The sequence below is a fragment of the Bifidobacterium sp. WK012_4_13 genome, from assembly GCF_041080835.1.
Classification (GTDB): domain Bacteria; phylum Actinomycetota; class Actinomycetes; order Actinomycetales; family Bifidobacteriaceae; genus Bombiscardovia; species Bombiscardovia fermentum.
In genome coordinates, this window is sequence record NZ_CP129683.1 from 2,306,855 (window position 1) to 2,422,197 (window position 115,343).

Annotated in this window: 89 protein-coding genes, 1 tRNA gene and 2 pseudogenes (2 of these 92 running past the window's edge); 66 read left to right on the forward strand and 26 right to left on the reverse strand. The window is 56.4% G+C overall.

All coding sequences use genetic code 11. The annotated features are described in order from the left end of the window. The 12 genes from ettA to QN062_RS09405 all read left to right on the forward strand — a co-directional run. Window positions 1-280: the 3' portion of an energy-dependent translational throttle protein EttA gene (gene ettA, locus QN062_RS09350; protein WP_369341529.1), read on the forward strand. 1,397 nt of this gene lie to the left of the window's left edge; only the last 280 of its 1,677 coding nucleotides appear in the window; its start codon lies off the left edge, out of view; the stop codon is at window positions 278-280. A 274-nt stretch (window positions 281-554) separates the two neighbouring features. Next, window positions 555-1,466, forward strand: a complete 912-nt coding sequence (locus QN062_RS09355; RefSeq protein ID WP_369341530.1) for an acyl-CoA thioesterase — start codon at window positions 555-557, stop codon at window positions 1,464-1,466. Between the two features lie 252 nt (window positions 1,467-1,718). Continuing rightward, window positions 1,719-1,931 carry a 50S ribosomal protein L31 gene (rpmE, locus tag QN062_RS09360; protein WP_369341531.1) on the forward strand — a complete coding sequence of 71 codons (213 nt, stop codon included), beginning with the start codon at window positions 1,719-1,721 and terminating at the stop codon, window positions 1,929-1,931. 188 nt (window positions 1,932-2,119) lie between these two features. After that, window positions 2,120-3,214, forward strand: coding sequence for a peptide chain release factor 1 (gene prfA, locus QN062_RS09365; RefSeq protein ID WP_369341532.1), 1,095 nt, complete (start codon window positions 2,120-2,122; stop codon window positions 3,212-3,214). A 74-nt stretch (window positions 3,215-3,288) separates the two neighbouring features. Next, window positions 3,289-4,260, forward strand: a complete 972-nt coding sequence (prmC, locus tag QN062_RS09370; RefSeq protein WP_369341533.1) for a peptide chain release factor N(5)-glutamine methyltransferase — start codon at window positions 3,289-3,291, stop codon at window positions 4,258-4,260. A 137-nt stretch (window positions 4,261-4,397) separates the two neighbouring features. After that, on the forward strand, window positions 4,398-5,102 hold the full coding sequence (locus tag QN062_RS09375; RefSeq protein WP_369341534.1) for an L-threonylcarbamoyladenylate synthase: 705 nt from the start codon (window positions 4,398-4,400) through the stop codon (window positions 5,100-5,102). Further along, window positions 5,099-6,271: an MraY family glycosyltransferase gene (locus tag QN062_RS09380; RefSeq protein ID WP_369341535.1), complete on the forward strand. Its 1,173-nt coding sequence runs from the start codon at window positions 5,099-5,101 to the stop codon at window positions 6,269-6,271. The genes QN062_RS09375 and QN062_RS09380 overlap by 4 nt, the downstream gene beginning before the upstream one ends. 271 nt (window positions 6,272-6,542) lie before the next feature. Next, window positions 6,543-8,090 carry an IMP dehydrogenase gene (gene guaB, locus QN062_RS09385; protein ID WP_369341536.1) on the forward strand — a complete coding sequence of 516 codons (1,548 nt, stop codon included), beginning with the start codon at window positions 6,543-6,545 and terminating at the stop codon, window positions 8,088-8,090. Between the two features lie 222 nt (window positions 8,091-8,312). Next, window positions 8,313-9,014 carry an oligoribonuclease gene (gene orn / locus QN062_RS09390; protein WP_369341537.1) on the forward strand — a complete coding sequence of 234 codons (702 nt, stop codon included), beginning with the start codon at window positions 8,313-8,315 and terminating at the stop codon, window positions 9,012-9,014. Between the two features lie 229 nt (window positions 9,015-9,243). After that, a complete protein-coding gene (locus QN062_RS09395; RefSeq protein ID WP_369341538.1) occupies window positions 9,244-10,677 on the forward strand; it encodes a DEAD/DEAH box helicase in 1,434 nt (477 codons plus the stop codon). 60 nt (window positions 10,678-10,737) lie between these two features. Then, window positions 10,738-12,552 carry a proline--tRNA ligase gene (locus tag QN062_RS09400; protein ID WP_369341539.1) on the forward strand — a complete coding sequence of 605 codons (1,815 nt, stop codon included), beginning with the start codon at window positions 10,738-10,740 and terminating at the stop codon, window positions 12,550-12,552. 260 nt (window positions 12,553-12,812) lie between these two features. Beyond that, the gene (locus tag QN062_RS09405; RefSeq protein ID WP_369341540.1) at window positions 12,813-13,367 is read left to right on the forward strand and encodes a single-stranded DNA-binding protein; all 555 of its coding nucleotides are present in this window, start codon (window positions 12,813-12,815) and stop codon (window positions 13,365-13,367) included. 220 nt (window positions 13,368-13,587) lie between these two features. Here QN062_RS09405 and QN062_RS09410 read toward each other — a convergent pair whose 3' ends face one another. Continuing rightward, window positions 13,588-15,669, reverse strand: coding sequence for a M13 family metallopeptidase (locus QN062_RS09410; RefSeq protein ID WP_369341541.1), 2,082 nt, complete (start codon window positions 15,667-15,669; stop codon window positions 13,588-13,590). A gap of 225 nt (window positions 15,670-15,894) precedes the next feature. Between QN062_RS09410 and map the strand changes: the two genes are divergently transcribed. Then, entirely contained in the window at window positions 15,895-16,704 is an 810-nt protein-coding gene (gene map / locus QN062_RS09415; protein WP_369341542.1) for a type I methionyl aminopeptidase, read from the forward strand. Window positions 16,705-17,014: 310 nt separating this feature from the next. Beyond that, on the forward strand, window positions 17,015-18,304 hold the full coding sequence (locus tag QN062_RS09420) for a citrate synthase (RefSeq protein ID WP_369341543.1): 1,290 nt from the start codon (window positions 17,015-17,017) through the stop codon (window positions 18,302-18,304). Window positions 18,305-18,445: 141 nt separating this feature from the next. Here QN062_RS09420 and dapD read toward each other — a convergent pair whose 3' ends face one another. Then, window positions 18,446-19,435, reverse strand: coding sequence for a 2,3,4,5-tetrahydropyridine-2,6-dicarboxylate N-succinyltransferase (dapD, locus tag QN062_RS09425; protein WP_369341544.1), 990 nt, complete (start codon window positions 19,433-19,435; stop codon window positions 18,446-18,448). 150 nt (window positions 19,436-19,585) lie between these two features. Here dapD and QN062_RS09430 point away from each other — a divergent pair, with 150 nt between their 5' ends. From QN062_RS09430 to QN062_RS09470, 9 genes and pseudogenes are all read left to right on the forward strand, one after another. Further along, window positions 19,586-19,717, forward strand: a complete 132-nt coding sequence (locus QN062_RS09430) for a hypothetical protein (protein WP_369341545.1) — start codon at window positions 19,586-19,588, stop codon at window positions 19,715-19,717. A gap of 102 nt (window positions 19,718-19,819) precedes the next feature. Then, window positions 19,820-20,953 (forward strand): peptide chain release factor 2, encoded by a 1,134-nt coding sequence (gene prfB, locus QN062_RS09435; protein WP_369341546.1) that lies wholly within the window; start codon window positions 19,820-19,822, stop codon window positions 20,951-20,953. 6 nt (window positions 20,954-20,959) lie between these two features. Next, window positions 20,960-21,689: pseudogene (ftsE, locus tag QN062_RS09440) on the forward strand (cell division ATP-binding protein FtsE); the annotation flags it as partial. Between the two features lie 979 nt (window positions 21,690-22,668). Further along, on the forward strand, window positions 22,669-23,592 hold the full coding sequence (gene ftsX / locus QN062_RS09445; RefSeq protein ID WP_369341547.1) for a permease-like cell division protein FtsX: 924 nt from the start codon (window positions 22,669-22,671) through the stop codon (window positions 23,590-23,592). A 159-nt stretch (window positions 23,593-23,751) separates the two neighbouring features. After that, the gene (locus tag QN062_RS09450) at window positions 23,752-25,170 is read left to right on the forward strand and encodes a CHAP domain-containing protein (protein WP_369341548.1); all 1,419 of its coding nucleotides are present in this window, start codon (window positions 23,752-23,754) and stop codon (window positions 25,168-25,170) included. 54 nt (window positions 25,171-25,224) lie between these two features. Next, on the forward strand, window positions 25,225-25,701 hold the full coding sequence (gene smpB / locus QN062_RS09455; RefSeq protein ID WP_369341549.1) for an SsrA-binding protein SmpB: 477 nt from the start codon (window positions 25,225-25,227) through the stop codon (window positions 25,699-25,701). Window positions 25,702-26,040: 339 nt separating this feature from the next. Continuing rightward, window positions 26,041-26,988 carry an ABC transporter substrate-binding protein gene (locus QN062_RS09460; protein ID WP_369341550.1) on the forward strand — a complete coding sequence of 316 codons (948 nt, stop codon included), beginning with the start codon at window positions 26,041-26,043 and terminating at the stop codon, window positions 26,986-26,988. Between the two features lie 90 nt (window positions 26,989-27,078). Beyond that, window positions 27,079-28,050 carry an amino acid ABC transporter permease gene (locus QN062_RS09465; RefSeq protein WP_369341551.1) on the forward strand — a complete coding sequence of 324 codons (972 nt, stop codon included), beginning with the start codon at window positions 27,079-27,081 and terminating at the stop codon, window positions 28,048-28,050. Continuing rightward, window positions 28,047-28,826, forward strand: a complete 780-nt coding sequence (locus QN062_RS09470) for an amino acid ABC transporter ATP-binding protein (protein WP_369341552.1) — start codon at window positions 28,047-28,049, stop codon at window positions 28,824-28,826. Before QN062_RS09465 ends, QN062_RS09470 begins: the two co-directional genes overlap by 4 nt. Here QN062_RS09470 and QN062_RS09475 read toward each other — a convergent pair. The 6 genes and pseudogenes from QN062_RS09475 to QN062_RS09495 all read right to left on the reverse strand — a co-directional run bounded on the left by QN062_RS09475 (window position 28,798) and on the right by QN062_RS09495 (window position 35,312). Beyond that, window positions 28,798-29,454, reverse strand: a complete 657-nt coding sequence (locus QN062_RS09475) for a uracil-DNA glycosylase family protein (RefSeq protein ID WP_369341553.1) — start codon at window positions 29,452-29,454, stop codon at window positions 28,798-28,800. The genes QN062_RS09470 and QN062_RS09475 overlap by 29 nt on opposite strands. A 426-nt stretch (window positions 29,455-29,880) precedes the next feature. Beyond that, window positions 29,881-31,128 carry an ATP-binding protein gene (locus QN062_RS10090; RefSeq protein ID WP_394854723.1) on the reverse strand — a complete coding sequence of 416 codons (1,248 nt, stop codon included), beginning with the start codon at window positions 31,126-31,128 and terminating at the stop codon, window positions 29,881-29,883. Then, window positions 31,105-31,755: pseudogene (locus tag QN062_RS10095) on the reverse strand (helix-turn-helix domain-containing protein); the annotation flags it as partial. The gene QN062_RS10090 and the pseudogene QN062_RS10095, both read right to left, overlap by 24 nt. 245 nt (window positions 31,756-32,000) lie before the next feature. Beyond that, window positions 32,001-34,007, reverse strand: coding sequence for a hypothetical protein (locus tag QN062_RS09485; RefSeq protein WP_369341554.1), 2,007 nt, complete (start codon window positions 34,005-34,007; stop codon window positions 32,001-32,003). After that, window positions 33,985-34,890 carry an ABC transporter ATP-binding protein gene (locus tag QN062_RS09490; protein WP_369341555.1) on the reverse strand — a complete coding sequence of 302 codons (906 nt, stop codon included), beginning with the start codon at window positions 34,888-34,890 and terminating at the stop codon, window positions 33,985-33,987. Before QN062_RS09490 ends, QN062_RS09485 begins: the two co-directional genes overlap by 23 nt. Continuing rightward, window positions 34,887-35,312: a GntR family transcriptional regulator gene (locus tag QN062_RS09495; RefSeq protein WP_369341556.1), complete on the reverse strand. Its 426-nt coding sequence runs from the start codon at window positions 35,310-35,312 to the stop codon at window positions 34,887-34,889. The genes QN062_RS09490 and QN062_RS09495 overlap by 4 nt, the downstream gene beginning before the upstream one ends. A gap of 430 nt (window positions 35,313-35,742) precedes the next feature. On the opposite strand from QN062_RS09495, the gene QN062_RS09500 reads away from it, so the two are divergent. The 8 genes from QN062_RS09500 (at window position 35,743) to nagA (ending at window position 45,844) form a co-directional block, all read left to right on the forward strand. Continuing rightward, window positions 35,743-37,056 (forward strand): sugar ABC transporter substrate-binding protein, encoded by a 1,314-nt coding sequence (locus tag QN062_RS09500; protein ID WP_369341557.1) that lies wholly within the window; start codon window positions 35,743-35,745, stop codon window positions 37,054-37,056. Window positions 37,057-37,205: 149 nt separating this feature from the next. Then, entirely contained in the window at window positions 37,206-38,198 is a 993-nt protein-coding gene (locus QN062_RS09505; RefSeq protein WP_369341558.1) for a carbohydrate ABC transporter permease, read from the forward strand. Window positions 38,199-38,233: 35 nt separating this feature from the next. Further along, window positions 38,234-39,106, forward strand: coding sequence for a carbohydrate ABC transporter permease (locus QN062_RS09510; protein ID WP_369342596.1), 873 nt, complete (start codon window positions 38,234-38,236; stop codon window positions 39,104-39,106). A 150-nt stretch (window positions 39,107-39,256) separates the two neighbouring features. After that, on the forward strand, window positions 39,257-40,411 hold the full coding sequence (locus QN062_RS09515; protein WP_369341559.1) for an ROK family transcriptional regulator: 1,155 nt from the start codon (window positions 39,257-39,259) through the stop codon (window positions 40,409-40,411). A gap of 104 nt (window positions 40,412-40,515) precedes the next feature. After that, a complete protein-coding gene (locus QN062_RS09520; protein WP_369341560.1) occupies window positions 40,516-42,603 on the forward strand; it encodes a family 20 glycosylhydrolase in 2,088 nt (695 codons plus the stop codon). Then, window positions 42,600-43,655 carry an ROK family protein gene (locus QN062_RS09525; RefSeq protein ID WP_369341561.1) on the forward strand — a complete coding sequence of 352 codons (1,056 nt, stop codon included), beginning with the start codon at window positions 42,600-42,602 and terminating at the stop codon, window positions 43,653-43,655. The genes QN062_RS09520 and QN062_RS09525 overlap by 4 nt, the downstream gene beginning before the upstream one ends. Before the next feature lie 2 nt (window positions 43,656-43,657). Beyond that, window positions 43,658-44,446, forward strand: a complete 789-nt coding sequence (gene nagB / locus QN062_RS09530; protein WP_369341562.1) for a glucosamine-6-phosphate deaminase — start codon at window positions 43,658-43,660, stop codon at window positions 44,444-44,446. A 129-nt stretch (window positions 44,447-44,575) separates the two neighbouring features. After that, window positions 44,576-45,844: an N-acetylglucosamine-6-phosphate deacetylase gene (gene nagA, locus QN062_RS09535; protein WP_369341563.1), complete on the forward strand. Its 1,269-nt coding sequence runs from the start codon at window positions 44,576-44,578 to the stop codon at window positions 45,842-45,844. A 23-nt stretch (window positions 45,845-45,867) separates the two neighbouring features. On the opposite strand, the gene QN062_RS09540 is transcribed toward nagA, so the two are convergent. The 3 genes from QN062_RS09540 to QN062_RS09550 are packed head-to-tail and all read right to left on the reverse strand — an operon-like array spanning window position 45,868 to window position 49,395. Continuing rightward, on the reverse strand, window positions 45,868-47,211 hold the full coding sequence (locus QN062_RS09540; RefSeq protein WP_369341564.1) for an ABC transporter permease: 1,344 nt from the start codon (window positions 47,209-47,211) through the stop codon (window positions 45,868-45,870). Continuing rightward, entirely contained in the window at window positions 47,198-48,418 is a 1,221-nt protein-coding gene (locus QN062_RS09545) for an ABC transporter permease (protein ID WP_369341565.1), read from the reverse strand. The genes QN062_RS09540 and QN062_RS09545 overlap by 14 nt, the downstream gene beginning before the upstream one ends. 23 nt (window positions 48,419-48,441) lie before the next feature. After that, window positions 48,442-49,395 (reverse strand): ATP-binding cassette domain-containing protein, encoded by a 954-nt coding sequence (locus tag QN062_RS09550; RefSeq protein ID WP_369341566.1) that lies wholly within the window; start codon window positions 49,393-49,395, stop codon window positions 48,442-48,444. A gap of 163 nt (window positions 49,396-49,558) precedes the next feature. Between QN062_RS09550 and QN062_RS09555 the strand changes: the two genes are divergently transcribed. From QN062_RS09555 to QN062_RS09570, 4 genes are all read left to right on the forward strand, one after another. Further along, window positions 49,559-50,929: a sensor histidine kinase gene (locus QN062_RS09555; RefSeq protein ID WP_369341567.1), complete on the forward strand. Its 1,371-nt coding sequence runs from the start codon at window positions 49,559-49,561 to the stop codon at window positions 50,927-50,929. Further along, a complete protein-coding gene (locus QN062_RS09560; RefSeq protein ID WP_369341568.1) occupies window positions 50,926-51,591 on the forward strand; it encodes a response regulator in 666 nt (221 codons plus the stop codon). The genes QN062_RS09555 and QN062_RS09560 overlap by 4 nt, the downstream gene beginning before the upstream one ends. Before the next feature lie 88 nt (window positions 51,592-51,679). Continuing rightward, entirely contained in the window at window positions 51,680-53,569 is a 1,890-nt protein-coding gene (gene glmS, locus QN062_RS09565) for a glutamine--fructose-6-phosphate transaminase (isomerizing) (RefSeq protein WP_369342597.1), read from the forward strand. Window positions 53,570-53,618: 49 nt separating this feature from the next. Continuing rightward, window positions 53,619-54,497, forward strand: a complete 879-nt coding sequence (locus tag QN062_RS09570) for a pseudouridine synthase (RefSeq protein WP_369341569.1) — start codon at window positions 53,619-53,621, stop codon at window positions 54,495-54,497. Here QN062_RS09570 and QN062_RS09575 read toward each other — a convergent pair. Then, complete coding sequence (locus QN062_RS09575; protein WP_369341570.1) at window positions 54,448-55,434, reverse strand: LacI family DNA-binding transcriptional regulator; 987 nt, start codon at window positions 55,432-55,434, stop codon at window positions 54,448-54,450. The genes QN062_RS09570 and QN062_RS09575 overlap by 50 nt on opposite strands. Window positions 55,435-55,693: 259 nt before the next feature. On the opposite strand from QN062_RS09575, the gene QN062_RS09580 reads away from it, so the two are divergent. The 4 genes from QN062_RS09580 to QN062_RS09595 all read left to right on the forward strand — a co-directional run bounded on the left by QN062_RS09580 (window position 55,694) and on the right by QN062_RS09595 (window position 61,491). Continuing rightward, entirely contained in the window at window positions 55,694-56,575 is an 882-nt protein-coding gene (locus QN062_RS09580) for a carbohydrate ABC transporter permease (RefSeq protein WP_369342598.1), read from the forward strand. Between the two features lie 56 nt (window positions 56,576-56,631). Continuing rightward, window positions 56,632-57,591: a carbohydrate ABC transporter permease gene (locus tag QN062_RS09585; RefSeq protein ID WP_394854724.1), complete on the forward strand. Its 960-nt coding sequence runs from the start codon at window positions 56,632-56,634 to the stop codon at window positions 57,589-57,591. 24 nt (window positions 57,592-57,615) lie between these two features. Further along, entirely contained in the window at window positions 57,616-59,907 is a 2,292-nt protein-coding gene (locus QN062_RS09590; RefSeq protein WP_369341571.1) for a beta-galactosidase, read from the forward strand. A 243-nt stretch (window positions 59,908-60,150) separates the two neighbouring features. Further along, complete coding sequence (locus QN062_RS09595; RefSeq protein WP_369341572.1) at window positions 60,151-61,491, forward strand: ABC transporter substrate-binding protein; 1,341 nt, start codon at window positions 60,151-60,153, stop codon at window positions 61,489-61,491. Window positions 61,492-61,678: 187 nt separating this feature from the next. Here the strand turns inward: QN062_RS09595 and QN062_RS09600 are convergent, their stop codons facing one another. Continuing rightward, window positions 61,679-62,449 (reverse strand): type III pantothenate kinase, encoded by a 771-nt coding sequence (locus QN062_RS09600; protein WP_369341573.1) that lies wholly within the window; start codon window positions 62,447-62,449, stop codon window positions 61,679-61,681. A gap of 275 nt (window positions 62,450-62,724) precedes the next feature. Here QN062_RS09600 and QN062_RS09605 point away from each other — a divergent pair, with 275 nt between their 5' ends. The 15 genes from QN062_RS09605 to QN062_RS09675 all read left to right on the forward strand — a co-directional run bounded on the left by QN062_RS09605 (window position 62,725) and on the right by QN062_RS09675 (window position 87,298). Beyond that, window positions 62,725-64,422: an ABC transporter substrate-binding protein gene (locus QN062_RS09605; protein ID WP_394854706.1), complete on the forward strand. Its 1,698-nt coding sequence runs from the start codon at window positions 62,725-62,727 to the stop codon at window positions 64,420-64,422. Window positions 64,423-64,451: 29 nt separating this feature from the next. Beyond that, window positions 64,452-65,435 carry an ABC transporter permease gene (locus tag QN062_RS09610; RefSeq protein ID WP_369342601.1) on the forward strand — a complete coding sequence of 328 codons (984 nt, stop codon included), beginning with the start codon at window positions 64,452-64,454 and terminating at the stop codon, window positions 65,433-65,435. 107 nt (window positions 65,436-65,542) lie between these two features. After that, a complete protein-coding gene (locus QN062_RS09615; RefSeq protein WP_369342602.1) occupies window positions 65,543-66,379 on the forward strand; it encodes an ABC transporter permease in 837 nt (278 codons plus the stop codon). Next, a complete protein-coding gene (locus tag QN062_RS09620) occupies window positions 66,372-67,220 on the forward strand; it encodes an ABC transporter ATP-binding protein (protein WP_369341574.1) in 849 nt (282 codons plus the stop codon). Before QN062_RS09615 ends, QN062_RS09620 begins: the two co-directional genes overlap by 8 nt. Beyond that, window positions 67,213-68,106: an ABC transporter ATP-binding protein gene (locus QN062_RS09625; protein WP_369341575.1), complete on the forward strand. Its 894-nt coding sequence runs from the start codon at window positions 67,213-67,215 to the stop codon at window positions 68,104-68,106. Before QN062_RS09620 ends, QN062_RS09625 begins: the two co-directional genes overlap by 8 nt. A gap of 478 nt (window positions 68,107-68,584) precedes the next feature. Continuing rightward, complete coding sequence (locus QN062_RS09630; RefSeq protein ID WP_369341576.1) at window positions 68,585-69,589, forward strand: pyridoxal-phosphate dependent enzyme; 1,005 nt, start codon at window positions 68,585-68,587, stop codon at window positions 69,587-69,589. A 111-nt stretch (window positions 69,590-69,700) separates the two neighbouring features. Continuing rightward, entirely contained in the window at window positions 69,701-70,870 is a 1,170-nt protein-coding gene (locus QN062_RS09635; RefSeq protein WP_369341577.1) for a cystathionine gamma-synthase, read from the forward strand. A 176-nt stretch (window positions 70,871-71,046) separates the two neighbouring features. Then, window positions 71,047-73,017 carry a RecQ family ATP-dependent DNA helicase gene (locus QN062_RS09640; protein ID WP_369341578.1) on the forward strand — a complete coding sequence of 657 codons (1,971 nt, stop codon included), beginning with the start codon at window positions 71,047-71,049 and terminating at the stop codon, window positions 73,015-73,017. A 99-nt stretch (window positions 73,018-73,116) separates the two neighbouring features. After that, window positions 73,117-73,599 (forward strand): S-ribosylhomocysteine lyase, encoded by a 483-nt coding sequence (locus QN062_RS09645; RefSeq protein ID WP_369341579.1) that lies wholly within the window; start codon window positions 73,117-73,119, stop codon window positions 73,597-73,599. A 35-nt stretch (window positions 73,600-73,634) separates the two neighbouring features. Next, complete coding sequence (locus QN062_RS09650) at window positions 73,635-74,171, forward strand: GNAT family N-acetyltransferase (RefSeq protein WP_369341580.1); 537 nt, start codon at window positions 73,635-73,637, stop codon at window positions 74,169-74,171. A gap of 225 nt (window positions 74,172-74,396) precedes the next feature. Next, complete coding sequence (alr, locus tag QN062_RS09655; protein WP_369342603.1) at window positions 74,397-75,755, forward strand: alanine racemase; 1,359 nt, start codon at window positions 74,397-74,399, stop codon at window positions 75,753-75,755. A gap of 81 nt (window positions 75,756-75,836) precedes the next feature. After that, window positions 75,837-76,295, forward strand: coding sequence for an Ohr family peroxiredoxin (locus QN062_RS09660; RefSeq protein ID WP_369341581.1), 459 nt, complete (start codon window positions 75,837-75,839; stop codon window positions 76,293-76,295). Window positions 76,296-76,598: 303 nt separating this feature from the next. Further along, window positions 76,599-77,906, forward strand: coding sequence for a deoxyguanosinetriphosphate triphosphohydrolase (locus tag QN062_RS09665; protein WP_369341582.1), 1,308 nt, complete (start codon window positions 76,599-76,601; stop codon window positions 77,904-77,906). Window positions 77,907-78,415: 509 nt separating this feature from the next. Continuing rightward, the gene (locus QN062_RS09670) at window positions 78,416-85,156 is read left to right on the forward strand and encodes a BspA family leucine-rich repeat surface protein (protein WP_369341583.1); all 6,741 of its coding nucleotides are present in this window, start codon (window positions 78,416-78,418) and stop codon (window positions 85,154-85,156) included. Window positions 85,157-87,019: 1,863 nt separating this feature from the next. After that, a complete protein-coding gene (locus QN062_RS09675) occupies window positions 87,020-87,298 on the forward strand; it encodes a hypothetical protein (RefSeq protein ID WP_369341584.1) in 279 nt (92 codons plus the stop codon). Window positions 87,299-87,754: 456 nt separating this feature from the next. Here QN062_RS09675 and QN062_RS09680 read toward each other — a convergent pair whose 3' ends face one another. Further along, window positions 87,755-88,297, reverse strand: coding sequence for a TetR/AcrR family transcriptional regulator (locus QN062_RS09680; protein WP_369341585.1), 543 nt, complete (start codon window positions 88,295-88,297; stop codon window positions 87,755-87,757). Between the two features lie 131 nt (window positions 88,298-88,428). Here QN062_RS09680 and QN062_RS09685 point away from each other — a divergent pair, with 131 nt between their 5' ends. Continuing rightward, a complete protein-coding gene (locus QN062_RS09685; RefSeq protein WP_369341586.1) occupies window positions 88,429-88,950 on the forward strand; it encodes an HXXEE domain-containing protein in 522 nt (173 codons plus the stop codon). Between the two features lie 217 nt (window positions 88,951-89,167). Here the strand turns inward: QN062_RS09685 and QN062_RS09690 are convergent, their stop codons facing one another. Then, window positions 89,168-89,518: a VOC family protein gene (locus QN062_RS09690; protein WP_369341587.1), complete on the reverse strand. Its 351-nt coding sequence runs from the start codon at window positions 89,516-89,518 to the stop codon at window positions 89,168-89,170. Here QN062_RS09690 and QN062_RS09695 point away from each other — a divergent pair. The 3 genes from QN062_RS09695 (at window position 89,405) to QN062_RS09705 (ending at window position 90,737) form a co-directional block, all read left to right on the forward strand. Further along, complete coding sequence (locus QN062_RS09695) at window positions 89,405-89,845, forward strand: type II toxin-antitoxin system YafQ family toxin (RefSeq protein WP_369341588.1); 441 nt, start codon at window positions 89,405-89,407, stop codon at window positions 89,843-89,845. The two genes, QN062_RS09690 and QN062_RS09695, sit on opposite strands and share 114 nt — an antisense overlap. Before the next feature lie 366 nt (window positions 89,846-90,211). Next, a complete protein-coding gene (locus QN062_RS09700) occupies window positions 90,212-90,463 on the forward strand; it encodes a type II toxin-antitoxin system RelB/DinJ family antitoxin (RefSeq protein WP_369341589.1) in 252 nt (83 codons plus the stop codon). Next, a complete protein-coding gene (locus QN062_RS09705; RefSeq protein ID WP_369341590.1) occupies window positions 90,456-90,737 on the forward strand; it encodes a type II toxin-antitoxin system YafQ family toxin in 282 nt (93 codons plus the stop codon). Before QN062_RS09700 ends, QN062_RS09705 begins: the two co-directional genes overlap by 8 nt. Window positions 90,738-90,874: 137 nt before the next feature. On the opposite strand, the gene gndA is transcribed toward QN062_RS09705, so the two are convergent. From gndA to QN062_RS09740, 7 genes are all read right to left on the reverse strand, one after another. Then, complete coding sequence (gndA, locus tag QN062_RS09710; RefSeq protein WP_369341591.1) at window positions 90,875-92,317, reverse strand: NADP-dependent phosphogluconate dehydrogenase; 1,443 nt, start codon at window positions 92,315-92,317, stop codon at window positions 90,875-90,877. Between the two features lie 172 nt (window positions 92,318-92,489). Further along, window positions 92,490-93,251, reverse strand: a complete 762-nt coding sequence (locus QN062_RS09715) for a fumarylacetoacetate hydrolase family protein (protein ID WP_369341592.1) — start codon at window positions 93,249-93,251, stop codon at window positions 92,490-92,492. Between the two features lie 15 nt (window positions 93,252-93,266). Then, on the reverse strand, window positions 93,267-94,334 hold the full coding sequence (locus QN062_RS09720) for a zinc-binding dehydrogenase (protein WP_369341593.1): 1,068 nt from the start codon (window positions 94,332-94,334) through the stop codon (window positions 93,267-93,269). A 1-nt stretch (window position 94,335) separates the two neighbouring features. Further along, on the reverse strand, window positions 94,336-95,112 hold the full coding sequence (locus QN062_RS09725; protein WP_369341594.1) for an SDR family oxidoreductase: 777 nt from the start codon (window positions 95,110-95,112) through the stop codon (window positions 94,336-94,338). Next, window positions 95,109-96,644, reverse strand: a complete 1,536-nt coding sequence (locus QN062_RS09730; RefSeq protein WP_369341595.1) for an MFS transporter — start codon at window positions 96,642-96,644, stop codon at window positions 95,109-95,111. The genes QN062_RS09725 and QN062_RS09730 overlap by 4 nt, the downstream gene beginning before the upstream one ends. Window positions 96,645-96,954: 310 nt before the next feature. Next, window positions 96,955-97,767 (reverse strand): IclR family transcriptional regulator, encoded by an 813-nt coding sequence (locus tag QN062_RS09735; RefSeq protein ID WP_369341596.1) that lies wholly within the window; start codon window positions 97,765-97,767, stop codon window positions 96,955-96,957. A gap of 102 nt (window positions 97,768-97,869) precedes the next feature. After that, window positions 97,870-98,436: a gluconokinase gene (locus QN062_RS09740; RefSeq protein ID WP_369341597.1), complete on the reverse strand. Its 567-nt coding sequence runs from the start codon at window positions 98,434-98,436 to the stop codon at window positions 97,870-97,872. A gap of 162 nt (window positions 98,437-98,598) precedes the next feature. Between QN062_RS09740 and QN062_RS09745 the strand changes: the two genes are divergently transcribed. The 7 genes from QN062_RS09745 (at window position 98,599) to QN062_RS09775 (ending at window position 106,987) form a co-directional block, all read left to right on the forward strand. Beyond that, window positions 98,599-99,645, forward strand: coding sequence for a D-2-hydroxyacid dehydrogenase (locus tag QN062_RS09745; protein WP_369341598.1), 1,047 nt, complete (start codon window positions 98,599-98,601; stop codon window positions 99,643-99,645). A 455-nt stretch (window positions 99,646-100,100) separates the two neighbouring features. Then, on the forward strand, window positions 100,101-102,164 hold the full coding sequence (gene dnaG / locus QN062_RS09750; protein WP_369341599.1) for a DNA primase: 2,064 nt from the start codon (window positions 100,101-100,103) through the stop codon (window positions 102,162-102,164). Window positions 102,165-102,455: 291 nt separating this feature from the next. Beyond that, window positions 102,456-102,529, forward strand: a tRNA-Arg gene (locus tag QN062_RS09755). Between the two features lie 240 nt (window positions 102,530-102,769). Then, on the forward strand, window positions 102,770-104,662 hold the full coding sequence (locus QN062_RS09760; RefSeq protein ID WP_369341600.1) for an ArnT family glycosyltransferase: 1,893 nt from the start codon (window positions 102,770-102,772) through the stop codon (window positions 104,660-104,662). Between the two features lie 124 nt (window positions 104,663-104,786). Further along, window positions 104,787-105,320 carry a 5-(carboxyamino)imidazole ribonucleotide mutase gene (purE, locus tag QN062_RS09765; protein ID WP_369341601.1) on the forward strand — a complete coding sequence of 178 codons (534 nt, stop codon included), beginning with the start codon at window positions 104,787-104,789 and terminating at the stop codon, window positions 105,318-105,320. After that, window positions 105,304-106,476, forward strand: coding sequence for a 5-(carboxyamino)imidazole ribonucleotide synthase (gene purK / locus QN062_RS09770; RefSeq protein ID WP_369341602.1), 1,173 nt, complete (start codon window positions 105,304-105,306; stop codon window positions 106,474-106,476). The genes purE and purK overlap by 17 nt, the downstream gene beginning before the upstream one ends. Before the next feature lie 115 nt (window positions 106,477-106,591). Next, on the forward strand, window positions 106,592-106,987 hold the full coding sequence (locus tag QN062_RS09775; protein ID WP_369341603.1) for a Fur family transcriptional regulator: 396 nt from the start codon (window positions 106,592-106,594) through the stop codon (window positions 106,985-106,987). Window positions 106,988-107,163: 176 nt separating this feature from the next. Here the strand turns inward: QN062_RS09775 and QN062_RS09780 are convergent, their stop codons facing one another. Both QN062_RS09780 and QN062_RS09785 read right to left on the reverse strand, forming a co-directional pair. Next, on the reverse strand, window positions 107,164-109,872 hold the full coding sequence (locus QN062_RS09780; RefSeq protein WP_369341604.1) for a bifunctional lysylphosphatidylglycerol flippase/synthetase MprF: 2,709 nt from the start codon (window positions 109,870-109,872) through the stop codon (window positions 107,164-107,166). Window positions 109,873-110,023: 151 nt separating this feature from the next. Continuing rightward, the gene (locus QN062_RS09785; protein WP_369341605.1) at window positions 110,024-111,412 is read right to left on the reverse strand and encodes an alpha/beta hydrolase; all 1,389 of its coding nucleotides are present in this window, start codon (window positions 111,410-111,412) and stop codon (window positions 110,024-110,026) included. A 171-nt stretch (window positions 111,413-111,583) separates the two neighbouring features. On the opposite strand from QN062_RS09785, the gene QN062_RS09790 reads away from it, so the two are divergent. Then, window positions 111,584-113,857: an LTA synthase family protein gene (locus QN062_RS09790; protein ID WP_404984509.1), complete on the forward strand. Its 2,274-nt coding sequence runs from the start codon at window positions 111,584-111,586 to the stop codon at window positions 113,855-113,857. A 204-nt stretch (window positions 113,858-114,061) separates the two neighbouring features. Here QN062_RS09790 and QN062_RS09795 read toward each other — a convergent pair whose 3' ends face one another. Both QN062_RS09795 and QN062_RS09800 read right to left on the reverse strand, forming a co-directional pair. Further along, window positions 114,062-114,802 carry a TIGR03943 family putative permease subunit gene (locus tag QN062_RS09795; protein ID WP_369341606.1) on the reverse strand — a complete coding sequence of 247 codons (741 nt, stop codon included), beginning with the start codon at window positions 114,800-114,802 and terminating at the stop codon, window positions 114,062-114,064. Between the two features lie 3 nt (window positions 114,803-114,805). Beyond that, window positions 114,806-115,343, reverse strand: partial view of a permease gene (locus QN062_RS09800; RefSeq protein WP_369341607.1) — the 3' portion only. It continues 539 nt past the right edge of the window; the window shows 538 of its 1,077 coding nt (coding positions 540-1,077); its start codon lies beyond the right edge, outside the window — the gene reads right to left on this strand; the stop codon is at window positions 114,806-114,808.

A 115,343-nucleotide genomic window follows, 5' to 3' on the forward strand; every position in this document is an offset into this window, starting at 1 on the left:
GCTGCTCGACGAGCCCACGAACGATTTGGATGTGGAGACCTTGGAAAGCCTTGAAAACGCATTGCTCGCGTTCCCTGGCTGTGCCGTCGTCATATCCCACGATCGGTGGTTCCTTGACCGCATCTCCACGCATATCCTCGCGTGGGAGGGCAACGACGAGGATCCGGGCAACTGGTATTGGTTCGAGGGGAACTTCCAGGCCTATCAGGAGAACAAGGTCGCGCGGCTGGGCGAAGAGGCCTCGAAGCCTCACCGTCTGCACCGCAAGCTCACGCGCTGAGCGCCTCCCCCCGATGCGGGGCGAGGATGACGCAGATGCCTTGATGCGAGGTGACAGGGTGGCGAGGCACTTCCCAGGAGCGGTGTAGGAACGATGAACCGCAGCCTGGGACAGACCTCGTCACGAACTGTTCACGTTCTGAACCTGTTCGTTACATAAGGCATGCTGTTATTTACCTGGAATGTATAGACTGCAACAGATATAAGGCGGAAATGTCAAGCATCGTGTCATATCGTTGCAGGTAGAGTGTGCCGAGAACGTAAAGGGGAAGAGGATGCCATCAACTAAATCCGGAACGCCGCTAGATGATTTGGTGAGAGTGCTCAGCTTGGGGGAGCCTTCGGAATATAGAAGCCACACATACATCAATGGCGAGAGTATGTATTTCCCAACCGGGCGGGTCTATGGCGGTCAGGTCATCGCGCAGGCGGTGGTTGCGGCATCGAAGACGGTTCCCCATGGTCGGCTGCCTCACTCCATACATGGATACTTCGTTTCCGCCGGTGACATTCGGCAGGACATCCTGTTCGATGTCGAAAATCTGCGGGATGGAAAGTCATTCTCATCCCGGCGCGTGAACGCCACGCAATCGCAGGGGTCGATTCTCACTTCGATCTCGAGCTTCCAGGAGCCGAACCAGCAGGGCGTCGAGTTCGCTGATGCGATGCCCGACGACGTTCCCGATCCCGAGTCTCTGACGAGCGCGAAGGACCTGATGACCCCATTCGCGGAAAAGTCACCCTTCGCCAATTTCTATGCGACCAAATCGCCGTTCGACATTCGTCATGTCGGCGAGACCCTGCTCATGGGCGCTGACAGGAAGGCAGTCGACGCTGACTCCGGCAGACAGATGGTGTGGATGAAGGCGGATGGCAAGGCCGAGATCTCGCAGGTCCTGCATCGAGCGATGCTCGCGCTGGGATGCGATCAGATCATGATGGAGCCAGTCCTGCGCAGGGCGGGCCTGAGTCTGGTGACTCCGGGAATCTCGTATGCCTCGATCGATCATTCGATGTGGTGGTATCGGGATGTGGACATCAACTCGTGGCATCTCTACGTTCAGGACACGCCAACGGCCGCTCACGGCCGAGGCCTGAGCTATGCGAAGGTCTATTCCCAGGATGGTACGCTGGTTGGCGCAATCGCCCAGGAGGCGATGATTCGCGTCCCCGAGCAGTCCATGTGACAGAGCCGTTCATGTGATAGAGCGGTTCATGTGATAGAGCCGTTCATGTGACAGAGCCGTTCATGTGGCAGACCAGGCAGCGACGCTGAGGGCAGCCCCCGATTGAAAGGCTTATGCGTCGGCAACGTCTGTTTGAAGCAATTCGCTGTGGGTGAGCATGCGGTTGGGGTTATGGCGTATAATCTCAACAGTTCCGGTTCACGTCTGCCATAGGGGCATGGCGACCCGGTGCCTTGAACTCTAGGAGTCAATATGAAGCAGGGAATTCATCCCGAATATCATGCGGTGGAAGTCACATGCTCATGTGGCAATCACTTCATCACGCGTTCCACTGAGAAAAGCGATCACATGACCGTTGACGTGTGCGCGAAATGCCATCCGTTCTATACCGGCAAGCAGAAGATTCTCGACACCGGTGGTCGTGTCGCTCGTTTCGAAGCTCGTTACGGCAAGAGGAACAAGTAGCGTTACTGATGCCAATCCTTGGCTGGGATCGTTTGCGATGCCCGGATGGGGGTTGGCTTTTTCATTGGCTTCATCAAGCTTTCCGGGGCAGATTCTTTATCGGGCCGCCTGGATGCTGAGCGGTGGGACCAAGCCAAGAAGTGCAGAGAACGCAAGAAGTGCAGAGAACGATAGTGGAGAGGGATTCAATGGCATCCGACGAGCAATTCCCGGCAGCTCTGACGGCACTCGAGGAATATCGAGACATCGAAAGGCAGATGAGCCAGCCCGAGGTTGCCTCGAATCCGGATGCGATGCGCAAGCTTGGCAGACGGCATTCTGAACTTGGGCTGATAGTGAGTGCATACAGGAAGTATGCAAGCCTTCGTGACGACTATGCTGCCGCGAGGGAGATGGCTGACGAGGATCCGGACTTTCTGGACGAGGCCAAGGGCCTTGAGGCGCAGCTGCCGAAGGCCGAAGAGAAGCTTCGCAATGCCTTGATTCCCCGTGATCCCGATGACTCCCGTGATGTGATCATGGAGATCAAGGCGGGAACCGGTGGCGAGGAGGCCGCCCTGTTTGCGGGCGATCTGCTTCGCATGTATACGCGATACGCCGAGAAGCGCGGTTGGAAGACCGAATTGATGAGCGAGAATTCCACCGAGCTTGGCGGCGTGAAGGATGTGTCGATAGCCCTGCGTTCGAAATCGATTCAATCTCCTTTGGACGGCGTATGGGCAAGCATGAAGTATGAGGGTGGCGTTCATCGGGTTCAGCGCATACCAGTGACGGAATCCCAAGGGCGCATCCAGACATCTGCCGCAGGTGTGATCGTTTTCCCAGAGGCGGATGATGACGACGACGAGATAGACATCGACCCCAAGGACCTGAAGATCGACATCTTCATGAGCTCAGGCCCTGGCGGGCAGTCGGTGAACACGACCTATTCGGCTGTGCGCATGACCCATATTCCGACCGGCATCGTCGTGAGCATGCAGGATGAGAAATCTCAGATACAGAACAGACAGGCGGCCCTGCGCGTGCTCAAATCGCGCCTGCTCTCCATGAAGCATGAACAGGAGGCCGAGGAGGCTGCCGACATGCGTCATTCGCAGGTCCGTTCCATGGATCGTTCGGAGCGAATCCGGACCTATAACTTCCCGGAAAACCGCATCGTCGACCACCGTACGAATTACAAGGCATACAACCTTGACCAGGTGCTGGATGGGGATCTGCAGGCCGTCATCGACTCTGACATGCAGACCGACGAGGCCAAGCGTCTGGCAGGTCAGCAGCAGTAGTCTGGAACGCCTTGGATAAGACTGATCACTTGAACAATACGGCTGACTTGGATACTACGGATGGTCTGAATCTTATGGAAATCTTTAGTACGGGCGAGCAGGGCGTTGAAGACCTCATTTGTCATGCGGCCGACCGTCTGCGGGCAGGCGGCATCGATTCGCCAGAGCATGACGCCATGGTTCTGCTGGCCTTTGCGAGCTCCGACGGCGCCGAGGTAAGCGTGAACGACATTCGCACTTCAAGGATCATGGGAGTCAGTCTCCGGTCCGCGCTCGCACGCTGGCATCAGCTGGACCCTGTGGTTTCTGCGCGGTGCTCAGAGCGTTGTCTGATACGCTTTTCAGCGCTGATCGAGCGAAGAATGCACCATGAACCCTTGCAATACATCGTCGGTCATGTGCATTTCAGGTTTCTGGATGTGCTTGTGGGAGAGGGCGTGTTCATACCTCGTCAGGAAACGGAGCTCGTCGTGGAGGCCGCCCTTGAGGTCTTGCGGGAGCGCAGGTCCCAACGCCACCGCGTCGTCGACCTGTGCACCGGTTCGGGAGCGATTGCTCTGAGCATGGCAACCGAGATGCCCAAATCGGACATTCACGCCGTCGAACGTTCGAAGCGGGCAATCGCATGGACCCGCCGAAACATCAAGGCATATCGCAACCGCATCGATGAAGTCGGAAGCACGCTCGAGCTCATCGAAGGAGATGCGGCGGACGCATCCACGCTGCAGGAGCTCGATGGGCAGTGCGACCTGGTCGTCAGCAACCCTCCCTATGTCCCCGAGCGTGAGATTCCCGAACAGAGCGAAGTGCGCGATTGGGAACCCGAGCTGGCGTTATACGGGGATTCGCCTGATGGCCTGGCATTCCCGAAGCGAATCATCGAGAGGGCCGCCACCCTGCTCAAGGACGGCGGGACGCTTGTCATGGAGCATGACATCTCCCAAGGCAGTGCCCTTCGCGAGTTTGCCCTGGATAGGGGATATCAGAGAGCGCGAACCGGACAGGATCTTACCCATCGCGATCGCTTCCTGGTCGCCACGCGCTGAATTCGTTTCATTCCACGGTTCCATGGGAAACCTTGCGTAGAATTCGACAATGTAGACTGAGGGTGAACCGTTCGCGGGCTTTGGTACGGATGGTTTCGGCATATGAGAGCAGAAGCAAAGCGAGATGATAGGTGCGTATGAGTGAGATTCGTTCAATCGATGACGATTCACTGGCCTTGGCCGCAGAATGCATTCACGAGGGCAGACTGATAGTCATGCCTACGGACACGGTGTATGGCATCGCATGCGACCCCTTCAACGACATAGCGATAGATGCCTTGTTCGAGGCGAAGCGCAGGTCACGTTCCAAATCCCTGCAGGTGCTGCTTGCCAGTTCCGAGGAGATTGCCAGACTCGATCTGAGCCTGCCATATCCGCTCGATGTCCTTTCGGCATCCCTGCTTCCAGGTGCGTTCTCGCCAATATGCATTGCGAGTGCGGATACGCAGCTGCAGACCATCAAGGTCGAACCGACGGTCAGAACGCAGGCAATACGCGTTCCCGATGCGGATGGCACCCGTCGCATTCTTGCTGCAACAGGGCCTCTGGCCGCTTCGAGCGCGAACGTCTCGGGTATGCAAAGCGCTCAGAATGTCCAGGAGGCGATGGAGCAGCTTGGCGACAGCGTTGCGCTGTACCTCGATGCGGGCCCGACTCCCGGTCCCGTCGCGAGCACGGTCGTCGCGGCCTCGTCAACGGGCAAGGATGGCATCGCGATACTCAGGCAAGGGGTCATCCCTGAGTCCCAGCTACGGGACATCATTCATGCCAACGCCAGTCTGCTTGGCAGTCATGCCTTCCATAGACCAGGAGCAAGCGGCTCGGCGGAAACCAGCGCATGAGAGTCTACCTTTTCATTGCCGCGATTGCGGGAGGGGTCACTTGGCTGGTGACCCCTCTTGTTCGTCACCTTGCAATACGAATCGGGGCCGTCGGCGAAGTGCGCGCACGTGACATCCATACCGTTCCGACGCCTCGCATGGGCGGTGTCGGCATGCTGATCGGGTTCGCTGTCGCGACTGCGTATGCAAGCACCTTCCCATTCATCAACGGGCTGTTCGCATCCAGCAATCAGGCGTGGTTCATTCTCTTCGGAGCGTTCCTCATCTGCATGCTGGGTGTGGCCGACGATCTGTGGGATCTCGACTGGATGCTGAAGCTGTCCGGTCAGCTGCTGATATCGGTGTTGGTCTCGTGGGGAGGAATTCAGATCATCTCCCTGCCCCTTGGCTCCCTGGTGACGGCCTCGCCGAGCCTTTCCATGGCGATCACGGCATTCCTGCTCGTCGCGTCCATCAACGCTGTCAATTTCGTGGACGGACTCGATGGCCTTGCGGCTGGAATCGTGGCGATAGGCGGCATAGCCTTTGCGATCTATTCGTATATCCTCGCCAGAACGTCGCCGAGCTATGCTTCGATGGCAACGCTTATCGATGTCATGCTCGTGGGAGTGTGCATCGGCTTCATCCTTCATAATTGGCATCCTGCGAAGCTGTTCATGGGAGATTCAGGTTCCATGCTGCTGGGCTATCTGATTACCTGCGCGTCTATCGTGATGACGGGGCGTCTCGATCCTGTCTCAGTGCACGCAAGCATATATCTGCCGGTCTTCATGCCGATACTGCTGCCGCTGCTGGTCCTGTTCCTGCCCGTGCTCGACATGTTCCTTGCAATCGTGCGGCGGCTCAGTCACGGTCAGTCGCCGACCCATCCGGATCGGATGCACCTGCATCATCGCATGATTCGCATAGGTCATTCGGTGCGTTCTGCAGTGCTGATTCTGTGGGGATGGGCCGGACTCATCTCCTTCGGTTCCATCATGATTCTCTTCTTCAAGGCCCAGTACGTAGCGATTGGATTTGTCGTAGCGGCGATCGTGCTGACGATTGCGACCTTGTATCCGTATTACCGCCGCAGAATTCCTGAGATCCGCGAGGAGAATGCCGCTCTTGCAGCGGCCCGCCGAAAGGGGAAGGCCTTCGAGGACGAACGAAGGAAGCCGAAGCAATAGAATGGCTCGAGATGCAAGTTTTTGGCACTTCGCGAAGTAGAAAGTCGGGAAAACGGCATGATGCCGTCCGCAGCTGCAACGATTTCACCGGTCTGTACTTCGGCAAGTGCCAAAAACTTGCATCTTCGTGGCTGGCATGCGAGCAGCATGGCGATGAAGGCCAGCGAAGGAACTTTTCTTTTAATGCAGTTAACCATTGCAATGACTCAGGTTTCGATATCAGCGAAGCGAATGTGTCGTCAAGGTCAGTATCCGAATATACAGTACTGTTATGGCTACATTGACTGAACAGAATTCAGAATCCCGCTATACTCCAGTTCCACCATTGTTCGAGAAGCTTGGACTTGCATATGATGATGTGCTCATCCTCCCCAACGAATCGGATGTGATACCTTCCGAGGTAGACACGACAACGCATCTCACCAAGGGAATCACGATGAAATCCCCGGTGCTGTCCGCTGCCATGGACACCGTCACCGAAGCCCAGATGGCCATCTCGATGGCCCGAAACGGTGGCATTGGGGTGCTCCACCGCAACCTGAGCATCGAGGACCAGGCAAATCAGGTCGATATCGTGAAGCGCAGCGAATCCGGCATGATCTCCGATCCTTTGACCGTCACGCCTGACGCGACGCTCACCGACCTTGACAAGCTCTGCGCCGCATACCATGTTTCCGGACTTCCGGTCGTGGACAGCGAGGATCGTCTCGTCGGCATCATCACGAATCGTGACATGCGCTTCGTGAACCCATCGGACTACGACACATTGAAGGTCCGCGATGTGATGACCAAGGAGAACCTGATCACCGGGCCCTCGAACATCACCCGTGAGGACGCTCACAAGCTGCTGGCCCAGCACAAGGTCGAGAAGCTTCCACTGCTCGATGGCGAAGGCAAGCTTGCAGGTCTGATAACCGTCAAGGACTTCGTCAAGACGGAGCAGTATCCAAACGCCACCAAGGACGAGCAGGGCAGACTGCGTGTCGCCGCCGGTGTGGGTTTCTTCGGAGATGCGTGGCAGCGTTCGACCGCCTTGGTCGATGCGGGCGTCGACGTTCTGGTCGTTGACACCGCGCACGGTCATGCAAAGCTGATGCTCGACATGATCAAGCGCATCAAAAGCGATCGCGCCTTCGATGGCGTGCAGATCATCGGCGGCAACGTCGCGACTCGAGAGGGTGCTCAGGCGCTGATTGATGCCGGAGTCGACGCCGTGAAGGTCGGCGTTGGTCCCGGTTCCATATGCACGACGCGCATCGTCGCAGGCGTCGGTGTTCCACAACTCACCGCCGTCTATGATTCCAGTCTCGCATGCAAGCCGGCAGGCATTCCTCTCGTCGCTGACGGTGGAATCCACTATTCCGGTGACATCGCCAAGGCGATCGTCGCCGGCGCAGACACGGTGATGCTCGGTGGGCTGCTCGCCGGAACGGAGGAGGCTCCTGGCGAGAAGGTGCTGCTGCACGGCAAGCAATACAAGATCTACCGCGGCATGGGTTCTCTCGGCGCGATGGCTCCGCGTGGCAAGAAGAGCTATTCGAAGGACCGCTACTTCCAGGCTGATGTGACCAGCAACGACAAGGTCGTTCCAGAAGGCGTCGAAGGCGAAGTCCCATATCGCGGCCCGCTGAACTATGTGCTCTACGAACTCGTCGGCGGCCTGCATCAGACGATGTTCTACACAGGCGCGCATGACATTGCCGAGCTGCAGAAGAAGGGCAAGTTCATTCGCATCACCGACGCAGGCCTGCGCGAATCGCATCCGCACGACATCGTGATGACGAAGGAAGCCCCGAACTACACTGGCTTCCATAACTGATTGCCAGGATTCCTCTGCCTGATCTGACGGCTGTCCCTCAGCAGGGTCGTTCCAGACAGTCGGTGGGAACGTATGTGCGGCATATGCACTGACCAGATCCCGAATGAGCGCGCTTCGCTCATTCGGGATCTCTTATATGGGGCAGCGGATGATTCGTCCCCATTCCGATATAGTCTAGAGAGTTCGGCATTCTGCGCCGACGAGGAACGAAAGGTGGAAGTTATGGGGAGCAAGGACGATACGACCTTCAGCTCAGAGGAATCGCGAATGATATGGATCGATTGCGAGATGACAGGTCTTGACATCTTCCATGACGAGCTGTGCGAGGTGTCGGTCGTTCCTACCGACTTCGACATGCATGTGCTCGATGAAGGCATCGACCTGGTCATCAAGCCGTCGGATGAGGCGCTTGCCCAGATGAACGACTTCGTCCGCCATATGCACACCTCCTCCGGTCTCATCGAGGAGATGAAGCGGGGCCTGGCCCTTGCTGACGCGCAGCGACAGATCATCGACTACGTGAAGCCATTCCTTCCCAAGAGCGGGAAGGCCCATCTTGCCGGCAATTCGGTTGGTTCGGACAAGAAGTTCCTTGATCGTTTCATGCCTGACCTCATGTCACTGCTGCATTACCGCGTGATTGACGTGAGTACGCTGAAGGAGCTCTCCCGCCGGTGGTATCCCAATGTCTATCTCAACAAGCCAGAGAAGCACGGGGGACATCGAGCACTTGCCGACATCATCGAGTCGATGGACGAACTGCGCTACTACCGCAAGATGTTCTTCGCTCCGACGCCAGGAGCGTCGGACGAAGAGGCGAAGGCAGGAGCGGCTGCAATCGAAAGCACCAGTCTGCTGCGCACATATGAGGATCAGGGGGCTCCCGTCGAAGATTCTTCGACGCCGGAAAAGCTCGATTACTGAGTCTTTTGGCATTTCGCAGAGTTTTTGAGCATTTCGCAGTCGGGATTGCAAGTTTTGGGGACTTGCCAAAGTAGACAAAGCCGATTTTTGGCGAAACGTCGTTGCATATCCGCAGCAAATCGAGCCTGCTACTTCGGCAAGTCCCCAAAACTTGCAATCCCGACGATCCAGGACGGATTTCCGCCCATGGATCCTTCCATTTGTATGATCCGAGTGAAACGATGGGGCCATGTTCCAAAAAGAAGCTTCAGCCATCCTGAATGCGGGTGCCAACGTCTTCATCACCGGCGCTCCGGGCGCTGGCAAGACCTTTGTGCTGAACGAGTTCATCAGCCGCAAGCGGGCGGAGGGCGCATCGGTGGCGGTGACCGCCTCGACCGGAATCGCATCGACGCATGTCAACGGGCAGACGATCCACTCGTGGAGCGGCGTCGGAGTTTCGAAGATAATGACGGCAGAGCTGCTGAAAAGAATCAGAAGCAGGCGTAAGCGCAAGATCGAGTCGACAGACATTCTGGTGATCGATGAGGTCTCGATGATGCATGCGTGGCTGTTCGATATGGTAGATCAGGTATGTCGGGCGCTGCGCAACAATCCGGAGCCATTCGGCGGCTTGCAGGTGGTTCTTTCGGGAGATTTCTTCCAGCTTCCACCTGTCACCCGTTCGCGACGCGACTCCGATGCGATCATGCCCGACGAACTGCTGCTCACCTCTCGTCAGGAATATGCACGTCTTGGCAAGGATTCAGACGGATTCGTGACCGAATCGCTCGTCTGGCCCGCATTGAACCCTGTGATCTGCTACCTCACGGAGCAGCACCGTCAGGACGATGGTCAGCTGCTTACTGTTTTGACGGACATACGCGACGGTTCGGTCAGCCAGCAGGACCACGATGTCCTGGCCGACAGGCTAGGCAAGACACCCGATTCCTCGCAGGTCGCGGTAAATCTGTTTCCGGTGAACCGCCAGGCGGATGCACTCAACGACATGCGTCTTGCACAGATCATGCTAGATGCGCACGAGTTCCATGCGGAATCGGCAGGGTCCGCCCAGCTTGTCGAACGGCTGAAGAAGAACATGCTCGCACCGGAGCGACTGGTGCTGAAGCAGGGCGCCAATGTCATGGCGCTCAGAAATGACCCGGACCGTCAATACGTGAATGGTTCGATCGGCACCGTCCAAGGCTTTGCCAAGGAAAACAAGGGTGGCTGGCCGGTCGTGGAATTCGAGAACGGCAACACGGTCACGATGAGGCCAGCGTCGTGGGAGATGATGGATGGAGAGACCGTGCTCGCCTCGGTCAGCCAGGTCCCGCTTCGATGCGCCTGGGCCATCACGATTCACAAGTCCCAGGGGATGACGCTCGACAGGGCCGTGATGGATCTGCGAAGGACATTCGCGCCGGGCATGGGATATGTCGCCCTTTCGAGGGTCGAAGCCCTTGACGGGCTGTATCTGCGTGGCATCAGCGAGCATGCATTCCTGGTATCGCCCGAGGCGGTGGCGCTCGATTCGGTGCTGCGCCAGGATTCGAAGGCGGCATCGGCGAAGCTGTCGGACGAGGGTGCTCGCTCGTTCGCCATCGAACCGGCGATTGACGAGTTCGATGATGCCCTGTCCGAGGAATCGGCAGATGGCTTCTCACAGAATGCGCTGTTCTAGGCTCCGGCCATGGGCGTGACGGACCGGCTATGTCCCTCAATGTGAATAATCTTGTGGTTCATGAGTTCTCAAGCGCTTCGCATGTCATCACTGTTCCTTCGCACACTGCGTGAAGACCCCGCGGATGCCGATGTTGATTCGGCAAAACTTCTGGTCCGTGCAGGCTACATTCGCAAGACGTCTCCCGGAATATATGCCTGGCTTCCGCTTGGATTGCGTGTGCTTGGCAAGGTCGAGGCCATCGTTCGTGAGGAAATGGGCTCTATCGGTGCGCAGGAGGTGCATCTTCCCGCACTGCTGCCCAAGGCTCCATATGAGGCGACGCATCGATGGGAGGAGTATGGCGACAATATCTTCAGGCTGAAGGATCGCCATGAGGCGGACTACCTCCTTGCTCCCACCCACGAGGAAATGTTCACGCTGCTGGTGAAGGACATGTATTCCTCATACAAGGATCTTCCCGTGAACCTCTATCAGATTCAGACCAAGTATCGCGACGAGTTCCGTCCGCGTGCGGGACTGATCCGAGGCCGTGAATTCATCATGAAGGACGGATATTCCTTCACCATCGATGAGGAAGGTCTGAAGACCTGCTACAAGGATGAGCGCGATGCCTATCAGCGAGTCTTCGATCGGCTCGGTGTGAAGTATGTCATCGTGCATGCCGTATCCGGCCCCATGGGAGGTTCGCAGTCCGAGGAGTTCCTGGCTCCGCTGGCGATTGGCGAAGACACCTTCGCCCAGGCCCCGTCAGGCAAGGCTTGGAATGTGGAGGCACTGACCACACCCGAAGTCGATGATATCGATTGTTCCGCGACTCCCGAAATGGAGGCGCTTTCAACACCGGATTCCTCGACGATCGAGTCCCTGGTAAGTCAGGCGAACGCGCTTCATCCTCGTGAGGATGGCCGTGCGTGGACCGCTGCGGATACGCTGAAGAATCTGCTCATTGCCGTCAAGCATGCCGAGGACAAGGACCATGACCGGCCATGGCGTGAATTGGTCGCGATCGGCGTGCCGGGAGACCGTCAGGTCGACATGAAGCGGCTCGAAGCACAGTTCGCACCAGCGGAGATCGAAGAGGCCACCGCCGACGATCTCAGGAGCCATCCCGAACTGGTGAAGGGATACATCGGTCCGAGGTCACTTGGCCCTCAGACGGAGCGGGAAGGGGCCGAGGATCCGATCACCTATCTTCTCGACCGCCATGTCGCCCGTGGCTCCGCGTGGATCACCGGTGCGGATGTCGAGGGAACCCATGTGTTCAACGCGGTATATGGCCGTGACTTCGAGGCGAACGGAAGGGTCGAGGCCGTCGAGGTCCGCCACGGCGACATGAGCCCGGATGGTTCCGGTCCTTTGAGCTTCGAGCGTGGAGTCGAGATTGGACAGGTCTTCCAGCTTGGGCTGAAGTACTCGAATGCATTGGACCTGAAGGTACTGAATGAGAATGGCAAGGCGGTTCCCGTATGGATGGGCTGCTACGGCATCGGCGTGTCACGTGTGCTTGCATGCATTGCGGAAAGTCACCACGACGACCGCGGTCTGGCCTGGCCCGTTGCGGTTGCTCCTGCTCAGGTCCATGTGCTGGCCACAGGCAAGGACCCGAAGGTGTTCGAGGCAGCGGAGAAGCTTGTCGGCGAGCTCGAACGTCAAGGGGTCGAGGTGATCTTTGATGACCGTCCGAAGGTCTCTCCTGGCGTGAAGTTCAAGGACAGCGAATTGCTCGGCGTCCCTGTCGTCGCCATCGCTGGAAGGGATACTGCCAGCAATGGAACGATTGAGATCCGCGACCGTGACGGTTCGAACTCGCAGTCGGTTCCTGCCGCCGATGCCGCGAAGGCGATCGCCGACCGCGTGGCGACTCTGGTCTGATCGCAGGGCGGCTTCTAGCTCGCAATTCGTGCATTCGCCGATCTTTCAAGATGCGTTCAGCGCATTTCGATGGTGACAAATGTGGTCGAATATGGTGTGGATCCCTCAGTATCTTGGGATTTCGCCATATTCGACCACATTTCCGTCTCTGCTGTATTCCCTGTTTCGGGATTGACATAGTGGTCATACCGCGGTTCGAGAAACCACGGCGGCAATAGATCGGGCCACAGAGCCCAGGCAACTTTGAGGAAGGAATCATTATGGCGTCGCAACAGGGAACGATCACGATCACTGGATTCGTTGCTACGGAACCATTGAGACTTGGACGGGAGGAAAGCAATCCCGTCTGCACCTTTCGCATGGCTTCGACTCGGGGATATTTCCATGTGAGAAGAAATCAGTGGGAAGAACGTGCCACCACATGGATGACGGTGAAAGCGTATAAGTCGCTCGCGGCGAATGTGCTCGATTCCATTCACAAAGGCCAGCCAGTCATGGTGAACGGTGTGCTCGAAACAGAGGAATGGACCGACAGACATGGCGACCATCAGTCTGCCGTGATCATCGAGGCTTCTTGCATCGGGCACCATCTTGGATTGGGAGTGAGCTCATTCACCCGCAGAAAATCGCGTGTCGCCCTACCCGATGATCACCATGATGAGCCGCACACTGCAGATGCACAGAAAGTCGCTCGCACGCTGACACGCCAGAGCGCGCCATACAGTGCATCGCCCAAAACCGAGTACCATCCCTTTGCCACGCAGCAGCCCACGATTCCTCCTGCCGCAGCACAGAAAACTCTCCAACCCGCATAGGTCACACCGAAAGCCTCTTCTAACCAGATGGCTGAGAAGCGCACGCAACATTGCATGATGAATCAGCCAGGCAGATTGCTCAAAAGATCGCCAGAAAAGTAGTCGTGGATGCCTGTTCTGCGTTATCTCAGAACAGGCATCCACGACTACTTAAACAGCAAGGCTTGCGCAAGGTTGAACAAAAGGAGGAAGAGCATGCAACGCGCGCTTCCTCAGCTGATCACCAAATGCGTACGCGGCTTTCTGGCTCGATCCACATGCCATCCCCACTCTTCACATCGAATGCCTTGTAGAACAGATCGACGTTGCTCACGATGCCGTTCGTGCGGAATTCCGCGGGGGAGTGCGGGTCTATCTGCAGGTATTGCTCTGCGAGTTCGTCGCGCATCTTTGTGCGCCATATGGTCGCGTATGAGAGGAAGAAGCGTTGCAATCCGGTGAAGCCGTCGATCTCTGGAGCGCGATCAAGGGCATCTTGTATACCCTCAGGGCTTGCGTCACGTGGCTTGCCGTCCTTCTCGTCCAAGGCGAACGCATATGCCTTGAGTGAGATGTTGACACCACCGAGGTCGCCGATGTTCTCGCCGATGGTAAGCGCACCGTTGACATGCGGGGCCTTGTCTGGCGTTTCGGCGTATTTGTCTGCAAGCTGCTGGGGGACGAAGGCATTGTATTCCTCGATGAGCGCCTTGGTGCGCTTCTCGAAGTTGCTGCGATCGCTGGCAGTCCACCAGTCATGAAGCTGACCGTCGCCGTCGTACTTGCTGCCCTGGTCATCGAAGCCATGTCCGATCTCGTGTCCGATGACCGCTCCGATGCCGCCGTAGTTGGCAGCGTCGTCCGCGTCTGGATCGAAGAATGGTGGCTGCAGGATTGCGGCTGGGAAGACAATGACATTGAGAGTCGGCTCATAATACGCATTCACGGTCTGAGGATTCATCAGCCATTCATCCTTGTCGACCGGCATTCCGGCCTTGGAGATCTGGTATCCGGTCTCATAGGCGTTGGCGATGCGGAGATTGGCGATCAGACTGCGGTCGGCAGCGACCTTAAGCGCCGTGTAGTCGCGCCAATGGTTGGTGAAGCCGATCTTTGGCGAGAATTTCGCCATCTTGTCGAGCGCCTTCTTCTTGGTGTCCTCGCCAAGCCACGAGCTTGCAGAAATGGAGGATTCGTAAGCCTTGATCAGATTGCCGACGAGCTTTTCCATCTGCTCCTTGCTGCTTTGGGGGAAGTGACGGCGCACATACTCGCGCCCGGCCTCCTCGCCGCAGGTGGAGTTGACGAGAGCCACGCCGCGCTTCCAGCGGTCACGCATCTGCGTCGTTCCGGAAAGCGTCCTGCCATAGAAATCGAACTTGGCCTGTTCGAATTCGTGGCTCATGAAGGTGACCCATGAGATCAGCGTGTGCACGCGTGCCCATAGCTTGAGGTCCTTCAGATCCGAACGATCCCAAAGGTCGTTGAGTCCGGTGAGGAAGCTTGGCTCATGGACTATCGAGTGCGCAAGTGCAAGCTTCATGTCGACGGGCTGGTCTGCGGAGGTCAGGGTGGCATTGTATGCGAACTGCCATGCTGATACCCAGGCGTCGATGTCGAATGAGTCAAGAGCGGAGCAAAGCTCATCGTATGTCGTTGGGTTGTAGGTCTTGTCTTCGTCGCGGGTTTCGACGTTGTCCCAATGATGCGCCGCAAGATGCGTCTCGAATGCCAGAAACTCCTGTGCACGCTCCTGCGCATCGCTCATCGGTGACTCATTCGAGGCGAGGTGGAGCAACTTGGCGACCATGTCGGCATATGAATCTCGAATGACGGCGTAGCGCTCCTCTCGATAATATGCCTCATCGGGAAGTCCGAGACCACCCTGGGCGATGTGGATGATGTTGCGTCCCGCGTCTCCCGGGTCTCCGTAGACACCTAGATCAAGCAGGTCGGGTCCGCCGGTCGGATTGAGCGAACCCAGCACCTTGGTGAGTGCTGACTTGTCCTCGGCGTCATCGATGACACTCAGGTCCGACATGATTGGCTGGATGCCTGCCTGCTCTATCGCGTCGGTGTCCAGGAAGCTGTTGTAGAGCACGGTCGATTTGGGTGCGGGATGGGAAGCGTCCTCGAGAATGTCGCGAATCTGGTTTTCCGCGTTTTCGGCGAGCACTGCGAAGGAACCGTAAGCCGGCCGATCGGGAGGAAGCGTATACGTGTCGACCCAGGGTCCGTTAACGAAGCGAAAGAGATCTTGAGTCGGCCTAACTACTGAGGAGAATGATGTCGGGTCAATGCCTGACTGTAAATCGTTTGTCATATTCAAAAGCGTAGCCACGCAAGGTGACAACATAATGTCTGTGACAAAAGAGAAGAAGGCGCTTCCTCCGGCTGATTCCGCTGTGTGAGGCATTGCCATCCAGTCGTTGGAGCATATGCCGGGCGCATATGCTGGGCGCATATGCCAGGTCCACGCGCAGGCGATTAGGATGGTCAAGGGGAGAGGTAAGATACTTACCATCCAACTATTGAGAAAGATTATCAAGTGATAGAGCTGAAGACACCAGATGAGATCAAGGCCATGCGACCTGCTGGAAAGTTCGTGGGCGACATTCTCAAGAACCTGCGTGAGACAACGCACCCCGGAACGAATCTACTGGAAATCGACGATTATGTCCGTCGCCGCATCGAAGAGCGAAAGGGCGCCGTTTCATGCTACGTGGACTACGCACCGGACTTCGGCACCGGACCCTTTGCACATTACATCTGTGCGTCGGTCAACGATGCAGTTCTGCACGGCGTCCCCTATGATTACACCCTGAAGAATGGAGATCTGCTCTCCCTCGATCTCGCAATCACGGTCGATGGCTGGGTCGGCGACTCGGCCATCAGCTTCGTCGTCGGTGAGCGCGAGGATCCCGAGGACCTGAGACTTATCAAGACCACCGTCGATGCCCTCAGGGCAGGCATCTCCCAGGCCGTGCCGGGGAACCGCCTGGGAGATGTGTCGGCAGCCATAGGCGATGTCGCCCATGAGCAGGGATATACCGTCAATCTTGAATTCGGCGGTCATGGCGTGGGACACATCATGCATGGCGATCCTCATGTCGCCAACGATGGCAAGGCCCACCACGGCTACAAGCTCCGTTTGGGACTGGTGATTGCCATCGAGCCTTGGTTCCTCAGGACAACCGATGAGATCGTTCAGGATCAGCGCGATGGATGGACGCTTCGTTCCGCGGATGGTTCGAGAGGCGCCCACACCGAGCACACGATCGCGATAACCGATGACGGCCCCATCATTCTCACCCGCCGTGACGAGGAAGATGCCGCAATACCGGACAATGCAAGGTGACGCCGCAAGGTGACAATGCCATCTGACGCCGCAGGCCTGATCCGGTCGGGAACCTGACGCCGCGGTCGATGCGTATGGCATTGCATGCGCGGCGTCGCAGCCCAGACCGGATTCAGGCCCGCCTCCGTGGCGGCTGCTCCCGCTGCGTTGCCAGGCATCGATATGAGACGACGGTTCGTAGATGTAACAATCTTTCTGGTAACATGTCGTCTTCAGTAGCGCACAGCTATGCGTAACGAAACAAATCGCACAATATCACCCGCGACCGCATCGTTCGACGAGGATACGCACGAGAAGCTGGAGGCTCATCATGACTATTGCCAATTTGGACGTTGATTCCGATTCGTTCAAGCTTCCCGTTGTCAAGGCCACCTGTGGCCCCAACGGGATCGTCGTGTCCACCCTGAGAAACGACGGTTGGGTCACGCTCGATCCGGGCTTTCTCACCACCGCTCAGTGTGAGTCCAAGATCACCTTCATCGACGGCCAGCGATCGATTCTGCGCTATCGAGGATATCCGATCGAGCAGCTCTGCGACCAGTCGAACTTCCTTGAAGTGGCCTGGCTCCTCCAGAAGGGCTCCCTTCCATCTCGGTCCGAATATGATGGCTACCGTGAACGCGTGCTGAAGCATACCATGGTCGGTGAAGACTTCCGCACATTGCTGGGTTCCTTCCCAAGGAATGCCCACCCGATGAGTGTGCTGGCATCCTCTGTGAACGCCCTCGCGACGTTCTGTCCGGATACCTGCGATATCGACGACGATGAGCAGCTTGACGAGGCGGCGGCGATCATCATGGCCAAGGTGCGGACGATCGTCTCCCTGATCCATCGTCGCAGGCGCAACGAGGCCCTGCTCTATCCCGATGTCACGCGCGGATATGTCGATGACTTTCTTCGGATGAGCTTTTCGATACCGTATCAGCCCTTCGAGTCGGATCGCCTGATGGTCGAGGCTTTGGACAAGCTGCTCATCATCCACGCTGACCATGAGCAGAACTGCTCGACTTCCGTCGTACGCATAGCGGCGTCTGCGCATGCCAATCTCTATTCCGCAATCGCGGCTGGAATCAATGCGCTCTCAGGGCCTTTGCACGGCGGAGCGAACGAGGCCGTTCTGCGCCAGCTCGAGGTGATAAAGGATTCGGGCATCGGCGTGCGCCGGTTCGTCGAGGATTCCAAAAGGGAGGGCCATCGCATATCAGGCCTTGGCCATCGCGTATACAAATCCTTCGATCCCAGAGCAAAGATAGCGAAGCAATGGCTCACGCGCATCATGAACGAGCGATCGTTCAATCCGCAGAGCGAGGATCGTGAGCTCTTCGACGTTGCCACCGAACTCGAGGACATAGCCCTGCACGACGATTACTTCATCTCAAGGCATCTCTATCCGAACGTCGACTTCTACACAGGCCTGCTGTACAAGGCGATAGGCTTCGATTCCGAAATGTTCACCACCCTGTTCGCACTCGGTCGAATTCCCGGTTGGATTGCCCAATACCGCGAACTGCTGAAGGATCCGATGACAAAGATCGGCAGGCCACGCCAGGTCTATACCGGAGAGCCACAGCGCGACTACGTTCCGATTGAAGAGCGCTGACATCCACGTGGGCCCCAGAGGACTTCGGTTGCCGCGCGAAACGTGAGTGAACGGTCTGAGTGAACGGTCTGAGTGAACGGTCTGAGTGAACGTTGCCGATCGTCGCTGTCATGGCGGCAACGATCGGCAATCCGTGGATGATCAGGCGTTGGTATGCAGCTGAGCGTTCAATTCGATGCCCTTTGACCGGCTTCTTGCCTCAATCGCCCCACTCATTGAGTTGCGTATGAACAGAATGTGGTCCTTGCCACTCAGTTCCGCACCCTTGACGATATCAAGGGGTTCACCGGCAGCGATTCTTGCCTTGTCATAGATGGTGATCTTGGTTCCGGCCGTCACATACAGACCCGCTTCGACCGCGCAATGATTCCCCAGCGAGATGCCAATGCCGGCGTTGGCGCCGAGCAGCGAGTGCTCGCCGATGCTGACTCGATGCTTGCCGCCGCCTGAGAGCGTTCCCATGATGGATGCGCCGCCCCCGATGTCAGAGCCATCGCCGACAACGACTCCCTGCGATATGCGTCCCTCGACCATGGAGGTTCCCAGGGTTCCGGCATTGTAGTTCACGAAGCCTTCGTGCATGACGGTCGTGCCTTCGCTCAGGTATGCGCCCAGACGTATGCGGTCGGCGTTGCCGATTCGCACGCCGGTGGGGACCACGTAATCGACCATGCGTGGGAATTTGTCGATAGAAAGCACATTGACATCAGCGACGGTTCCGAACCCATTGCGTGATGCGGCCTGGATGACGTCCATCTTTCGCTGTCCGTAGTCCTGCACCGCGAAGGGTCCGTAGTTCGTCCAGACGACATTCGTGAGTGCGGCAAAGATGCCGTCAAGATTCAGGGTGTTCGGTTGTGCAAGGCGCATGCTCAGGAGATGAAGCCGCGCATAGGCGTCCGCCGCATCCTCGATCGGATCGTCGAGTCTGCTCACCGTGAATACCGGGATTCTGCGAACGCCGCGGGCGTCGGCATCGTCATGGATGAGGTTGCCGAATTCATGATTCGGGCGTGCGGAGGGCTCCGGCACCTCGCCGAGCGCAAGCTTCGGATACCAGACGTCCAGTGTGTCGCCAGTGGCACTGATGCTCGCCAGACCCCAACCCCATGCAGTTCGACTTGATTCCATAGTGCTCTCCTTATTGTCGTCATCGGCGATGCGCCTGATTTCGGGCGTAATGGCCATGACCCAAGAATAAGGCCCACCCAAGATAGCGGTGTTGTGCGGATTGCGTTGCCTGAAGATGCTCGGGCAAGCGTTTGTGTACCATGTGGTGATATGAGCAATGACCAAAGAGAGCGCAGAAATGCGCAGAACAGGCGGAGAATGGTTGCCCGCATCGTCGTAGTAGTACTCGCGGTGGCAATGTTCGCCTCACTTGTCATTCCCGCAGTCATCTCGGGCCTTTGACCGATTTCTTCGGAACACGCATATTCATTCGTGAACGAAGCTGATGTGAAATCAGTGTAAGCAAAGGAAAGATCTCCGGTTCAGGCCGGTAGGGTGGTAAAGATGGCAGAATTTGACGTTAACCAGACGATAGAGCAGGCTCGCTCGACATACGAGTCGATTGCCAAGGCAATCGATCCAGAGTTGCTGAGGCACAAGATACAGGATTTGGAACAGCAGGCAAGTGCCCCGGGCCTTTGGGACGATCAGGATCATGCTCAGCAGGTGACCAGCGCGCTTTCAGTCGCACAGACTCAGCTGCGTCATATTCAATCCGCGAAGCAGCGTCTCGAGGACGTCGAGACCTTGCTGCAGATGGCTCAGGAGGAAGAGGACAGGGAAACGCTTGACGAGGCCCAGCACGATGCCGAGCAGCTTCAGAAAGACCTGTCTGACATGGCGATTCAGACGCTGCTCGATGGCGAATACGATGCGCGCGCCGCAGTGGTGACGATTCGCTCCGGGGCTGGCGGCGTCGACGCTGCCGACTGGGCGCAGATGCTGATGCGCATGTATCTGCGCTGGGCCGAGCGCCACGGCTTCAAGACGCAGATCATGGATACCTCGTACGCCGAGGAGGCTGGCATCAAGTCCGCCACATTCCAGGTAAATGCGGCGTATGCATATGGCCGCCTCTCGGTTGAGGGCGGTACGCATCGTCTGGTCCGCATCTCTCCCTTCGATAACCAAGGTCGTCGACAGACCAGCTTTGCAGCGGTTGAGGTCATACCTCTCGTTGAGGCGACCGATCACATCGATGTGCCAGATTCCGACATCCGCGTGGATACATACTGCTCGTCAGGCCCTGGAGGGCAGGGCGTGAACACGACCTATTCGGCAGTGCGCATAACCCATCTGCCTACGAACATCGTCGTCACGATGCAGGATGAACGAAGCCAGATACAGAACCGTGCAGCCGCGATGGCTGTGCTGCAGTCACGTCTTCTGGTACTTCGCCACGAGGAAGAGGCCAGAAAGAAGAAGGAGCTTGCGGGAGACATCAAGGCAAGCTGGGGCGACCAGATGCGCTCATATGTCCTGCATCCCTATCAGATGGTGAAGGATCTTCGCACCGGCTACGAGACCTCGGACACGCAGGGCGTCTTCGACGGCGACATCGACGCGTTCATTGACGCGGGCATCAGATGGAGACATCAGCAGCGCAGGGAAGCAGCAGAGGAAGAGAATGGGGAGTAGATTCTTATGGCGCTTATTTCAATGAAGCATGTGACCAAGATATATCCGAAGGGCACGCGCCCTGCTTTGGACGACGTGGATCTTGAGATTGAGCGTGGCAACTTCGTCTTTCTGGTGGGGGCCTCCGGTTCTGGAAAGTCGACGCTCCTGAGCCTTCTGCTCCATGAGGAGCTTGCGACGGACGGAGAAATCAGAGTCGCGGGCAATGATCTGCGAAGACTCAGCAACCGGAGAGTCCCGCAGTATCGCAGATCCCTGGGATTCGTCTTTCAGGACTATAAGCTGCTCACCAACAAGACCGTCTGGCAGAACGTCGCATTTGCCCTTGAAGTGATAGGGACGAGAAGATCCACCATTCGTTCGCTCGTGCCACAGGTGCTCAAGACGGTGGGACTGACAGGCAAGGAAAGCAACTTTCCGCACGAGCTTTCCGGCGGTGAGGCGCAGCGTGTCGCCATAGCCCGCGCCTATGTGAACCATCCGCAGATCCTGCTTGCCGACGAACCGACCGGAAACCTCGATCCCACAACGTCCCTTGGCATCATGGAGGTCCTCGATGCCATCAACCGAACCGGCACGACGGTCGTCATGGCAACTCATAACGAGGAGATAGTGAACTCGATGCGCAAGCGCGTCGTTGAGCTGCACTCCGGCAAGATCGTCCGTGATGAGCGCAACGGTTCATATGATTCAGCGAAGTTCTTCCCAGATGCGGACGTTGCCGCCAAGGCGCATCAGGCCCTGAAGAGCGGAGCTGCGGGCGATGTCGCAGAAGCTGCGGCTCAGCATGCGGCTCAGACTGACTCTGGGACCTCGGCTCAGGCCGCGGCTCTGAAGCCTGCGTCCGACTCGCATGCGCTCCCATCGTCCCAGTCCGCCCATTCGCATGCATCCGATGACAAGCATCTGAACAAGTTCAGATCGAATGTCATCGATGCGGAGCCAGTCAGGGATTCAGAAAGCGAAAGAGACCAGGACGGCAGTCATGGCTCCGATGCCCGAAGCCGGGCACGGAAGGCGGTCGATGCAGAAGGCACGGCGCAGCCGCTCGGTCATAAGGATGATGTTTCACCGAAGTCTACCGTTGGAAGTGAGCGTCCAGATTCCGCACGGACCGAGGCTCCGCAGCCCGGAAGAGTGAAGAGCGAAGTGGCAAAGAGTCCACGTTCGAAGGAATCGATCGGGTCTGTCGGCGATGGCAAGTCTGCGGCGGACGGTCGCACTTCAGCGGATCGATATGCCGAATCCGGGGGAGCGCCGAGAGCGAATGAAGGACATGGCTCCGCGGGTCACAGCACGAATGAAACCACGGCTGGTTCCAGGGTGGGTTCTACGGCTGGTTCTACGGCTGGCACCAAGAATGACACGGTTAATGACACCGTGAATGACATTGTGAATAGCACCGCGGAAGGCTCCGCAGATGAGCCCAACGAGGGCATCGCCAGACTCGCGCAATCCGTTCATTCTGGCAAAAAGGGACGTTACGGCAAGGCCTTCGAACCTGTTGAGAACACATTGACCTGGGGGAAGGGCATCACCGCCGACGATGTCAAGGCAGCGGCGCAGCGTCCGCCCACACCGCCATCGGTGGCACAGCGGAAGAAGCCATCGACGGCAGGGACGAAGGCAGACAAGTCCAAGTCAGCAAGACAGTCACCGTCGTCGAAGGAAACATCCACACAGCCACCTGCAGAGGGTCATGAGGAGGCCAAGCAATGAGATTGCGTTTCATTCTTTCCGAGACCTGGACAAGTCTCAAGAGAAACGGTTCCATGATTCTGTCGGTCACGCTGGTGACTTTCATATCGTTCCTCTTCATCGGTGCGGCCGTCCTGATGCAGGCCCAGATAACGAAGGCGAAGGGCGACTGGTACGACAAGGTGGAAGTCGTCGTCTGGCTCTGCCCGGACGGTACCAGTCAGGCCGCATCCTGCGCTTCCGGGAAGTCTCCGACTCAGGATGAGATCGTGAAGATCGAAGACACCATCAACGATGAGCTTTCGAACGATGTCGCCAAGATCACGTATGTGAGCAAGCAGCAGTTCTACAAGGACACCTTCCTCAAGCAATATCCCAATGGCGTCTACCAGGGGAGAACCCTGACGGCTGCCGATATGCAGGATTCATTACGCCTGAAGCTTACCGACCCGCAGAAATATCAGGAAGTTTCGGAAGTGCTGACGGGCAGGACGGGAATCGAGCAGGTCGAGGACCAGCGACAGATCTTCGATCCTGTCTTCAATGCGCTGAACAAGGCCACCGAAGTGACGGTCGTGCTGGCAGGGGTCATGGTGATCGTGGCGATCATGCTGACTGGAACGACGATTCGCATGTCTGCGGCATCGAGACGGAACGAGACCGAGATCATGAGATATGTGGGGGCTTCGAACTGGACCATTCGACTGCCGTTCATCCTCGAAGGGTCGGTTGCATCGATCATCGGATCGCTTCTCGCTGTCGGTACGCTCAGCCTTGTCGTTGACACCTTCATCACGAACTGGCTTGCCAAATCGATAACCTGGATGCCCTTCATCGGGCAGGGCAATGTGCTCGTCACCGCCCCGGTCCTGATAGTCGGAGCGATAGTCCTGTCCGCGCTGGCATCCGCCGTGTCGCTACGACGATATCTCAGGGCATAGCAGCGCATCCTGGCATGTCAAATTTTACTCATTGTTCGTAATTCATATTCGAAGACCTGCATTTTTTAGGTTTACACGCTACAATGTCTCACACGAAGTAGTGGAAAGGTTGAGGTAATGGGGTCAACGCGAAGAAACCGCGCTTTTCTATGCGCTGCAATGAGTTTTGCCATGTTCATGACCATCGGTGCGGCAAGTGCGGGCACCGTGGTCACCAATGCCGAGGCGGTTCCTAGCTATTCTCAATACCAGCAGGCTGTCACCACCAGCAATCAGCTGAAATCTCAGCTTGCGGGCGTGAGCACGGAATTGCAGAACAAGATTCTGGAATTGAATGACCTGACTTCCAATCAGATTCCTGCTGCCCAGACCGCGGCCAATACGGCGCAGGACACCGCCCAGCAGGCCAAGGACCAGGCGACCGCAGCTCAGGAGAGACTGAACGCGGCAAAGGCGGACAAGACCGATCTGGAAAAGAAGATCGCCCAGACCGGTGAAAGCTACGATGATGCGAAGGAGGCCGTGGCACAGCTGGCCCGCGACAGCTTCCACGGTTCAAACACGTCTCAGGTCATGGATGTGGTGACGAATTCCAAGACGACGCAGCAGTTCGTCGATTCCATGCAGGCCAACGTCGCCGTCACCAGAACGGAAGGTCAGGCTGCCGATTCGGCTGCGACAACGCTGAACACCTCGATGAACCGCAAGCAACGCCTTGAATCCATCGAGCAGGAGATCGCCACGCTCAAGACGCAGGCCGATCAGCAGTCGGCAACGGCACAGAAGGCGGTGTCCGAGGCACAGGCCAAGCAGGCCGCACTGCAGAAGCTTCGTGACGAAGGCACAACGCAGCGCGCCAGCCTCGAATCGCAGAAGAGCGAGCTGACGACCGCCGCTGCAAAGCAGGCTGCCGACATCGTTACGATAAAGTCGCAGATCGATTCCTATAACCAGCAGGTCGCTGCCGCCGCAGCACAGGCGTCGGCAAGTTCCGGCGGCGCACAGCAGGTGTCCTCCTCGAGTTCCTCAAGTTCCGGCAGTTCGTCCAGCTCCAGCGCGTCCTCGGGATCGTCGGGATCCAGTTCAAGCTCGTCTTCCAGTTCGAGTTCGAGCTCAAGTTCGGCAGCCTCATCAGGCGCAAGCGGCATGAGCTATTCGGTTCCAGGAAGCTGCGGTTCGACGGCGACATATTGCTATGGGCACAGCACTGGCAGGACAAGCGTCGGATCGGGAGCATACCCCACGAAGCAATGCACGCTGTGGGCCTATCTGCGACGCACGCAGCTTGGGCTTCCCGTGGGCTCATACATGGGCAACGGTGGTGCGTGGGCAAGCACTGCGCGGAGCTTGGGATACCTGGTCAATAACACGCCTCACGTCGGCGCCATCATGGTGGTCGCGCCCGGACAGCGAGTGACGACATGGACCGCAAACGCTGCATACGGACATGTCGCGATCGTCGAGAGAGTCAACACGGATGGTACGATTCTGATTTCCGAGGGTGGAACCGGCTTCGCATCGTTCCCGACGACAGAAATCGTGTCCAGCCCAAGTCGGTTCCAATACATTCAATACTGAGATCGTTTCAGACATGGGCTGAGACGTGACGAGACGTTTGTGAAGAAAGGCATCATGTCAAAAGAAGAGGGGATCTCCACGGTCGCCACGAACCGTCGTGCGCGTCATGATTACGAAATCGAGGACCATCTCGAGGCTGGGCTCGCGCTGACCGGCACTGAGGTCAAGTCATTGCGTGAGGGGCGGGCGTCCTTGGCCGAATCCTTCGTGAGCATCGATCGACATGGCGAGATGTGGCTTGAAAACGCGAACATTCCGGAATATCTCAATGGCACATGGAACAACCATGCGCCCAAGCGCAAGCGCAAGCTGCTGCTTCATTCCAGAGAGATCGCCAGGCTGTCACGGCAGACGGAGGCCAAGGGGTATACGATCATCCCACTGAGCTTGTATTTCAAGGATGGCCGGGTCAAGGCGGAGATCGCACTTGCGCGGGGAAAGCGTGAATACGACAAGCGCCAGAGTCTTCGTGAGGCTCAGGACAAGCGAGATGCACAGCGAATGATGCGCTATAGAAATCAACGGGGCTGATTCTGCCCTGTCGTGGGGATCATGTCGCCGTGCCCATGTGTGGGCGGGAGCGCAGCATATTGTCGGGTCTTGCTGGGTCTTGTCGGGTGCCGGATGGCCGATTTCATCGGTCTGTTATTTCATTGCCCCGTCATTTCATCGGGATGTCATTTCGTTGCCCCGTCATCGATGCAGCGACCGACGATCGCTGGGAATTTCCAGATGTGCATGGCCATTCATGAATCGATGATGAATAATGCTTAATGGCATGTTTGTAACCAGATTGTTTCATTTGACCATGCTTTGAGGCTGTATGGTTATGCGTACCATAACTTTGGTCTCATCTGGGGGGAGAGGGCATTGAACATTTCAACGAACATCAAGGCCGGCATGTCAGCGGTCATGAGCATTGCGCTTCTGGCGACGCTTGCCGCCTGCGGAACGACTGATACCAGCGACAGCGCCAGTTCGGGCAGCGCGAGCTCATCGGCTGCGGCAATTCGACCCTATGATGTGAGCTCCGTGAAAAAGGACGATGCAATCGCGGCCCTGCTTCCGGCAAGCGTTGCAAAGAGCGGAACCCTGACGGTCGGCATGGATACGTCATATGCTCCTGCAGAATTCCTTGATTCAGATGGAAAGACTCCCATCGGCTACGATGTGGACCTGCTCGATGCGCTTTCACGGGTTCTTGGCGTGAAGGCAAATCCAGAAACCGCGACATTCGATTCGATCATTCCCAGCATCGGAAGCAAATATGACATTGGCATCTCGAGCTTCACGATCACCAACGAGCGTATGAAGGCAATCGATTTCGTTTCATATTTCAAGGCTGGAATGTCATATGCAGTGAAGAAGGGCAATCCCCAAAAGGTCGACGTGAACGACCTGTGCGGCGTGAGTCTGTCGGTGCAGACTTCCACGACCGAAGAGGATGACATCAAGGCGACCAGCAAGAAATGCGTCGCAGACGGCAAGAAGGCAGTCAACATTCTGTCATATAGCCAGCAGACCGATGTCACCACCGCACTCGTGACCGGCAAGGTCGACGCGCTCTACGTCGACAGTCCAGTCGCTGGGTACGCGATCCGTCAGACCGGAGACCAGCTGCAGACCCTGGGCAACGATATCGGCATCGCCCCGCAGGGCGTGGCTGTGAAGAAGGGCGACACGGCGATGGCGAATGCCGTTCAAAAGGCGATGCAAAAGCTGATTGACGACGGAATGTATACTAAGATACTTTCACATTGGGGAGCGCAGGACGGAGCCATAACCAAGGCAGAGATAAATCCGTCCGTTTCGGACTGATGCATGTGCATGACGCCTCAGATCCGCACGAGCTTACATATGGCGCAAGCTCGTGCGGATCTGAGGTTGAGTCACGTTAGGGGAGATTGAATGAAGAGTCGAAAAGATTCGGAGTTGGACATACCAGGTGAGATTCATGCCCGGCCTGTGAGAAAGCCCGGGCCTGTCGTTGCCGCAATCATCGTGCTGATATTCGCGCTCATGCTTGCTCATGGCATTGTCACCAACCCGAACTTCGACTGGTCCACGGTATGGACATATCTCTTCAACGAGAACGTTCTCAGTGGCATCGGCTGGACCTTGAAGCTTACGCTCTATTCGATGGTGATAGCGACCGTGCTGGCGATCATTCTCGCGGTGATGCGCAAGTCCTCGAATCCTGTGCTGCGCTGGGTGAGCTGGTTCTTCATCTGGTTCTTCCGTGGCACCCCTGTGTATACGCAGCTGATCTTCTGGGGACTGTTCGCGGTGCTGATCCCACGTCTCGCGGTAGGTGTGCCATTTGGTCCTGAGTTCTGGAGCATCGACACCAAAAGCGTGGTGACGGCGAGCGTCGCGGCCGTGCTTGGTCTTGGGCTCAACGAAGCCGCATACCTGTCTGAAATCGTCCGTGCAGGCATAGAGGCCGTGGATGAGGGCCAGACCGAGGCCGCACAGGCCCTGGGCATGAGAAGGTCGCTGATCATGCGAAGGATCGTTCTTCCTCAGGCAATGCGCATCATCGTCCCCCCGACAGGGAACGAGACGATCGGCATGCTCAAGACCACCTCACTGGTTCTGGCAGTGCCGTTCAACCTTGAGCTTCAATTCGCGACGAATGCCATAGCAAGCCGTATCTATAAGCCGATACCACTGCTTCTGGTGGCCAGCATCTGGTATCTGGTCATCACCACCATTCTTATGGTGCTGCAGGCTCAATTGGAAAAGCATTTCGGCAAGGGGTTTGACAGGAGCTCTCCATCGCGTGGTGGCAAATCCGCGGCGATCGATCGTCCCGAGGGCGAGACTCCAGTGGATGCCGCGAGAATGAACAAGGTAAAAATGGGAGGACTCAACGCATGAGCAGCGAAACGGCCGAGATTGAAATCAAGGGTGTTCACAAGGCGTTCGGTGCCCTGCATGTGCTGAAGGGTATTGACATCGATATTCCCAAAGGCAGCGTAACCGCGATTCTCGGACCTTCGGGATCTGGGAAATCCACGCTTTTGCGCATGATCAATCAGCTTGAGACACGAACGGCGGGCGACATTCTTGTGCATGGCGACCTCATCGGCTACAGGCGCGTGGGTTCTGGCGCGGATGCCGGCTTGCAGGAGCTCGATGACAAGGCCATTGCCGAGCAGCGTTCCAAGATTGGCATGGTGTTTCAGCGCTTCAACCTGTTCCCTCACAAGACTGCGATAGAGAATGTGATGGAGGCTCCGGTCCACGTCGCCCATCGTTCAAAGACGGAGGCTCGGGAGGAGGCGGTCAGGCAGTTGACACGCGTCGGGCTTGCAGACCGTCTGAACTATTACCCTTCCCAGCTTTCAGGCGGACAGCAGCAGCGTGTCGCCATTGCCAGGGCGTTGGCGATGCATCCGAACATCATGCTGTTCGATGAGCCGACCTCGGCCCTCGATCCGGAACTGGTGGGAGAGGTGCTGAGCGTCATGCGGCAGGTTGCGGAGGAAGGCATGACGATGGTCGTGGTGACTCATGAAATGGGGTTTGCCCGCGAGGTCGCCGATCAGATCATATTCCTGGATCAGGGAGTCGTCGTCGAACACGGCGGGCCTGAGATCATCGATGACCCCCAGACGGCACGGTTCAAGGCTTTCCTGAAGTCGGTTCTGTGAATGTGATGCAGCGATAGGCCTCGATCAACTGTGGCAGCGACATGGCGGCATTGGCCGGGCTTGTCGAAGGCAGGGCGATAAGGGGCACGGTGATTTCCGCGTCGCGCAATGAGGCTTCGCTGTATCGTCGGTAGAGATCGGCCGCACGTCTTCCTGTGGCATAGACTGCATGGATTCGAGAGTGCCGGATCAAGCCGACAATGTCATTGGGTACCGGGTTTCGAATGCTTGCATCGCTCGCCCCTCTGATGTCGCATGACTCCAAGACATCCCAGAGCGCTATGCGGTGGGCGAGTAGAAAAGCCGTTTTCTCGGCTATGGAAGATTCGGGAAGCCTCGGTCCATCGCTTTCTCGGGCTTTGATGGCGTCTGTTCGGATGTCGTTTGTGTTGACACCGTTTGTTTTGCTGTCGACTGTTTTGCTTCCGACTGTGTTGCTCTCGACTGTGTTGCTCTCGACTGTGGAATACAAGGCGTCCAGGACTTGCCAGAAGCGGTTGCGGGGATGCATGTAATAGAATCCGGCGGCACGCGATTTCGGACTTGGCATCGATCCAAGAATCAGAATCTCTGATTGCGCGTCGCAAATCGGACCAAAACCGTGCTCGACATGTTCATATTCGTTCATAATGTGTTTCTAAGCCCTTGCAATGACAAGCAATCATTCCATATTGAACTGAGTTTCCGAGTTTTGCGGCAATTATGAAGTATGAGCGCCCAGATCGTTGAATTTCCAACCGGTATTCAGCCAATTTTGACTTATATACTTCGTAATTGCCGCAAAACTCGGAAACTCGATGAATGACGGCTTCGCGATGGTGGGAAAATGCTTCGAAGGCATGCGTCAGAAGAAGTCTTTCAAGAAACTCGGGCATTGGAATGCGTGGCGACCAGAGGCGAAGGAGCATTCGCAATCCGATGTCCTTCGACGTGCGGTGCTGGTCCGATCGGGATCGGCACATGCATTGGGACATACGTTGGCACATGCATTGGTATACATAGGGGAAGCAGATTGGAATGGTAAGTCACGGCGCAGGACGATGGGCGATGTGATTCAACGCAGAAGACGATACTGCTTCTGTGGGTGGGGCTGTGTCGTGATCGATTCGATAAGACCCTTGTTGAGCAGCGCTCGCAAGCCGGAAGCAACTGAAATTGGAGAAAGGTGCAAGTCAAACATGATATCGCGCACGCCCGCCGATGGCTTCTCTTCAAGCAATTGCACGATGCGCTGTGCAATGTTCCGGTCGGCGTTGCTCTCGAAGGCCTTTCGCCTGGTGATGGTGACTTTGAAGCTGTCAATCGTGTGGTCGATGTCTGCAGGCTCCATTCCTTCCCTGCGCAAGGTCGCTTCGATCTGCTGATAGCCTGAGCCGCCGTTCTCAATCACGTAGCCGCCGTCTGGATAGGGGGTCGCTTCGAGGATCGCGACAAGGAATTGATTCCTTGTGGAAGGCATGATCGGGTTGCCGAGCGTGCTATGGGTGACAGTGCCGAAAAGACCTCCCGGATTGGTTATTTCAATCCGGTTCGTGAACACGTCAACGCGGACCTGGGTTCCCTGGACCTTTGAGGAATAGTCTCGATGCATCAGCGCGTTGGCGATGGCTTCGCGCAATACCGGGCGCGGATAGTCGGGAACCTGCTCATTTTGAGAGAATTCCGTTGTCGGGCCGGCAGTCCAGGACATCAGGGATTCGACGGCATCGTCGATGACCACCGGAATCGGTCCTGTGATGGTCTCGGCCGTGACAAGGTGACCTCCGCCCGAGAACACTTCCGAGCGGCTCGTTCCAGGGAACACGGCAATGGTGACATTGAGCCGAGGATAGAACTGCTGCGGGTATCGGCCCAATGCCAGCAGTCCTGCGAGCGTCGGATGAAGGGAGGCATAGCCCGAATCGATTGAGTGCAGTGCCTGTCTCTGGTTCTCTGATTGGCGATAGGTAAGCATGCTCACGCGAGTGCCGCCCTGCTCGGAATCCGACACCGCCTCGGCGCTGCGAAGCTGGTCGTGATGGAGGACTCTGGCCGCCTGATCCTTGTCAGAGACAGCGGTGTCCTGTATGACGCGTGGCGATCGTGGTAATGGCGATGACGGTAACGGTGCTGATGGCAATGGTGATGCACGCTTCGTGGCGCTGTCACCAGCAGATGCCGCTGCAGTCGTCGGTGTCAAGGGGGAGTCAAGTGCGGCTGCGGTGTCAGGCATGAATCCCTGATCGTCTTTCCTTCCCTCGTCGGTTGCAGGAGCGGTGCCTGCATCGGTTTCAATTTCAATGGTGTCGTCGCTTGAGCGCATGTGGTCGAGCACTCGCAATGACGTCAGGATCTCGATGTCGCTCCGCTCTGCGAACACTCTCGGACGCAACTCCCGCTGACGTTCGATGAAGCCATGGACCAATGCGGGATTCAGGTCGTCGATGCTGGCCTCGTCAACGATCTGGGCATCGTACATCGGCTGTGCATGTTCGTCTAAGAGCCGCTCGACCTCATAGCCGGTCATGCGTCGGTCACCGTCACCGGTTCGTATGAATGACCCGTTGTATGCGCCGAGCGCGGTGACATGGCAAGGCTTGTCGCGCGGCAGCATCTCGTCGATCTGTGCGAAGACAAGGTTGCTTCCCTCAAAGGGGCACGTCATGATGATTGGACGGACGACCGGAGTCATCTTCTCGCAGGCTTGGCTCAGCGCCTCCTGCATCGACCGTGCGTTGAATCCTTCGACTGGGGTGAAACCGGCCTTCTCCGAAAGGCCAAGGATGATGTATCCTCCGGATCCATTGGAAAAGGCGGAAAGCGTATCGGTGATCGAGGTGGACAGCTTGCGTCTGCTCTCCTTGACCTCGCACAGCTGGGTGTCATTGCCTATGATGCGCATGAGTTCGATGAGCTCACTCATCTTTGTGGCGTAGTCATCGTCTCGCATGTTCCTCACCCAGCTTGAAAGCTTCGACTTTCAACCAGACTATCTCATGTTCGGACTCTTTTCAGCTGGCTGACGCAAAGCTCAATCCATTGGCATGGGTCTAGTTGCGAAGGTCCATTGGCATGTGTCAAGCGTCATGGGCCCGGTGGCAAGGTTTCAGTGGCACGGGTATACGCGCCTGGTTTGTCGCCGCAGATCCACGCTGACATGGGTATGCGGCCGGGTCGACCCGGCCGTCCGTCCGGCTACTTCATCGATGCCGCGACCATCGTGTCATACAATCCCTGTGCCTTGAGCCATGCAATGCTGCGGGTATATTGCTTCGTGATCCCGTAATAGAAGCTGGAGGGTTCGCCGTTGTCGCTGCCGCTGGTGTGCAGTTCAAAGTTGAATCCAAGGAGAAGCCGCTTGCTCTCGATCTTGCCCGTCGATGAATAATCGACCACCATCGAGGCCAGGTCGGTGTCTGACAGTGACCGATAGTCTTCATCGAGCAGCTTGGCAAGGGTCCGGGCGTCTTTGGAACTCAGGTCGACGGAACCAGCATTGCCATCGATGCTTTCGCCGAACGTGTCGCTCAGCGATGCAGATTCAATGTTGCGGTAACCGATCGTTTCGATGCTTGTGGCCGACCGATATTCGGGATCGTCGATTAGCCGACGATACGCCGGGCTGCTCAGCAGATATTTGCCATATACCTGATAGTTCCTCGTCTGGCTTTTCCGATCGGTCAGATGGTAGTCGAAGGTGATGTAGTCCGAGGACTGCGCATAGCATGCGTTGCATTCGGATGTCTGGTCGGAATTGCCCGAAGCTCCATCCTCCGAACTCGTGCTGGTGAACAGCGATGCGTACCGTGGATCCTTTGAACGATCGATGATCTCTTGGTGGAATGCACGGGCGTCATTGATGGACTGCGTGTCTTTCAGCCGTATTGAATTCCAGTAGTAGCTGCCTGCATAGGGCAGGGTCATCGAACTCTGGTTCGGCAGACTCACCGATGCGACTTCCCGGGCAGCGGGAATGCGGCGTTCATACCCCGTGATGTCCCATGTCGTGAAAGAGCAATAGATGGCGATGATGACCACGAATGTACCGAATCGCCGCAGATTCCGTCTGGTGAAGACCTTCACCGTCCCATTCACGATCATCGAGGTGATGATGAATATGACGGGAGACGCGAAGACCACGCCGAGGAAGAACATGGTATGGTCCGCAAGCGCGTTGATATCACTTTGCTGCAAGGTCTGGATGATGCTCCCTGCCAGGCAGGAGCCGACGAAGGTCACCAGGACGGTCGTTATCGTCTTGGCGCTGGCGAACATCACGTTGTTGCCGGCGTGCTCGGACTTCAGACGTCGATATGCAAGCATGGCAAGGCAGAGCAGCCCCACGCCGACCACGACGAACAGGGAGAGATGCGCGGGGGATATGCGGTCGCCATTCATTCCCAGATCGATCAGGGGATGCATCCACGCGGCGCTGTCCACCGATTCCATCGAGAAGCCGTAGAGGAACAGGTGGAGCACCAGCAAGGTCAGCAGATAGAGCACGGGAACGATCACATTGATGAACAGCGTCATGAGCAGGCCGATGCCAAGATTGCCGGTGATCGTTGCCGCAAGAACCGTCGTGCCGAACACGAACAGCATCATCACCGAACTGACGATGAACCATCTGAGCAGATCTGCATAGTTAGGGCTGAGGAGCATCCCGGCATCGTCGACGCCCTGTCCGTCCAGATTCAGCTGCCCTCCGCTCATGAGCCCATGGAAGCCGAAACGCATGAAAGGCAGCAGCGAAAGGGCTGCGATGAGATGCGGGGCATAGAGCAGGATCAGTCCAGCCATGGTCTTCGTGCGGTAGACGGTGCCTCGCGTCAAGGGCAGCGAATGCATGATCGACACCCTTCCCGAGGAGTCAAGATAGGTGAACGACGCGAGTGCGAACACCATCGGTGCGAGAAGCTGATATGCAAGAAATCCAGGATTGCCGTCCTGCACGGTTATTCGCAGAATGCCCGGCTGGGCATGGCCCGCGCTCGGCGTGAGCAGCACAGCGATCGGCCCGGAGATGACCATCACGGCCGCGCCAAGCAGTGACAGTGCCCAGAGCCCCTTGAGATCATGCCATAGCAGTGCCTTCGATATGAATTGCAGCGGTGCCTTCACCGCGCCTCTGCCTCGAGATACGGGATGCCTGCCCGATGATGATGGGATCATGGAAGCCTCAGTGCTTGCTGGTGTAGTCATGGCTGTTCTCTCCCAGTTCATAGATGAATATCTCTTCCAGTGTGAGCGCGATGGTGTCGAAGATAACCGGATGGGTGCGGTTGACGAATGCCTCCAGCTCTGCCGGGGTATTGCGGACGATCAGATAGCTGACCGAGCCGCGCTCGTACTCATGCAGCACCTTCAGCGGTGCAAGCCCCTGTTCGGACGGTCGTGTGCCGGTGCCGTAGCTGACCTGCAGCTTATGTATGTCTGATCTGAGCTCCTCGATGTCCTGCTCGAGAACGACCCGGCCTGCCTTGATCGCGCATATGTGATCGCAGTACCCTTCCAGTTCGCGCAGATTGTGCGATGAGACCACGGTGGTCATCGAGCGGTCTGCCGCGGCATCGACGATGAGCTCCCATATGTCCTTGCGCACGATGGGGTCGAGGCCGTCGATAGGTTCGTCAAGCAGGAGATACCGGGGCTGGCGTGCAAAGGCAAGGCAGAAGGCGCCCTGCTTCTTCATGCCCTTCGACATGCGGGAGAACTGCATCTTTGGGTCGAGTCTGAACTGTTTCACGGCGGTGGTGAACAGGTCCTGGTTCCATGACGACGCATACAGTCCCGCGGTGAATGATGCCGCATCCTTCAGGGTGAGCCTGCTGAAGAAGCTCAGGTCGTCCGGAATGAAGGCGATCGCGCCCTTGACGGATGCATTCTCGTATACGGGCTGACCGTCATAGGCGATGATGCCTCTGTCTTGCGTCAGGACTCCGGAGAGCATTCTCAGGAGCGTCGTCTTTCCTGAACCGTTGGTGCCGACAAGGCCATAGATCGATCCGGTTGGTATGGTCATGTCGATATCCGAGACTGCCGACTTGGCATCGAAGGTCTTGGTTATGGAACGAAGCTCGATCATAGCGAATCCTTGCTTTCGTGAGTGTGTGACGTGGCGGTGCCATCGCCTGCGGTTGCCTGGGAGAAGATCTGGGTGAGTGTCGCGATGAAGTCTTCGGTGCTCGGGATGATCATGCGCAACTCGCGGATGTCGTCACGGATCTGAGCCGAAGCCTGTGCGATCATGCGCATGTCCGGCTGAATCTCGCTGGGGGAGTGCGCGAAGTTTCCCACGCCCGAGACGCTGTATATGTAGCCTTGCGATTCAAGCAGTCCGAAGGCCTTCTGCACCGTATTGGGGTTGACCGTCAGCTCCTTGGACAGCTCGCGGACCGAGGGCAGTCTGCTGTCGGGCTTGATGATGCCCGAGAGTATCTGCTCCTTGATGCCGCGAACGACCTGCTCATAGATCGACTTGCGGCTTTTCAAGTCTATTTCAATCATGCGTCGCTCCGATGGTGTGTCATGGATCGTCAGTTCCACCATGCTTACTGACTGTACTAATTCAGATAGTACACTACATGTCGGCAATCGTTCATCGCAGTGCCGCACGGATTCTGTGAATGAACGTCAACTGGAACGATTGAAGAGAATACGTTAGCTTTCTGAACAAGTTCAAGAATTGCATTTTACGAACAAGTAAACACAGACTGCTTACGAATCATTCCTGAAATCAAATTGACACACAGGATGGGTAAATGTAATAATAAGGAAAGCAAACTAACCAAGTTATTTGGAGTTAGAGGCCGTTGCTTTCCTGGCAAGTTGTTCAAGGGAGATGTTGCTGGGAGTTTGGACAGGAACGTGGCTCGTGTTTGTTGACGTCACTTTCTGTCGCGATATTGCATCATTGAACGCACATGAAGGGGTCATAATGAGACATAAGAAAACGATGATTCTTGCGGCAGCGACCGCAATAACATTGGCGTTGAGCGGATGCTCGATGGGCGGTTCCTCGGCATCCTCAACCACGGGGTCGACCGATGGAAAAGGCAAGACCATAACCATCTGGGCGATGCAGGGGGATTATTCGACCAAGACCTTGAACGCAATCAACAGCGCGTTCACGAAGAAAACAGGTGCCAAGGTCAAAGTCGAGACCCAGCAGTGGACTGACATCACGACCAAGATCACGACCGCGCTGTCGACATCGACGCCTCCGGACGTGCTCGACATCGGCAACACCCAGGTCGCTGGATTCGCTTCCAGCGGTGGGCTTCTTGATATCACCTCACACAAGAAGGATCTGTCTGAGGGCAATACGTGGCTGAGCGGCCTGGTGGATCCGGCGACGGTGGATGGCAAGCTGTATGCGGTTCCTGCGTTCGGCGCAGCGAGGGCCGTGGTCTACAACAAGAAGATGTGGAGCGCTGCGGGAATCACCTCCGCGCCGAAGACCTGGTCGGAATTCACCGCAGACCTTGACAAGGTGGCGGCAAAGAACTCCTCGAACAAGAACTTCACTCCGTTCTATCTTCCGGGTCAGTATTGGTACTCGATGCTGCAATTCGTCTGGGATGCAGGAGGAAACGTGGCTCAGGACAAGGATGGAAAGTGGACCGGCACCATCTCAAGCGCCAAGGCTGTGAAGGGTCTTGAGGAGTGGAAGTCATTCCAGAACACATATTCGAGCAGCGCCTCGCGCAGCCTTGACACCGACGAGCCCGATCAGAACCAGCTGCTCGCCGACGGAACGACTTCAGCCATTCTCGCAAACAGCGCCGCCATCTCTTCGGTGCAGACCTTGAATTCCTCGGTGAAGTCAACCGACCTCGCGACATTCGCGATGCCTGGCCAGAGTGGCAAGAACCAGCCCGCCATGACCGCTGGCTCCGATTTCGCCGTAGCCGCCAAGAGCAAGAACTCCGCGCTCGCACTGGAATGGATCAAGATTGCGGCAAGTTCGAGCATTCAACAGAAGTGGGTGTTCGGGAACGATGGCTGGCTGCCAAACACCGTCGAAGGATTGGACAAGGCAATGAAGACCTCGGACTTCCCTGAAGTCCAGACAGGATTCTTCGAAGCGGCAAAGGATTCCAAGGCAACCCCAGGTTCGCCGAACTGGGCGACCATCGAAGGAGACAAGTCGATCAACTCCTTCACCCAGTCCATAGCAACGGGGACGGCAACGCCTGCACAGGCAGCGAAGACATTCGACCAGCACATGGATCAGGTCTTCTCCAAGTAAGCTGCGACTCCAAGTAAGCTGCGACGCGCTCTGCCGGCATGGTCGCCGACGATGCCGAATCCGGCACTGTCAGGCGGTGACGATTCTGGCTGGCAGAGCGCCTTGCATCGCATACGCATGCATTATCCGATTGGTATGAAAGAAGGATTATGACCTCTTCGATGAATGTTGCCCCATCGATTGAGACTGTCGACGCTGATTCGCAGTCGCAGCCACCGATGCGGCATGGAAGAAAAAGGAAGGCGCTGCACAGCGGTGACGGGCGCACGGCTGCGTTGCTGTTCGGCCCGACGGGCATCATCCTTCTCGCCTTGGTCGCCGTGCCCATCGTCTTTCTGCTGTTCACTTCGTTCACGGACTTCGACCAGCGTTCGCTCTTCACTGGAGAGTTCAATCTCGTCGGATTCAAGCAATACGCCACCGTGCTCGCTGACAGGGAATTCTGGTTTGCCATGCTCCGCACGATGCTGTTCACGGCTGCCCTTGTCCTGGGAAGCGTGTTCATCGGGATGTATGTGTCCCAGATGATGACCCGGCTGAACAATGGCATGCGCTACCTGGTCACCTTCGTGATGATCTTTGCCTGGGCAATGCCAAACGTGGCATCGTCGATTGTGTGGAAATGGCTGTTTCAGCCTGGCTATGGCGTATTGAACTGGCTCCTCACCAAACTCTATGTGTTCGGAGACATGACCAACACCTCGTGGGCGAACAACACCGCCCTCGCACTCGTCAGCATCTGGCTGCTGGTCGTATGGCAGGCTGTTCCATACATCGCGATCACGCTGTATGCCGCGACGCTTTCGGTCGATCGTTCCTGCATCGAGGCGGCGCATCTCGATGGGGCCGGTCCGTGGAGAACGTACTGGCAGATTCTCGTGCCGATGATTCGTCCGAATCTGTTGGTCGTGGCGCTGCTTTCGGTCATCTGGGACTTCAACGTGTTCAACCAGATATGGCTCGTCTCCCAAGGCGGACCATCCGGCTCGACCTCGACGATCGGCGTGTTCACCTATACCAAGGCCTTCGTAAGCTTCGACATCGGGCAGGGCTCGGCGATTTCGGTGATAACCGTGCTCGTGCTGCTGCTGCTTACTGGCGTATACATTCGCAATCTTCTGAAGTCAGGTGAGGATCTATGAGCGCAAGCATGGAAATCAATCGGCAGGACGCTCGCATGCGGTCGCAGTCCCATGTCTCGCCCGCAGCGGAGGTCAAGGCGAAGAGGCGCGTCCATTGGGATCGCGTCCGAAGCGGCGTCGCCGCTGTCGTCTTCTGCGTCATATGGTTCTTCCCAGTGTATTGGATGACGATCACCGCCTTCAAGCCACGCAACGAGGTGATGACGGCAACTCCGATATTCCTGCCGACCCACTGGTCCCTGCAGAACTTCCGCACGGCCATCTTCCAGACACAGTTCCTGGTCAACCTGATGAACTCGGTGGTCGTGACCTTCGTGTCGATAATCGTCTCGGTGCTTCTCGCCTTCCTCGCATGCGCGGCGCTCACCCTGTATCGCTTCAAGGGCAGACGCTCGATCATGGTCACCATCCTGGCCATACAGATGCTTCCGGGAACCGCACTGCTGATTCCTCAGTTCATCGTCTTCAACCAGTTTGGCCTGCTTAACAACTATGCAGGTCTGATCCTGGCATATATCGCGGCGGTCCTGCCATTCTCCATTTGGAACATGCGCGGTTTCTTCCTTGCCATTCCGGTCGACATCTTCGAATCTGCACGCGTCGAAGGGGCCAATGAGTGGCAGATACTGCGATTGATCACTTTTCCGTTGGTGGCTCCCGGCATCATCTCGACTTCGGTCTTTGCCTTCATCGCTGCGTGGAATGACTATCTGACCGCATTCACCTTCATGAAGGACCAGTCGAAATATACGCTTCCTGTATGGTTGGCGAGCTTCTCGACTCCAACCGGAACGGACTTCGGCGGGCAGATGGCGGCTTCCGTCCTCTTCTCACTGCCAGTGGTCATATTCTTCATGATCATCCAGGGCAATATGGTAAAAGGAATCACCGAAGGTGCGATTAAGTGAGTATTATTAACTTTATTGTGCAACAGTGATGCAGAGCGCGTCGCGAATGGGGCATTGGCATCGTTCGTCTTACATAGGCACGGTCGTCTTACAAAGCCACGTCCGTGGCACAAAAATACCTGCGTGGTACAGAAGCAATGGAGGCATGGCATGGCACAGAACTTTCCTGTTTTGATCGATGCCCAGGGGCCGCGGCGCGGCAGCCGGGCGCATCGTCTGGCAAGCGCGGCGCCGGCAGATGTCAGATTGCGCAACAGAACGGCGATCATGAGGGCCCTGTATCCGAACAATTCGCATTCGCGGGCCGAATTGGCGAAGCTGACGGGCATGTCGAAGGTTTCGACATCCGATGTCGTCGCCGACCTCATCGAGGATGGACTGCTCGTCGAAGGTGCCTATCGGACGCCGCACGGGCCGGGCAAGCCTTCGCAATTGCTTCAATTCAACGTATCTGCGGGGAATGTCGTATCGATCGATCTGTCGGATGTGACCAGGATTCGTGGCGTGGTCGTGGATTTGGCAGGAAAGGTGATGCATCGGGTCGAGATCGAGCTGTCCCATGCGAAATGCCTTGACGCCACCGAGGTGACGAAACTTTGCCAGCGCCTGGTCGACATGTGCGAGGAGAAGGTCATTGGCATCGCCATCGCGACGCCGGGAACGGTGAACGACGACGGTCTGATTCTCGAAGCCCCGAATCTTGGATGGGTCGACATGGACTTTGTCGAAAGGCTTCGTGGGGTGGCCGACTGCCCAGTCGTCGTGACCAACGATGCCGATGCAGCCGTGTTCGCAGAGGACTATTTCGGCGACGGCTTCTCTGACATGATTCTCGTCCAGATAGCCGACGGCGTCGGAGCGGGTCTGCTCATCGACAACAATGTCGTTCGTGGCAAGGGCTTCACGGCCGGTGAAATAGGCCATGTGGTCATGTCCGACGGCACCCGGCCGTGCGTCTGCGGCAAGATCGGCTGTCTTGAGACGATCGTGTCGGCGCCGATCCTGGACAAGGCGATCGAGGAGCATCCTGACGATTCCGAAAGGATCATTGCGCGTGCCGGGAAGGAACTCGGACGGGCGCTGGCCATGCCAGTGGCCCTGACGAACATCACGCATGTGGTATTCTCCGGTGTTCCGCGCCTCGTCAACCAGACCATGGTCGATGCCGCCCAATCGACGATCGACCTGCTGACTCGTTCGCGCTTTCTGGATGCGGTGCAGGTGCAGATCTCGACGATAGGGGAGGATGCAGCGATGCTGGGCGCTGCCGGAATGGTTCTTCGAAGGGTTCTTGCAGTGATGTGAACCAAGGCGGCACCGGCGATTCGCCGCCGTGCCATGAGAGTCAGCGCCTTGAGCCGTCGCTTCCGGCCGACGCTGTGAATGAGCTATAGCAAAGGATTGGAACAATGACAGAGAACTTAGGTGCCGAACGATGCGATAGGCCATCGCTGATTCCGCAGCCACGTGCGCTGCGGATGATCGGCGGCACGGTTTCCTTGCCGATCTCAGGCACGGTATCGCTGTGTCTGACTCCCAAGAACGAAGCCGTTGGAGGCGATGGGCATCGGTCGCAGGCGTCTTCCGGCGGAGCGTCAGGGCATGTGGATTCAGGAGATGACCGAATCATCGAGAAGTCGGACTTCCTTGCCGAGATGCTCGCCCAGTCCATGCAGCAGGCGACCGGACTGCAATGGAACATCACCCGTGGCGAGCGACATGACGTGGACGTGCTTCTCGAAATCGATTCCGGGCTCGACCCTCATGGCTACCGGCTGACAGTCGGCAAGCCGGAGGACGACGGTGGGGATAAACCGGCCATAGACATCGCGGCATATGACCTTCAGGCTCTGCGCGAGGGCGTGCAGACCCTGCGCCAGCTTGTGAGGCAGTATGGGACAGCGATGCCGCGCATGGTCATCGACGACCGCCCGGCTTACGAGGTTCGCAGCTACAGCCTCGATGTGACCCGGGGCAGGGTTCCGACGCTCGAGTGGCTCAAAACCTGGATCGACAAGCTGAGCCTCTACAAATACAACCAGTTGCAACTCTATGTCGAGCATTCCGGAAAGGTTCGCGGGCTCAGCGAAAGCTGGCGCGGAACAAGTCCGCTGACATCTCGCGACTTCATCGAGCTTGACGGCTATTGCGCCATGCGTGGCATCGAGCTGGTGGCATCGATCTCCACCTTCGGACATCACTACATGACCCTGCGAACGCGAAGCTTCCGGGAGCTTGGCGAATTCCCAGAGCAGTCCGATCGGGCGTACAGCTTCATCGAGCGTCAGGAACACCATACGATGAACATCAATCATCCCGACGCCTTCAAGCTTTCCACCCACCTCATAGACTCATACCTTGGCAACGTCTCATCACGATTCTTCAACATCGGCGGTGACGAGACCTTTGACCTCGGCAAGGGAAGATCGCGTCAGGCTGAGGGGAATCAGGACATTGCACACATGTATGCAAGCTATGTGCAGCGTCTATGCGCCTACATCGAGGAGCATGGTCACCAGGCCATGCTGTGGGGCGACATAGCCGTCGAGATGCCGCAGATTCTGGATCTGCTTCCCGACAACGTCGTGATCCTGAACTGGCTGTATGCGCCGGATATCACAGAGGACAAGGTCGCACTGGTGGCAAGGTCGGGAGCGCGGCAATATGTCTGCGCCGCCGTGCATTCATGGAACAGCGTGCTGCCGCATGTGGAAGATGGATGGAACAACATCTCCAGATTGGCGAAATATGGCATCAAGTACCACGCCGAAGGGTTCATGGTGACCGATTGGGGAGATTACGGGCACATCAACGATCCTCGCATGAGCATTCCCGCCATGATCTATGGCGCTCAGGAATCTTGGAACCCTGGCACTGTCGATGTCACGACCCTGGACATGGACATGTCGCGCCTCGAATACGGAGATTCCAGCGGCCGCTGCGTCGCCGACATGAAGGAAGTCTGCAGAGGCGCATCGTTCACATGGGAGAACATCGTCCACTACCTTGAGCTTGATGATGGCAGCGGAGCCGTGAACGATGACGTGTTCCGGCAGGTCATGGAGGAGCGCGGCGTGCCGCTCGACATCGACCCCTCAGAGGGACTCGCAGCCGTGCGCGAGGAGTATGTGCGTACGCTGAGCTCCGCGATAGCCAAATGCGACGAGAGTAACGCGCTCCTGCAGCGTGCGATGCCACGTCTGATGGCTCGCATCGCCGCGGGCTCGATCGCACCGGGTAATGTCATGGAGCCTTGGCTCGTCGCATCACAAGGTCAGCAGCTGTTCAACCGCTTCGGTGACGCACTGCTCAATCACCGTTCCGCGAGCCAGCGTGCTGCGTTGGCGGAGGATCTGGAAGTCTGGTTCGAACTGTATTGCGAGGCGTGGCGTTCGATAAGCCGAGAGTCCGAACTTCGCAGAGTGGCAGACGACATATGGAAATGCGCCGATATTCTGCGTTCTGCCGATGCGACGGAGCCGAGGGCCGAGTCATGACACAGGGATTCGTGAGTTCCCAGCCTTCAACGGACGAGGCCCAGACGCCGCAGGAAACGCCTTCTGGCATCATGCCTACGATGCGACCCGGGAAACGTCAGGCATTCGTGGGCGTCGATATCGGAGGAACGAAGATCGAAGGGGTGCTCATCGATGAATCCGGGGACGTTCTGGAGACGCGAAGGCACGACAGCAATCAGGGCAGCAGTGCAGTCGCGGAGCAGATCGTCGCCATGATTGATCAGCTGCATGCAGTCGGACTCGGATTGGGGATGATGCTCGCAGGCATAGGGATAGGCATTCCAGGAAAGATCGATGTGGAGACCGGAGAGGTCAGCAACGCGGTCAACCTGGGAATCTCTGGCATGAATCTGCGTGCGCGCATCGCACAGTCCTTTCGCGGCGTGCCAATCTGCATCGAAAACGATGTGAACGCCGCCGCGTTGGGCGCATGGACCGTGTTGGCTCTGAATGGCCCAGGCGACGCCTCGCCAGTGGCATTTCTCAATTTCGGCACAGGGCTCGCATGCGGAATCATCAGCGACGGCCAGGTGTATCACGGAGCGACCGGAGTCGCCGGCGAAATAGGGCATATCCCGACCGAAGTCCACCAATATCAATGCAAGTGCGGTCAGCGGGGATGTCTTGAAACCGTTGCCTCAGGTTCTGGCGTGGACAGGATCTGGCCGACAGCATCCGGCTATGCCTTGCCTGCTTTGATGCGGGCAGCCGAACTTGGCGAGGCCTCTGCGCGCGAAGCCCTCTCAACGGTTATTCACGGCATGAGCATGGCAATCATTATCATTGCATTGAGCATCGATCCGGGAAAGATCGTCATCGGTGGTGGTCTGGCGAAAACGGGACAGCCCCTTATCCATGCCATCGAGGAGGATCTGCGCCAGCGAGCCGAGTCAAGTTCGTTCATCGACAGCCTTGATTTGACGCGCCGGCTGCTGCTCGCACCGATGGACCAGCCGATCGGTGCGATCGGTGCGGCTGCAGTGGCGGTGGCAAGATGGAAGATTTTGTTTAATTCACAAGAGAAGGATTGATTATGACTGAAGTCATCATCGTAGAGAATCAGGATGAGGCAGGAAGCATCTATGCGCAATGTGTGGCGCGACTGATCGCGGACAAGCCCGATTGCGTGCTCGGTCTGGCCACCGGGTCAAGTCCCTTGGCGGCATACCGTCAACTCGCGGGCCGCGTCGAGCGTGAAGGCATCGATGTCTCGCAGGTGCGCGGTTTCGCACTCGACGAATATGCCGGACTTGACCCAAGTCATCCCCAGTCATATAAGAGCACCATCAACCGAACGGTTGTCGAGCCTCTTGGCCTGGATCCCGAAAAGATACATGTGCCCAACGGCAATCTTGACACCATCGGAGAGGCCGGAAAAGCCTATGACAAGGCCATCGAAGAGGCTGGTGGCGTCGATATCCAGATTCTCGGCATCGGGACCGACGGTCATATCGGATTCAACGAGCCCGGTTCATCGCTTGCCTCTGGCACGCGTATCAAGACCTTGACAGAGCAGACACGAATCGACAACGCACGGTTCTTTGACGACGACATCAATCAGGTTCCCGCGCACTGCATAACGCAGGGCATTGGCACCATTCTGAAGGCGCGCCACCTCATTCTTCTGGCATTCGGTTCGGGCAAGGCCGAGGCGATCGCAGAGACTGTCGAGGGTGGAATCTCGTCGTTCTGCCCTGCTTCCGCATTGCAATTGCACCCGCATGCAACCGTGATCGTCGACGAGGCTGCGGCGTCTCGGCTGCGCAACAAGGACTATTACAAGTATTCCTTCGCGCATAAGCCACAGTGGCAGCTCATCTAGTGGCAGCTCATCTAGCTGCAGCTTATCGAGTGGCGGACATCCGGGCATGGCATATCTGAGCTGACCGGCGATGGGGGATTCATTCCCACGTCACGGGGCAAGGCTTTCTGGGGAAAGGTTGAGTGAGGTATGGATCACAGGCAATCGAGGGAAGAACTGACTTCGATGGTAAGCAGGGCCGTGATGGGTGGAGCTGCCACCTTTGCGGTCCGCAATGCCACAAAGATCGATGCAAGAGGCGTCGAAGGTCATTTCTGGCTGATATCGGTGGACGGCGGAATCGTGGCGACGGGGACGCGCGATGACGATTTCGAGAGTGCCTGGAATGTGGCTCGGACAAGCCAGTCCGGGCCGGTCGGTGCAAGGATCTTCGATGCCGAGGGGGCCGTTCTCACACCTGGATACATTGACATCCATTCCCACGGAGCATGGGAGAGGTCGTTCGATGATGGTGCCGAAGGCATAGCGACCGCCCGGACGGGCCATGCGATTCATGGGACCACGCGGCAGGTGCTGAGCCTGATAACGAATCCGCTTGATGTGATGTCCGAAAATCTGCGTGCCGTCGCGGCTGCCTGCTCCAGGCGCCCTGATTGCCTCGGCGCTCATCTCGAGGGGCCTTTCCTTGCAATATCGAGGAAAGGTGCCCATGATCCGGCGTGTCTGCGAGATCCTGAGCCTCAATGCGTCGATGAGTTGCTGGAGGCAGGCGACGGTTGGATTCGACAGATAACGATAGCTCCCGAGCTGCCACACGGAATCGACGCGATACGACGTTTCAGCCGTGCGGGCGTGATTCCCGCGATCGGCCATTGCGATGCCGACTATCGGACCACAAGACGTGGCATCGATGCAGGGGCAAGGATCCTGACGCATATCTTCAACGCCATGAACGGCATCCATCACCGCAAGCCTGGACCGATCCCGGCTGTTCTGGAGGATGGTCGCGTTCAGGTGGAGCTGATCAACGACGGCTTCCACGTCGATGATCCGGTCGTGAAACTTGCCTTCGGCCTGTTCCGCGGGCGCATTGCCCTGATCACCGATTCAATGGCTGCGACAGGGTGCCCGGATGGCTCGTATTCACTGGGCAAGCTTGCCGTGAAGGTCGAGGACGGCCATGCACGCCTGGCATCGAACGGCGCCATCGCCGGTTCGACTCTGACGCTTGAGGAATCGGTGCGAAGGGGAGTCGAGGAGTTGGGTCTTTCAGCCGTGGACGTTGTCGCCGCGGCCACTCAGGGGCCAGCCCATGCCTTGGGAATCGACGTTCCCAACAAGGTCACCGATCACCCGCTCGGCGTGCTTGCGCCGGGATATGCCGCTGACTGCATAATCCATGAAAAGGGCACATGGAAGGCCGAATCCGTCTGGTGCGAGGGCAGGAAGCTGCTCTGAACCCTGCGGGGTCGAGAGCCTGCCTATCCCAGTTCGGTGAGCTGGGTGATGCGGTTGGACATGCCGAATTCAGGGTGAGCATGGCGATATTTTCCGGCGGCGAGGCCGATGCTTATGAATGCCAGGCCGAACAGTGCCACCAATCCCAAGCTTTGCAGCCATCCGAGCAGGCTTGGATCAGGGGTTTGGAAGCTCGTCGTGCCCAGCGCGTCGTCGATGGAAACCGACATCCACCAACCTGGGAGCAGCTTGCCGAGCGAGACCATCGGAGCGGGCATGACCGAAGGGTCGAATGCAGTGCCCGATGTGAACATGAGCATCAGTCCCAATGAGGTGGCGACCGCATTGGCGATGGTCGTCGAGGCTTTCAGCTGCCCGATCATGAAGCCGAAGGCCATCGAGATGAGCGTATAGACGAGTTGGGAAAGTGCCACAAGAACCAGTGAGGCAAGGCTGATTGCGGAGAATCCACGGTTGAATGGGGCAAGGGCAAGCAGCGCCGCCGAATAATACAGGACCCAGCAGATGAGTCCCACGCTTACGGCGCCCATCAGTTCCTGGGCATTGAGAACGTAGCTCCGTGCCGAGGATGCGAACAGACGGCGGCTTGTCTCTGGAGCGTTGAACACGCCGATGAGCAATGACACGCATACCGTCATCGCCATGAAGATCGGATAGATCGACAGCTTGATGGTCGTTCCGAAGCTGCTTGCCAGAGACTTGCCCGCCTCCTGTGCATTCTTCAGCACATGGACCGAAGGGGAGAGACCCTGCTTCCCAGCCTGGTGAACCGTATAGGTGACGGCGTCCGAAAGCTTGGTCCGCAAGCCCGAGGCAAGCACGCTTCGCAGCTGTGAGAAATAACCGTCGACATCTATCTTCGCGAGCGAACCCTGACTTGAGACATAGCTTACGGTGATGTCTGCCACCGGCATCGAACGCGATGCGCTGGCATCGTCTCCTGTCGAGGTTGCGGCGGTCTCGAAGCGTTGCGAATACCCCTTCGAGATGACGACGATCAGATCCACATCGTTGCGGGCTATGGCATCCTGCAGTCGCTGAGGCGTGTCATCAAGCTTCACGATCGTGGCGCTGTGCGACAGATAGTCGCGCAGGCCCTCTGCCAGATTTCCCGAATCCCGATCGATGACGGCGATCTTGGCCTTCGGAAGCTTCGAGGCGACCTCGGTCTGATCGGAAGTGGCGGAGTCTGACGCATTCGCCGATATCGCGCCGGTGTCGTTGCCTGCAGCGACGATGCTCGAGATTCCCAGACTGAGCATGAGAGCTCCGAAGCCTATCAGATACACGAGCATATAGACCTTATGCGCCCAAAGAATTCGAAGCGCTGATTTAAAGGTTTGCATAGCTGCGTCTCCTCATGATGCTTATTGACAATGCCACGCATATGGCACCCGTGATCAGCAGGATCATGATGGTCTGCACGAATGGCTGCAGGCTGTCGTAATAGAGCAGGTCATAGAAGAGATTCGACACCTGCTTGACTGGATTGATCAGATCGAGGGCCGGAGCATCGCGGCTTATGGCATCGCTGATGTTCATCGCGAAGGTGCCGTACAGACCGGCGAACAGTGCCCCGAAACATGCGATGCCAGTGCTGATTCCGGTTTTGACCCCATGGGACAGACGTGGGATTGCGCCGACCAGCAGTCCCAGTGCCGTTGCCGTGAAGCTCGCGACGAACAGTGCGGCGATGGCAAGGCCCTCCCTTCCACCCATGACGATATCGCAGACATAGCGGATGTAGCAGAATGAGACCGCCATGCTTGCGAATGAGGTGAGCCAGCTTGCGATCATGATGGCGCCGAATTGACGCCATTTCGCTTGAGGTGCGACGGATCTGCGCGCTCCAAGCGGCGAAAGGTTGGCCTGGGCGGAGGTTATCGACGAGATGGCAAAGCTCATCGACATCATGCAGACCATGCCAAGCAGCGCGTAGTAGTAGCGCGCGAACTGATCGGGAGCGAAATGCGTGAGGGAACGGTCGTGCGTATATGTGAGTCCGGCGCTTGCGGCGCTGGCCTTGACGTATTCGGCAATCGTCTGCTGAGCCTTGGCCGGATTGCCGGACTCGGACACGCCTTCGACGCTGTCGGCGGCGTGGTTGAACTGCGTGATGATGCTTCTCAGCGAGCTGAGCACGACCCCTGCCGTCGATGATGACAGTGTATTGGTCACCTTGTTGTACATGTCATCGGATATCGCGATCCCAAGGCTGCCCTGGTCGGTCACATAGAGATAGCCGCTGTCCTTCTTGACATTGACGCGCTCCTTGGCCTCTCCCAGAGACTTCACGACCGTCGGCACGATCAGTTTCGTATGGCTGGAGTTTTTCCCGGCGAGCGAGGCGACGAGCGAATCAGCCCCAGGCACCGAATTCCAATTGGAGTCATGCACGACGGCGAAGTTCTGGGCCTCGACCTGAATGTTCGTCAGCCCGCTGAACATGCCCCAGAAGAGGCTTGCCATCAGAATCGGGAAGAAGAACAGCCAAAGAAGGTTGCTTTTCTCCCTTACATTCACCTTGATCGTGGTCAGCAGCGTGGTCCACATGATGGATTCCTCCTTCCGTTTCCTCAGTCGCGCAGTGCCTTGCCGGTCAGTTCCAGGAACACGTCGTTCAATGTCGGTGGCTGCGAGCTCAGATGTCCGAAATCGGTGCCGGATGAATGAAGTATGTCCAGCACATCGGCGAGATTATGATCGCCGTGGCGGCAGGTGACCTTGAGCTCCTTGCAGTCGAAATCCGCCTGCGCGACGAAGGGAAGTGCCTGGATCCTGCTCAAGGTCGCTTCGTCGATGTCAAGCGTGCCAATGGTGATGCGCTCGCCCATGTCGATCATGTCCTTGAGCCTGGCGGCGCTTCCCTGAGCGATCTGCCTGCCATGGTCCATGATCATGATGCGCGTGCAGATCTGTTCGACCTCTTCCATGTAATGGCTGGTATAGAGAATCGTGGCTCCTGCATCGCGCAGATGCCGTATGCCTTCGAGGATTGCGTTGCGGCTCTGAGGATCGACGGCCACCGTCGGTTCGTCGAAGAGTATCAATGCTGGTCTATGCGCTATGCCGCACGCGATGTTGAGCCTTCTGAGCAGACCGCCGGACAGCTTGCCGGGGCGGTAGCCGCTGAATTCCTCCAAGTCTACGAATGCTATGGCATCGTCGACCAGTTGCTTGCGTTCCTTGCGTTTGGGGACATACAGCGAACAGAAATAGTCGATGTTCTCCCTCACCGTGAGCTCGTTGAACACGGCAACATTCTGTGGAACCACACCGATGCGACGTTTGATGTCATATGCCGTGGGGCTCATGGGCCTGCCGAAGACGGCCACCTTGCCTGACTCGTAGCTGAGCAAGGCCAGGATGCAGTTGATCGCCGTGGTCTTTCCCGAACCATTCGGTCCAAGCAGCCCGAAGATCTCACCTCGTCGCACGCTGAGATCGAAGTGGTCGAGGGCGAGCATGGCTCCGTAGCGCTTGACGAGATTCCTGACCGAGATTGCGTCCTGCATGGTATCTGTGTCCATACCGCAATGTTCGCACAAGGTCTTGGTGGAAAACAGTGATGCGCGTCATTGCGCGGCATGACAATTGTCATGCATCCCCTCGCTCGGCGTAACCTTGGCTTAGGGCATTGCAAAGGGTGACTGTGGTGAGTGACTGTTTTGAGTGACGGTGGAGGGAGCGGCCATGATGCGTGGGGCATACAAGTTCGTGCTGTGGCTGCTATGCATATCGCTTGCGATGCTCCGCGATGGCAGCTCGCTGTCGGTGGCCTTCGTGTTCGCGATATTCGTGTCGCTGTCAGCGGCTGCACTGTCCGAATGGCTTGCGCCACATCGTCTGGCTGCATGCTGCGAAGCCGCGTTGGCAGTGCTGGCCTTGGCGATTCCGCAGATGATCGCGTTTCTGCCGCTGTTCTCCTTCGATGTGGCATCGGCGATGGCTACATGGTGCATGCTGCAGAGGCGCCCAGATGCGAGCCTGGACAAGGGAGCCTTCTCATTGCGGGCATCCTGGATTGAGTATGGCATGTGTGCATGCATCGGCATCGCCGTCATGGCATCGTTGGGCCTGGGAACGGCGTTTGAGGTCGAACCGGCCATGCTTCGCCTGACGCTGTTCTGCCTGTGCGCATTGAACATCTTCTCTGGTTTCGCGCTGACGCTGATTCCAAGGATGAGGCGGCGTGCCTTGCTGTCGCAGGACGAAGTGCGGGAGATTCGACGCCGGATGCGAAACGAGGCATATGACGCCGAGGACGAGCGTAGAAATGCTATGCATGAGGCGACTCTTGCGGAACGAACGAGGATCGCCCGCGAGATCCATGACGGGGTCGGGCATCTGCTGACCAGAGGAATCATGCAGTCGCACACATCGCAGGTGGTTGCCTCGATGGCTGGCGATGAGACGAACGCCCGGGGTTTCCGTGCAGTCGAAGATACATTTGCCGAGGCGATGAATGCCGTCAGGCAGACAGTTCACGATCTGGACGACAGCGGCAACGATTTCGCCCTGCAGATCGGATCCGCTGCGAAGGTCCTGCAGTCAGTCGCGCAGGGTCCCGAGGTTACGCTGGAGAATGAGATTCAGCAGGCGCCGGCTCCCGTGACACGGTGCCTTGCGATGACGGTGCGGGAATCGTTGAACAACGTGCTTCGCCACAGCGATGCTCGTCATGTCGAAATCGTGCTGAGAGACATGCCTGCATTGTGGCAGTTGGTGGTGCAGGACGATGGAAGCGTAAGGCAGGATGAAGCCCGAAATGGCAGTGTCGGGCCAAGGCAGGCCGTTCGCGACATCAGAGGGATGGGGCTTGCCGATATCGAGTCCCGCGCCCGGGAGCTTGGTGGCAATGCCCTATGCGGACCGAACGCGCGCGGGTGGCGGGTCTTCGTATCGCTGCCCAAGGCTCCATGGAGCAACGCGGGCGGCGTGCGACATCAGGAAGGTCATGTTCGGGACGAACGCGACCCGCATGATGTCGAAGTGTCTGGCAATCTGCAATCGGAGCTGCATATGGGGATCGATGCAACGAGCATCATGAAAGGAACGCAATGAAAGTCGCCGTCGTCGATGATGACCCAATAGTGTGCTCATCAATTGCAACCATGATCGACCAAGTCGGGGCAGGGGAGACTCTGTGGACGGCGAATGACGGCGAGCAGGCCATCAGACACTATGCGAGCCAACGCCCGGATGTGCTGCTCATGGACATTCAGATGCCGACGATGGGCGGACTCGATGCGGCAAGGAGCATACTTCAATCTGACCCGACCGCGAAGATTCTTTTCCTCACCACATTCGCGGACAGACAATACATACAGGAGGCGCTTGGCATAGGAGGCCGTGGATATCTGATCAAGCAGGATGTCGCGTCTATCATCCCCGCTGTGCGGACCGTTCTCGCCGGCGAGATAGTCCTTGGTTCCAAAGCCTTGTCCCATCTCGAACTCGGCGAGACGGAAAAGGCCTCATCCGATGATCGACCGAATGCCGGCCGGACTGGTCTGCCCGCCGACGACCCCTTCTCGAGTCTGACGAATCGCGAACGGCGCATCAGCGCACTGATCGCAGAAGGTCTCGATAACCACGACATCGCACGGCAGCTGTATCTGAGCGAGGGCACCGTCCGCAATCGGATAAGCGAGATTCTTGCAAAGCTCGGTCTTGCCAACCGTACTCAGATCGCGATTCTCTGGCTTCGCACTTTGCCAAGATAGGAGCGCATTCGCAAGGCTCTGTAGAGGTTCGGCAGAGGAGTCCGAGCGATTTCGGCGAGTTCACAGGCGTGGCATAGACTTGGGTGACATGTGTGGAATCGTTGGATTTGCGGGAAATAGAACGGCCTGTGGCAAACCCCTTGAGGTATGCATGCAGGGATTGAAACGCCTTGAATATAGGGGATATGACTCGGCGGGTGTCGCCTTGGCTGCCCCTGGAATGGACAGGGTCGCCTGGCGCAAGAAGGCAGGGCGTCTGGATAGGCTGGTCGATGACCTGAAGGCCAAGCCAATGCCCGATGCCACGGTTGCGATCGGCCATACGCGCTGGGCCACGAATGGTGTTCCGAGCGATGTGAACGCCCATCCCCATATGAGTCAGGACGGCAAGATCGCCGTGATACACAACGGCATCATCGAGAATGCCTCGGAGCTCAAGTTCAATCTCGAGACTGAGGGCTACACCTTTGCATCAAGCACCGATACCGAGGTGGCGGCAAAGCTGCTGGGCAAGATCGCCAACGAGATCCTGGACAGGGAAGGCGCGCCGGATCTATTCAAGGCCATGCGCCGTGTGGCGCGCATGCTCACCGGCGCATTCACGCTCCTCGCGGTGGACAGCCGCCAGCCGGACATCGTCGTCGGCGCACGCCATGACTCCCCTCTGGTCGTAGGCCTTGGAGATGGCGAGAACTACCTTGGGTCGGATGTCGCGGCCTTCGTCGCATATACCAAGCATGCGATGGAACTTGGCCAGGACGAGGCCGTATGCATCAGTGGAGACACCGTCGTGGTCACCGACTTCGAGGGCAACGTCGTTTCGGATCCCAAGCGGTTCACCGTGGACTGGGATGCTTCCGCTGCAGAGAAGGGTGGATGGGATTCGTATATGGATAAGGAAATCCATGAGGATCCCGCCGCGGTCTCCGAAACCCTTCTCGGCCGTTTCGATCCCAAGGGCAATCTCGATCTCGACGAGGTGCACATTGACGAGGATGTCTTCCGTCAGGTCGACAAGATCATCGTGATAGCATGTGGGACTGCCTCATATGCTGGGCTGGTCGCCAAATACGCGATCGAGCATTGGGTCAGGATTCCCGTCGAGGTCGAACTGGCGCATGAGTTCCGATATCGCGACCCGATTCTGACGCCAAGGACACTGGTGGTTGCGATTTCCCAGTCAGGCGAGACCATGGACACGCTCATGGCCCTTCGACACGCCCGTGAGCAGGGGTCACGCGTGCTCGCGATCTGCAATACGCAGGGTTCCACGATTCCACGCGAGTCCGATGCCGTGCTGTACACGCATGCCGGACCAGAGATCGCGGTCGCTTCGACAAAGGCTTTCGTCGCGCAGATCGTCGCCGCATATCTTCTGGGCCTATATCTCGCTCAGGTCAAGGGCACCATGTTCCGCGACGAGATTCGTCACATCGTCACCGATCTGAAGGCCATGCCCGAGAAGATCCAATGGGTTCTTGACACTCAGGCGGATACGGTGAGCAAGACCGCCAGACAGATGCTCAACGCGCACTCGTTCATCTTCCTGGGCCGTCATGTCGGTTATCCGGTCGCCATGGAAGGTGCGTTGAAGCTCAAGGAAATCGCCTACACATTCAGCGAGGGCTTCGCTGCCGGGGAATTGAAGCATGGTCCCATCGCGCTGGTCGATGAGGGCGAGCCGGTCGTGTGCATCGTTCCAAGCCCCCGTGGCCGCGATGTGCTGCACAGCAAGATGATTTCCTCCATCGAAGAGGTGAAGGCCCGCGGTGCGTTCACGATTGCCATCGCCGAGGAGGGCGATGAATCGGTTGCGAACTATGCCGATGTCACCTTCTGGCGTCCTCAGTGCCCGACCTTGCTCAGCCCACTCGTCGATGTGGTTCCGTTGCAGCTCTTTGCCATGGATATGTCGATGCTCAAGCAGAACGATGTCGACAAGCCCCGCAATCTTGCGAAGTCTGTGACTGTGGAATAGCGAGGTCGGCAAGTCAAAGGCAGCGTTCACGCAACAGGAGTTCAAGACCATGGAAACTCTCGAAAAACGGCATCGTTGGGTCACGGACGAACCCACGATACCGTTTCCATTGCGAATTCTGTATCAGAATGACGCCATCGTGGCTGTCGACAAACCCCATTTCCTCCCTACCACGCCGCGCGGCATGTGGTATCGCTCAACGGCGCTCATGCGGCTGCGCGAGATGTTCCATAACGACCAGATCACCCCAGCGCACCGACTTGATCGGGCCACCGCCGGTGTCGTGCTTTTCGTGAGCAGACCTGAACTGCGCGGCGCATATCAGATGCTGTTTCAACATCATCAGGTGCGAAAAAGCTATGAATGCATTGCTCCGGCACGCCCCGTGCAACGGCCACACTTTGGCACAGTGCAGCCGCTCGATGTGCCCTCGGTTTTTCCGCTGAAGCGCATGTCTCGCATCACCAAGCATCGCGGCATTCTGCAAGCGTTTGAATCAAGCGGCACGGCAAACAGCACCACGATTATCGAACTATCAGACAACCAGGATGCGGTGCTCGCAGCAAACGAGCATCTGCTCTCAACGCGAGGAGAAGTCGCGGCACATCAGCTGTATCGCGTCTATTCGCTCCGACCGCTGACAGGAAAGACGCACCAGCTTCGCGTCCATATGAACTCAATCGGACTGCCCATTGCAGGTGATGATCTCTATCCAAGCATTCGCATGCATGCCAATGCAGACGGTACAGCCGCACCTGACGACTTTGCACATCCCTTGCAATTGGTGGCACGAAGCCTCGAATTCATCGATCCAATCAGCAATGAATTGCGCCGCTTTGAATCCGAAATCCCCTTGGAAATCAGAGACGAAACGACGTTCAGCGCAATTCCTGCACCGAAGAGCGTTCGACAAGCTCGGCGGGAATGACCCGCTTTATGCCAACCTCCGGCGGTTTGCCTTCGCATGCCTGAAGCACCATCGAAAAAGCCTGTTTTGCGATCTCGGAGAAATGAAGTCTCATCGTTGACAGTGTCAAATGGGGGACCGTTCCGCACAAGGAATCATCGACTCCGATCACGCTGATATCCTCCGGCACTCGCTTTCCCATGCTGATGATGCCCTGAATCGCACCGTAGGCCATCTGATCGTTGGAGGCAAAGATTGCGGTGCAATGCGGGTCTTGTGCCAACCTTCGGCCCGCGGCATAGCCGCTGTCGGCATTCCAATCACCCTGAATGACTGCGGGAATCGGTCTGTCTTGCTGCACGAGAGTATCCTTCCAGCCTCGCTGACGGCTCACCGCCGCCTGGGAATGCTGCGGACCGGCGATGTGATACACGGTCTTATGGCCTTTGCTGAGCAGATAGTCAGTTGCTGTTGATGCACAGCCATATTGGTCATCATCAATGGTCGGGCAATGATCTGCCGGACCTTCGGTTATCAAGATGACTGGTAGATCCTTGGGAGGGACGAAACCGGCAAAATCTCCGACGCGCTGCTCCAACACGAGAATTACGCCGTCGACCGGCAATTTTTTCATCTGTTCCACGGCGTGCTGCAATGGTTGCTCAATGTGGGAGTCCATGGTCAGCACGGTCGTTGCATATCCGCGTGATACGGCGCATGTGGTGATGCCTTCCAAAATGCTCATGTTGCCATAGGTGTTCATGTTGAACATCGCAACGCCAATGTTCATGAAACGGCCATGCTTCAAGGCCCTTCCCGCAAAATTCGGACGGTATCCAAGCTTTTGCATCGCTTGCTGCACTCGGTCTCTGGTGGCCGGCTTCACTGCCTGGCTGCCATTTGAAACTCGGGACACGGTTTGAGGCGAAACTCCTGCTTCTTTTGCAACGTCTTGCATAGATGCCCAACGGGCGCGTTTTCCTGCCATTGTTCCTGTATACCTCACTTTCTCTACTTTTTGAGTGGAGCCGGTTGAATATTTCATCGCATAGTGCGAAAAGCTCAGGCAATGCTATAATGGTTGCGTAAACATTTCTTAGGATCTCCCACAAGGCTGTGTCATCGAAGACAGGCATATGGGGTTTCAAGCGAGAAGAGGGTGACCTATGACGGTACCTGGTATTCCAACAGTAAGGAAGGCAAGCTCCCTGCGAAAGATGAAAATGGGCGGAAGCAGCTGGGACTGGCGTGGCTGGAAGTTCATGCTGCCTTTCGCCTTGGTGTTCGTCTTTGTCTTCATCGTGCCGATCATCTATGCCATTTGGATTTCGTTCTACCAAACGCGCATGATCGGCGGAACCGTGTTCGTGGGCTTGGCAAATTATGTGCGGCTGATCCAGGATGCGCAATTCTGGAGCAGCGTTCGGCGTGTAGCACTATTTACGATAGTCCAGGTGCCCATCATGCTGTTTCTGTCCGCTGCAATGGCATTGGCGCTTGACAGCATGAAACTCCACGGTTCGCGATTCTTCCGCATATCGACATTCCTTCCCTATGCGGTGCCCGCCGTGGTGTCCACATTGATCTGGGGCTTCGTATACGGCGCAAAGTATGGTCTTGTCGGTTCAATCAACGACTTCTTCGGAACGAGCCTCGACGTGCTCGCCCCATCGGTGTTGCTCGCTGCAATCGGCAACATCGTCACGTGGGAGTTCACCGGATACAACATGCTGATCTTCTATTCAAGCCTTTCGACGATTCCGCATTCGCTCTATGAAGCGGCATCCATTGACGGAGCAAGCGAGTGGCAGATCGTTCGTCGCATCAAATTGCCTGAGCTGCGAGGATCTCTTGCAATCACGGTGATCTTCAGCATCATTGGCAGCTTCCAGCTCTTCAACGAGCCAAGCATCCTGCAGAACATGGTTCCAGGAAACGCGGTCACCACGTATTACACACCGAATATGTATGCCTACAACCTGAGTTTCTCAGGCAACCAATCCAACTATGCGGCAGCGCTGGCCATCGTCATGGCCATCATCACGATGGGCATCGCCTATGCCGTCCAGCTTCGTAGCATGAGGGAGCAGATGAAGTGAGCGAAATACAGAACAAGTCAACAAGCTCTGTGCTGCAAGCAACGGAAGTCGAAGACTTGCGAGGCGTTGAGCGCCAATCGAGAATAAACGAAAAGAACCGCGCGCGCAGAACCTCACAGGATGAGCGAGCCGAACGTCGCAGAGCCAGCAAGTCAGGGTTCTCAAACCCAGCGAATCCGCGCCGTTCCATGCTGCTGACGCTCATCTGCGGTCTGTTCGTCATCTACTGCCTCTTCCCATTCCTGTATCTGCTGGTGAATTCCACCAAGACACAGGGCGATTTCACATCGACTTTCGGGCTCGGTTTCGGCCATGAGTTTGCGCTCTGGGACAATCTCAAAACCGTGTTCACCTATCAAGACGGCATATTCGGCAGGTGGCTCATCAATACGCTCCTTTATGTGGTCGTTGGTGCGGGCGGAGCAACGTTGCTCGCGATCATGGGCGGATATGCGTTGGCAAAGTTCAGATTCCCTGGCAGAAAGGCCGTGTTCGTAGTCGTCATCGGTGCGATCAGCGTGCCAGGCATCGCCTTGGCCGTGCCTCAGTTCCTGCTCTTTGCAAAGCTCGGACTCACCAACACACCATGGGCAATGATCATTCCAAGCCTTATCAGCCCCTTCGGCCTCTATTTGATGTGGATTTTCAGCGATCAGGCCGTGCCTACAGAGCTGCTCGAAGCGGCGCGCGTCGATGGCGCCGGAGAGTTCCGCACTTTTTGGCAAGTAAGTCTGCCGTTACTGGCACCTGGCATCGTCACAACTTCGCTGTTCACGATCGTCGCCACATGGAACAACTACTTCCTGCCATTGATTATGTTGAAGGATTCCAGCTGGTACCCATTGACGATAGGTCTGAATCAATGGAAGGACCAGGCCAGCACTGCTGGAGGCCAGGCGATTCAGAACCTTGTCGTCACCGGTTCGCTCGTAACGATCATTCCTCTTGTCATCGCGTTCCTGCTGCTGCAGCGGTATTGGCAGTCGGGTCTCGCCGCTGGCGCAGTGAAAGAATAGTGAAAGAATAATGAGGCTAACATCATGAAACAACTTGGAATGCATGATTCGCCGTCTTCGCGAAGACCCTTGCGCTGGCCCCGACCATTGGCAGGGTCCTCTGAACGCATCTGGTACGGCGGCGATTACAGCCCTGAGCAATGGCCTGAAGATGTCTGGGACGAAGACGTTGCACTCATGAAGCAGGCTGGCGTGAACCTCGTTTCCGTCGCCATCTTCTCATGGGCGAAAATTCAGACAACGGAAGACACTTGGGATTTCGACTGGCTTGATCGCATCGTCAACAAGCTGGGAGAGGCGGGCATTGCCGTTGACCTGGCAAGTGCCACGGCATCGCCCCCTCTCTGGCTTACGCAGAAGCACCCGGAAATACTGTGGCGTGATGAGCGAGGCGACATCTGCTGGCCAGGTGCACGCCAGCACTGGCGCCCCACCTCGCCGATATTTCGCGAATATGCGCTCGCGCTCTGCAGAAAGATGGCAGAACATTTTCGCAGCAACCCCTATGTCGTGGCGTGGCACGTCGGCAACGAATATGGCTGCCACAATCGCTTCGATTATTCCGATGATGCGATGCATGCATTCCAGGAATGGTGCAAGTTCCGCTATGGCAATATCCAGGCGGTGAACGAGGCTTGGGGAACGTCGTTCTGGTCTCAGCAGATGAGCGATTTCAGCGAAATCATCCCACCTCGCTTCATCGGTGAAGGCAACTTCATGAATCCTGGGAAACTGCTCGATTTCAAGCGATTCTCGTCCGATGCCTTGAAGGAATTCTTTATTGCAGAGCGTGACGCATTAGCCAGCATCACTCCAAATCGCCCGCTGACCACGAATTTTATGGTCAGCGCCACAGGTTTTGCACTGAATTACGATGATTGGGGGAGCGAAGTCGACTTCGTTTCGAACGACCATTACTATCTTCCTGGAGAAGCGCATCTTGATGAACTTGCCTACAGCGCATCGCTGGTCGATGGCATTGCGCGCAGACGACCGTGGTTCCTCATGGAACATTCCACCGGCGCAGTTAACTGGCGGCCGGTGAACTATGCCAATGAAAGCGGGCAGCTCATATCTGATTCCCTGGCGCATCTGGCTTTCGGTTCGAATGCAATCTGCTACTTCCAGTGGAGGCAATCGCGCTCAGGTGCAGAGAAATTCCATACCGCAATGCTGCCGCACGCAGGGAGAGATACCCAGATTTTTCGCGATGTCTGTGAGCTTGGCAAAGATTTGCAGTTGCTGTCGGAATCTGGACTGACAGACACAATATTGCATAAGTCCGAGGTTGCCGTGGTCTTCGATTACGAGAGCGAGTGGGCGAGCGAACATACCGCCACGCCGACCCAGCGCGTGCGGCACAGGTCCGAGCCTTTGGACTGGTTCCGCGCATTGCTTGACAATGCCGTCACCGCCGATATGGTGCCGATTGCCGCGGATTGGGAGTCGTATCGGACGGTCGTGCTGCCATGCGTATATCTCTTGGACGAGCGCAACACGCAGCGCGTCCACGATTACGTCGAGGCAGGCGGCAAGCTTGTCGTAACGTATTACACGGGGATCTCGGATGCCAACGATCGCGTCTGGCTCGGCGGATATCCTGCTTCGATCAGCGATGTGGTCGGGGTCAGTTCCGAAGAATTCGTGCCCTTGGGTGCAGATCATGAAGGAACTCTGGAGCACCTGGATCTGAGCAATGGAACGGTGGCTCAGGACCTTGCTGACCGCATTGCGCGAACTGCTGATTCCACGCAGATTCTCGCCACATATCAAGCGCCTGAATGGACTGGCATGAATGAGGTTCCTGCGATAACCGTGCATCCATATGGTTCGGGAAAGGCGGCTTATGTAGGATGTCGGCTGGGAAGACGGGGGATTGCGAAATCCTTGCCTGAACTGTTCGAAGTCATGGATCTGGATCTTGGGCAACTCGGTGCCGGAGCGTCTCGCATTGCTGAGGGTGACGCGGCGAAGGTGCTGCGCGTTGAGCGCATCAACCAAGAAACGGGCCAGCGTTTCGACTTCGTTTTCAACAGATCCCACGAGTCGGCAACGGTGCCGATCGACGGCAAGTTGCTGTTGCTCTCGCGTGCTGCCGCAGTCAATGAATCCGCGCATGCCGAGAACGATGTCAACGCCGCGTCTCGGTCGGACGCTGTATCTCGGTCGAACACTGTGTCTCGGGCCAACGACATGTCTCTGATTCAGCAGAGCGTGACTCAAGATGCTGTGGCTCAGTTGGCCGTGCCTCGATCAAAGGTTCCGCAGTCAGTCGTGCTGCAGCCAAATGGGGTGGCGGTTTCAACAGTCAACTAGCGATTTCGCTGAGTCGAAGGCAATTCCTTCGGCTCTCCGCGCTGTTCGCGCAAACAGGGGAAAGAAGCTTCATCTACGAAAGAAACTCCAAATTGTTTGCGCAAACATATTGGATAATGATATCGTAAACATAGTTGATATTCCAATGATTTTAATAAGAATTGAAGAGTTATGGGCTCACGTGGAAAAGAAGCTGAGAAGCAACCGATCTGTGGGGCAAAATATCAATAAGGAGAATGAACAATGAAGTTCACAAAACGAGCAGTCGCCTTGGTCGGCGCTATGATCATGCTTGCTCCACTGGTGGCATGCGGATCGGGAAGTTCCTCGAGTTCCAGCACTGGCACGACCTCGATTACCGTGTGGTCATGGGATTCGACGGTGCCTCTTACCGTGGCCGCATTCGAGAAGGCCAATCCAAACATCAAGGTCAAGGTCACCAACGCAGGTACCAACAAGGATGAATATACCGCTCTGAACAATGCAATGTCAGCAGGCAAGGGTGCGCCGGACATTGCCCAGATCGAATATTATGCGCTGCCTCAATATGTGATCGGTGGGGACTTGGAGAACCTTTCCAGTCTGGGCGCATCGTCTTACAAGAGCTTCTACACCCCTGGCACATGGAGTTCGGTCAACATCAATGGCGGAGTATATGCATTGCCTATGGATTCTGGACCAATGGCGCTGTTCTATAACAAGGAAGTCTTTGACAAGGCAGGCATCACCTCGGCCCCGACAACGTGGGACGAGTATTACCAGGACGCGAAGAAAATACGTGCAATCGGCTCGTACATCACGTCCGATACCGGTGATGCCGGCTTCTTCGATTCCATGACCTGGCAGGCGGGCGCCACTCCGTTCGCAACCAGCAAGGATGGGAAGACCGTAACCATTGATCTCACTTCGGATGCAGGCGTGAAGAAGTGGGTCAGCTACTGGCAGAAGATGATTAGCGAAGGCTTGATTGACACCAAGACCGCGGGCTGGTCGGATGACTGGAACAAGAGCCTTGGCGATGGCTCCATTGCGTCCTTGCTCACCGGGGCTTGGATGCCGAATGATTTGCTGTCGGGAGCTCCTGAGGCATCTGGCAAGTGGAGAGTAGCGCTCATGCCAACGTGGACTTCGGGCAGCACGGCTAATTCCGAGAACGGTGGTTCTTCACTCGCGGTCATCAAGTCGAGCGATGACGCGAAGGTCAAGGCCGCATACAAGTTCGTGCAATACGTTACGCACAACTCGGCCGGCATCAAGACCAGGGTCGATGCCGGAGCGTTCCCATCCGACACCAAGACGCTTGCATCCAGCGACTTCTTGGATAAGACCACATTGACGGATTCGAATGGCAAGACCAACGAATACTTTGGCGGTCAGGAATACAACAAGGTGCTGGCACAGGCTGCATCTGATGTGGTTACCGGATACAAGTTCCTTCCCTTCGAAGTGTATGCCCGCAATGTTTTTGCCGATGATGCCGGTGCCGCGTTCACCGGTAAATCGATTACGCTGAGTCAGGGCATTGCCGCTTGGCAGGCGAATCTCAAGAAATATGCTGAAAGTCAGGGTTATACCGTGAAGTGACGTACGGCAATGACTCGAGATTCCAAGTTTTGAGAGTTCATCAAAGTACAAAGACCCTATTTTTGGCTTAACTTCGACGAGAACAAGCCAAAAATAGGGTCTTTGTACTTCCACTAGTTCTCAAAACTTGCAAACTCGAGACGATATCTCTATACATTGCTAGAAACGACCACATATCAATGAGAACTTACCGATTTCTGTTCCGATCATAGATCATCTGCATGCCCTTGAAGATCAGATTGGGATCATAGATGTCAATGACGTCCGTTTCTCCTTCGATGATGCGTCCGAGGCCGCCGGTTGCGACGACCTTGAAGCTTTCGTTGGTTTCGGCTCGGAACTGCTTGACCGTGCGCTCGATTCCGCCGAGGAAGTTATAGAACAATCCCGCCTGCATGGCCGTTCTCGTATCGGTGGCGAAAACAGACTTGGGTCTGGTGATTTCGACCTCGGGCAGCTGTGCGGTCTTGTTCGACAGCGCCGAGGCTCCACTTCGGATGCCGACCGAAATGAGGCCGGCTGTTATCGTTCCCTTGTCGGTCACATAGTTATAGGTGGTGGCCGTGCCGAAATCCAGAACCAGCAGCGGTCCGCCATACGATCCATATGCCCCTACGCAGTCGCACAGGCAATCTGCGCCGAGCGATCGTGGATCATCCATGCGAATGTTGATGCCGGTCTTGATGCCAGGGCCAACCACGATTGGCTCAACGCCAAAGAACTTGATGATTGCAGCGCGGAATGAGTGCATCACGTTGGGCACCACGGAAGAGATGATCACATCTTCAACATCGTCGTTGGAGTAGCTGCTCATCTGAAGGAATCCGCTGATCATCATGCCATATTCATCGGAGGTGTGGCTCACCGAGCTGGTCATGCGGTAGTTGGCAACGATGTTGCCGCCTTCGAGAAAGCCGAGCACAATGTCGGTGTTTCCAATATCAACGGCAATCAGCATAAGCAGTCCTTTTCCAATGCAGGCGCGTGTTCTCTGTCACTGTATCGCAACTTGAAGCGACTGCCGAACGTGAGCCGGCCGATTGCGCATGATGTACAAATTCACTTCGCGGGAATTGCCGGGAACGCGCTATCATGGTGGGGTGATGGTCGACCTCATAAGGCGGCCAATCAGCATCACACCGCTAACGTTGACGGATGCGACGGATTGCCGTGAATGGGGGCGAGTGCGATACATGCAAATAATTCAATATGTAACACACAAGAGAGAGCATAATGGCTGAAAACTCAAACAGCGGGGATGCGACGAGCACCACGACTGAATCAACGGAACAATTCAAGGCTCAGGGCATTGCGCCAGATTCAAACGATCAGGCAGATCTAGGCAGTCGCAATGTGTCAGGCGATCAGTCAGGATCGACTGACGAATCACTGAATTCATATCAGAGGCAGCGCAAAGGCATGCCATCCTGGGCATGGATCATAGCTGCGATAGCAGCTGTGGCGATTGTAGTTGGGGGCGTGTTCGCATATCAACGCAACAATTCAGGCAGCGATGCCGCTGCCGCATCAGACTCGATTGCCATTGGACTGACACTGGCTCCAACCAATCTTGACATTCGCAATGAGGCGGGTACCGCTCTCGATCAGGCTCTGATCGGCAATGTCTATGAGGGTCTGGTGGCTCGAAATTCCGAAAACACCGTCATTCCTGCACTGGCGAAGTCATGGACGGTATCCAGCGATGCCAAGACCTATACCTTCGAGCTCAATGCCGACGAGCATTTCTCGAACGGCGATGCCTTGGATTCCAAAGACGTTGTCTGGTCGCTCGACTCGGTGATCAAGAACGAATATCAGGATTATCAGGTTCTTGCCAACGTTGACTCCATTGCTGCAGATGGTGCGAATACCGTTGTCTTGAAGCTCAAGAAGCCTGATGCGACGCTGCTGTGGAACCTCACAGGGCGAGCAGGTCTCGTCTTCGACGAGGACGCTTCGTATGATGCCAAGACGCAGGCCATTGGTTCTGGCCCATATTTGCTGAAAAGTTTCAAGCAGAACGAATCGTTGACCTTGACGGCCAACACGAAGTACTGGGGAAGTCACCAGGCAAAGACCAAGACGGTCGTGCTCAGATACATCACGGACACCAATGCTGCAATCAATGCGCTGAAGGGCAACAGCATTCAGGTCCTTGCCCCGATAACGGAGAATCTCTCCGCATCGATTGCAAAAGACAGCAATTATGTCGTCAAGGCTGGCAACGACACCGACAAGTTCGTGCTTGCCTTCAACGGCAAGGGTTCGAAAACATCGGACAAACGCGTTCGAGAGGCAATTCGCTATGCGATTGACAATAAGGCACTGATTTCTTCGCGTGGTGGTGCGGACGCAGCTCTAGGCGGTCCGATTCCATCGTTGGATCCCGGATATGAGGATCTCACGAATCTCTATCCATACGATCAGTCGAAGGCTAAGAAGTTGTTGGCCGAGGCCGGATACAGCACTTCCAATCCATTGAAGCTCAACTTTGAATATGCGAATATCTATGGCACCGATCTTGGCAATCAGCTCCGTTCACAGCTCAAGGCCGTAGGCATTGACTTGAATGTCAAGGTTGTCGAGTTCTCTGCCTGGCTGCAGGATGTCTATACCAACAAGAACTATGACCTTTCTTTGGTCGACCACAACGAAAGTCACGATTTCTACAATTGGGCCAATCCCGAATACTACTTCAATTACGACAACAAGCAGGTTCAGGAACTCTATGCCAAGGCTGTCGCGTCCACTTCGGATGCCGAGTATGAATCGTATCTGAAGAAGGCTGCCCGCTTGGTTTCCGAAGATGCGCCTGCTGACTGGCTGTTCAACTACCGCGTCACCACGGCATATCGCAAGGGCGTCACCGGCTTCCCGCTCAATCTCAACCAGTCGCTGCTGCCTTTGTGGAACGTTCAATACAAGGCCTAAGGACCGTTTGCAACCATGGAATATATATGTTGAGATTTCTGCTTCGGCGTCTGGCCCTGCTGCTGGCAGCGTTGTTTGGCATGTCGGTGCTGATTTTTCTGGCACTTCGCATATTGCCAGGCGATGTTGCCTCGGTTATGGCAGGGCTTAACGCCACTCCTGCCCGCGTTGCCAGGCTGCGTCAGGAACTGGGGCTGAATCGTTCATATCTGCAGCAATATTTCGAATGGGCGGGGAATGTCGTGCACGGCAATCTGGGCATTTCCGTGCTGACTGGCCGCGATGTCGGTGTGCAGATTGTCTCGCGCATGCAAATCACTTTTCCATTGATTCTGATTGGTTTGCTGATTGCATGCCTGATTGGCATTCCACTGGGCGCGGCTTCGATTGTGGCCCGCTCAGCACGCGTTCGCCAGAGCTTGCATCTGCTGGCCCTCACAGGCGGTGCGATTCCTGCACTGTGGGGTGCGATGCTTCTCATTCTGCTGTTTTCCAAAGGCTCCGGCCTGATTGCGCTGTTCCCGTCGCAGGGCTTTCCCGATGCAGGCTGGGCGCAAGCTGGTTCGGCCCTCGCATCGCTGATGCTGCCTGCCGTTACGGTTGGCATCATCGTGGGGTCGAGCATCATGCGATACACGCGCTCGGCACTGCAGGAAATGCTTTCATCCGAATTCGTGGACATGGGCATGGCATGCGGCATGACTCGGGTCCAGGCTGTCCTGCGCATTGGTTTGCGTGTGGTTTCGCCGCAATTGGTGTCGGTGATCGGGCTCACCTTTGCCGAAATGATAACCGGAGTGATGGTGATCGAGAACCTGTTCGCGCTGCCTGGCATCGGTTCGATGCTGGTGACGGACGTTGGCAATCGCGATTTGCTGACCGTCCAAAGCGAGCTCTTCGTGCTTGCCGCATTCTTCCTGTGCATCGGCTTTGTGGTGGATGTGCTTCATCGCGTGCTTGATCCTCGACTCAAAGGTGCCGGTCTGTTGGCAACGGCTGGGGGTGCGCAATGAATCGGAGTGATATTGGCAGGAAGCCAGGCAAACAGGTGCGATTTGCGAGCAAGCTGCGCATTGTGCTGCGCTCCATATGGCATCGGGGTGAAGGCAAGTTTGCGCTGATGGTCCTTGGCCTGTGGCTTGCAGTTGCGGCCGTTTCGCTGTTCTGGACTCCATGGTCGCTGTGGTGGACAGACGGATATCATGTGTGGCAGAAGCCGTCGCCGAGTCACATTCTCGGTACGGACGGTACGGGCGCCGATGTGCTGAGCTGGCTGATGGCGGGCTCTCGGACCAATCTGCTGATCTGTGTGCTGACGGTGCTGGTGACCGCGGTGTTTGGGCTGCTGCTCTTGGCTGCGATGCTTGCTCGCACCGCATTGTTTGCTCAAGCATCAGTCGTTGTCATCGATGCCTTGATTTCGCTGCCCACAGTGCTGATTGCCTTGATTCTGGCAGTTCCCTTCGGGCCGAGCGTTGCCGTGATCGTCGCAGCATGCGGTTTTGGATATGGTTTGAATCTTGCCCGCATCGCACGCCCGCAAGCCATGCTCGTTGCCCGTTCAGGATACGTCGAGTCGGCATTGTCAAACGGCGCGAGTGCGGCAAGCGTGTTCTCTCGGCATGTGATACCCAACATCATGCCCATCATGATGGTGCAGCTTTCGATTTCTGCGGGAACGGTTGTCTTGGCCGAATCGGGTCTTACCTACTTGGGGATCGGCGTGCAGAGTGGGGTACCGTCATGGGGTCATAGCCTGGCGACGTCGGTCACCTTCATCAACGTGTACCCGATTACAGTTGTGTGGCCAGGCTTGATCATTACTTGCGTCGTGCTCGCGCTCAATGTGTTCGGCGATGCGCTGCGCGATTGTGCGGATCCGTTGAGCAATCCCGAATTGCGTGCCGTGCGAGGGCGCGTCGAAGCCTCGAAGGGGAGTGAGGCGGAATATGTCTGACAATGTGCATGGGCAGATTCATGGCAATGCGCTTACCGTTCGTGATGTGGATGTCCGCATTGCGTCCCACCCGATTCTTGATTCAGTCTCGTTGGATGTTGCCCCGCATGAACGTGTCGGCCTGATTGGGTCGTCGGGTTCAGGAAAGTCGATGCTGGCGCGCGCGATTCTCGGTCTGCTGCCAGCGAATGCTCATGCTCAAGGTTCGATTGATCTTTTTGGAGACGAACTCATCGGTGCTTCCGAGCGCGAGATGGCCGATCTTCGCGGTCGAATCGTCAGCGTGGTCTTCCAAAATCCGGCCGTTGCGCTCAATCCGGTGATGAAGGTCGGCAAGCAGATCGAGCTGCCTTTGCGATTGCATTACGACATTCCGGCCCACGAACGGTTGCATCGAGTCCAAGCCATGCTCGACAAGGTCGGATTGCCTCACGACGTTCTCAATGTCTATCCTCACGAGTTGTCAGGTGGCCAGCAGCAGCGCGTGGCCATCGCCACTGCGCTCATCACATCGCCGCGTTTCATCATTGCCGACGAGCCGACCACGGCGCTCGATTCTATCACCCAGCTGCACATCATCGATGTGCTGGTTGAACTTGTTGATAGGGCGGGTGCTTCGCTGCTGTTCATCACGCATGATTTTGGGGTTCTGGCCCATGCCACGCAGCGCTGCTATGTGATTGACCGTGGGCGTGTGGTCGAAAGTGGGCCGACCAAGCAGCTGCTTTCCAATCCTAAGCAGTCTGTCACGCGACAATTGGCGGAATCGGCTGAAGAATTGAAATTCAATGGCCTGCGCGCTGACCTTGACGAAACGAATGGGAGTGGTGACGATGAATGATGAGCGTGTAGCGTTGTCTCACAACGATCCTGAGTCGGGTGTGCCCTTGCTGGAGTTGAGCCACGCGAGCAAGAATTACCGTGCCCACGGCTCGTGGAGCAGGCTTATGGGTGGTTCGCGAGATGACTCATCCAAATCAGGTCAGGCTGGGCGCATCGCTCTCGACGATGTTTCGGTGTCGCTCAACTCTGGCGAATGCCTTGCGATCATTGGCGAGTCAGGGTCGGGGAAGACGACCTTGACAAGAATCATGCTCGGTTTGCTCGCTCCAACCACCGGGGAGCTCCGTTATCAGGGCAGACCTGCGCCGATTGATGCTGAAGCGTGGAAACAGTTGCGCCGAGAGTCTTCGATGATCTTTCAAAACCCATATTCATCGCTCGACCCGCGCTGGACTGTTCGAAAATCGTTGAAAGAGGCTTTGTCGCTGCGATTTGGACGCAGTTTGCACGCTCCTGAGATTGAAGAGCGGTGCGTTGCCATGCTCGATGATGTCGGCCTGGATGGTCGCGTCGTTCTTGACCGATATCCAATCGACCTTTCCGGCGGGCAGGCTCAGCGTGTGGCGATAGCACGAGCCATCATCGATGAGCCAGAGATACTGCTGGCAGACGAGCCGATGAGCGCCGTCGATGTGACCGCCCGCGTCCAGATCTTGCACACCTTGCAAGAGATACGTGATTCACGCAATATTGTGCGAAACGGCGAGCGAAAGGCGCTCAGCATGATTTTCGTCTCCCACGATATCGGCATGGTGCAGCATATTGCCGACCGTATCGTGGTGCTGAAGCACGGGCGCATCATCGAACAGGGCACTTGCCGTAATCTGCTCGGCAACCCCCAGCATCCCTACACCAAGGAGCTTCTCAAGGCCGCTACGCTGTGAAAGCCAGGTGACTGCAATTCTTTCGAATCCGGTGATTGAAGAGTTCTGAATGGGATTGTTATGCTATGTTTCAGCGCTATGTGATTGACAGACACGCCGAGGTCTTGGGTGTGATACATTGTTTGTCATGACGTTTTTCTCATGTTGTTGTCGTTAACCGACGCCCTAGGCGAGCGGTTTTCGACGCATAATTTGAGATAGAACGCATTCTTTCATGTGAGTGATTCATGGTTTGCCGATTGTTTGTTGGCTGCGAATTTTTGAGAGTTTTCGAATCACGGCATTTGCGTATAAATATTGCAGAATCTATGCACGTTGGTGCATGGATGTGTGTGTGAATGTATCTCGTTACCGTTGGTGATTGCTTGTAAGGCGCAGATTGGGACATTGTCGACCGATCTAGGGTGAATACAATTTAAAAAATTTCGTACACCTAATCAAACAGATAATCATAGATTCGTATAGATAACGAGGAATTATGAGCATTGCAAACAGCATTACCGAACTCATTGGCAATACGCCGCTGGTGAGGCTGCACCATGTCACGGACGACGTACGCGCTCAGATTGCAGTGAAGGTCGAATATCTTAACCCCGGTGGCTCATCGAAGGATCGCATCGCTGAGCGCATCATCACCAAGGCAGAAGAGGAGGGGAAGCTTCTTCCTGGAGGCACGATTGTCGAGCCCACGAGCGGCAACACCGGTGTTGGCTTGGCACTGGTCGCCCAGCAGCACGGATATCACATGATTTTTGTGGTTCCAGACAAGGTCTCCGAAGACAAGCGTGCGGTGTTGCAGGCGTATGGAGCGCAAGTCGTGGTGACTCCGACGCAGGTCGAACCGAACGATCCGCGTTCGTATTATTCGGTTTCTGACAGGCTCGCCCAAGAGATACCAGGTGCGTACAAGCCCAATCAATACCAGAACATGAACGGCCCTGCCAGCCACTATCACACCACAGGCCCAGAGATTTGGGACGCAACCGATCGCAGGATCACTCATTTCGTAGCGGGAATCGGCACTGGAGGCACGATTACCGGTACGGGCAGATTCTTGAAGGATGCTTCTGGGGCTTCGGTTCAGGTGATTGGTGCCGACCCGCAGGGTTCGATATATTCCAACCCCTCAGACGTGCATCAGTACTTCATCGAAGGCGTTGGCGAAGATTTCTATCCGAAGACCTATGACCCATCGGTGGTCGATGAAGTCGTTCAGGTGAGCGATGCCGAAGCTTTCGAGATGACCAGAAGACTTGCGCGAGAAGAGGGCTTGCTGGTTGGCGGGTCTTCGGGGATGGCCGTTGTGGCGGCATTGAAGGCTGCGAGGATGCATGATCTTGGCCCGGACGATCTGATGGTCGTGCTGCTGCCGGATTCGGGACGCGGGTATCTTTCCAAGATTTTCTCGGACTCGTGGATGCGAAGCCACGGTTTCGGAGATGTGGTGGAACGAACGGCAGCGCCTCAACTGGTGCAGCAATAGAAGCCGAACGGGCTTGCAATCGGCAGAGAACAGCGTTGCAGAAGGCAATAATAGCAAGCTTCAACCGAAAACAACGGAATTTGTAAACAACGGAATTATAAGGAAAGAATCATGGCGCACAATTTTGACGATTCAGCTTTGGCAACACGAGCAATCCATGCAGGTCAGGAACCTGATGCGGCGACGGGCGCGGTCGTGCCGCCAATCTATATGACTTCCACCTTCAAGCAGGATGGCGTGGGCAAGATGCGAGGCGGATATGATTACAGCCGTTCGGTCAACCCGACCAGAGACGTGTTCGATGCCCAGTTGGCGGCGGTCGAAGGGGCACAATACGCGGTTGCGCTGTCGTCTGGGCTTGCCGCAATTGATGTGCTGCTACGGTCGACGTTGCAGCCGGGTGATTCGATTCTGTTGGGTGATGATGTGTATGGCGGAACATACAGACTCTTGAGCAAGGTATTCGTACCGTGGGGCATTCATTTGGAAGTCGTTGACGTGACTGATCTTGACGCGGTTCGCAGCAAATTGTCTGAGCGCCATTTTGCTGTGGTATGGGTGGAGACGCCCTCGAATCCTCTGCTGCGAATCACCGACATATGGGCAACTGCATCGTTGGCACATGAGTTTGGAACGAAAATCGTCGTTGACAACACCTTTGCGTCACCGGTTTTGCAGCACCCGCTTGATGACGGTGCCGACGCCGTGGTGTATTCGACGACCAAATATATCGGCGGCCATTCCGATGTGGTTGGTGGGGCGATTCTGCTCAACGACCCACAGGTCTATGAGAAAGTCACCTTCCTGCAGAACGCTGCAGGTGCCGTGCCTTCACCATTCGATTCATGGTTGACGACTCGCGGCTTGAAGACTTTGGATATGCGCGTCAAGCGGCACAGTGCGAACGCCTTGGCGCTTGCCCAGCATTTGGAAAATGCTCCGCAGATTGAACGCGTGCTCTACCCAGGTCTCGAATCCCATCCAGGGCACGACATAGCAGCCCGTCAGATGCATGGCGGCTTTGGGGGAGTGCTGTCGGTTCAGTTGAAGGATGGTTTGGAAGCGGCAAAGACCTTCGTCTCCCGTACCAAGGTCTTCACGCTTGCAGAATCGCTGGGAGGGGTTGAATCATTGATCGAGCATCCTGCCGCCATGACCCACGCCTCGGTATCTGGAACGGCGCTTCAGGTTCCCGATAATCTTGTCCGACTCTCCGTGGGCATCGAATCCGTCGACGATCTCATCGAAGACATCGACCAGGCTCTCGATCTGCGCTCCTGACATCCTGCCCCATTCTGCCCCATCCGTCTCGGCAAGTACGGTGCGGCCTTCTCAGGCATGCCCTCTCAACTGGGCCTTCTCAGGCCTGCCATGCAATGGTCGCTGCAGTGCTTGGCTGAAACTGTTGCTTGGCGTGGGACTGGAACTTGACCTGGGTCTGACTTAGAGTGAGGTGCATGGTTGATGATGGTGTTCGCGCGCAGGCTGCGCTGCATCGTTATTTCGGCTATGAATCCTTCAGAAAAGGGCAGAAGGGCGTGGTTTCGGCCATCATGGAAGGTCGCGACTCCTTGGCCGTGATGCCGACCGGAGCTGGAAAGTCAGTCTGCTATCAGATTCCATCGGTGCTGCTTCCTGGGTTGACGATCGTTATTTCGCCACTGCTTTCGCTGATGCGCGATCAGGTCGACGCCTTGGATGACGCCGGCATAGCCGCGGCGTTCCTGAATTCGACCCAGACCTTCGATGAGCAGCGTGAAGTCATGCGGGTGGCGCGAGACAGGGGATGCCACCTCCTCTATGTCGCGCCCGAACGGCTGACCGAGCCTCATTTCGTAGAGACATGCAGACATCTGGACATATCGGTCATAGCGGTGGACGAGGCTCACTGCATATCGCAGTGGGGACAGGATTTCCGCCCTGCCTATCTTGACATCGGCTCATTCATCGCCGCACTTCCCAGACGCCCGGTCGTCGCAGCCTTCACCGCGACCGCGACCGAGAAGGTGCAGGACGACATCGTTCGAATCCTGCAGCTTAGCGATCCTCTCCTCACCGTCACAGGCTTTGACAGGCCCAATCTCTTCCTGGACGTTCAACGCATGTCCAAGTCAGAGAAAGAGGCCTGGATCCTGCGCTACGTTTCAGACCATGCAGACGAATCGGGCATCATCTATTGCTCGACACGCAAGGAAACCAACGAGCTGACAGATCGATTGCAGTCCGAAGGCATTCGTGCTGCCCGATACCATGCCGGACTGACCCATCAGGAACGCCGTGAATCGCAGCACGCCTTCGTCAACGATGACATCCAGGTCGTCGTGGCTACCAATGCCTTTGGCATGGGCATCGATAAGTCGAACGTTCGATATGTGATTCACCACAACATGCCTGAAAGCATCGAGGCCTATTATCAGGAAGCGGGAAGAGCCGGGCGAGACGGCGAGATGTCACGTTGCACGCTGCTGTGGAACGAGTCGGACATCGTCCTGAGAAGACGGCTGCTTCAGTCCGGTGGCGCGAACGACCATCTCACCGAGGAAGAGGAAATGCGGGTCCAGCAGACTCGCGGCAGGCTGCTTCAGGCCATGATCGGCTATTGCCGCACCGTTTCGTGCCTTCATCGCTACATTCTTGACTATTTCGGTCAGCGCCGTGCCGGATCGGTTCAGGGGGAGCGCGCGTCTGAAGAGAAGTCTTCGAGTCCGGCTTCGTCTGGGGATGAATCCACATCCATGCAATCGGAGCAGAGCGTTTCGCCACTGCCATGCGGGCGCTGTTCGAACTGCATGAGTTCGGTGAGAAGCGACGATGTCACGAAGATCGCGCTCGCGATAGGCAGGTGTGTGAGCGCCACCAATCAGCGCTTCGGCATGACGATGATCGTGCGCATCCTGCGTGGATCACAATCCCAGCAGCTTCTGCAACTGGGGCTGGAAAGAACGCCCCTTTTCGCAGCATTGAAGGAGCAGTCCGAGGCCACGGTTCGAGATGTGCTGAACCAGATGACTATTGACGACCTGCTTGCCGTCACACCTGGCCGCATGCCCATCATCGTTTTCGGAACCGAGGCATCGAGGATGGTCGCACCCGGTTTCCACTATGAGATCAAGCATGCCGTCCGCAGAAAGAGTGCGAGGAAGACTCTTGCTCCAGGTGCTGCGATTCGTGATGAGCAGGATCGTTCCGGTGAGAATCCGATGGACGAGGATCTCTTCCAACGGCTTCGGGCGGTACGCAAGGAGATCGCCACCGAGATCGGGAAGCCGCCATATATCGTCTTTTCCGACCGTAGCCTGCGCGACATGGTTCGTCATCGTCCGACGGACAGGGATTCCATGCTTCAGGTCAACGGTGTCGGCGAGCATAAGTGGGATAGCTACGGACAGCGTTTCGCCGATGCCATCGCTGAGTTCGAGGCGCAGTGACATTTCTCGCAGAGCGTCGTATGCGGCCTCGCTCCCATGCGCTGTCGAAGCCCGCGTTAAGATTTCATAGAGTAATCCATGTTGTAGAAAGGGAGCATCATGAGTGACAAGCCCGTTGTTGAAAGTTTCCAACTCGACCATACCAAGGTGAAGGCGCCGTATGTCCGTCTCATCGATGAGGAGCAGGGACCCAATGGCGATGTGATCTCGAATTACGACCTGCGTCTTGTGCAGCCTAACGAGAATGCCATTCCGACCGCAGGACTGCACACGATCGAGCATACGATCGCCGTGCTGCTGCGCGAACGCATTCCGGGCTACATCGACTGCTCGCCGTTCGGCTGCCGTACTGGCTTCCACCTGCTGACATGGGGGCGTCACAGCACCGAGGACGTCGCCAAGGCACTCAAGGAATCGCTGTCCTTCATTGCTGACGAAGCCACCTGGGACGACGTTCCTGGAACCGAAATCACCAGCTGCGGCAACTATCGCGACCATAGCCTCTTCTCTGCGAAGCAGTGGTCAAGGGACATCGTGGACGCTGGAATCAGCTCCGACCCATATGTTCGCAAGGTAGTCTGATTTTCTCTCGATACGATTTCTAGGAGTTCCATATCGTGCAGCAAGAAGCGCCAAGCAACCGTCATGTTCGTCATGCAACGAGGGCTGATTACGATTCGATTCTGAAGATATATGCCCATGCGCGTGATGTGATGAAGCGCAATGGGAATCCTTCTCAATGGGGTGACATATATCCGCTGGCGAGTGATGTGCTGCACGATATCGAGCTCAATCGTTCGATGCTTCTGGTTGACGATGATTCTCAGAACGGGGTCGAGCGGCTCCTGGGCGTGTTCGCCATATGCAAGGGATCCGATCCGACGTATGCGAGCATCGATGGCGCCTGGCTGGATGACGATCCATACGTTGCCTTTCATCGGGTGGCATCCTCAGGGTTGGCGAGGCATACGGCCCATGACATGATCGACTGGGCCGTTCGTCACTATCGCAACGTTCGGGCGGATACGCACGAGAACAACCTTGCGATGCAGCACATCTTCGAGTCCTCAGGGTTCGCACGTTGCGGAATCATCACCCTGCCGCCACGGGAGATAGGAATCCGTGAAAGAATCGCGTTTCAAAGGCATATCTGAAGGAATGTCTGATTGAATTCGCGCGGCAAGGTGGCCGATTCGGGCGTGCATTCAAGTTTTTGGCACTTGCCCAAGTAGAAACGCCGGTTTGGGGCTTTATGCCGGTCGACGATTCAACGATTTCACGGCTTTCTACTTGGGCAAGTGCCAAAAACTTGAAAACTCGTCGCGCGTGGCAGATATTCCGTCACAGATTCGTCTCAATATGGGGTCACAATGGTTGCCATGACACTGAGTGCATCCCCGGAATGGGATTTTTCGTCGAAATCAGGCAAGTCGAACTACGATGCAGCCCGCCGTGGCTATCCGGCGCAGGCCATAGTCGATCTGGCCGCATTGAAAGGTAATATGCAGCACATCGTAGAGGTGTGCGGAGGTGCGAAATCCTCCACGGCCGTCATGGGCGTCGTCAAGGCGGATGCATATGGCCACGGTCTGATTCCAGCGGCGCTCGCCGCACTCGCAGGCGGCGCGACCTGGCTCGGCACAGCCCAGCCGCGAGAGGCTCTGCTGCTGCGAAAGGCGGGTATCGGTCCGGACCGTTGCCATGTGCTGACGTGGATGTACAGCGGTATCGAGGCGCCATTCGAGGAGCTGATCGCCAACGACATCGACATATCCGTCGGCTCGCTGGCGGGCATCGATGCGCTCGCCAAGGCCGCACGAACGGTCGGTACGCCTGCCCGCGTCCATGTCAAGGTCGATACCGGTTTCGGACGCAACGGCTTCACCCCGCAGATCTTCGACCAGGCCCTTGCGCTGCTGAAGCGGTATTCGAGCGAAGGATGTCTGCACGTGGTCGCCCAGTGGAGCCATCTTGCCGTCGCCGACATGCCGAAGGTCCCCGCATTCGTCGCGTCCACCGAAGCTCAGATCGACACCTTCAATGACTTCACCAGACGCATGGAACGGGCAGGACTGGCACCGGAGATTCGCCATCTCGCCAACACCGCAGCAACCCTGAGCCGACCAGAAATCCACTTCGAACTCGTGCGCCCGGGCATCGCGCTCTATGGCTATGAGCCGGATCCCTCAATGGGAACGCCGAAGGACTTTGGCCTCAAGCCGGCCATGACGTTGCAGGCTCAGCTTTCAACCGTCAAGGACTTGGAAGAGGGACACAGCATTTCTTATGGCAAGACATACCTGACCGAATCGGAAACCAGTTCTGCGATTCTGCCTATTGGATACGCTGATGGAGTGCATCGCTCAGCCTCGGGATTCGATCGGGAAGGCTCCATGCACGCCACTCATCTCGGCGGACCGGTGTGCATCATGACCAACGACGGGCCAAAGATCGTGCGTGTTTCAGGCCGTGTGTGCATGGACCAGTGCGTCTTGGATTTGCGCGGGAAAGCCGCTGACCTGAACGTTCATGAAGGCGATACCGTCACCGTTTTTGGACCTGGAAGGGGTGTGCGCTTCAATGAGCCCACGGCAGACGACTGGGCGCAGTCGGCGGATACCATCAGCTACGAGATCTTCACATGCCTGAGAAGTCGAATTCCTCGACTATATCTCCATGCGAACGACTCGCTGCCTGCCGATGACATCGCGAAACTGGACCCGAATTCACTACTCTAGTACGAGACAACTGCATCCTTCGGCAGAACTCTTGTAGCTGAATCCCACGCCATTCATCGGGGTTTGTGGTGATATAGAGCCATGACACAATATAAAGGTAATGAACCGAAAAGCATTGCATACACCGCCGTTGCAGATGTGACGGGTGGCCGGAATGGAAGAGGAGTCAGCACAGAGCCTGATCTGGATCTGAAGCTCGACACCCCTGTCGCGATGGGTGGCAAGGGCGAGGGAACCAATCCCGAGCAGCTCTTCGCCATCGGCTGGGGAGCCTGCTTCCAGGGCGCCCTTGGCCTTGCAGGCAAGGAGATGCGCATCGCGGGAAGCAAGCTGGCACAGTGCAAGCTGCGCTCGCACGTATCCATCGGCGATGAAGGCGAGTCCTTCGGCATCAAGGCAAAGATGGAAGTCTATCTGCCTGGCATCGACAGGGAGACCGCCGAGAAGCTCGTGGATCGCACGCAGCAGCTGTGCCCATATTCCAAGGCAACCGCTGGAAACGTCCCAACCGAGATCGTGGTTGTGGACTCGCTTGACTAATCGGTGACAGCAATTGTGACCGTATCTGAGACAAAGGTTGGGGACCCTGTAAACTTGTGATTCCACGAGTTTATGGGGTCTTTGTCATTCCGTTCCAAGTGTTCGATGGCATGAATGCACTCTGTTGAATGCACTCAGTTGAATGCACTCTGTTGAACGCGATTGGATGGATATGAAGTGACGAGTACGACGTGATAAGTGCGACGTGATAAGTGCAGAAGTTCCCATTAGCCAGCATCGCGTAGTATTTCCTGTAGATATGGTGTCAGGTCGTGGGCGCATATAACTATGTCGGGAGTGGCGATGCATGAGAACGCGAGTATTCAGGCACATACGTCGGGTGAAGACGTTCTGATCGCCGAAGGCTATGTCGCCCATGATGAGGAACGATGGGCTCCAGAGCCTCCGAAATCTCGGAGCAGAACGGCGTTCGAAAGAGATCGCGCCCGTCTCGTGCATTCATCGGCTCTCCGCAGACTCGGTGCGAAGACGCAGATTCTGGTTGCCGGAACCGACGACTTTGCACGAACACGACTCACGCACACCTTGGAAGTCGCGCAGATCGGCAGACAGATTGGCGGACTGCTGGGCTGCGATCCGGATGTCGTTGACTGCGCCTGCCTGGCTCATGATTTGGGACATCCTCCATTCGGTCATAATGGAGAGCACGCCCTTGCCGAAGTCGCTGAGTCCATCGGTGGGTTTGAAGGCAACGCACAGACGCTGAGGCTGCTGACACGCCTCGAACCGAAGATATTCCATCCAGATGGGCGCAGCGCGGGCGTGAACCTCACACGCGCCGCATTGGATGCGACGGTCAAGTATCCTTGGACTCTGGCCGAGGCCGCCCAACATCCGAAGGGGGAGCGTAGCAAGAAATTCTGCGTATACCCCGACGATGTGGACGTGTTCCGCTGGCTGAAGCAGGGCGCGCCAGTCAATGCACGCCCGATGGAATGTCAGGTCATGGATCTTGCCGACGACATTGCATACAGCGTCCATGATGTCGAGGATGCGATTGTGTCCGGCTATTTCAATCCTGTCAGTCTCGCAGATTCCAGGACAGTCGACAGCATCGTGACGATGACCCGAGAATGGTATGGACAGCAATGGAATCCCGACCAACTGGTAGAGGCTTTCACGCGATTGCGGTCTGAACGGCTCTTCCCGGCACATTTCAACGGTTCGAGGCAATCTCTGGCACAGTTGAAGAACATAACCAGCGCTCTCATAGGTCGCTTCTCCGGCTCGGTTGAGAATGCGACACGTGAACGCTTCGGCTACTCGAATCTGACCCGCTACTCCGCCTCTGTGGTCGTTCCTGATGAAACGGCATATGAAATCGTCGCTTTGAAAGGCATCTCCGTCTACTTTGTGATGGCACCTCGCGAGCACGAGCCATTCCATGCCGAGCAGCTTCGCATCGTGACCGATCTGGTCGATGTGATGATGCGTGATTCGCCGCGCCCATCGGAAGCCCTGGAAGCGGTGTTCCTCGAGGATTGGAACGAGGCCACGAACGACGACGAACGCCTCCGCGTCGCCATCGACCAGGTCGCCAGCCTTACGGACGGCTCGGCACTGGCCCTGCATTCGATTCTGTGCGATTGAGACACCGCTCTGCTTGAAGTTCGGGTCTGAAGGAATGACGCGCGGAACTTTCATGGATTTTCCGCCCAATCTGTCGGAATTTCATCCGAGTTTGCAAGTTTTTGGCACTTGTCCAAGTAGAAACGCTTGATATGCCCGTGACGGCGGTCGGTCTGATGCCGTTTTCGCGTGTTTGTACTTTGGCGAGTGCCAAAAACTTGCAAACTCGCTCTGAGCTTTCCATTTTGGCGCTGTTTCTGACATGGAACTCTTCTTCTGAGGTGGTGCTCTGCGAGGCGATTCTGCCGATGGAATACATTATGTATAATGTTGTACATTTGGTATTGATATAAATCTGTTGTCATGAGTCGGCCTTCGTAAGTTGGCTGTCATGCGTTTGGGATGTCCGGTCGCATGGCACTTGTGGTTTTGTCGGATAGAGCTTGCCGGTTTCCTTCCATTTCGCGGGGGGGGGGGCGTTTTGCCTCTCTTGTCTTGTGTGGTGGTGGGTGTGGGTCAGGGGTGTGTGTATGGTGCGTGGTGCTTTCGGACGGTTCGTCTCGCTGCTTTGTGCGTGCGGGCGCGTGCTCGCCGGTGATTTCTCCCGTCCTCTCCTGATTTCTCTCCGTTCGTTGCGGTCGCGCTGGCTGGTGACGGTGGCGGTGTCGTGGGTGGCGCTGGTGATCGGCGTGGTGGGTTTGGTGCAGGTGTCGTCGTTCTTCTCGGATCTGAAGTCGTTGGTTGCGTTCCAGGACACGCTGCTGAAGACGAGCGTGCCGCTGGACGTCAAGAACCTGAAGCTGGACACACATATCGGGGTGCTCGAGGACGACGATCCCACCGAGGCCGAAACCGATGCGGCATCCGTGGCGAACGTGGGCTTCGAGCGTCTGGTCTTGAGCGACGTGGCGACCCTCTCGTTCGACGTGGCGTTTGGGGGCGATCCCGGCGATGGCGCGGCGAACATGAAGGGCAGCATGATCAAGATCGCGTGGGGCGACCCGGATGACGCGCTGCCGGTCAGTGGCTACTTCTACCTGTATCCGTCGAACTGGACGGCGGCCAACATCCGCAACGACGTGAACAACGGGGCGAATGCTTCGCTGAACAAGACGGACGACGTGCTGGACCTGCCGATGAACGACGGGGACGTGTACGCGCAGGGCCAGGCGTACGTGTTCCAGGACACGGACGCTTTCCTCGTCCATGCCAGCGAGGTGAACGCATCGGACGGGGACCCGGCCAATGACAGGTCGAGCCAGACCTTCACGTTCAAGGTGGCGTTCGTGCGCGACTACGCGGCCGGTTCGGACGGCAACAGCCAGTTGCAGGCGGATTTCATGCAGTTCGATGGCAGGCGCCTGCATGTGGATGTGTCCGCGAACTCGCGGACCGGCATGAACAGGAAGGAACTCGAGCTCAAGGCCAAGATCACGCCCACGATGGTCGCGGGCACGACCGGCGAGGCTGAGGCCACGAAGTATTGGGGCAACGCCAATGCTGCGCTGAACATCACCAAGGGCAGCACGGAGACCGTGACCTATGTCGATGCGGCAAGCGCGACGGCGCTCGATTCGTCGGGCAACACCTTCACGGCGGCGGGAGGCACAATCAACACGCTCACCGAGGCGGTCACGGTGCCTACGAGCTGGAACGGCATGCCGGTGCTGGGCAGCTGGGACGTGTCCCTCGCCAAGGACCAGACCGCGATGGCGTACTACACGGATTCGAAGGCGGGCACGGCGAGCAAGCATGACCTCTATGTCGCGGGCCGTCAGGGGGTGCTGGCGAGCAACGCGAACAGTCTGTTCCATTCCTTCCGCTCCATCAGCTTCGACCTTGGCCTGCTCGATGTGTGCGAGAGCGAGGACATGAGATACATGTTTCATAACGTGCAGATGGTCAGGGACGGCTTCTTCGACATCTCGCACTTCCGCACGCGCAACACGACCACGATGGTCGAGATGTTCCATTACTTCGGGGATTCGGCGGCTGATGGCGTCAGGCTGAAGCATATCGACATGTCGTATGGCGGGTTCGCCGACCAGAGCAAGCCCAACGTGGGTGCGTGGGACACGTCGAGCGTGGTCAACACGTCGAACATGTTCAGATATGTGTATTACGTCGAGAGCATCGACGTGACGGGCTGGGACCTGAGCCAGAAGACCAACATCGTGCTGAACAACATGTTCGAGAACGCGCAGCGACTCAAGACGCTCACGGGGCTGGGCACATGGAAGACCGACGGCGTGAGCAGCACGGCCAGCATGTTCGTCAACTGGGCGACCCAGGTGACGACCTTCACCGAGGCTGACGTGCTTGATCTCGGCGCCGACACCACAAACGGGTATTGGAACGTGTCCAGGCTCACGGCCGCGAACAACATGTTCGCCGGTGCGAACAAGATCAGAAGCATCGACGTGACGGGCTGGGACCTGAGCGCGGCCAACGCCCGTTCGACCATCAGCACCGCTTCCATGTTCCAGAACACGAGCATGCTCTCGAAGATCGTAGGCATCGCTTCGTGGAAGACGGGCGGCGTACGCTACATGAATACGATGTTCCAAGGGTGGTGCAGCAACGCTGCTGCATGCGCCGGTGTGACGCTCGACCTGCACGCGCAGGGCGCCGACGTGTGGGACATGTCGACTGTCGAGAGCACGTTCGCGATGTTTTCCGGCGCGACCTACGTCACGCAGGTCAATGTCACTGGCTGGCAGACCGTCAAGGTCACCACCATGGCGAACATGTTCGATGCCACGACCAGGCTGTGCGTCATCCCCGGGATTTCGGGCCTGAAGACCAACGCGGTGACCAATGTGTCTGCGATGTTCTACCGGTGGGCGCAGGATGCCACCTGCGCGGGAGTGACCCTTGACCTGCACGCCCAGGCTGGCGGCGTGTGGGACATGTCGAAGGTCACGACGGCGGCAGCAATGTTCAAGGAGGCCACCAGGGTAGAGGGTCTCGACGTGGCTGGCTGGACGTTTCCCACGCTCAGCGGCACGAACGGCGGCGTGACCCTGGCGGAGATGTTCCGCTCCACCACGATGCTCAGCTCGTTCACCGGCATCGAGACCTGGGACACCACCGGAGTGTGGAGCACCTCGTACATGTTCGCTGGCTGGGCGAGCGGGGTCACGTTCTCGGCCGCCGTGGCCTGCGACCTGTGCATTCCGACCAGCGGCAACGCTTGGGATGTGACGAAGGTGACGAACGCGTCATACATGTTCGTCGACGCGGCCAAGGCGCGCACGATCGACGCGACCGGATGGCAGTTCACCGCGCCGACGAACAACGTGAACCTCGAGGGCATGTTCCAGAACACGTATCTGCTCGAGACGATCACGGGCATCTCCGACTGGCCGACAAGCTCGGTGACGAATATCGCGCGCATGTTCTATCAGTGGGGCAACAACGTGCCGACGGTCAGCCTGTCGATCACGCTCGATGCGAAGGCTGGCGGCGTGTGGGACGTGTCGCGGGTGACGAACGCCTCGTACATGTTCTATAACGTCGACAAAACGCACACGGTGCATGCGGACGGCTGGGAGTTCATCGCCCCGTCGAACAACGTGACGCTGAACAACATGTTCAACGAGGCCACGAACCTTCAGACCATCGACGGAATCACGAGCTGGGAGACCACGGCCGTCACGAACCTGTCTTCCATGTTCCTCAGCTGGGGCAACGGCCTGACCGCAGCGAGCCTCAATCTGCGCACCAGTGGCGATGCGTGGGACACGGGCAGAGTCACCACCGCTGCGAACATGTTCAACAATGCTGCCAAGATGACGCACGTGGACACGACGGGCTGGGACTTCAGCGATGACACGGGGCGGACGGGCATCAACCTCGAGGCGATGTTCCGAGACACCGCCAAGCTGCAGGAAATAACTGGCATCACGGACTGGCCCACGACCGGCGTGAGCAACATCCTCACGATGTTCTTCCAGGCGGGCGATGGCGCGCAGACGACTCTGGAGCTCGACCTACACACCAACGGCGACAGCTGGAACGTGGCGCGCGTCACGAATCTGGGTTCGGCGCTGAACTGGAACAATCCATACACGCCAAAGGACAACGGAACCTTCACCGGTTCGCGCTTCACCAAAATCGATGTCACAGGCTGGGACGTCTCCTTGGTCACAACGATGGACTCGACCTTCAAGGACACGTACCGTCTTGCCGAGATCGATGGCATCAGCGAGTGGAAGACCGCGAGCCTGGTACGCACGCAGGGCATGTTCTGGGGGCATGGAACCTCGGTCACCTATGATCCTGACGTCGTCAACCTGGACCTGCATTCGCGGGCCGACGGTTCGTGGGACACGTTGAAGCTGACGGACACGTATGCCATGTTCAAGAATGCAAGCACGATTCACCGCATCGATGCGACGGGCTGGGACTTCAGCGACACGACAGGGCGCACGGGCATCAGATTCGAGATGATGTTCCAGAACACCAGCAAGCTGCATGCAGTGGAGGGAATCACCGGCTGGACGACGAGCGGCGTCGCGAACGTTGCTGCCATGTTCATGGCCTCGGGAGATGCTGCGAAGACGACGCTGGAACTCGATCTGCACACCGATGGTGCCGTATGGAACATGGCGAGGGTGACGAACCTGGGGAGCGATTGGAATTACAATCCGCCTTACACCGGCTCGGACAACGGCATGTTCACTGACTCCCGCTTCACCAGGATCGATGTCACGGGCTGGGACGTCACGAACGTGACAACGATGGATTCGCTGTTCAAGAACATGTACAATCTGACCGACATCGCGGGGATCGGCACATGGAGCACCCCGAGCCTGGTACGGACACGAAGCACTTTCGAAGCCACGAGAGTGCTGAAGAAACTTGACCTGAGCGGATTCGACATGAGCTCGGTGACGGCCATCGACCGCATGTTCCGATACACGTATGTGCTTGAGGAGCTCAAGATCGGTACCAGCTTCATTATCGGCGTAAGCACATCCGTCGGCGATGCGGGTACGCAGATGGGGCGGGACGTTCCTGGCTACACGGGCAAGTGGTTCCGCGACCTGCATCCGACCGATCTGGACACTCCGGTGAACATCTTTGCACAGGGCACGACGGTCGCGCAGGGGACCTGGTATCCAGAGCATACGGTGTCGCTGACCCTGGACGGCAACTGGACGGGCAAGCCTGCCGATCCGGTGAAAGCCATCAAGTATGGTGACGCGAGCGTGCCAACGTTCGCGAAGCCGACGCGCACGGGCTGGGTGTTCGAGGGTTACTGGACGGGCAAGGGCGCGGCCGACGGCGAAGTAACGGGCGATCAGGTGGTCGATGACACGGGTGCGTACGTGGACGCGATAGGATACGTCACCTCTGGCATCGGATGGACACGCTATGCGGATACGACGCTCTACGCGAAGTGGAAGGAGGCGACGTACTCGATCACGGTGAATCTGACCCGTAATGAGACCACGGCGCAGCGTGTGAACGTGTGGCTGGATTCGGATGGCGTGTCGGGTGACGAGACGTATACCGGCGCAGGCGGCTACTGGCGTGCTGCGTCGGGCACCTACAACAGCTTCGTGATCATCGGCGTGCCGTACACGAAGACGAAGGGCAAGGTCATGGCCGAGTACATAGATGCGGGCACCTACAACCTGACCACGGGCGCGCATACGGCCACGTCGACCGGCCAAGGCACGGCCGTGACGGTTGCGACCTATGCAGCGAACGTGACTTCGGCCCAGACCCACGCGCTGAAGATAGCGCAGCTCTATTCGATCACGTACTCCCGTTCGACCACGCCGAGCGGCGCGTCGGGCACACTGCCAAGCGCGCAGACCAAGATCCACGGCACGGCCATCACCCTGGGCACGAACAACAGCACGGTGACCGGCTACACGAAGAACGGGTGGTACACCACGGCCACCGGCGCGGGCGGCACCGCATACGCCAACGGCGCCAGCTACGCGACCAACGCCGCGCTGACCCTGTACGAGGCGTGGATCGTGAAGACGAACGTGATCACGCTGGATAGCCAGGGCGCGACCAGCGCGGGTACCACGGGCTATACGGCGACCTTCGGCACCACGGCTCCGGCGCTTACCGCGCCAACGAAGACGGGTCAGACCTTTGAGGGCTATTACTCTGCTGTTGACGGTGGTGGCGTACAGGTGCTGACCAGCGCGATGGAGTATCCGACGACGGTGGCTGGATTTGTCAATACGGGCAGATGGGCGCGGACGGACGAGGCTGCGGTAACGCTCTACGCCAAGTGGACGGTGACTGTAGCATTCAAGTCGTATGACGGCGCCTCGGACGTGCTGAGCAGCGTCGTGCTCGAGCCTGGCAGCAACTACACGATTCCCGCAGCGCCTGCGGTCATGAACCAGGTGTTCGTGGGGTGGGCGGAAACCGCGAACGTTTCGAGAATAACCGCGTTGTATACCGATGCGGCGAATACGGTGCGGGCGCCACTCAGCGAGCTTGACCGCACGTACATAGGAAACAGCAAAGGTACGGAGCTCACCAACGTGACGGCTCATACGACCCTTCATGCCGTGTATCTCAAGACTTTGGCGGGAACGTCGACGCCCAGCGAGAGCGCGCCTGAGAATCAGGAGTTCATCTGGGCGAATGCTGTCTGGCGTGTGCTGGCAGCCGATGGACCCAGACGCTTGGTGCTCAAGGCGACGGCATTGACATCACTTGAATCCGGGATGGGTACCGCCAACAACGACCGCCCGTATTATCCTTACATAATTTCGAGAGATACTTTCTTCAGCTCTAGCGGTTCGAATGGATATGAGGACAGTGGGGGAGCACCGGGGAACGGAATAAGAGGTAGAGTTGATTATTACTACACCAACTATCTCACTGCCTATGATTCCAGTGTCTTACCAGTCACATTGAACAACCCGACATTGTCCCAGTGGAACTCTTGCACTGGGAACAGCTTGAACTGGGACAGCTACCCTGGCATTAGCGACTGGTGGACCAGCTCATGCTTTGCCACGACGGTGGGCAGCGGCGCTAAGCAGGCTTTCCAACTCTCGTACGGCGACATCAACAGCACCCCAGGGATGGGACTATCTGGCAAGACTAGCTCCGCACTGTTGCGCTTTACTGGCGACTGGGGTTACTACTACCAAACTAATACCCGATCGTTTGGCGGCGGATCTACGTATTCGGGAGCCGTCTCCGGGTCGGGAGAACTTGACAGGCGGTATAACTATCTCCAAAGCGACATGATCTGTGCAAGACCTGCCCTATGGCTTACGTTGTAATGGTTGCATCGATTGGTTCACGTTCTCGTAGAGAGGGCATCGGCTGTGTGCGTTCTGCGCATGGTGATGGCGTGACCGTTTCGCTGCTACGACAGGTTCTGGGACAAAGCAGGCATTCGCCCTTTCAATTGGCGATATCAGAACTACCTTGGGTCTTCCTTCTGATTTGAATCCGCTGCTTCAAAGTTTTAGCGATATGACCGGGTACTGGTTGCGCTCACCTGCTCACCATAATAAAGCCACAACGGTTAGTCCGCTTCCTTCCAACGTCAGCGAGAGAAGTGTGCGCAACGAGACAGCGGCCGCCCGTCCTGCCATGTGGGTCGAGATACCCCAGTAGTTGTGATTGGCAGCTCTCTATCCGTCCCGCTTTGTGGATGGTGCCGACGCTGTAGCCATGGCCTGGGTGTCTGCGTGGTTGCGGCGGGGTTGCTGCCGTATTGGACGCTAAAATTCCGGTTCGACATGCTTCGATCCGTTTCTCGGAGAGGGAGGGGTTGTACCCGATTCTGTCCGTTCGGGGTCGTCCGTGCTCCGAAGGGAAGGCAATCCCACTGGCCCGCGCCCAGCCTCTCCTGCTGCATCTCCCTCAGGGCGATGCAGCATCTCTTGGTCTTGAGATGCAGCATCTCTCGTGCAGAGATGCTGCATCTGTCGGTGTGGAGACGCGACTTCTGTGAGTGTGGAGATGCGGCATCACTCGGGAAGCGATGTGACATGCCGTCGCCGTGCGCAGGCGCATTATCTGCGTTCGCGGGTTGTCTGCTGGCGGTATTTGGCGTGCTTTTGCATTGTTGTGGCCGGTTTTCAGGAAAGTGCCGGTATCTAGGCGTTTTTGCACCGTAGTTTCAACGTTCTCAAAGGTCGATTCTGAAACAGGGCCACAAAAATACGATTTCACCTGTTTTCTCCGATATTTCTTCTGGCGCTTCTCCTTTTCTTGCCCGTTTCTCAGCGGCTTCGGCTCTTTGCAGGGCTTTCCGATCTTGTTCCTCTCGCTTTTGGCGTGCTGTCGAGCTTCTTCCACTCCCACTTTGCAAGTTTTGAGAACTTGGCAAAGTATAAACGCCCCAAATCGGCTTGAATCCGACCGCCGTCATGCCGTTTCCGACGGTTTGTACTTCGCCAAGTGCCCAAAACTTGCAATGCGGACCCGATGGCAAGGTGTGCAGCATCCATTTGGCGTATGGGTTGGTGAAGATTCTTGAACGATGCTTCCCACGTCATCCCGGGCGTCCCTTTGTCATCCCGAGCGAAGTCGAGGGATCTCTCGACTACGGCTACGCCTCCGCTCGAGATGACGGGGGAAGCATGTGTGGCGTGACGGGGGAAGCATGTGTGGCGTGACGGTGTGGTTTGGCTTGAGGGTTTTATGTTGTTGCCGGTTTTCAGGATAGTGCCGGTATCAACGCATTGGCGCACTGTGGTTTCAACGTTTTCAAAGGTCGATTCTGAAACGAGGCAGCAAAATAATGTCCATGTGACCCTCGTTTTGCTAAGTATCCGACTTTTCAAGGATTGAAAATCCCTTTGGCTCACTTCTAGCAGGTGTGAGCCAATTGCAGACTGGATACTCCTGATTCGAATTAACTCGTGTACTATTTTTTATATCCTGTCAAATTATTTTGGTTATGCAATGCAACAATCCAAGGTCAATCTGGCGCCGAGCATTTCTTTCCAAGAAAGATTCATTATGAGCGATTTGGATTGGTTCTCAGGAGCAGGTCGACGCCCTTGGACAAATTCATCGAATGAACAAGATTCGCTTGCAAAGCAGATCAATTTCTCATTTGATTATGTTGAGATCATGGATCTACGCAATCAGAGCCATAGCGGTTATCGTGCGGTGCACCGGGAGGACTCATGGAAGGCATTCTGATTAAATACAACCGCAAGAACGGCGAACGCATCGTACATGAATTTAAAGGGGACGATGGTTATCTTGAGGCAATGCAGACCAAGACGTTCCTAGAATCCATCTCACAGCCTCAGGCAGACTGGGAGGTCGTTGTTATCGGATCCGATTCGATAGCGACGGTGGAAAGGACCCATTCGAGATATTTTTCCGGTAGGGATGTCACTTCAGATTATGCCGATGTGAAGTACGTATATAGGACTGCAGGGAAACCATCAATCTCTTAGAGTGTGACTTTCGAATATTCAATGCTTGGAGTAATCGGATATGATGTCTCGTCTGACTTCCTCATGGTTGTGATGAAGTGTCGGCGTGGCAACATGCGAAAATGTGGAACTCACCGTTGTGACACAGATGGCGTATAAATACTCCTGACCACCGGTGTGAGTGTGGACGCACCCACTTTGCAAGTTTTGGGCACTTGTTGAAGTATAAACGCTCCGAATCGGCTTGAATTCGACCGCCGCCATGCCGTTTTCAGCGGTTTATTCTTTGCCAAGTGCCAAAAACTTGCAACTCCGGACCTTCTGCAATGAACGATGCCGCGGATTTCCATACGGATTCAGATTTGAAGCGCTAAGAGAGCCAATAGGTTTAATCGGTTTAATAAACGGTCTATGACTTCTTGCGTGATATTCGGCGGGTGTGATGGATGCGTCATCGTGACGGTCTGAATTGTGGGGTTATAGTCGGGCAGGAAGTGCAACGGCAGTTCTCAAGGACAACGAGGCGATGATCTCATCGCTGAGTGCTGCAGGTTTGATGGCGTCTCCATGCTGCAGATGGAATCGAAGGATGTTCCATAAGCCGCCGATCATCAGCAGGTCGATGTGCTTTTCATCGCCAAGCTCGCCGTCATGCCAAGGAAGAGGCTGCAATGGCAACAGTTCGATGAGTCGTCTGGTCTGAACGTCGAGCACTGAGCCCAGGAGGTTGTTGCGCTGCAATACTCTCAGCGTGGGCGCAGATGCGTTCCAGAACGTGAAATAGTGAATGAGAAGATCTCTGAAATCCACGAACCCGAGTTGTTTCGCCTGAGCCAGGTACTGATCCACCAGTTCACAGATGTACTCGTCTATCACATCTTGCTTGCCATGAAAGTTCTTGTAGAACGTTTTCCTCGACACGCCAGCCGAGGCGGCGATCTCGGATATCGTGATCTCGTTGAAGCTGCTCGTCCTCAGCTTGCAGAGCAGCGCAGCCACTATCATGCTTCTGGATCTCATCGCCGTCGAATTCATCAATCCTGCCTCTTCCGAAAGGTTACAGAAGCACGAATCTGTAACTGTCATCGTCTGATTGCCGGAATCGATCATACAGTAAATAGGTAACATATGTAACCTATTAAGGAGTGGATATGGAAATGTTCCTAAGCTACTGGATTCTGCCGATTCTGTTCATACTGCATGATTTCGAAGAGATGATAGCGATGCCGATTTGGAAGAGAAGGCACCGTCGGATGCTTTCGACCATGAGCAAGCCATTTTTCGGCGCAGTCTCCAATGGGCAGGCGTTCTCGTGCGGAGTTCTGGAAGAAATGACGATTCTTCTCGTTGTTTCCGCCATCTGCAGCGTAACGAACGACAGCACGCTCTATCTTGCATTCTGCATTGCATACGCGTCACATTTCATCATGCACTATCGCATGTGCATGCAGATGAGGGCATATGTGCCTGGCGTGGTCTCCGCCACGATAGAGATGCCGGTGATGATCTGGCTCATCATCTCATACTGGCATATGGGACAGGCGACGTTGGAGACATTTCTCGCCTATCAGGCGGTGGTGCTGCTCTTCGTCTATGCGAATCTCCTGATCATGCACAGGTTGATGCCTGCAATCCAATCAAGGCTCCTGGCTTATGCCAATGACCCTGCCTAATGCGCGGACCTGATTCGTGGGACGGACAGCGCTGATCTGTTGCCTATACTCATGCTGGTGGAAAGCCGGTGAACGGGGCGATTGTCCGCGACTGCCATGCATCGTCCGGTCGTTACACGGCGACTGAACTCACCGCCATGCACCTGTCTGCACACTCGGCATGCTCTCTCGAACGCATGAAGTTCATCGGCGGAACCTCCATGATCGCGGCCAGCGCCTAGCCATTCGTGAGCTGAACATACTCAACCACATTCCCATCGGGATGCCTGGCGACCAGCCGCGGGCCATTCGGACCTGGATCGGGCCCCTCCAGCAGTTCTCCGCCAGCACGGGCGACTGCTTCCACGACCCTGCCCATATCGTGAACATTGACCGTGGCGACATGGGCACGCACCTCGGCATCGGCACCCTGCAGCAGAAGGAACGCCCCCACCTTTGCCAGACGAACCCCGTCATGGGAAAACATCAGAGGAGAGTCATCTCCGGTCAATTCCTCATACAATGGCAAAGCGCCATCCAGATCGTCCACATAGACACGAGCAAGCACGCTGATAATATTGTCATCCATCACGCCTCCCTAGACGTGCTTCCATCTTCCCACGGCGTTCCCGTGTCCGCCCAGTCTGCACGGGAACAGCGCGAGCCCAGCGACAGTATCCTGCTGGATGGTCGGTATAGGGATCGCCAGTTGAAGGGCGATGCGCGCAGATTCAGGGAATTGCATATTCAGGGTGATTGGCTTCTGGTATACCGAGTCGAAGGGGAGCAAGTCATCCTCGCACGCACCGGCACGCATGATGGCCTCTCGCAAGGGTGGACTGTTCGCGATTATCGTGCCTTTGCAACGCTCGATTCTTCCCGCCGTGTGATATGTCCGTGTGACTCGACCGTCTGATGTGCCGGTTGTTCAGATGTTGTCGTTCCAAGCCGTGCTTCTCGCGTTTTGTGAACTTGGCGTATGACTGAGGGGCATGAATCGCGCAGATTACCGTGATTCGTTCCAATTCCATCGTATGGTGAGCCCACTTTGCAAGTTTTTGGCACTTGGCAAAGTATAAACGCTCCAAATCGGCTTGAATCAGACCACCGTGATGCCGTTTTCGCCGGTTTGTACTTGGCCAAGTGCCAAAAACTTGCAAGTTGAGTCTGTTGAATGCGAAATCTGAAATTTATTGTATGTTCAATGTATAAGTATCATATGTATAAATGGTATACAATAGCATTGTAAATGCATGACGAGTGAGGAAAGGAGGTGAGAGAAATGAGTACTACGACGATTGCGATTCGTACCGACGAGGAGACGAAGCGCGAGGCTCAGAAACTGTTCAAATCAATGGGAATGGACATGAGCACCGCGATCAACATGTTCCTGCGTCAGACCATCAGCGAGCATCGCTTGCCATTCCGGCCTGGCTTGAGTCGATTCGAGCGTGAGGTTCTCGATGCTGCAAGCGAACCGGCGCAGAAAGTTGAAAGCCTGGAGGAATTTATCAAGGAGATTCGTGATGCTTAAATACATCAAGCGCCCCGCTTCTTTCCTGCGACAAGTGAAAAAGCTGAAACGTAAGCACTATGACATAGCTCTTTTGAAAAATGCCATTCGTAGCATCATGCTGAATAATGCTCAGAAGCTTGCTACTAAGTACCGCGACCATGCGCTCAAAGGTGAGCTCGCGGGCTTCAGAGAGCTCCATATCCAAGCCGACTGGCTTCTGATCTATAAGATCGAGTATGACACGCTGACTCTGGTGGTCATCACCACCGGAAGCCATGACGACCTATTCTGACCCGAGTGCGATTGACCCCGGGCAATCCCAAGCTGCGCTTGATCATCGTGCCTCGCCACGGTCATCTCGTTCTACCGTATGTTGATGATGCCTAGGCTGCCAGGCCTCCTTTGGATGGGACCTGGCAGACGTAGAGCTCAGTTCTGTTGAATCTCTTGACGGTCAGTATCGGCCCATAGCGTATGGAAAACACCTGGTACGCCGACTTTGCGATACGTGTGAGCGCCGAAAAGATCACGTTGCCCCTGAATGAGCGATGTTGGCAAACGCGGTGAGCGCAAGCCGTCATAGTAGGCCAAGGAGCTGGTGAACCCTGGTATCGGGATTCCTCCTTGGGTGGCGAGAGAGATCACTGCGCGCCATGAGTCTTGCGCCTTGCCTATCACCGTTCTGAAGGAGGAGTCGAATAGGAGAGAGGTTGTTTGCCTGCCCGAGGCATACGCATCTGAGATCCGGTCCAGGAATTCGGCACGGATAATGCAGCCTCCACGCCAGATGCGGGCTACCGCTCCCAGGTCTATGTTCCAGCCATATTGTTGCGCTCCGGCGGCGATCTCATCAAATCCCTGAGCATATGCGACTATCTTTGATGCATACAAGGCCTTGCGCACTTCCTCCACGAAAGTCCCCTCGTTCTGTTGTGCTATCGAAAAATCAGGACCTGGCAGGTTGATCTTGCGGGCTTCGGCACGCTGGGCGCTCTGGCCCGACAATCCTCTGGCGAACACTGACTCGGAGATGCTCGTTACCGGAATGGCAAGGTCCAAGGCTGTCTGCACCGTCCACGTGCCTGTGCCTTTCATGCCAGCCTCATCGAGTACGACATCCACGAATGGCAATCCTGTTCGTGCATCCACCTGTCGTAAGACATCGGACGTTATCTCAATCAGATACGAATTCAGTTCTCCCAGATTCCACTGTGCGAACACGTCAGCGATCTGTGATGGCGTCATTCCCATACCACGGCGGAGTAGGTCATAGCTTTCTGCGATCAATTGCATGTCAGCATATTCGATGCCATTGTGCACCATTTTCACGAAATGGCCGGCGCCGTTCTCGCCGATATGCGTTACACACGGTTCCCCTTCTGCGACTGCTGCAATGGACTTGAGGATCGGTTCAAGGACCTTCCAGGAATCCTCCGTGCCTCCGGGCATGATGGATGGACCATTGAGCGCTCCTTCCTCCCCACCTGAGATACCCATGCCGACGAAGTGCAATCCTTGGGCACGAGCTTCTTTCTCTCGACGGATCGTGTCTTTGAAATACGAGTTTCCACCATCTACGATGATGTCTCCTGGTTCCATTGCGTCTGCAAGTTCCTTGATGACCGCATCCGTCGCCGCTCCCGCTTTGACCATGATGATAACAGTGCGCGGCCGTTTCAGTGCTGCCAAAAAATCTTCGATTGTCTCTGCTGGGACGAATGTTCCCTCCGACCCGTGAGCTGTGATCAGATGACGCGTTCGTGTGGGAGTGCGATTGAATACAGCGACCGAATTGCCATGATGAGCAAGATTTCTTGCGAGATTTCCTCCCATCACTCCGAGTCCGTACACGCCGATTTGTGCTTGCACCATGATTTGACCTTTCCATATGTGTGCCTGGGGGCAGGTTTTCTGATGGATGCCCTGCCTGATGACTGTTATTCGTGACAATGACGGCTTGGGGTGCACGAGGCTGTCTCATGCACCCCAAGCCTTGATCCGATAATCCTGCAGTATTCAAATACTCAAATACTCAAATACTCGATCAGGATTGTGATGCTGAACCCGAAAGTGCGACAACTGGATTCTCGAGCGTCCCGATCTGGGGGATGGTGATGCTTACATTTTGCCCCGGCATAACCGGCGCAGCGGTCTGCGGCGAACCTGTGAGAAGGACATCTCCTGGCCCGAATGTCAGATACTTGGTGAGGTAGGACACCTGCTCGGCAATGGTCCATGCGAGGCCGGCAGTCGATCCCGACGCTGCCTGCACACCATCGATGGCAACGTCAATCGGCGCATTATCCCAGGAAATATCCGTCTCGATAACGGGACCAAGAGGGGTAAAGCCATCTCCATTCTTGACCTGCGTCATTTTCTCATCAAGGGGAATCTGGTCAATGGCAGTGACGTCGTTGCCTATCGTTGCTCCGAGTATTGCTGCAGGGACTTCTTCCGGTGAAAGTCTACGTGCAAAGTTCCGAAACACGATGGCCAGTTCACCTTCGATATTGACTGCGCCTAAGCCGGTATCAATCTCAATCGGACTTCCCGGGCCGACAACGGTGCGTGACGACTTGGAAAATGCCTGAGGAGGGATTTTGCGATCTTCTGGTCCTGAGTTATGGGCCATTCCAAGAACGATACGTGGAACGGTGGGGGCCAGGAGCCGTGCCTGCGCTAGAGGAATCCTTTCTCCAGTCTTGATGAGCTCTGTATCGAACATATCTCGTATCACAGCCCATGATTCTCCTTCAAGAACCGCCGGAGCTGGACCATGAACAGTGCTGATGCGTGCAAGTTTCATTTGAATTCTTTCTTGTTATCTTTTGTCAATCGTCGGTGTCGATGGTTCGGAAAGGTCAATGACAACTTTTCCTGATGCTTTCGCATCCGCGGCTCGGTCAAATGCGGCGACGACTTCGTCGAGACCGAAGACATCCGTGACAATCTGCTCGAGATCGTCATCAGAGGCGAGCAGCGTAACAGCCTCGGTAATCTCATCGTTGAAGCGGAATGCTCCACGCACGTCGATTTCGCGCGAGATGAGTTGGGACAGGTCTACGGAAATCAATCCCGCTGGTAACATGCCTACCTGAACGACGACTCCTCCCGGCACTGCCGATGCAATGGCAGTTGAGACGGCTGACGGTGATCCAGAGCATTCGATTACGAGGTCGAAGGATTGCTTCGGCGGGTTGCCGCCATTCCTGTCAATGAGGTATGTGTCGGTAACACCGAGGGCTGCCGCTCGAGCAAGAGGCTCAGGAATGACATCACTCGATGCGACCTGTGACGCGCCAAGTGCAACGGCTGCTCCCGCTGCGAGCAATCCCACGGGTCCGGCACCTGAGACAAGGACCCGTTTGCCCCTTACCCCACCACCGCGGTTGAGTGCATGAAGAGCCACGCCAAGAGGTTCGGCGAGAACGGCACGACGTAATGGCAGGCCAGCGGGGAGTGCCCTGATTTGATCCGAGCGGACAACGATGAATTCGCTCATCCCGCCCTGGGTGTGCGGCTGTGTGGCGGCACTTCCCAGATAGCGGCTTCCAGGCCAGATGCTCGGACGATCCTCGAGACCGGGTAGCGCCATCCCTGGAGTTGCAGGATGGATGGCTACCGGGGTGTTGTGGGGAAGGGTATCCGCGCCGGAACGGGTATCGCGTTCGACCGTGCCAACGATCTCATGGCCAACGACAAGCGGTTCCCGTATTGCGAACGCACCCACGCTTCCTTCGTGATAGTAATGGAGATCGGATCCACATATTCCAGCGTATTTTACGCGGATAAGTACTTCACCTGTGTGTGGTATCGGGATCGGGCGCTTTTCGATTTGCAAATCGCCTGCACCACGGACTACGACAGCGTTCATTGATTGAGAAGACATGTCAGACCACCGCCGTCATTCCGCCGTCAACGAATAGGGTCTGTCCATTGACAAAGTCAGATGCCGGTGAGGACAGGAACAGGAGTGTCCCGACAAGATCCTCGACTTGGCCCCAGCGAGCTGCCGGAGTGCGTCCTTGTACCCAGGCGGTAAATGCAGGATCCTCTACAAGACTCTTGGTAAGTTCCGTTTGGATATATCCCGGTGCAAGCGCATTGACCTGGATTCCAGAGGGCCCCAGGTCGGCGCACAGTCCGCGAGTGAGCATGACTATTCCACCCTTGGTGGCGGAATATGGCGTTATCCCTGGGCGGGCGAGACGACTCTGAACAGAAGCGATGTTGATTATCTTGCCTGATTTCTGTTCTATCAGCGTCTGAGCTGCACGTTGAGCGACAAGGAAAGCACCGGTGAGATTGACGGATACCACGGCATTCCAGTCCTTTGCAGGAAATTCTGTCAAAGGATGACGGATCTGTATTCCAGCATTATTGACGAGAATGTCGAGTCCGCCAAGTGCCTCGATCGCTGAATCCACTCCATCCGCGACGGCATGCTCATCCGTGATATCAAAAGTTGCCGTCCGTACCGTTGCCTGTGTCTCGTCGCGGATAGATTGGGCTGCCCTCTCTACTTCCTGTGCATGACGCCCATGGATGACGACATCCGCTCCAGCCTTGGCGAGTCCGCGTGCAAGGGCAAATCCAATGCCGCGACTCGATCCTGTGACGAGTGCCTTGCGCCCGGCAATGTTAAATGATGATGATGTTACTTTCATGCGATCTGCTCCTTTGCAGCGTTCTTGATATCAGTGTGTTCTGCGGTGGTGATGGCGGGGATGGGATTCTCTATGGTGCCAAGAATCGCGGTGCGAGACTCCTCTGCCATCGACGTCTTCTTAACGGCGATGTTGGTAAAGGCGATGCTTTCATTGGAAGGGGATGCCTTGCTCGTCTGCCCGGCATCTTCAACGGCAGACAGGTCCCGGCCCTTCGTTTCTGGAACGAAGAAAGTCGTGACAAAGGTGATCAAGCCCAGCACTGCCACATAGACGGCCGGCGCGATCCACGACTCGTGCGTCACGTAGAGAAGCCAAGAACCGAGAATCGGTGCAATGCCACCTGCGAGAACTGCTGACACTTCGCGTGAAACGGCAACGCCGATGTATCGACGTCTGCTGCCGAACAGCTCTGGCATGAATGCGCATTGCGAGCCGAGCATGATGCATACACCGAAACTGATCGCTATGGTGATAATCACCATAGCTGCGGCTATGCTCCCCTTAGTAAGCAGATACCATCCAGGGAACGACACGAGGACAACTACTGCTGCACCAATTCTGTATACGATACGACGACCATATATGTCAGAGAGATGCCCTGCCCAAGGCACGGTGAACAAAGCAACGACGGAGGCGACTGCAACGGCAAGCGATCCCCAGGTCTTTGTCAGCCCGTAGGTGACGGCGAACGATACCGCAAGTGTCTGGAAAAGGTATGAGCCACCATTCTCGGCCATGCGCAGCCCTATTCCCTTGAGGACCATTCCCTTTGAATCTGCAAGAAGTTCTTTGAGTGGATGTTCCGAAACATTGTCTTCACTCTTGAGCGTTTCGAATGTCGGACTTTCGGCCAGCCTCTCTCTGATCCATACGCTTAAGACAATCAGCATGATTGAGACCAGGAAGGGAACGCGCCATAGCCACGACATGAGTACCGAATCGGGAGCGAGCGAGACCAGTGCGACGACGCCGGACGATAGGAGAGTTCCAAGATAGATGCCGACGAAGGGGAGCGCTGAAATAAAGCCCCGACTCCTGACTGGCGCATATTCAGCCATCAAAGTCGTAGACCCCGCCTGTTCCGCACCCGCGCCGAAGCCCTGAATCAAACGCAGGAGCACAAGAAGAATTGGAGCCCACATGCCGATCTGTTCGCCGGTGGGAAGCAGTCCAATAAGTGTAGTGGAACCTCCCATCAGCAGAATGGTAGTGATGAGCACTTGTTTACGGCCAAGGCGATCACCTATGGAGCCAAAGACGAGGGCCCCGAGGGGACGGGCGAGAAAGCCGACCCCGAATGTGGCGAACGATGCTATCAGTGCGAGGCTGGAAGGGAGAGCAGGAAAGAACAGCTTCCCAAAAATCAGTGCCGATGCCAGACCGTACAGTGCAAAATCGTAGTATTCCAGAGCGCTTCCGGCTGATGTGGCAAGCGTTGCTCTTCTGAGATTGGCCTCATATTCGCGTTCTTTATCAGTAGGTGCATCTGAGCCTTCAAGCGGATTCGATTGCGTTCCATAACCGTTCATATTGTCTGCCTCCTTGCAGAATGTATACAAACTCACAGAGTGCCGACTGTTCGCTGAGAGCTACGTCGTCGCGAAGCATCATCGTCTCCGTGGTAACGTCAGTGTATACCCTATTGAATGACGTACAACATATTGAACATTTGGATCATCGAGTCTTCATTCGAAGGCAGGCTGTGCGATGTTCGAAGAGCTTCATGCGTCGATGATGTTGCAAGCTGCGATGATTGCATGAATCAGATATGCCTCTGCTGAGGCAACAGTCTCTCAGAGTGAGTGGAGATGCGTCCTGAGCCGCTGCCCGATGACCGAACTACTTCATTGCATTACAAGACATTGGATTGCCGAGTGCGTGGGCCATGTCTTGTAGGGCGGCGACGGTTTCATCGATGGTGGCCTGGTCTGGTATGGAATCGCGCCTGCGTTCGATGATTGAAACGCCAACGGCCATGGGCTGACCATCCCTAAGCTGCGGTCGGATGGGAACCGCAATGCCGAAAACGGTGGAGAACACCTCGCCGTAGTCAATGCTGTATCCGCGGTCTCTGGCAGATTGCACCTTCGCTTGAAGGTCCTTGACCGTGGGGGTCGAATGCTCCGTGAGAATGGGGAGATTCTGTTCGCCCTCATATCGCATCGCAATCTGTTCCGGTGTGAGCACCATAAGGAGTGCGCCGCCTAATGCGGTGGCGGACGCAGGAAAACGATCGCCAACCGCAGCAGTCAGAACGAGGGGCGTCGCACCTTCATACCGGGCGAGGTAGAGAACGTCATGTCCTTCGAGGGTAGCAAGCTGTACAAGCCGATGACGCAAGACCTCGGATTCCGTGCACAGCCTATAAAATTCCCGGATCTCGTCGAAGGATGATAGGTATGCGCCACCTAATTCCACGGTACGCAGACCGAGCACGAAACCTCGTGAGTCTCGTCGGATCATTCTGGCAGCTTCAAGAATGACACAGATATTTGAGGTCGAGGATTTCGCCGCACCGATACGATCGGCGATCTCCGTAAGCGACAAGGCGGTTCCTCGTGATTCGGCGAGCACATCGAGAATTCGCATTGCACGAGCAGCGGCAGGTGCCAAATTCGCTACATTGTCGGAATCTCCTCTGTCCGCCGTCATATCGGTGCCGCTCCCTAAGTGTCGTCCTGTGCCTCGCAGTGTGCGCATGGCATCTTTTTCAGTATACGTGGACGCTAAGAGTGGAATCGATAGGATGCCAACTCATTTGTCTTTCGAAGCCAGCCAGGTGACAACGGCATCGATGATGCGTTCCGGTGGCCATTGTGCCGCAATGATGCAACCAGACTCGTCACTCCGCAGAGGTTCGAGAGTTGCCAATTGCGATTTCAAAAGGGAGACGGGCATATAGTGTCCAGTCCGTTGGGTCATCCGATTCTCTGCCATGGCTGGATCGAGATCCAATTCGATGAAACACACGTTTCCAGATGTTCCGCGCAGAACATCACGGTAGCAGTGGCGTAAGGCGGAGCAGGCGATGACGCTGCCATGGCCTTCGAGTTCCTGTTCGTCCATCCATGTCCGGATGCGATGCAGCCAAGGCCAACGATCTTCATCGGTGAGTGCAATCCCGCGAGACATCTTGGAGCGCGCGTAGTCAGTGTGATAGTCGTCACCTTCCGCAAATGGCACGTTAAGACGTTCGGCGAGCAGGGTCGCGACCGTCGTTTTGCCTACTCCCGACGCGCCCATGATGACAACATGCCGGATTGACTTCTGACGCGGAGCTGCGTGGCTCGTCGAAAGTCCCTTGGAAGTATGTGATGCCAAATGTGAAGGACCGATTCCTCTTTGATAGGTCATGGAAAAAATCATATCACAAAAAACAACATACAGAACGTTGTTCAACATGTAGAACATCGAGTATGATGAAGGCATCCGCTCCACAGCGGACATGTCCCAAAGATGCAACATGAAGAAAGCCGGATTACAATGTCACACTTACGCGTCGTGGTAGCCACACCACTCAAGGATGAAGACCTGCACATTATTGAGTCTCGTGAACCCCGTCTGGAACTCATCAAGGACGACTCCCTCCTGCCGCCGATGAGATGGGCCGCAGATTATGAAGGTGATCCTTCGTTCCATCGAACCCCCGAACAGGAACAGCGCTTCCACGAACTCATTGATTCCGCTGACGTTCTCTATGGAATCCCAGACGTCAAGCCCAAAGAATTGGCCCGTGCCATTCGATCGAATCCGCGTCTTCGCTGGGTCCAGATCATGGCAGCAGGCGGTGGCTCGCAAGTCAAGGCAGCAGGGCTTACTCAGGAGGAACTCAATCGCGTAATCTTCACCACAGGTTCTGGAGTCCATGCAGGGCCTCTGTCAGAATTTGCTCTTTTCGGACTGTTCGCTGGAGCGAAGAACCTTCCTAAGCTCCTCAGTCAGAAGAAGAGCAAGGAATGGTCCGGGCGCTGGCCGATGGAACAGGTCAGTGAACTGACCATCCTCGTTCTTGGGCTCGGCCATCTTGGACGTGAAATTGCCCGCAAGGCAGCAGCTCTTGGAGCCACGGTCATCGGCGTCGACCGTGGGACTGATTCTGTGCCGTTCGTAGATAAGGTGTTTGATTCGAGTCACATTTTGGAAGCGGCATCTCACGCCAATGCAATTGTGAATACACTTCCCGGAACTGCTGCCACCAACGGACTCGTAAACGCAGACGTATTTGCGGCGCTTCGACCGGGAACGATTCTCGCATCAATCGGTCGTGGCACGGTCATCGATGAGCCTGCGCTCATCGATGCCCTGCGTTCAGGGCAGATTGGCTTCGCGGCCCTCGATGTTTTTGCGGTTGAGCCACTTGCGCAATCGAGTCCATTGTGGGATATGCCCAACGTGATCGTCAGTCCTCATACGGCAGCGAACAGTCCTCACGAGGAACGACTCATTGCCGAACTGTTCGCGGATAATGCCACTCGATTCCTCGATGGAAAACCGCTGAAGAATGTTGTCAACACAGTCGAATTCTACTGATATTTGATGATTCCGGCGGAGCGCAATCGACGTGATTCATTGCGCGCCGCTGAAATCGGGCCTGCATGAAAACTGGCAGAACTGAACGGATATGCACATGCTGCATTCACTCGCTCAACGAGTGCTTCGAGATGCCTGTATTTTCCCTGATCTGCTCATGTTGCGCCATTTCTCATGGACATCACCAACGTGGACATCACCAACGTGGGCATCACCAATGTGGGCATCACCAATGTGACGTGAATTCAAAAACTTGCATGCCCATCTCCTTCGTGGATGGGAAGAGCCGTTCGTTCGCAAGAACCTTCGCATTAGGCCAGTCTCCTGCATGGATCTTCAATATTGATGGAACGCATGCGAATAACGGCATTCGCATGCTTGCGACCATGTGTGACGGATGAAGCCCATCTCGAATGCGCCGCGCGGTATCCGAATATTCGGCTAAGGTGAAGCGTATGGCAGGGATGATTGTTAAAGAGGATATCGAGAAGGTGCGGGCATCCGCTGACCTGTATGACATCGTGTCTGCAGACGTGACCTTGAAGGCTTCCGGCGCGGGCACTTTCATGGGACTCTGCCCATTCCACGACGAGAAGACGCCGAGCTTTTCGGTGCGTCCCACGATGGGCGTCTGGCACTGCTTCGGCTGCGGGCGCGGCGGCGATCTGTTCGGCTACGTCGAGGAGCACGAGAATGTCGGTTTCGGCGAGGCCGTAGGCATTCTGGCCGACAAGTACCATATCGAACTGCATTACGATTCCGAAGGTCCGCAGAAGCCTCAGGGCTCGACCCGTTCAAGGCTTCTGGAGGCGAACGAGGAGGCGCAGCGCTTCTTCGTCTCGCAGATCATGACGAGTGACGCGCTCGCGGCGCGAAAGCTGCTTGGGGGCAGAAACTTCTCTCAGGCTGATTCCGAGCAGTTCGGATGTGGCTTCGCGCCTCGTGGCTGGGACAATCTCGTGCGCCACTTGGCTTCCAAGGGATTCACGCAGAAGGAGATGCTCGATGCAGGTTTGGCCCGTCAGGGTCAGCGCGGCATCTATGACTATTTCCGTGGGCGGGTAACCTGGCCGATTCGTGATTCTACGGGCCGGACCCTCGGTTTCGGCGCACGCATGCTGTTTGACGACGATACGATTCAGGCGAAATACATCAACACCCCTGATACCCAGCTCTATCGCAAAAACCAAGTATTGTACGGGATTGATCTGGCTAAAACGGCGATTGTGAAGAAGCGCCAGGTCGTGATCGTCGAAGGCTATACCGATGTGATGGCTTGTCATCTGGCAGGCATCGACACGGCTGTCGCCACATGCGGCACTGCCTTCGGGTTGGAGCACGCGAAGATCGTGCGGCGCTTGATCGCCGACGATTCGCTTGGTGGCATTCAGCTTGTCGGTCCTGTCAAGGGATCCCGCGTCATCTTCACCTTCGATGGCGATGCGGCGGGGCAGAAGGCGGCGCTTCACGCCTTCGGGCTTGACGGCTCCTTCCTCACGCAGACCTTCGTCGCCGTGGCGGACGACAATCTCGACCCATGTGACCTGCGCATACAGCGAGGCGACGCTGCGGTGCGGGCCTTGGTCGAGAAGCCACAGCCCCTCTATGACTTTGTGATCGACACCGCCATCGACGCCTTCGGCACGCAATACACGACCGGGCGCATGGGCGCGGTCAAGGCTGTGGCGCCGATCATCGCCCAGATTCGCGACCGATCGCTGGTGGATATGTATGCTCGCAAGGCCGCAAGACACATTGGTGTTGAAGGCGAACTCATGTCGCGGGAGACCATGGCTGCCAGGCGACAGGCCCATGTGCGCGACGAGGATGCCTATGCAGTGCGCCCTTCCCGGCAACGCTATGAGCCGGAGCGCGGTACTCAGGCGATGGCGAATGCGCAGATGGCTCAGCGCAGAGGACTGCAGCGGCAGGACGCCATGCAGCAAGGGTATTTCAAGATCGACGATGCCGTGTTCATCTGCGAACAGCAGTTCATGGGCATCCTGATTCAGATTCCGCGCGCTGTGAATGCCGACATGGCGCAGCAGCTTTCGGAGGAGAGCTTCGTCACGCCGGTATTCCGCTCATTGTTCCAAGTGTTCGAAACGGTTGGAGGACTTCCCGCTGAAGATATGCCGCAAGGTCTGTGGATGCATAATCTGATCAAGGGGGCCGGGCCGGCGCTTGAACCGGTGATCAATGAGCTTGCGGTCATGCCGTTGCCATTGCCGCAGCCTGACACTGAAAATACCTCCGAACGCGCGAGCGACGAGCAGCCTGCCCACACAGCCGCGGCCGTGCAGTTGCGTCCCGCAAGCGACACTGAGAAGCAATACGCCTCAGAGCTGCTCGTCCGACTTCTCGACATGGGATTCATGAGGAAAATCGCCTACGCCAAGTCACGCATGAACCGTCTGCCCGATGGTGAGGAGAAATTCAAGCTTCTGGGTAGCATCACGACGATGGAAACCGCCAGGAAGGATCTTCAGGCACAGATTTTCGGCAATACCGTCGGCTGAGTGATCGGCTGAGTGATCCATGTTGCAAGTTTTTGGCACTTGCTGAAGTATAAACGCGCAAAAACCTTGATGCGGCGTACGGAACGAAGCCGATCTGAGGCTGTTATATCCGAACAAGTGCCAAAAACTTGAAGGTCCGATGCGATTGCTCTCCGAATATGCAGAGCGATGGAAGATTCTGTGGCATAATGCTTGCAAATGTTCGCATATGTTCGAAAATGCAGTCCCATCCACGCATATGAAACTCGCGCACGCCTCTATCCGTGGGTGTGACTACAATAGTTCTGGTTTGGCCCCGTAGCTCAGTTGGATAGAGCGTGTGACTTCTAATCTCAAGGTCGTCGGTTCGAACCCGACCGGGGTCACGATTCTTTCTGCATCAATGATTGCAAGGCAAGGCATTCGCTTGGATGGAGCCTGGGATTTGGGTGTAGCTTGGGGTTTCGTGCCCGATGCCCGATGCATCAGGACTTTGGCCACTTCTTTGCAAGGCCGCCACTTTTTATAAGACAGTCGCTTGTTTGTATGACAATCGCTTCTTTGTAAGACTGAGGCATTACACTTCAACTGTGCATACCAAAAGCCGCGCCTGGCCATGGACTCTGATGGCAGCCATCGCAGTGTTGACAAGCGCAATTCTTCAGATTTCGTTCGCACTGACCGCCAAGACTCCTTCATTTCCCTTCGATGAACTCACATTGCTGCAATACTCGAAGTACTTTTCGGGAACGGGAATGAATCTACCGGTTTCCGGACCAGGATATTTCCCGGGCTGGGCCATCGTGATGGCACCATTGTGGTGGATCACATCAGACCCCTTGACGATGTACCGCTACGCCATCGGACTCGGTGTGCTCATCGGCGTTGCGACGATCTGGCCGCTGAGTCATGTAATTGAACGTTTGAAGCTTCGACGTCCGCAGGCGATTGCCGTTGCAGGCGTAGTGATGTGCATGCCTTCCCGCGTCGTGCAGGCCGGATACGCGATGAGCGAGAAGCTTCTGTGTCTTCTCATCGTCTGCACTGCCCTCGCCGCATATCGCCTGTGGGAGGAGACGACCTATCGGCGCGCGGCGATGTTCGGCATACTGGTGAGCCTGACTGTCCTTACGCATGCAAGGGCGATCGTGGTGCTGCCCATCTCGGTGGCATGGCTTCTGATCTTCTTCAGGCGAGACAGGAGACTCGCGATAATCTCCTCATGCGCCACAGCGCTGCTCGGAGCGTCGGCTTTCGCACTATCCATTGAGGTGAACCAGCACCTGTTGCAATTTCAGTTCACCCAGGGCTACAGCGTCGCAGGTAACCTGTTTTCCGGAGCGAGCATCATCCTGCGCACATTTCTTGGGCAGTCCTGGTACCAGATCGTATCGAGCCTTGGCATTGTCGTCGTCGGCCTGGTCGCCATGGTGAGATGGGTTGCGTCGGATTGGCGTAGCAACAAGCAGATCGGCGCTCATGCGTGGATGCTCACGGTCAGTGTCGGCGCATTCATGCTATCGGTTATTGCCTGGTCGAATTCCGATGGATTGTTCCCCCAGACAGGAAGGGGACGATTGGACGCAGCGATATATGGAAGATACGGCGACCCGTTCACGATGCTGCTCGTGGCGGCAGGGCTTGCCGCCATAGTACGTGGTCTGCGCTACGCGCCTCTGATATGGTCGCTATGCGTCAATGGCGTGATCTTAGCCGCCACCGTACTCTGGGTGGCTCCGAATGCCAATACATGGGGGATCGTCACTCCCGCCCATATCCCCGGAATCCTACCGTGGGGCTCATCGCTGCCATATCCGCAGAGTCTGGAACCAGGATGGCTTCCCTCCGTGTATCAGAAATACGGCACATGGAGCTGGATGATGCCCAGCTGGACGAATCGGAATCGATTCTGGCTTCATGCTTCGTCAGCGACCCTGGTCTTTCTTATCTTGCTCTGCATTGCCGTGATCTGCGTGAACCGATTGCGAAGGCATGCACAGTCTGGCAGCGATGTTCCATCAAGGTCATCGGTTCCGGGGGCGTCGAATCCCTTGGAGGCGCAATCCAAGGGCCTCTCACGATCGCGTCTTCTGCATTCAGCCATGACGAAGACCCTCTGCGTCATGTTGATTCTTGCCTGCTGTGCAGGAAGCTATGCCGCGATTCCCATGGTCCGCAACTTTCAGCTGAAGGATGGCGGCAAGCCGAGCGTCGTTCAATCCATTCAAGACATTGACAGGCGATACGGTACGATGAGCGTGGCGTTCGACACCAGCTGCACCCCACATCGCGGCAGCAAGGGGTGGGCGATGAACGCGTTCTCATTCTGGCTTCAGTCGGATGACTTCTCCCTGACCTCCCATCCACGGCGTACGAAGGCCCAACTGTTGATCAGCTGCAGCGACTTCAAGGAAACGACTCATATGGATGTCAAGGCGGTCTCTGGTGCGAACAGCATCGGATATCAGCTTTGGGTGCTTCCGGGCGACCAGCAGAGTCTTCTCAGTGAACTTGAATGACCCATGATGTGTGTTCGGCATCATGCGATTGGTTCCCGACGCTTCGCAATCAACGTAGTTCACGTCGTTTTCTTCACTCGTGCGTAGAGTAGGCAGGGTCACATCGTTCGGATTGCGAGGTCATATGTCGTTATTGAATCGGAATGAACATAAATCAACGCCCTCAACTGACCAGCCAGTGGTTGCTGTGGTGATGGGATCGTCGAGCGACTGGGAAACCATGAAGCATGCTTGCCAGATTCTCGATGATTTTCATATTCCTTACATGAAAAAAGTCATTTCTGCACATCGCACGCCTGAGCTCATGGCAGATTTCGCGCACCATGCACGAGAGAATGGGCTGAAGGTCATCATTGCGGGAGCAGGTGGCGCCGCGCACTTGCCGGGCATGGTGGCGGCTCAGACGACGCTTCCAGTGATTGGAGTTCCCGTTCAATCCCATGCATTGAGTGGTTGGGATTCGCTGCTTTCCATAGTGCAGATGCCTGGAGGCATACCGGTCGCAACGACGGCCATCGGCAATTCCGGGGCGACGAACGCGGGAATCCTGGCAGTGAGCATCCTTTCGACGAGCGACTCCACTTTGGCCGATGCGCTCGCGGCATTCCGTGAAGAGCTCAAGGAGAAGGTCGAGGAATCAAATGCCGAGCTTAAGTGAAGAGACCAAGGGACGAATCACGATGCTTCAGCCTGGTGCCACGATAGGCATCGTCGGCGGAGGTCAGCTTGGTCGCATGATGGCTCTGGCCGCGAAATATCACGGATTCCGAATCGGCGTTCTCGATCCGACACCGGACTGTCCGACGGCGCAGGTCGGTGACTTCCAGATCACCGCGGACTACGACGACAGACACGCCATACACGAGCTTGCCGAACGCAGCGATGTGCTGACCTATGAGTTTGAGAACGTCGATGCCGATGCCCTTGACGAGGTTCGTGGCAAGACCGCCGTTCCACAAGGCACAGATCTCTTGCGCGTCACCCAGGACAGAGTCTTCGAGAAGCAGTTCATCAACGATCATGGAACGCAGACGGCACCGTGGCGCCAGGTAGACGATCTCGGTCAGTTGTCTGCTGCCATCAGGGATCTCGGATACCCCGCAGTGTTGAAGACGCGGCGTGGCGGATACGATGGGCATGGGCAGCTGGTGCTGCGCAGCGATGACGACCTTGACATAGTACGAAAGCGCGAGAAGGATACCGGCATATTCCCTCCGTCGATCCTGGAAGGATTCGTCGACTTCGCATTCGAGGCTTCGATTCTGATCTCTGGCAATGGCAAGGATTTCGTCACCTTCCCGATCGTGCGCAACGAGCACCGTCACAACATCCTTCATCTGACCATCGCTCCGGCAATCGTCGACGAGGAGGTAGCCGAAGAGGCCGAGGCACTTGCATTCAGGCTTGCGAAGGGCTTCGAACTCGCAGGGACGCTCGCAATAGAGCTGTTCATCACGCGGGACAACAAGGTCATCGTCAACGAGCTCGCCCCACGTCCGCATAATTCCGGGCACTACACCATCGAGGCTTGCTCGATGAGCCAGTTCGACGCGCATATCCGAGGCATAGCCGGATGGCCGCTGCCCAAGCCGGAACTGCTCAGCCCAGCGGTCATGGCCAACGTCCTCGGTCAGCATGTCGCTCCCACCAGGGCACTGATAGGAGCGCACCCGGAATGGAATCTGCACGATTATGGCAAGGCAGAGGTGAAGCAGAATCGCAAGATGGGTCATATCACCGTGCTTGCTGAAGACACGGATGCCGCGGTCGAGGAACTGGAAGCCACAGGATGCTGGTCAGATCTTGAGGATTGAAGCCTTATGATCGCAGGCGCATGGGGCACGCCTGCGATCAGCTTCAGGCGAGTCGATTGATTCCTGATGCGTGTCTGCGATACATTGGAACGGAAGGCAGAGCATAAGGAGCGATATGACCGAGCATGTAATACGGCAGACGAAGCAGAAGGATGCAGTTCGAAAAGCTCTCCGCGCCTCAGGCGACTTCGTGACCGCCCAGGAATTGCATCGTCAGCTTGAGGATGATGGTTCGACGATCGGTCTGGCAACGGTCTATCGGCAATTGAACCTGCTGGCAGAGGTCGGGCAGGCGGACACGATTCAGCTCAATGGCTCTCAGATGTTCAGAATGTGCGAGGATACGAGCCATCATCATCATCTGGTATGCACGCACTGTGGCAAGACGGTTGAAATCGAGCCGCCCGATGAGACGTGGCTGAGAAAGACCGCTGCCGCGCACGGTTTCACGGTGAGCTCCCATACTTTGGAACTGTTCGGACTCTGCGAAGACTGTCAACAGGGTCAATAGCGGGTCCTGGAAAATCGAGATTGCGAGTTTTGCGGCAATTTCAAAGTATCAACCGCTGAAATCGGCTTTCTGCCCATGGCACTTCAACGGTTTTGCACCTCGTATACTTTGAAATTGCCGCAAAACTCGCAATCTCGATTTAAAAGCCTCATGAACAGGGCAATATCTTCGAATTTTCAGTGATTCAGCATGTTTCGAATCTGGCTTGGCTTCAGATCTGGCAGATATGCCTCCAGAACCGCCAGCCCCATCGGCAGCAGCCTCGAGACATCCGGATAGCAGATGTAGACAGGCTCTTCATGAGGTTGGAATCGCTTCTTGAACTGGAACAGTGAGTTAAAGCCATATGACGGTTCCATGATGTCGGCAACGATCTGCAAGGCATGATGCAAGGCGGCTGAATCTTCCCCGTCATCGACCGGAGATCCCGCCAGCGGAGCCGCGGAAAGACTCATGAATTCCGCAGTGCCACCCTCTTTCAGGCGTTGGGCCATGCGTGCGATGAGGAATTCCATTATTCCATTCGGACTGTCGATGCGATGACGCATGAAGTCAAGCGTCCAACCGACGATCTGGCCGTTCCTCCATGTGGGCAGCCAGCTTGTCACACCCTGCACCACGTTATCGGCATCGATCGCATACAGCATCATCACGCGAGGGTCACGAAGCTCATCGATGCCGCCAAGCGTGAATTTCATCTCAGGCAGCGATTTCAGGTTCGCCCACTGCTCGGAGATGTCGACGATCTGCGACTGAATTTCGCGCGGACTGCCGCTGAAGTCAGCATAGACATCACGGATTCCTTCGCGGTTGGCCTTGTTGATGGCGGTTCGTATCGCCTGCCACTTCTTTCCCTTGGTCTGCCACAGACGAGGATCGACCACCATCTCGCTGCCGACCTGAATCGAAGACCATCCCTGGTCCAGAAGAGCCTGCCGCGTGGCATCGTGCACACTGTAGAACACGGGTGAGAGCGAGTGCTCATAGCAGAAGTGGGTGAATCCCTGAAGATCGTCGAGGTACTCACCGGGATCTCCGAATGGCCCCGTCGTCGTGAGTGCTATTCCGTGGGAGACGCGGTATGCGACGGAAGAGCGGCCCGTGGGGGAGAACCAGTACCTGTTGCCCTCCCATGTGGTCATGAATGACATGGACTCTCCGCCAAGTTCCACAAGAGAGCCTGCGAGCTTTCGCTCGCCTGCATTCTCCGCAACCGAGGTTCGCATCCATCTGGAGACCACGACTATCAGCACCAGCCAGAAGATTATTCCAATGCATTGCCGGACGAGTTCAGCCGCGAAGGTGGTCGTCCGCAGCACTGCCTGCGAGGTGTTGAGGAATCCCATCGGGATGAATGTCTGTGGCAGTTGTGAAAGCAGTGAGGACCAGTGGGCGTGAGGAAGGAATGAGGTCGGGTTGAGCAGACCGAAGCCCAGATAGAATGCGCTCAGTGCAAGAGCGGTGGCTATGATCGCAGACAGTCCTCTCCACAGCGCGCCGCGTTCGGTCGGAACGTTGAACAGCCGAATGTTATGCCGAATGACGATGGCGAAGGCAAGCGGCGGGAGCACTGTCATGAGCATCGAGGGAAGCAGTCCATGCCGGTATGCCTGGAATGCCACCATGTCGTTCTGGACGCTGGACAGAAGATAATAGAGGAACGAGAAGAGCACGATTCCGGAATTGACGATGATCGCAGACCATGCCGCCACGCGCCGTCCCCTATACATGCCCCAGCTGATGATGAGCAGCACGATCGTCGGGAGTATGGCGCGTATGATGCTTCCCGAAGTCGAAATGTGATAGAGATTGAATTCCTGGTAGCAGCTGCTTTTCGACGCCGTTCTCAGACAGGCCATGAGTCGGGCGTCGTTGATGGTTCCGGGGCCGGTGAGCAGACCAAGGGCGCTCAAGGCGCCCCTGTGGGCATGGGATACGGTTGCCACGATCGGTCCGAGGGACAATACGACGGATATCGAAGAAAGTAGACTCCGGCGTTCATGGGCGCTGCTCGAAGCCCAGTGCTCTCTGCTGTCTTGCGGGCCATGCCATACGTAGCCGATGAATTGCCCGACCAATGCAGCCACGAGAAGGCAGTAATCCCCAGGGTCACCGGTATATAGCAGAGCGATGAGAACTGCCATGTAGCCAATCAGCCGTATTCTTCTTCTCCAGATGAAGCTGCTGAAGGCGCTTGCCGCCATCAAGGCCCCGAATATCATCACCAAGGGGCTCATCGTCATCCGTGCGTGGGATGCGTTCTGCCACATGCCACCAAGCCAGTTGATGAACAGGCAGAGGAACAGCCCGATGACTGCGCCTGACATTCCCGAAATCAGGCATGCCAGGAGCGTCCGTCTGCGACCAAGCCTTGGTTCCGCAATCGCAAGAATGGTGAAGATGATGATGACATCCATTATTAGGCGATATGTGCTTGTGGAAATGAACAGCGTTGCGATGAGTCCGATCATCTGCAGCGTGACGCTCGGCGGCTGTGGGGAGACGGCACCATTGGCGATGTGCCCGCCCGTCATGAGGAGCTGATCGTATGTCGTGGAAAAATACAGACTGTCTTGCGGAATTCGGAAAAGCACGCGCCAGAGCAGAAAGACGATGTTGATCACGGCGACGCTTCCGGATACCCACACCGCGAGCTGACGCTTGAGCAGCCAGCTGCGTGCATCCTGAACCAATCCTGTCCATCCGTTGCCGGACTGTGACCGCTGATCCTCGTATCGGGCTTTCCCTGGGTCCGTGCTCCTCTGGGCGTTCGCAGCGCTTGATGCGGCCCCTGAACTCTCCGCCTGCTCGCGATGCTGCGCCGCATCGGCGCCTTCATCATGCTCAGATACGGAATCAGGCATATGCCTTTCAGATTCTGCCATATGTGTTGGTGCTTCCCTTGCTCTCTGTGGATGCGGATGCCGGACCATACGAACAGCCTTCGTCCAGAATTCCCTGTTCCACCCCTTGTGATCTAGACTTTCATGCAAGCTTGACTTTCATGCAAGCCTGACTTTCATGCAAGCCTGACTTTCATCCAAGCTTGACTTCCTCAAGATTCGAATACTCGCTGACCGGTCTGCTGTCGGATCCGAGACCCATCTGCGCGCACAACCAATAGATTCCCGGGACTAGCGCGCTTTTCACGGTATGCCAGTCATGACCGCTTCCCTTGGTGATGATGGCCTGAACCTTCATGCCTGCCTTTTTGGCCGCAGCTCCGATGACCTTGATGTTCTCGACCGATTCTGAATCCTGATCTCCGGCAGCGCTGAACATCGTCTGCGTCGAAGGCGAATGCTGCGCTATCGCATTCACGGGGATCTGTGCCTCGTAGGCTTTTCGATCGCCGTTGAAGAAGCGTCTTATCATGCTCTTCTCACTCCCGTCGGTCGGTTTCATCTCGCCATCGACGGGGAACATGTGCCCATATATCTTCGGATTTCGAGGGCCAAGCTGCGTGGTGCAGGTTCCGCCCTGTGAAAATCCACCAATGGTCCAGTACTTGGCCGAGGTCTCGACTGGAAGCGTGGACTTTATCCAATCGGTCACATCCTTGGTGATGAATGTGGCCGCATTGCCATACACTGTTGAATCCACGCATAAGGTATTATGCAATGCCGAGCCGTTCTGATCCGGAGACACGACGATTGGTGCAAGACCGTCATGTGCCTGCGCATATTCGTTCATGACACGCGAGATGCCGCTTGCCGTGAACATTCGGTCGGGGCTTCCTGGCTGGCCACCGAGCATGATCATTACCGGAAGCCTCGGGGGAGTGCTCGAAAGCGCCGCTGGAGGCAGATAGATATCGGCCTCGCGTGCATCGAAGTGGGAGATCGTTGCGGGAATCGCATACGATCTCTCGATGCCGTGCTGTGGATGTGCAGGAGCCTTCCCCTCCGCGGCAAGTGTCTTCCATTGGGCCATGCTCATGTCTGCGTTGTGAATCGTGGAGGGTTTCAGCTCAGCATAGGTCGGTACTCCGAGCACGCTGCCGACGATGGTGTATTCGCCATAGGCCGCATTCACGCGAATCGCAGTGTTGAGAATCGCGATTGGAATCATGATGCAGGCGAGCGTTCGTCTCCAGTTCCGGGAGAGCACGCAGCAGGAGATGGACAGCGCAACGATTCCAAAGCCAATGGCGACATTGCGGATCACATCAAAGCCAAGACTCACGCCGAACAGCACATATACGTCCGAAACGAGCCACGTCGCTGTCCAACCTATAGCCGCGCTGGCAAGGGTGACGACCAATTCCAAGAGCAGACGCCTGGCATTCCCCAGCCGACCCTTGCGGTTGGAAAAGTCAATTATCTGGCTTATGACGAGAATCGCGAATCCAATGATGCTCACCCATAGAACGGTGCTTGGAAACCAGCCGCTGAGCAGCCTGATCTTCGCTATTTCCTCCAGCATTGCACCCCATCTCCCTTGGGCAGACTGAATCTATCCACATCACGAGGATAGTGCGCTGGATATGGAATCGATCGAATATGTGAAAGCGAAGGCTGTAAATCTAGCATTTCCTTCACATTCATGGCGTCCTTTAAGATTTATTGTCGTGGTTGCTTGAAAGAATTGGCGCTTATGCCTAAGTTTTTTGAATGGGGACATGCTCATAGAGACGCACAAGTGAAAAAGGATCAGGACGCGCCGGCACAGGAGACGTCAAAGGAGACCGTGAATGAGAAGGCGAAGGAGACCGATGCCCGAAGAGTGAGGATTTCCCTCGGCGCATCGCGATTCTCGAACTGGACATATGCGATTCTGTTTCTGATCGTAGATATCGTCGGCGTTGCGATTCTCCAGTGGGCTGTCACGATTTCAAGCTCAAGGGTTGCGCTTTCCAGCCCACTCATAGGGCTGTGGGGCTTCATATCGACGATGTGGACCGATCGCAGATTCGTCTTCATCCTGAATCTGATCGTTCTTGGCCTTGTCTATGGCATCATTCTGTTCATAACCAACAGGTTCTGGGTGGCGTCGCCGATCTTCATCATCGGGTGCACGGTTGTGGGCATTATCGAGCATATGAAGGTGATCTCCCGATACGAGACCGTGCTTCCCTCGGATATGGACTTTCTTCATTCCGATGCAGGAACGGTCGCGACCTTCCTTCCTGCCGGATCTCAATGGACCATCCTATGGGCGGTCGTTGCCCTGCTGGTCCTTGTCGGACTGTGCATCTTCATCAACCATATGGATTTGCGACGTGGACGCGTCCTCACTGTGAAGAGCAGAGCCCTGAATGCGACCGGACGGATCGCCGGCATCCTTGTGTCCGGACTGATCCTCACGCTTTTCTCGATTGCGGTCGGCACTGTCGGAACATGGGCAAATACGACGGCGAAGTTCATGGGAGACATCCCCTCGATGTGGGATTCCGTCTATGACGCTCAGCGCAACGGTACGCTGATAGCCTTCCTGCGTCAGCTGAATCCCAAGGTGATGGACGAGCCAAGCGGATATAGCGAAGCCACGATGAAGCGCATCGCCAAGCGATACGAGGCAGAGGCGAACTCCATCAATGCGAGCAGGAAGAACTATGAGAACGACAGTTCGGTCATCTATATACTGTCTGAGTCATTCTCCGACCCCACCCGCGTTCCCGGATTGAGCATCAATCAGGATCCGATGCCAAAGATCAGAGCCATCAAGCAGAAGACGACCAGTGGCCTGATGCTCTCAAGCGGCTATGGCGGAGGCACCGCAAACCTTGAATTCCAGGCACTGACTGGCCTGAGCATGGCAAACTTCGATTCCTCACTCACAAGCCCATATCAGCAGCTGATTCCCTCACTGTCCTGGACTCCCTCGGTGAACCAGAGTTGGAGCTCCAAGAATGCAGTCGCCTTCCACCCGTATGAGTCCTCCATGTATTCTCGTTCCACCGTGTACAAGAAGTTCGGCTTTTCGAACTTCTACACCCTTGAGAAGCCCGATGTCATCAAGTACCAGAACAAGCTGGACAACAGCCCATATGTGAGTGACGAGTCGGCGTACAAGAGCGCTTTGGAGGAGATGCAGTCGACGAAGAGCAATCAGTTCGTGCAGATCGTGACCATGCAGAATCACATGCCATACAACAACTGGTATGCCAACAATCAGTTCCAGGTTTCGGCATCCTCGGGCTCGGCCGCCCTGGGCAGCGACGAGGCCACGGCCATCGACACCTATGCGAAGGGAATGAGCTACACCGATTCCTCGACGCAGGCGCTGCTGGATTCGCTCAACAAACTGAGCAAGCCAGTCACTGTGGTGTTCTATGGCGACCATCTTCCCGGCATATACACGACCGCGGGCGCGGATTCGAGCAACGCCATCGCCCTGCATGAGACGGATTACTTCATCTGGTCCAACAAGGCTTCCGCGACGTATAACAACAAGATCTCCAACAGCAGCTATACCTCCCCGAACTTCTTCAGCGCTCAATCGGCTGAATACATGGATGCCAAGGTTTCGCCATACACGGCTTTCCTGACTGAAATGCATGCGAAGGTCTCCGCGATGGAACCTCCCGTCGTGAATCAGATCCAGGGCTGGGACAGGATTCCTGCGGGACAGACCATCTATCTCGACAGTTCCGGCAACCCCATGGACGCCCGTAAATTCGATAAGAAGACCAAGCAGCTGGTACAGGACTACAAGCTGATTCAATATGACATCACAGCGGGCAAGCATTATCTGAAGGGCACCGGCTTCATGAAGACTCCGACAGCCAAATCCGATGCCGCTAAGGCTGCGGCTCAGAAATTGGCCGCAGAGAAGGCAGCCGCCAAGAAGAAGGCCGATGTTGCAACGGCTCCTTCGTCCTCGCCTTCGCAGTCCCAGTCCACGTCGAACACCACTTCCGGGAAGTGAAGTCGTTCGGCTCGATTTGGAACAGATGCGACGCATTCACAGTCTGCAGTCCGGGCATTGGCCGGTGACTGCGATTGTGTGGTGTACTCGATCGTGTGGTGTAGCTGATCGTGCAGTGTACCCGATCGTGTGGTGCATGGAATCGGGTGATGCATGGGATTGGCTGTGTCCATTTGGCCATCAGATGCCTTCGGCCGTGAACGGTCATTGATAGTAGAAGTATCCGCTTGCCGTATCCGTGGATGAGGCTATCTTCGCGCCGCTGAGCACCAGACCCTGATAGCTGTGCGACTTCGTTCCAATGGTGCCTTTCGCAAGCGTCCCCGTGACCGTGACCCAGCTGTCGTCCTTCGGGATTCGGGAAGTTCCTGCATCGACCACGAATCCGAAGGAAGTCATGTCCAGCACGCAGCATGTCATCAGCATGCGGGATGCGGTGAATTGCGAGGCACCCACGGAGGAGTCCTGTGAGACGAACCCGTTGAGGACGATCGTATATCCAAGATACTGGTTGGAATTTCGATCGATGCGATCATACCAGGCACCGAACTGATCGTCGCTTATCGTGATGGTCCTTTTCGACGCATCGAGACCCGAGAGGCGTGTGGACGCAGAGCCTGAGACTGCAATGGCACGGTTCAGTCCCTCGCTGCTTGCCGAACTCGTCTGAACGGGAATCACGAGCATCAGCGTGGGGACGATCAGCACCACCATGATTTTCCCGAGCGCATTCACACTGGTGTGGAACGTTCCGCAGAATGACGCGATTGCGAAGGATGCAAGCACGAAGACGGCGACGAGCACGTATGGCACGGTTCTTGGCGTCACGTAGTTCACGTATCGGCCTGATGCGATGAATGCCACCATCGCGAGTGCAAGAAGCATGAACAGCGCGCCTTGGATGACGTCAAGGCTGTTGATTTCATTGGATTTCCGTCGTTTCATGCTTCACAGCCCCATGATTCCAGCGAGCGCAAGCATGACGCCGAAGCACACTGCGATGGTCGAGAGAGCAATGCGCAGCACGAATCGTCTGGTGAACATCGCACGCAGCATCAATACGTTCTTGATGTCAAGGATGGGGCCGAACACGAGGAATCCGAGCACGGCAGGAACGGGGAACAAGGTTCCGAAGCCGCGAGCGATGACGGCGTCGGAGGATGAGCAGAGGGAACTCACGAATGCCAGCGCCATCATGAATGCGATCGCGATGGCTGAACCATGGTCCTGAAGCCAGGACGGCACGTTCGAACCGCCGATCACACGGATGCATGAGGCCAGAAGTATGCCCGTCAGCATGTAGGGGACGATCTGGAACATGTCGTGATATGCATGCTGCATGAAGCATCGGATGCGAAGCGTCGCACCGTTCCTGGAATCGTCATGCGCCTCGGCCGAAGCTTCGGGGGCGCGCAGTCCCTCATGGACTACGTGGCCGCGCCCCTGTTCTGGAAGGCTCGCAGCGTTGCGAAGCACCTCTTCTCGG

Excerpts from the sequence above, each read along its gene's own strand:
- QN062_RS09355 (WP_369341530.1), top strand. The coding sequence starts at position 555 with ATGCCATCAACTAAATCCGGAACGCCGCTAGATGATTTGGTGAGAGTG.
- rpmE (WP_369341531.1), top strand. The coding sequence starts at position 1,719 with ATGAAGCAGGGAATTCATCCCGAATATCATGCGGTGGAAGTCACATGC.
- prfA (WP_369341532.1), top strand. The coding sequence starts at position 2,120 with ATGGCATCCGACGAGCAATTCCCGGCAGCTCTGACGGCACTCGAGGAA.
- prmC (WP_369341533.1), top strand. The coding sequence starts at position 3,289 with ATGGAAATCTTTAGTACGGGCGAGCAGGGCGTTGAAGACCTCATTTGT.
- QN062_RS09375 (WP_369341534.1), top strand. The coding sequence starts at position 4,398 with ATGAGTGAGATTCGTTCAATCGATGACGATTCACTGGCCTTGGCCGCA.
- QN062_RS09380 (WP_369341535.1), top strand. The coding sequence starts at position 5,099 with ATGAGAGTCTACCTTTTCATTGCCGCGATTGCGGGAGGGGTCACTTGG.
- guaB (WP_369341536.1), top strand. The coding sequence starts at position 6,543 with ATGGCTACATTGACTGAACAGAATTCAGAATCCCGCTATACTCCAGTT.
- orn (WP_369341537.1), top strand. The coding sequence starts at position 8,313 with ATGGGGAGCAAGGACGATACGACCTTCAGCTCAGAGGAATCGCGAATG.
- QN062_RS09395 (WP_369341538.1), top strand. The coding sequence starts at position 9,244 with ATGTTCCAAAAAGAAGCTTCAGCCATCCTGAATGCGGGTGCCAACGTC.
- QN062_RS09400 (WP_369341539.1), top strand. The coding sequence starts at position 10,738 with ATGAGTTCTCAAGCGCTTCGCATGTCATCACTGTTCCTTCGCACACTG.
- QN062_RS09405 (WP_369341540.1), top strand. The coding sequence starts at position 12,813 with ATGGCGTCGCAACAGGGAACGATCACGATCACTGGATTCGTTGCTACG.
- QN062_RS09410 (WP_369341541.1), bottom strand. The coding sequence starts at position 15,669 with ATGACAAACGATTTACAGTCAGGCATTGACCCGACATCATTCTCCTCA.
- QN062_RS09420 (WP_369341543.1), top strand. The coding sequence starts at position 17,015 with ATGACTATTGCCAATTTGGACGTTGATTCCGATTCGTTCAAGCTTCCC.
- dapD (WP_369341544.1), bottom strand. The coding sequence starts at position 19,435 with ATGGAATCAAGTCGAACTGCATGGGGTTGGGGTCTGGCGAGCATCAGT.
- QN062_RS09430 (WP_369341545.1), top strand. The coding sequence starts at position 19,586 with ATGAGCAATGACCAAAGAGAGCGCAGAAATGCGCAGAACAGGCGGAGA.
- prfB (WP_369341546.1), top strand. The coding sequence starts at position 19,820 with ATGGCAGAATTTGACGTTAACCAGACGATAGAGCAGGCTCGCTCGACA.
- ftsX (WP_369341547.1), top strand. The coding sequence starts at position 22,669 with ATGAGATTGCGTTTCATTCTTTCCGAGACCTGGACAAGTCTCAAGAGA.
- QN062_RS09450 (WP_369341548.1), top strand. The coding sequence starts at position 23,752 with ATGAGTTTTGCCATGTTCATGACCATCGGTGCGGCAAGTGCGGGCACC.
- smpB (WP_369341549.1), top strand. The coding sequence starts at position 25,225 with ATGTCAAAAGAAGAGGGGATCTCCACGGTCGCCACGAACCGTCGTGCG.
- QN062_RS09465 (WP_369341551.1), top strand. The coding sequence starts at position 27,079 with ATGAAGAGTCGAAAAGATTCGGAGTTGGACATACCAGGTGAGATTCAT.
- QN062_RS09470 (WP_369341552.1), top strand. The coding sequence starts at position 28,047 with ATGAGCAGCGAAACGGCCGAGATTGAAATCAAGGGTGTTCACAAGGCG.
- QN062_RS09475 (WP_369341553.1), bottom strand. The coding sequence starts at position 29,454 with ATGAACGAATATGAACATGTCGAGCACGGTTTTGGTCCGATTTGCGAC.
- QN062_RS10090 (WP_394854723.1), bottom strand. The coding sequence starts at position 31,128 with ATGCGCTCAAGCGACGACACCATTGAAATTGAAACCGATGCAGGCACC.
- QN062_RS09485 (WP_369341554.1), bottom strand. The coding sequence starts at position 34,007 with ATGACTACACCAGCAAGCACTGAGGCTTCCATGATCCCATCATCATCG.
- QN062_RS09490 (WP_369341555.1), bottom strand. The coding sequence starts at position 34,890 with ATGATCGAGCTTCGTTCCATAACCAAGACCTTCGATGCCAAGTCGGCA.
- QN062_RS09495 (WP_369341556.1), bottom strand. The coding sequence starts at position 35,312 with ATGATTGAAATAGACTTGAAAAGCCGCAAGTCGATCTATGAGCAGGTC.
- QN062_RS09500 (WP_369341557.1), top strand. The coding sequence starts at position 35,743 with ATGAGACATAAGAAAACGATGATTCTTGCGGCAGCGACCGCAATAACA.
- QN062_RS09505 (WP_369341558.1), top strand. The coding sequence starts at position 37,206 with ATGACCTCTTCGATGAATGTTGCCCCATCGATTGAGACTGTCGACGCT.
- QN062_RS09510 (WP_369342596.1), top strand. The coding sequence starts at position 38,234 with ATGCGGTCGCAGTCCCATGTCTCGCCCGCAGCGGAGGTCAAGGCGAAG.
- QN062_RS09515 (WP_369341559.1), top strand. The coding sequence starts at position 39,257 with ATGGCACAGAACTTTCCTGTTTTGATCGATGCCCAGGGGCCGCGGCGC.
- QN062_RS09520 (WP_369341560.1), top strand. The coding sequence starts at position 40,516 with ATGACAGAGAACTTAGGTGCCGAACGATGCGATAGGCCATCGCTGATT.
- QN062_RS09525 (WP_369341561.1), top strand. The coding sequence starts at position 42,600 with ATGACACAGGGATTCGTGAGTTCCCAGCCTTCAACGGACGAGGCCCAG.
- nagB (WP_369341562.1), top strand. The coding sequence starts at position 43,658 with ATGACTGAAGTCATCATCGTAGAGAATCAGGATGAGGCAGGAAGCATC.
- nagA (WP_369341563.1), top strand. The coding sequence starts at position 44,576 with ATGGATCACAGGCAATCGAGGGAAGAACTGACTTCGATGGTAAGCAGG.
- QN062_RS09540 (WP_369341564.1), bottom strand. The coding sequence starts at position 47,211 with ATGCAAACCTTTAAATCAGCGCTTCGAATTCTTTGGGCGCATAAGGTC.
- QN062_RS09545 (WP_369341565.1), bottom strand. The coding sequence starts at position 48,418 with ATGTGGACCACGCTGCTGACCACGATCAAGGTGAATGTAAGGGAGAAA.
- QN062_RS09550 (WP_369341566.1), bottom strand. The coding sequence starts at position 49,395 with ATGGACACAGATACCATGCAGGACGCAATCTCGGTCAGGAATCTCGTC.
- QN062_RS09555 (WP_369341567.1), top strand. The coding sequence starts at position 49,559 with ATGATGCGTGGGGCATACAAGTTCGTGCTGTGGCTGCTATGCATATCG.
- QN062_RS09560 (WP_369341568.1), top strand. The coding sequence starts at position 50,926 with ATGAAAGTCGCCGTCGTCGATGATGACCCAATAGTGTGCTCATCAATT.
- glmS (WP_369342597.1), top strand. The coding sequence starts at position 51,680 with ATGTGTGGAATCGTTGGATTTGCGGGAAATAGAACGGCCTGTGGCAAA.
- QN062_RS09570 (WP_369341569.1), top strand. The coding sequence starts at position 53,619 with ATGGAAACTCTCGAAAAACGGCATCGTTGGGTCACGGACGAACCCACG.
- QN062_RS09575 (WP_369341570.1), bottom strand. The coding sequence starts at position 55,434 with ATGCAAGACGTTGCAAAAGAAGCAGGAGTTTCGCCTCAAACCGTGTCC.
- QN062_RS09580 (WP_369342598.1), top strand. The coding sequence starts at position 55,694 with ATGAAAATGGGCGGAAGCAGCTGGGACTGGCGTGGCTGGAAGTTCATG.
- QN062_RS09590 (WP_369341571.1), top strand. The coding sequence starts at position 57,616 with ATGAAACAACTTGGAATGCATGATTCGCCGTCTTCGCGAAGACCCTTG.
- QN062_RS09595 (WP_369341572.1), top strand. The coding sequence starts at position 60,151 with ATGAAGTTCACAAAACGAGCAGTCGCCTTGGTCGGCGCTATGATCATG.
- QN062_RS09600 (WP_369341573.1), bottom strand. The coding sequence starts at position 62,449 with ATGCTGATTGCCGTTGATATTGGAAACACCGACATTGTGCTCGGCTTT.
- QN062_RS09605 (WP_394854706.1), top strand. The coding sequence starts at position 62,725 with ATGGCTGAAAACTCAAACAGCGGGGATGCGACGAGCACCACGACTGAA.
- QN062_RS09615 (WP_369342602.1), top strand. The coding sequence starts at position 65,543 with ATGGTCCTTGGCCTGTGGCTTGCAGTTGCGGCCGTTTCGCTGTTCTGG.
- QN062_RS09620 (WP_369341574.1), top strand. The coding sequence starts at position 66,372 with ATGTCTGACAATGTGCATGGGCAGATTCATGGCAATGCGCTTACCGTT.
- QN062_RS09625 (WP_369341575.1), top strand. The coding sequence starts at position 67,213 with ATGAATGATGAGCGTGTAGCGTTGTCTCACAACGATCCTGAGTCGGGT.
- QN062_RS09630 (WP_369341576.1), top strand. The coding sequence starts at position 68,585 with ATGAGCATTGCAAACAGCATTACCGAACTCATTGGCAATACGCCGCTG.
- QN062_RS09635 (WP_369341577.1), top strand. The coding sequence starts at position 69,701 with ATGGCGCACAATTTTGACGATTCAGCTTTGGCAACACGAGCAATCCAT.
- QN062_RS09640 (WP_369341578.1), top strand. The coding sequence starts at position 71,047 with ATGGTTGATGATGGTGTTCGCGCGCAGGCTGCGCTGCATCGTTATTTC.
- QN062_RS09645 (WP_369341579.1), top strand. The coding sequence starts at position 73,117 with ATGAGTGACAAGCCCGTTGTTGAAAGTTTCCAACTCGACCATACCAAG.
- alr (WP_369342603.1), top strand. The coding sequence starts at position 74,397 with ATGACACTGAGTGCATCCCCGGAATGGGATTTTTCGTCGAAATCAGGC.
- QN062_RS09660 (WP_369341581.1), top strand. The coding sequence starts at position 75,837 with ATGACACAATATAAAGGTAATGAACCGAAAAGCATTGCATACACCGCC.
- QN062_RS09665 (WP_369341582.1), top strand. The coding sequence starts at position 76,599 with ATGCATGAGAACGCGAGTATTCAGGCACATACGTCGGGTGAAGACGTT.
- QN062_RS09670 (WP_369341583.1), top strand. The coding sequence starts at position 78,416 with ATGGTGCGTGGTGCTTTCGGACGGTTCGTCTCGCTGCTTTGTGCGTGC.
- QN062_RS09675 (WP_369341584.1), top strand. The coding sequence starts at position 87,020 with ATGGAAGGCATTCTGATTAAATACAACCGCAAGAACGGCGAACGCATC.
- QN062_RS09680 (WP_369341585.1), bottom strand. The coding sequence starts at position 88,297 with ATGAGATCCAGAAGCATGATAGTGGCTGCGCTGCTCTGCAAGCTGAGG.
- QN062_RS09685 (WP_369341586.1), top strand. The coding sequence starts at position 88,429 with ATGGAAATGTTCCTAAGCTACTGGATTCTGCCGATTCTGTTCATACTG.
- QN062_RS09695 (WP_369341588.1), top strand. The coding sequence starts at position 89,405 with ATGGGAAAACATCAGAGGAGAGTCATCTCCGGTCAATTCCTCATACAA.
- QN062_RS09690 (WP_369341587.1), bottom strand. The coding sequence starts at position 89,518 with ATGGATGACAATATTATCAGCGTGCTTGCTCGTGTCTATGTGGACGAT.
- QN062_RS09700 (WP_369341589.1), top strand. The coding sequence starts at position 90,212 with ATGAGTACTACGACGATTGCGATTCGTACCGACGAGGAGACGAAGCGC.
- QN062_RS09705 (WP_369341590.1), top strand. The coding sequence starts at position 90,456 with ATGCTTAAATACATCAAGCGCCCCGCTTCTTTCCTGCGACAAGTGAAA.
- gndA (WP_369341591.1), bottom strand. The coding sequence starts at position 92,317 with ATGGTGCAAGCACAAATCGGCGTGTACGGACTCGGAGTGATGGGAGGA.
- QN062_RS09715 (WP_369341592.1), bottom strand. The coding sequence starts at position 93,251 with ATGAAACTTGCACGCATCAGCACTGTTCATGGTCCAGCTCCGGCGGTT.
- QN062_RS09720 (WP_369341593.1), bottom strand. The coding sequence starts at position 94,334 with ATGTCTTCTCAATCAATGAACGCTGTCGTAGTCCGTGGTGCAGGCGAT.
- QN062_RS09725 (WP_369341594.1), bottom strand. The coding sequence starts at position 95,112 with ATGAAAGTAACATCATCATCATTTAACATTGCCGGGCGCAAGGCACTC.
- QN062_RS09730 (WP_369341595.1), bottom strand. The coding sequence starts at position 96,644 with ATGAACGGTTATGGAACGCAATCGAATCCGCTTGAAGGCTCAGATGCA.
- QN062_RS09735 (WP_369341596.1), bottom strand. The coding sequence starts at position 97,767 with ATGACGGCGGACAGAGGAGATTCCGACAATGTAGCGAATTTGGCACCT.
- QN062_RS09745 (WP_369341598.1), top strand. The coding sequence starts at position 98,599 with ATGTCACACTTACGCGTCGTGGTAGCCACACCACTCAAGGATGAAGAC.
- dnaG (WP_369341599.1), top strand. The coding sequence starts at position 100,101 with ATGGCAGGGATGATTGTTAAAGAGGATATCGAGAAGGTGCGGGCATCC.
- QN062_RS09760 (WP_369341600.1), top strand. The coding sequence starts at position 102,770 with ATGGCAGCCATCGCAGTGTTGACAAGCGCAATTCTTCAGATTTCGTTC.
- purE (WP_369341601.1), top strand. The coding sequence starts at position 104,787 with ATGTCGTTATTGAATCGGAATGAACATAAATCAACGCCCTCAACTGAC.
- purK (WP_369341602.1), top strand. The coding sequence starts at position 105,304 with ATGCCGAGCTTAAGTGAAGAGACCAAGGGACGAATCACGATGCTTCAG.
- QN062_RS09775 (WP_369341603.1), top strand. The coding sequence starts at position 106,592 with ATGACCGAGCATGTAATACGGCAGACGAAGCAGAAGGATGCAGTTCGA.
- QN062_RS09780 (WP_369341604.1), bottom strand. The coding sequence starts at position 109,872 with ATGGCAGAATCTGAAAGGCATATGCCTGATTCCGTATCTGAGCATGAT.
- QN062_RS09785 (WP_369341605.1), bottom strand. The coding sequence starts at position 111,412 with ATGCTGGAGGAAATAGCGAAGATCAGGCTGCTCAGCGGCTGGTTTCCA.
- QN062_RS09790 (WP_404984509.1), top strand. The coding sequence starts at position 111,584 with ATGCCTAAGTTTTTTGAATGGGGACATGCTCATAGAGACGCACAAGTG.
- QN062_RS09795 (WP_369341606.1), bottom strand. The coding sequence starts at position 114,802 with ATGAAACGACGGAAATCCAATGAAATCAACAGCCTTGACGTCATCCAA.